82 protein-coding genes and 1 pseudogene are annotated in these 91702 nt (G+C 69.4%); 48 read left to right on the top strand and 35 right to left on the bottom strand.

What is annotated here, in order from left to right:
- Positions 1-717, bottom strand: a 717-nt coding sequence (locus tag QYS60_RS07275; RefSeq protein ID WP_371382793.1) for a cbb3-type cytochrome c oxidase subunit I, incomplete at its 3' end; no start/stop codon positions are given.
- A gap of 605 nt (positions 718-1322) precedes the next feature.
- Complete coding sequence (locus QYS60_RS07270; RefSeq protein ID WP_371382792.1) at positions 1323-2432, bottom strand: alcohol dehydrogenase catalytic domain-containing protein; 1110 nt, start codon at positions 2430-2432, stop codon at positions 1323-1325.
- Positions 2433-2622: 190 nt separating this feature from the next.
- Between QYS60_RS07270 and QYS60_RS07265 the strand changes: the two genes are divergently transcribed.
- Entirely contained in the window at positions 2623-3960 is a 1338-nt protein-coding gene (locus QYS60_RS07265; protein ID WP_289378517.1) for an amylo-alpha-1,6-glucosidase, read from the top strand.
- Positions 3961-4071: 111 nt separating this feature from the next.
- On the opposite strand, the gene QYS60_RS07260 is transcribed toward QYS60_RS07265, so the two are convergent.
- Positions 4072-5529 carry a catalase gene (locus tag QYS60_RS07260; RefSeq protein WP_371382791.1) on the bottom strand — a complete coding sequence of 486 codons (1458 nt, stop codon included), beginning with the start codon at positions 5527-5529 and terminating at the stop codon, positions 4072-4074.
- Between the two features lie 106 nt (positions 5530-5635).
- The gene (locus tag QYS60_RS07255) at positions 5636-7447 is read right to left on the bottom strand and encodes a sigma-54-dependent Fis family transcriptional regulator (RefSeq protein ID WP_371382790.1); all 1812 of its coding nucleotides are present in this window, start codon (positions 7445-7447) and stop codon (positions 5636-5638) included.
- A gap of 162 nt (positions 7448-7609) precedes the next feature.
- On the opposite strand from QYS60_RS07255, the gene QYS60_RS07250 reads away from it, so the two are divergent.
- From QYS60_RS07250 to QYS60_RS07210, 9 genes are all read left to right on the top strand, one after another.
- Positions 7610-9238 carry a methane monooxygenase gene (locus QYS60_RS07250; RefSeq protein ID WP_010596327.1) on the top strand — a complete coding sequence of 543 codons (1629 nt, stop codon included), beginning with the start codon at positions 7610-7612 and terminating at the stop codon, positions 9236-9238.
- 91 nt (positions 9239-9329) lie between these two features.
- On the top strand, positions 9330-10373 hold the full coding sequence (locus tag QYS60_RS07245) for an FAD-binding oxidoreductase (RefSeq protein WP_371382789.1): 1044 nt from the start codon (positions 9330-9332) through the stop codon (positions 10371-10373).
- A gap of 50 nt (positions 10374-10423) precedes the next feature.
- Positions 10424-11530, top strand: a complete 1107-nt coding sequence (locus tag QYS60_RS07240; RefSeq protein ID WP_003935002.1) for an aromatic/alkene monooxygenase hydroxylase subunit beta — start codon at positions 10424-10426, stop codon at positions 11528-11530.
- A 2-nt stretch (positions 11531-11532) separates the two neighbouring features.
- On the top strand, positions 11533-11868 hold the full coding sequence (gene mimD / locus QYS60_RS07235) for a propane 2-monooxygenase effector subunit MimD (RefSeq protein ID WP_085999772.1): 336 nt from the start codon (positions 11533-11535) through the stop codon (positions 11866-11868).
- A 78-nt stretch (positions 11869-11946) separates the two neighbouring features.
- Positions 11947-12990 carry an amidohydrolase family protein gene (locus QYS60_RS07230; RefSeq protein WP_003935000.1) on the top strand — a complete coding sequence of 348 codons (1044 nt, stop codon included), beginning with the start codon at positions 11947-11949 and terminating at the stop codon, positions 12988-12990.
- Positions 12987-13745 carry an iron-sulfur cluster assembly protein gene (locus QYS60_RS07225; protein WP_054370756.1) on the top strand — a complete coding sequence of 253 codons (759 nt, stop codon included), beginning with the start codon at positions 12987-12989 and terminating at the stop codon, positions 13743-13745. Before QYS60_RS07230 ends, QYS60_RS07225 begins: the two co-directional genes overlap by 4 nt.
- Positions 13742-14767, top strand: coding sequence for an NAD(P)-dependent alcohol dehydrogenase (locus QYS60_RS07220; RefSeq protein ID WP_289378509.1), 1026 nt, complete (start codon positions 13742-13744; stop codon positions 14765-14767). The genes QYS60_RS07225 and QYS60_RS07220 overlap by 4 nt, the downstream gene beginning before the upstream one ends.
- 36 nt (positions 14768-14803) lie before the next feature.
- The gene (gene groL / locus QYS60_RS07215) at positions 14804-16453 is read left to right on the top strand and encodes a chaperonin GroEL (protein ID WP_003934997.1); all 1650 of its coding nucleotides are present in this window, start codon (positions 14804-14806) and stop codon (positions 16451-16453) included.
- Positions 16454-16560: 107 nt separating this feature from the next.
- Positions 16561-16887 carry a putative quinol monooxygenase gene (locus tag QYS60_RS07210; protein ID WP_003934996.1) on the top strand — a complete coding sequence of 109 codons (327 nt, stop codon included), beginning with the start codon at positions 16561-16563 and terminating at the stop codon, positions 16885-16887.
- A 178-nt stretch (positions 16888-17065) separates the two neighbouring features.
- Here the strand turns inward: QYS60_RS07210 and QYS60_RS07205 are convergent, their stop codons facing one another.
- Complete coding sequence (locus QYS60_RS07205) at positions 17066-20200, bottom strand: NAD-glutamate dehydrogenase domain-containing protein (RefSeq protein ID WP_371382788.1); 3135 nt, start codon at positions 20198-20200, stop codon at positions 17066-17068.
- Between the two features lie 178 nt (positions 20201-20378).
- Between QYS60_RS07205 and gabT the strand changes: the two genes are divergently transcribed.
- From gabT to QYS60_RS07175, 6 genes and pseudogenes are all read left to right on the top strand, one after another.
- Entirely contained in the window at positions 20379-21737 is a 1359-nt protein-coding gene (gene gabT / locus QYS60_RS07200; protein ID WP_003934994.1) for a 4-aminobutyrate--2-oxoglutarate transaminase, read from the top strand.
- A 34-nt stretch (positions 21738-21771) separates the two neighbouring features.
- Complete coding sequence (locus QYS60_RS07195; protein ID WP_371382787.1) at positions 21772-22965, top strand: acyl-CoA dehydrogenase family protein; 1194 nt, start codon at positions 21772-21774, stop codon at positions 22963-22965.
- A gap of 32 nt (positions 22966-22997) precedes the next feature.
- Positions 22998-24464 (top strand): aldehyde dehydrogenase family protein, encoded by a 1467-nt coding sequence (locus tag QYS60_RS07190; RefSeq protein ID WP_371382786.1) that lies wholly within the window; start codon positions 22998-23000, stop codon positions 24462-24464.
- The gene (locus QYS60_RS07185; RefSeq protein ID WP_371382785.1) at positions 24461-25576 is read left to right on the top strand and encodes a CaiB/BaiF CoA transferase family protein; all 1116 of its coding nucleotides are present in this window, start codon (positions 24461-24463) and stop codon (positions 25574-25576) included. The genes QYS60_RS07190 and QYS60_RS07185 overlap by 4 nt, the downstream gene beginning before the upstream one ends.
- 676 nt (positions 25577-26252) lie before the next feature.
- Positions 26253-27047, top strand: coding sequence for an NAD(P)H-dependent oxidoreductase (locus QYS60_RS07180; protein WP_371382784.1), 795 nt, complete (start codon positions 26253-26255; stop codon positions 27045-27047).
- A 295-nt stretch (positions 27048-27342) separates the two neighbouring features.
- A pseudogene (locus QYS60_RS07175) lies at positions 27343-27510 on the top strand (D-glycerate dehydrogenase); the annotation flags it as partial.
- Between the two features lie 452 nt (positions 27511-27962).
- Here the strand turns inward: QYS60_RS07175 and QYS60_RS07170 are convergent.
- Positions 27963-29111 (bottom strand): hypothetical protein, encoded by a 1149-nt coding sequence (locus QYS60_RS07170; protein WP_371382783.1) that lies wholly within the window; start codon positions 29109-29111, stop codon positions 27963-27965.
- 403 nt (positions 29112-29514) lie between these two features.
- Between QYS60_RS07170 and QYS60_RS07165 the strand changes: the two genes are divergently transcribed.
- Entirely contained in the window at positions 29515-29805 is a 291-nt protein-coding gene (locus tag QYS60_RS07165) for a type II toxin-antitoxin system Phd/YefM family antitoxin (protein WP_371382800.1), read from the top strand.
- On the top strand, positions 29802-30083 hold the full coding sequence (locus tag QYS60_RS07160) for a type II toxin-antitoxin system RelE/ParE family toxin (RefSeq protein ID WP_371382782.1): 282 nt from the start codon (positions 29802-29804) through the stop codon (positions 30081-30083). Before QYS60_RS07165 ends, QYS60_RS07160 begins: the two co-directional genes overlap by 4 nt.
- Before the next feature lie 51 nt (positions 30084-30134).
- Here the strand turns inward: QYS60_RS07160 and QYS60_RS07155 are convergent, their stop codons facing one another.
- Positions 30135-31685, bottom strand: coding sequence for a PucR family transcriptional regulator (locus QYS60_RS07155; protein WP_371382781.1), 1551 nt, complete (start codon positions 31683-31685; stop codon positions 30135-30137).
- 28 nt (positions 31686-31713) lie between these two features.
- On the bottom strand, positions 31714-33273 hold the full coding sequence (locus QYS60_RS07150) for a PucR family transcriptional regulator (RefSeq protein WP_371382780.1): 1560 nt from the start codon (positions 33271-33273) through the stop codon (positions 31714-31716).
- Positions 33274-33383: 110 nt separating this feature from the next.
- On the opposite strand from QYS60_RS07150, the gene QYS60_RS07145 reads away from it, so the two are divergent.
- The 9 genes from QYS60_RS07145 to QYS60_RS07105 all read left to right on the top strand — a co-directional run bounded on the left by QYS60_RS07145 (position 33384) and on the right by QYS60_RS07105 (position 47716).
- A complete protein-coding gene (locus QYS60_RS07145; RefSeq protein ID WP_371382779.1) occupies positions 33384-35444 on the top strand; it encodes a hydantoinase/oxoprolinase family protein in 2061 nt (686 codons plus the stop codon).
- Positions 35444-37405, top strand: a complete 1962-nt coding sequence (locus tag QYS60_RS07140) for a hydantoinase B/oxoprolinase family protein (protein ID WP_289380032.1) — start codon at positions 35444-35446, stop codon at positions 37403-37405. The genes QYS60_RS07145 and QYS60_RS07140 overlap by 1 nt, the downstream gene beginning before the upstream one ends.
- A gap of 257 nt (positions 37406-37662) precedes the next feature.
- Positions 37663-39030: a cytosine permease gene (locus tag QYS60_RS07135; RefSeq protein WP_371382778.1), complete on the top strand. Its 1368-nt coding sequence runs from the start codon at positions 37663-37665 to the stop codon at positions 39028-39030.
- Positions 39031-39200: 170 nt separating this feature from the next.
- On the top strand, positions 39201-40670 hold the full coding sequence (locus QYS60_RS07130; RefSeq protein WP_371382777.1) for an amino acid permease: 1470 nt from the start codon (positions 39201-39203) through the stop codon (positions 40668-40670).
- A 159-nt stretch (positions 40671-40829) separates the two neighbouring features.
- Complete coding sequence (locus QYS60_RS07125) at positions 40830-42290, top strand: class I adenylate-forming enzyme family protein (RefSeq protein WP_371382776.1); 1461 nt, start codon at positions 40830-40832, stop codon at positions 42288-42290.
- Positions 42291-42372: 82 nt separating this feature from the next.
- Positions 42373-44160 carry a DUF3556 domain-containing protein gene (locus tag QYS60_RS07120; RefSeq protein WP_371382775.1) on the top strand — a complete coding sequence of 596 codons (1788 nt, stop codon included), beginning with the start codon at positions 42373-42375 and terminating at the stop codon, positions 44158-44160.
- Entirely contained in the window at positions 44157-45584 is a 1428-nt protein-coding gene (locus tag QYS60_RS07115) for a phytoene desaturase family protein (protein WP_371382774.1), read from the top strand. Before QYS60_RS07120 ends, QYS60_RS07115 begins: the two co-directional genes overlap by 4 nt.
- A complete protein-coding gene (locus QYS60_RS07110) occupies positions 45577-46872 on the top strand; it encodes a PucR family transcriptional regulator (RefSeq protein WP_371382773.1) in 1296 nt (431 codons plus the stop codon). Before QYS60_RS07115 ends, QYS60_RS07110 begins: the two co-directional genes overlap by 8 nt.
- A 124-nt stretch (positions 46873-46996) precedes the next feature.
- The gene (locus tag QYS60_RS07105) at positions 46997-47716 is read left to right on the top strand and encodes a haloacid dehalogenase type II (protein WP_371382772.1); all 720 of its coding nucleotides are present in this window, start codon (positions 46997-46999) and stop codon (positions 47714-47716) included.
- A gap of 52 nt (positions 47717-47768) precedes the next feature.
- On the opposite strand, the gene QYS60_RS07100 is transcribed toward QYS60_RS07105, so the two are convergent.
- The 7 genes from QYS60_RS07100 to QYS60_RS07070 all read right to left on the bottom strand — a co-directional run bounded on the left by QYS60_RS07100 (position 47769) and on the right by QYS60_RS07070 (position 57198).
- A complete protein-coding gene (locus QYS60_RS07100) occupies positions 47769-49847 on the bottom strand; it encodes a PhoX family phosphatase (RefSeq protein ID WP_371382771.1) in 2079 nt (692 codons plus the stop codon).
- A 138-nt stretch (positions 49848-49985) separates the two neighbouring features.
- Positions 49986-50729, bottom strand: a complete 744-nt coding sequence (locus QYS60_RS07095) for an amino acid ABC transporter ATP-binding protein (protein WP_003934972.1) — start codon at positions 50727-50729, stop codon at positions 49986-49988.
- Between the two features lie 3 nt (positions 50730-50732).
- A complete protein-coding gene (locus QYS60_RS07090) occupies positions 50733-52535 on the bottom strand; it encodes an ABC transporter substrate-binding protein/permease (RefSeq protein ID WP_003934971.1) in 1803 nt (600 codons plus the stop codon).
- A gap of 36 nt (positions 52536-52571) precedes the next feature.
- Positions 52572-53513: a winged helix-turn-helix transcriptional regulator gene (locus QYS60_RS07085; RefSeq protein WP_371382770.1), complete on the bottom strand. Its 942-nt coding sequence runs from the start codon at positions 53511-53513 to the stop codon at positions 52572-52574.
- Between the two features lie 10 nt (positions 53514-53523).
- A complete protein-coding gene (locus tag QYS60_RS07080; protein ID WP_371382769.1) occupies positions 53524-55041 on the bottom strand; it encodes a carotenoid oxygenase family protein in 1518 nt (505 codons plus the stop codon).
- A 10-nt stretch (positions 55042-55051) separates the two neighbouring features.
- Positions 55052-56278, bottom strand: a complete 1227-nt coding sequence (locus QYS60_RS07075; RefSeq protein ID WP_371382768.1) for an acetyl-CoA acetyltransferase — start codon at positions 56276-56278, stop codon at positions 55052-55054.
- Between the two features lie 125 nt (positions 56279-56403).
- Positions 56404-57198 carry an LLM class F420-dependent oxidoreductase gene (locus tag QYS60_RS07070; RefSeq protein WP_371382767.1) on the bottom strand — a complete coding sequence of 265 codons (795 nt, stop codon included), beginning with the start codon at positions 57196-57198 and terminating at the stop codon, positions 56404-56406.
- A gap of 92 nt (positions 57199-57290) precedes the next feature.
- On the opposite strand from QYS60_RS07070, the gene QYS60_RS07065 reads away from it, so the two are divergent.
- Positions 57291-57767, top strand: a complete 477-nt coding sequence (locus QYS60_RS07065; protein WP_371382766.1) for a nitroreductase family deazaflavin-dependent oxidoreductase — start codon at positions 57291-57293, stop codon at positions 57765-57767.
- Positions 57768-57773: 6 nt separating this feature from the next.
- Here QYS60_RS07065 and QYS60_RS07060 read toward each other — a convergent pair whose 3' ends face one another.
- On the bottom strand, positions 57774-58412 hold the full coding sequence (locus QYS60_RS07060; RefSeq protein WP_003934965.1) for a TetR/AcrR family transcriptional regulator: 639 nt from the start codon (positions 58410-58412) through the stop codon (positions 57774-57776).
- 181 nt (positions 58413-58593) lie between these two features.
- On the opposite strand from QYS60_RS07060, the gene QYS60_RS07055 reads away from it, so the two are divergent.
- Together QYS60_RS07055 and QYS60_RS07050 are read left to right on the top strand one after the other, a co-directional pair.
- On the top strand, positions 58594-59766 hold the full coding sequence (locus tag QYS60_RS07055; protein WP_371382765.1) for an acyl-CoA dehydrogenase family protein: 1173 nt from the start codon (positions 58594-58596) through the stop codon (positions 59764-59766).
- A 9-nt stretch (positions 59767-59775) separates the two neighbouring features.
- Positions 59776-60912, top strand: coding sequence for an acyl-CoA dehydrogenase family protein (locus QYS60_RS07050; RefSeq protein WP_124258481.1), 1137 nt, complete (start codon positions 59776-59778; stop codon positions 60910-60912).
- 10 nt (positions 60913-60922) lie between these two features.
- Here QYS60_RS07050 and QYS60_RS07045 read toward each other — a convergent pair whose 3' ends face one another.
- From QYS60_RS07045 to QYS60_RS07000, 10 genes are read right to left on the bottom strand one after another with little or no spacing between them, the layout of a single operon-like run.
- The gene (locus QYS60_RS07045; protein WP_054371770.1) at positions 60923-61216 is read right to left on the bottom strand and encodes a gas vesicle protein K; all 294 of its coding nucleotides are present in this window, start codon (positions 61214-61216) and stop codon (positions 60923-60925) included.
- The gene (locus tag QYS60_RS07040; RefSeq protein ID WP_003934961.1) at positions 61209-61445 is read right to left on the bottom strand and encodes a gas vesicle protein; all 237 of its coding nucleotides are present in this window, start codon (positions 61443-61445) and stop codon (positions 61209-61211) included. Before QYS60_RS07040 ends, QYS60_RS07045 begins: the two co-directional genes overlap by 8 nt.
- A complete protein-coding gene (locus QYS60_RS07035; protein ID WP_371382764.1) occupies positions 61442-62230 on the bottom strand; it encodes a GvpL/GvpF family gas vesicle protein in 789 nt (262 codons plus the stop codon). The genes QYS60_RS07040 and QYS60_RS07035 overlap by 4 nt, the downstream gene beginning before the upstream one ends.
- Positions 62223-62612: a gas vesicle protein gene (locus tag QYS60_RS07030; RefSeq protein ID WP_119700212.1), complete on the bottom strand. Its 390-nt coding sequence runs from the start codon at positions 62610-62612 to the stop codon at positions 62223-62225. Before QYS60_RS07030 ends, QYS60_RS07035 begins: the two co-directional genes overlap by 8 nt.
- Positions 62609-62950, bottom strand: coding sequence for a gas vesicle protein GvpO (gvpO, locus tag QYS60_RS07025; protein WP_003934958.1), 342 nt, complete (start codon positions 62948-62950; stop codon positions 62609-62611). The genes QYS60_RS07030 and gvpO overlap by 4 nt, the downstream gene beginning before the upstream one ends.
- A 6-nt stretch (positions 62951-62956) precedes the next feature.
- The gene (locus QYS60_RS07020) at positions 62957-63214 is read right to left on the bottom strand and encodes a gas vesicle protein GvpG (protein WP_003934957.1); all 258 of its coding nucleotides are present in this window, start codon (positions 63212-63214) and stop codon (positions 62957-62959) included.
- A gap of 3 nt (positions 63215-63217) precedes the next feature.
- Entirely contained in the window at positions 63218-64015 is a 798-nt protein-coding gene (locus QYS60_RS07015) for a GvpL/GvpF family gas vesicle protein (protein ID WP_371382763.1), read from the bottom strand.
- Entirely contained in the window at positions 64015-64428 is a 414-nt protein-coding gene (gvpJ, locus tag QYS60_RS07010; RefSeq protein WP_054371776.1) for a gas vesicle protein GvpJ, read from the bottom strand. The genes QYS60_RS07015 and gvpJ overlap by 1 nt, the downstream gene beginning before the upstream one ends.
- Positions 64425-65675, bottom strand: coding sequence for an SRPBCC family protein (locus QYS60_RS07005; RefSeq protein WP_371382762.1), 1251 nt, complete (start codon positions 65673-65675; stop codon positions 64425-64427). The genes gvpJ and QYS60_RS07005 overlap by 4 nt, the downstream gene beginning before the upstream one ends.
- A 5-nt stretch (positions 65676-65680) precedes the next feature.
- The gene (locus QYS60_RS07000; RefSeq protein WP_371382761.1) at positions 65681-66412 is read right to left on the bottom strand and encodes a hypothetical protein; all 732 of its coding nucleotides are present in this window, start codon (positions 66410-66412) and stop codon (positions 65681-65683) included.
- 294 nt (positions 66413-66706) lie between these two features.
- On the opposite strand from QYS60_RS07000, the gene QYS60_RS06995 reads away from it, so the two are divergent.
- Positions 66707-66928, top strand: coding sequence for a CsbD family protein (locus QYS60_RS06995; protein ID WP_371382760.1), 222 nt, complete (start codon positions 66707-66709; stop codon positions 66926-66928).
- A gap of 4 nt (positions 66929-66932) precedes the next feature.
- Here QYS60_RS06995 and QYS60_RS06990 read toward each other — a convergent pair whose 3' ends face one another.
- Together QYS60_RS06990 and QYS60_RS06985 are read right to left on the bottom strand one after the other, a co-directional pair.
- A complete protein-coding gene (locus tag QYS60_RS06990; protein WP_371382759.1) occupies positions 66933-67448 on the bottom strand; it encodes a TIGR04338 family metallohydrolase in 516 nt (171 codons plus the stop codon).
- Positions 67445-68254 carry a DUF2786 domain-containing protein gene (locus QYS60_RS06985; protein ID WP_371382758.1) on the bottom strand — a complete coding sequence of 270 codons (810 nt, stop codon included), beginning with the start codon at positions 68252-68254 and terminating at the stop codon, positions 67445-67447. The genes QYS60_RS06990 and QYS60_RS06985 overlap by 4 nt, the downstream gene beginning before the upstream one ends.
- Positions 68255-68343: 89 nt before the next feature.
- On the opposite strand from QYS60_RS06985, the gene QYS60_RS06980 reads away from it, so the two are divergent.
- From QYS60_RS06980 to QYS60_RS06955, 6 genes are all read left to right on the top strand, one after another.
- Positions 68344-69417, top strand: coding sequence for an ABC transporter ATP-binding protein (locus QYS60_RS06980; protein ID WP_371382757.1), 1074 nt, complete (start codon positions 68344-68346; stop codon positions 69415-69417).
- Positions 69418-69563: 146 nt separating this feature from the next.
- Positions 69564-70841, top strand: a complete 1278-nt coding sequence (locus QYS60_RS06975; RefSeq protein WP_371382756.1) for an ABC transporter substrate-binding protein — start codon at positions 69564-69566, stop codon at positions 70839-70841.
- Between the two features lie 14 nt (positions 70842-70855).
- The gene (locus QYS60_RS06970; RefSeq protein ID WP_003934947.1) at positions 70856-71938 is read left to right on the top strand and encodes a carbohydrate ABC transporter permease; all 1083 of its coding nucleotides are present in this window, start codon (positions 70856-70858) and stop codon (positions 71936-71938) included.
- On the top strand, positions 71935-72786 hold the full coding sequence (locus QYS60_RS06965) for a carbohydrate ABC transporter permease (protein WP_054371783.1): 852 nt from the start codon (positions 71935-71937) through the stop codon (positions 72784-72786). Before QYS60_RS06970 ends, QYS60_RS06965 begins: the two co-directional genes overlap by 4 nt.
- Complete coding sequence (locus QYS60_RS06960; protein WP_371382755.1) at positions 72783-72980, top strand: hypothetical protein; 198 nt, start codon at positions 72783-72785, stop codon at positions 72978-72980. The genes QYS60_RS06965 and QYS60_RS06960 overlap by 4 nt, the downstream gene beginning before the upstream one ends.
- A gap of 109 nt (positions 72981-73089) precedes the next feature.
- Positions 73090-75291: a transglycosylase domain-containing protein gene (locus QYS60_RS06955; RefSeq protein ID WP_371382754.1), complete on the top strand. Its 2202-nt coding sequence runs from the start codon at positions 73090-73092 to the stop codon at positions 75289-75291.
- Here the strand turns inward: QYS60_RS06955 and QYS60_RS06950 are convergent.
- Complete coding sequence (locus tag QYS60_RS06950) at positions 75194-75967, bottom strand: TetR/AcrR family transcriptional regulator (RefSeq protein WP_371382753.1); 774 nt, start codon at positions 75965-75967, stop codon at positions 75194-75196. The genes QYS60_RS06955 and QYS60_RS06950 overlap by 98 nt on opposite strands.
- Positions 75968-76083: 116 nt before the next feature.
- On the opposite strand from QYS60_RS06950, the gene QYS60_RS06945 reads away from it, so the two are divergent.
- On the top strand, positions 76084-76797 hold the full coding sequence (locus tag QYS60_RS06945) for a class I SAM-dependent methyltransferase (RefSeq protein WP_371382752.1): 714 nt from the start codon (positions 76084-76086) through the stop codon (positions 76795-76797).
- Here the strand turns inward: QYS60_RS06945 and QYS60_RS06940 are convergent.
- Entirely contained in the window at positions 76775-77338 is a 564-nt protein-coding gene (locus QYS60_RS06940) for a TetR/AcrR family transcriptional regulator (protein ID WP_371382751.1), read from the bottom strand. The two genes, QYS60_RS06945 and QYS60_RS06940, sit on opposite strands and share 23 nt — an antisense overlap.
- An 82-nt stretch (positions 77339-77420) precedes the next feature.
- Here QYS60_RS06940 and QYS60_RS06935 point away from each other — a divergent pair, with 82 nt between their 5' ends.
- From QYS60_RS06935 to QYS60_RS06925, 3 genes are read left to right on the top strand one after another with little or no spacing between them, the layout of a single operon-like run.
- A complete protein-coding gene (locus QYS60_RS06935) occupies positions 77421-78671 on the top strand; it encodes an acyl-CoA dehydrogenase family protein (protein ID WP_371382750.1) in 1251 nt (416 codons plus the stop codon).
- Positions 78668-79738, top strand: coding sequence for a phosphotransferase family protein (locus tag QYS60_RS06930; RefSeq protein WP_003934941.1), 1071 nt, complete (start codon positions 78668-78670; stop codon positions 79736-79738). The genes QYS60_RS06935 and QYS60_RS06930 overlap by 4 nt, the downstream gene beginning before the upstream one ends.
- On the top strand, positions 79735-80487 hold the full coding sequence (locus tag QYS60_RS06925; protein WP_289381461.1) for an SDR family oxidoreductase: 753 nt from the start codon (positions 79735-79737) through the stop codon (positions 80485-80487). Before QYS60_RS06930 ends, QYS60_RS06925 begins: the two co-directional genes overlap by 4 nt.
- A gap of 122 nt (positions 80488-80609) precedes the next feature.
- Here the strand turns inward: QYS60_RS06925 and QYS60_RS06920 are convergent, their stop codons facing one another.
- Both QYS60_RS06920 and QYS60_RS06915 read right to left on the bottom strand, forming a co-directional pair.
- Positions 80610-81698, bottom strand: coding sequence for an inositol-3-phosphate synthase (locus tag QYS60_RS06920; RefSeq protein ID WP_003934938.1), 1089 nt, complete (start codon positions 81696-81698; stop codon positions 80610-80612).
- The gene (locus QYS60_RS06915) at positions 81691-82248 is read right to left on the bottom strand and encodes a PadR family transcriptional regulator (protein WP_003934937.1); all 558 of its coding nucleotides are present in this window, start codon (positions 82246-82248) and stop codon (positions 81691-81693) included. Before QYS60_RS06915 ends, QYS60_RS06920 begins: the two co-directional genes overlap by 8 nt.
- Positions 82249-82573: 325 nt before the next feature.
- Between QYS60_RS06915 and QYS60_RS06910 the strand changes: the two genes are divergently transcribed.
- The 3 genes from QYS60_RS06910 to QYS60_RS06900 all read left to right on the top strand — a co-directional run bounded on the left by QYS60_RS06910 (position 82574) and on the right by QYS60_RS06900 (position 87492).
- On the top strand, positions 82574-82996 hold the full coding sequence (locus QYS60_RS06910) for a DUF5318 domain-containing protein (RefSeq protein WP_048771266.1): 423 nt from the start codon (positions 82574-82576) through the stop codon (positions 82994-82996).
- Positions 82997-83472: 476 nt separating this feature from the next.
- On the top strand, positions 83473-85905 hold the full coding sequence (locus QYS60_RS06905) for a transglycosylase domain-containing protein (protein WP_371382799.1): 2433 nt from the start codon (positions 83473-83475) through the stop codon (positions 85903-85905).
- A gap of 9 nt (positions 85906-85914) precedes the next feature.
- A complete protein-coding gene (locus QYS60_RS06900) occupies positions 85915-87492 on the top strand; it encodes a glycosyltransferase family 87 protein (protein WP_371382749.1) in 1578 nt (525 codons plus the stop codon).
- A gap of 84 nt (positions 87493-87576) precedes the next feature.
- On the opposite strand, the gene QYS60_RS06895 is transcribed toward QYS60_RS06900, so the two are convergent.
- The 3 genes from QYS60_RS06895 to QYS60_RS06885 form a co-directional block, all read right to left on the bottom strand.
- Complete coding sequence (locus QYS60_RS06895) at positions 87577-87990, bottom strand: DUF2752 domain-containing protein (protein WP_289378396.1); 414 nt, start codon at positions 87988-87990, stop codon at positions 87577-87579.
- An 11-nt stretch (positions 87991-88001) separates the two neighbouring features.
- On the bottom strand, positions 88002-88352 hold the full coding sequence (locus QYS60_RS06890; RefSeq protein ID WP_003938617.1) for a CD225/dispanin family protein: 351 nt from the start codon (positions 88350-88352) through the stop codon (positions 88002-88004).
- A gap of 124 nt (positions 88353-88476) precedes the next feature.
- A complete protein-coding gene (locus QYS60_RS06885) occupies positions 88477-89820 on the bottom strand; it encodes a glycosyltransferase 87 family protein (protein ID WP_289378394.1) in 1344 nt (447 codons plus the stop codon).
- A 130-nt stretch (positions 89821-89950) separates the two neighbouring features.
- Here QYS60_RS06885 and rpsF point away from each other — a divergent pair, with 130 nt between their 5' ends.
- The 4 genes from rpsF to rplI all read left to right on the top strand — a co-directional run bounded on the left by rpsF (position 89951) and on the right by rplI (position 91576).
- Positions 89951-90238 (top strand): 30S ribosomal protein S6, encoded by a 288-nt coding sequence (gene rpsF, locus QYS60_RS06880; RefSeq protein ID WP_003938619.1) that lies wholly within the window; start codon positions 89951-89953, stop codon positions 90236-90238.
- A gap of 64 nt (positions 90239-90302) precedes the next feature.
- Entirely contained in the window at positions 90303-90815 is a 513-nt protein-coding gene (locus QYS60_RS06875; protein ID WP_010596250.1) for a single-stranded DNA-binding protein, read from the top strand.
- Positions 90816-90858: 43 nt separating this feature from the next.
- The gene (gene rpsR, locus QYS60_RS06870) at positions 90859-91101 is read left to right on the top strand and encodes a 30S ribosomal protein S18 (RefSeq protein ID WP_003938621.1); all 243 of its coding nucleotides are present in this window, start codon (positions 90859-90861) and stop codon (positions 91099-91101) included.
- A 19-nt stretch (positions 91102-91120) separates the two neighbouring features.
- Positions 91121-91576, top strand: a complete 456-nt coding sequence (gene rplI / locus QYS60_RS06865; protein ID WP_003938622.1) for a 50S ribosomal protein L9 — start codon at positions 91121-91123, stop codon at positions 91574-91576.
- Positions 91577-91702 lie beyond the last annotated feature (126 nt).

Raw genomic sequence — 91702 nt, 5'->3', positions numbered from 1 at the left:
CTGCCGGTCGACGAACAGGGCGATCAGCGCCGCGGCCAGCAGCGGGAAGATCAGCAGGATCAGCAGCGAGGCGATGAAGGTGTTCCAGGTGAAGATGGGCATCCGGAACATGGTCATGCCGGGGGCGCGCAGGCACACGATGGTGGTGATGAGATTGACCGCGCCGAGGATCGTGCCCAGGCCGCCGACGGTGAGACCGAGGATCCACAGGTCCGCCCCGACACCGGGCGAGTGCAGTGAATTCGTCAGCGGCACATACGCTGTCCACCCGAAGTCCGCGGCCCCGCCGGGGGTGAGGAAACCGCCCGCGGCCATGAGCCCGCCGAAGACGTAGAGCCAGAAGCCCACCGCGTTCAGCCGGGGGAAGGCCACGTCCGGCGCCCCGATCTGCAGGGGCAGAAGATAATTGGCGAAGCCGAAGAACACCGGGGTCGCATAGAGCAGCAGCATGATCGTGCCGTGCATCGTGAACAGCTGGTTGTACTGCTCGTTCGACAGGAACTGCAGGCCGGGCACGGCGAGCTCACCCCGGATGAGCAGCGCCATGAGACCGCCGACGAGGAACCACGCGAAGGCCGCCACGATGTACATCACACCGATCACCTTGTGGTCGGTGGAGGTGACGACCTCGAGGATCCTCGAGCCTTTCGGGCGGTGGGTGGGTGGATACGGCCGCTGCGCGTCCGGCGTCCTCAGTATCGGCGCGACATCGACCATGACCACGACTCCTGCCTTCGGGCCCGCCGTCCGGCGGGGCATCGAGTTCCGAACTGCTGCCGCGAGAGGCTGGATTCGCGACCTCCCGTTCGACCGGCGGCGCAGGCGCCCGGAGCGGAGCCGCCGACCGTCGGCGCGCTGACTCTTGCACCGCCGCATCGACATCGGCAATGAGACGTGGAGCACGTACACGACCCGGCGTGGTCTCGGCGAGACGCGCCGGGCAACGGCGGCTGCACCGGACGGACGGGACCGTTTCGGGTGCCGAGGTCGTCGTCGGCCGGGCCGAAAATTACTGATCAACAGGTTTTTCCACAGCTGTGGATACGCGCGCTCGCGAGCGGTCCAGGCACCCGCCGCGCACCGGCGAAACGGGAATCACACGTCGGCTCCGGCACGGCCGGAGGGACCGTGGGCTCGGAGAAAAGGGTCCGAAGACTCCCGTCGCATGCGCCCATCGGCCGGAGCAGTCCGGTGCCGAGCGGGGGACCGAGTGGCGGGGACGCCCGGGCACGACGTCCCCGGCGGCTCGGCCGTCGGGAGAAATCGGTTCCCACAAGACATCCGGTCCGGGACCTTGGTCCCGGACCGGCCGGCGTCCGGGCTCAGTCGTCGAACAGGACGACCTGACGTACGGCCAGTCCGTCCGCGAGCTGGTCCATGGCCTCGTTGATGCGTGAGAGGGGGATCCGGGAGGAGATCAGTTCCTCCACCGGGAGCCGGCCATCGCGCCACATGCGCGCGTACTCGGGGATGTCGCGGCGCGGCACGGCCGAGCCCAGGTAGCTGCCGACGATCGTGCGAGCCTCCGCGGTCACCGTCAACGGGGAAATCACGGCCGTCGCGGTCGGAGCGGGCAGACCGACCGTCACGGTCGTGCCGCCGGGTGCCGTGAGAGCGAACGCGGTTTCGAACGCGCGTGCGCTGCCGGCACACTCGACGACGTACCGGGCGGCGACGCCCCGCTCGAGCGCCTCGGCCGGCGTGTAGGTCTCGTGTGCCCCCAGTTCGCGAGCACGGGCGAGCTTGTCGTCGAGAGTATCGATCGCGACGATGCGCGAGACACCCTGCGCGACAGCCGTGAGGAGAGCGGCCATGCCGACACCACCGAGCCCGACGATCGCGATGCTGTCCTGCGGCCGCGGCCGGGCCGCGTTGAGGACGGCACCCCCGCCGGTGAGCACGGCACAGCCGAGCACCGCGGCGACGTCGGGTGGCACGTCGTCGTCGACTGCGACGGCCGACGCGCGGTCGATCACCGCGTGCGTCGCGAAACCCGAGACGCCGAGGTGATGGTGCACCGGGTGACCGTCACGGTGCAGGCGCCGGCCCCCGTGCAGCAGTTCCCCGGCGTTGTTGGTGGCGGACCCGGCGGTGCAGGGCAACCGGCCGTCCTCGGCGCAGTTGTCGCACGCCTCGCACCGTGGCAGGAACGACATGACCACCCGCTGCCCCACCCGGAAGTCGTCGACGGCCGAACCCACCTCGACGACCCGTCCGGCCGCCTCGTGTCCGAGCAGCATCGGCACGGGACGCACCCGGTTGCCGTCCACGACGCTCAGATCGGAGTGACACACCCCGGCCGCCTCGATCCGTACCAGAAGCTCGGTCGGTCCCGGCGGGTCGAGCTCGAGTTCCGACAGGCTGATCGGCTTCGACTCGGCGAACGGCCGCGGCCGGCCGATCTCCTCCAGGACTGCGCCGGTGATCCTCATGCTCCGGTACTCCTCGGGTCTCGGGGGTGGTTCCGGAATCCACCGTAGTTCTCGTGCGGGGACCGGGGTCGGCACCGAGCGCAGGGTTCCGGACATCGACACCGGTCGGCACGTGTGTGGCTGTCCGATTTCCGGTGGTCCGGCTGCCCCTCGGCGCGCGCCCACGCCGGACCGGTCGCACAATGATGCGATGCCGGACCGCGGATTCACCCACACCCAGCTCGCCGCGCGGGCTGCCTATCTGCTGCGCGGCAACGACCTCGGCACGATGACCAGCGCCGCCCCGAAGCTGTATCCGCACATGTGGAGCTGGGACGCGGCGTTCGTCGCCGTGGGGCTGGCCCCGCTGAGCGTCGAGCGGGCCGTCGTCGAGCTCGACACCCTGCTGTCGGCGCAGTGGCGCAACGGCATGATCCCGCACATCGTGTTCGCGAGCGGGGTGGACGGCTACTTTCCGGGACCGGCGCGGTGGGCCTGCACCGACCTGGCCGCCGCTGCCCCGCGGGGCCCGCAGACCTCCGGCATCACCCAGCCACCCGTGCACGCCATCGCGGTGCAGCGGATCCTCGACCACAGCCGCCGGCACGGGCGCACCACCCGTGCCGTCGCCGAGGAGTTCCTGGACCGTCGCTGGCCCGACCTGGTGCGCTGGCACCGGTGGCTGGCCCGGGCCCGCGACCTCGACGGCAACGGCCGGATCGCGCTCTACCACGGCTGGGAATCCGGCATGGACAACTCGCCCCGGTGGGACGCGGCGTACGCCAACGTCGTCGCGGGGGCGGTACCGACGTTCCGGCGCGAGGATCTCGCCCATGTCGGCGACGCGAGTCAGCGGCCCACCGACGCCGAGTACGCCCGCTACCTGTGGCTGCTCGAGGAGATGAAGGAAGTGCGCTACGACGACGACGCCTTGGCCACGGCCATGAGCTTCGCCGTCGAGGACGTGTTCGTCAGTGCCGTGTTCGCGCTGGCGTGCGAGGTGCTCGCCGTCATCGGGGAGGAGCATTCGCGCCCGAATGCGGACGTGCGTGAGCTGCACGAGTACGCGGACCGGTTCCGTCGCGGCGTGCTCGACACCACCGATCCGCGTACCGGCGCCGCCAAGGACTTCGATCTGCGCAGCGGCCGCTGGATGGCCACCGACACGATCGCGATGTTCGCGCCGTTGCTGTGCGGCGGTCTGCCGCGCGGCACCGAACGGACCCTGGTGCGTACCTTCGAGGGCCCGAAGTTCTGCGGGCACCCCGACCTGCGCTACGCCGTGCCACCCTCCACTTCCCCCGTCTCCCGGGACTTCCGTCCGCGCGAGTACTGGCGCGGACCGGTGTGGCCGGTGATGACCTGGCTGTTCTCCTGGACGTTCGCCCGCCGCGGCTGGGCGGAGCGCGCCCATCTGCTGCGGGCGGAGGGCCTGCGGCAGGCGAGCGACGGCTCGTTCGCCGAGTACTACGAGCCGTTCACCGGCGAGCCGCTCGGCAGCATGCAGCAGTCGTGGACCGCGGCCGCGGTGCTGGACTGGCTGGGCTGAGCCGGCCGCGCCGACAGCCGCGCGCCCCCCGGTCGGCCGCGCAGGCAATCGACGCGGCGGACGACCCAGGGGCGCGCGGCTGCCTGCCACGCCGGACGGATCACCGGCCGTTCACAGCGCCCCGATCGCCTCGCAGGCCTTGCGAACCCCCTCACCGTAGGCCGGATCTGCCTGGGTGCAGTTGGCGATGTGCCGTTCGATCGTCGTCACCGATGCTCCGGTGATCGCGCGTGCGGTGTTCTCGAACAGTACGGTCTGCTGCTCGGCGGTCATGTTGCGGAACAGGATTCCGGGCTGCTCGAAGTAGTTGTCGTCGTCTGCCCGGTAGTCGAACCGGTCCGCGACGCCACCGACGGTCAGCGGCGGCTCGGCGTACCCGCGTTGTTCCTGGAACCGGCCGTACGAGTTCGGCTCGATGCTCGGGACGCTGCCCTGGTTGCCGTCCACCCGCATCGCGCCGTCGCGGTGGAAGGAGTTCACGTGGGCGGCGGCCCGGGGGCAGTTCACCGGGATCTGATGGTGGTTGACGCCGAGCCGGTATCGTGCGGCGTCCCCGTACGAGAAGAGCCGGCCCTGCAGCATCCGGTCGGGCGAGAACCCGATGCCCGGAACGACGTTCGCAGGGGAGAACGCGGCCTGCTCGACGTCGGCGTGGTAGTTGTCCGGGTTGCGGTTCAGCTCCAGCTCCCCCACCTCGATGAGCGGGTAGTCCTTCTTGGACCACACCTTGGTCAGGTCGAAGGGGTGGTACCGGTAGGTCGCCGCGTCGGCCTCGGGCATGATCTGCACGTACAGCGTCCATTTCGGGTAGTTCCCGGTCTCGATCGCCTCGTACAGGTCCCGCTGGGCGGATTCGCGGTCGCCGGCGATCACGGCCGCAGCCTCGTCGTCGGTGAGGTTCCGGATGCCCTGCTGGGTGCGGAAGTGGAACTTCACCCACGATCGGGTGCCCGCGGCGTCGACGAACGAGAAAGTGTGCGAACCGAACCCGTGCATGTGCCGGTAGCCGTCGGGGATGCCGCGGTCGGACATCACGATCGTGATCTGGTGCAGGGCTTCCGGCAGGTTGGTCCAGAAGTCCCAGTTGTTCTCGGGGTCGCGAAGGTTGGTCCGCGGATCGCGCTTCACGGCATGGTTGAGGTCGGGGAACTTGAGCGGATCGCGGAAGAAGAACACCGGGGTGTTGTTGCCGACGACGTCCCAGTTGCCCTCCTCGGTGTAGAAGCGCACGGCGAAGCCGCGGATGTCGCGTTCCGCGTCGGCGGCGCCGCGCTCACCGGCGACGGTGGAGAACCGGACGAACACCTCGGTCTGCTTGCCGATCTCGGAGAACAGCGCGGCCCGGGTGTGCCGGGTGATGTCGTGGGTGACGCGGAAGGTGCCGAACGCGCCGGAACCCTTTGCGTGCATGCGCCGTTCGGGGATCACCTCGCGGTCGAAGTGCGCAAGCTTCTCGAGGAACCACACGTCCTGGAGGAGCATGGGTCCGCGGGCCCCGGCCGTGAGACTGTTCTGGTTGTCCGGCACCGGTGCGCCGGCAGCGGTGGTGAGTCCGTTGTGGTCGGTCATCGATCACTCCTGTCTGGTCACCCCGGTGGGGTGAACGTCTCTGCGCTCAGGAGTGTTTCGTGCGGGGCCGGGTCCGGTCGTCTCAATTTGACACGCACGCTCGGAATCAGAGAGTGATGCCGAATTCGCGGATCTTGCGGTAGATCGTCGCCCGCGACATGCCGAGGGCCTTCGCGGCGGCCACCTTGTCGCCACCGTGCAGCGCCAGTGCCTCCACGATCGCGTCCCGCTCGAGCGACTCGAGCCGAGTCAGGCTCCGGCGGGTCGTCGCCCGGCACTCGGCGGGCAGGTCGGCCGGCTCGACGGTCCCGGAGCGCCGACGCCGGCAGAGCTCGTCGAGGACGCTGCGCAGATGGGTCACGTTGCCGCCCCACGACAGCCGCATGAGCTGGTTCGCCGCGGCCGGGGACAGCGTGAGTTCGGTGGCGCCGGCGGCATCGAGGAGGAACCGCACGAGGTCGGGAACGTCCTCGAGGTGGTGCCGCAACGGCGGTACCGAGATCGTCTTCGGGAACAGCCGCAGCACGGAGTGGGTGTCGCTCTCCTCCTGCGGTGACTGCATGGTCAGGGCGACCCACGGCGCGGGCGCACGCGTGTCCTGGGCGACGGTCTGCAGGAACGCCGCGAGCGCCGCGAGCTGGTCGTCGCCGAGGACGTGGGCGTGCAGCACGGCGAGGTCGCCGCCGTCGTCGAGGGTGGCGCCCGCGCGTTCGGACAGCTCGTCGCCGTCGAGCCGGGCCGCGTCGAGGACCGTCAGGGTGCGCTCGGGCCGGACGTGGTCGTGCGCCGCCCGGATCAGGACGGTCTTCCCGACGCCCGGCTCACCGTCGAGGACGAGCCATTCGCTGCGCCGGCACGCCTCGACGACACCTTCGACGGTCCGCTGCCACTGGGCGCTGCGGCCGGCCAGGGCGCGGGGCGCGGGCGGGGCGACGGTCCGGGTCGCCCGGCTCCGGGCGAGCTGCTCCTTGATCCGCACGACGCCCCCGGCGAGCCGGTCGTCGACGAAGGTGGGCTGGTAGGACAGGCGGGCCGTGATCCCGCTCGGCAGGTCGGCGAGCAGGGTGAACGGCTCGTGCCGTCCCCGCGCGTCGCGGGTCCGGTCGATGATCGCGGCCTGGTCGCGCGAGTCGAACCGCTGCTGGGTGAGGGCGTTCATCATCAGGACCTCGTCGCCGATCGCGATGACCGGACGACCCGAGTGCTGGCACGCGGCGTGGTAGTCGTGCAGCAGCGCCCGGTCCAGTTCGTTGGCCTCCTCGAGGATCCGCTCCCGGATGCGGGTGGCGGCGAGTTTGGCGAACGAGAGCAGCAGCGAGTTCGTGTTCTCCGCCTCGGTGGTCAGGTCCACCACGCCCAGCAGGGCCCCGGTGATCGGATGGGTCACGAGTGCGCCCGCGCAGGAGAACCTGCGCAGATGCCCGCTGTAGTGCTCGTCGCCCCGGATGAGCAGCGGCGCGCCGACCTCGAGCGCGGTGCCGATGCCGTTGGTGCCGACCTGGGACTCGGAGTACCGGAAACCCGGCGCGAGCTGGACCCGGTCCAGCGCGCCGAGCAGGCGACGGTCGCCGCCGTAGCGGCTGAGTACGGTGCCCTTGCCGTCGGTGAGGATCAGACTCACGGGTTCGTTCTCGATCTCCGCCGCCAACGCGCGCAGCACCGGCCGGGCCGCCCGGGTGAGGACGGTGTCGGTGGGGAGGGATTCGACGTAGTCCGCGGCCGGGCGATCGGCATCGACCTTGGCTTCCCGGGAACGCAACCAGGACACCCGCAACCAGTTGCGGACCCGCCGGTCGCCGAGATCGGGGAAGTCGCCCGCACGGACCGAATTGCCCGCTTCCTGAAGCGAATGCCCGTCCTGGGAACCGCTCCGGTTGTGTTCACCCACTTCGATCTCCCGGTCGTCCGGAGTTGTCACGCCACCTTCTCCTCGGGTCCCGCAAGAGCAAAGGTAATCACATCGATTGTGACCTGAGTCTCACATTGAGACAGATCGGGGTTGCACACGGGGGTTGTATCTGCACCCACACCCACCGTCCACGGCTGGCACAGAGCCGGCTCCCGATCCAGGAGGCGCACATTGAGTAGGCAGAGCCTGACCAAGGCCCATGCAAAGATCACCGAGCTGACGTGGGAACCGACGTTCGCGACGCCGGCCACCCGCTTCGGCACCGACTACACGTTCGAGAAGGCCCCCAAGAAGGACCCTCTCAAGCAGATCATGCGGTCCTACTTCCCCATGGAGGAGGAGAAGGACAACCGGGTCTACGGCGCGATGGACGGCGCGATCCGCGGCAACATGTTCCGCCAGGTCCAGCAGCGCTGGCTGGAGTGGCAGAAGCTGTTCCTCTCGATCATCCCGTTCCCGGAGATCTCCGCGGCCCGTGCGATGCCGATGGCCATCGACGCGGTGCCCAATCCCGAGATCCACAACGGGCTCGCGGTGCAGATGATCGACGAGGTCCGGCACTCGACGATCCAGATGAACCTCAAGAAGCTCTACATGAACAACTACATCGATCCCGCCGGGTTCGACATGACCGAGAAGGCGTTCGCGAACAACTACGCGGGCACCATCGGCCGGCAGTTCGGGGAGGGCTTCATCACCGGTGACGCGATCACCGCGGCCAACATCTACCTGACCGTGGTCGCGGAGACCGCCTTCACGAACACCCTGTTCGTGGCGATGCCCGACGAGGCCGCCGCCAACGGTGACTACCTGCTGCCCACCGTGTTCCACTCGGTGCAGTCCGACGAGTCGCGGCACATCTCCAACGGATACTCGATCCTGCTCATGGCCCTGGCCGACGAGCGGAACCGGCCACTGCTCGAGCGCGACCTGCGCTACGCCTGGTGGAACAACCACTGCGTGGTCGACGCCGCGATCGGCACGTTCATCGAGTACGGCACCAAGGACCGCCGCAAGGACCGTGAGAGTTACGCCGAGATGTGGCGGCGGTGGATCTACGACGACTACTACCGCAGCTATCTGCTCCCCCTCGAGAAGTACGGGCTGACCATTCCGCACGACCTCGTCGAGGAGGCGTGGAAGCGCATCACCGAGAAGGGCTACGTCCACGAGGTGGCCCGGTTCTTCGCGACGGGCTGGCCGGTGAACTACTGGCGGATCGACGCCATGACCGACGCGGACTTCGAATGGTTCGAGGAGAAGTACCCCGGCTGGTACTCCAAGTTCGGCAAGTGGTGGGAGAACTACAACCGTCTCGCCTACCCCGGCCGCAACAAGCCGATCGCGTTCGAGGAAGTCGGATACCAGTACCCGCACCGCTGCTGGACCTGCATGGTGCCGGCCCTCGTCCGCGAGGACATGGTCGTGGAGAAGGTCGACGACCAGTGGCGGACCTACTGCTCGGAGACGTGCTACTGGACCGACGCCGTCGCGTTCCGCGGTGAGTACGAAGGCCGGCCCACGCCGAACATGGGTCGCCTCACCGGTTTCCGGGAATGGGAGACCCTGCACCACGACAAGGATCTCGCCGACATCGTGCAGGACCTCGGGTATGTGCGCGACGACGGCAAGACCCTCGTCGGTCAGCCGCACCTCGATCTCGACCCGAAGAAGATGTGGACCCTCGACGACGTGCGGGGCAACACCTTCCAGAGCCCGAACGTCCTGTTGAACCAGATGACGGACGAGGAGCGCGCAGCGCACATCGCGGAGTACCGCGCCGGCGCCACGCCGCTCTGACACCGGGCCCGGCGGGCGGCGCCGAGCCGCATCCCGGCGCCGCCCGCCGATACCACCAGCACAGCAATTCACGAGCCCAGGAGACACCCCCGTGGCCGACACGCACCGTATCAACTTCGAGCCCGTCGACATCGAGATGGAGGTCGGCGAGGACGAGTACATCCTCGACGCCGCCTTCCGGCAGGGCATCCACCTGATGCACGGCTGCCGGGAGGGTCGCTGCTCGGCCTGCAAATCCTTTGTCCTCGACGGTGATATCCAGATGGAGGACTACTCGACGTTCGCCTGCAACGACGCCGAGACCGACGAAGGGCACGTTCTGCTCTGCCGCTCGACGGCCTACAGTGACTGCACCATCGAACTGCTCAATTTCGACGAGGACGAGCTCCTGGGTGGTATCCCCATCCAGGAAGTGCGCACCCGAATCACCGCGATCGAGCCGATGACCAAGGACATCGTGTCGCTGCAATTGCAGCCCGTCGAGCCTGCGGAGTACGACTTCAAACCCGGTCAGTACTCCGACCTGCAGATACCGGGAACCGAGGAACACCGGTCCTTCTCCATGGCGACGACCCGATCGACGCCGGGGCATGTCGAGTTCCTCGTCAAGAAGTACCCCGGCGGCAAGTTCGCCGGCCTGCTCGAGGACGGTATCTCGGTAGGCGACGAGATCGCGCTCACCGGGCCCTACGGATCCTTCACCATCAAGGACGGCCACGTCCTGCCGATCGTCTTCATCGGCGGCGGCGCCGGCATGGCCCCGATCCTCTCGCTCCTGCGGCACCTGAGCGAGACCGGCAGCACCCGGCCCGTCCGGTTCTACTACGGTGCCCGCACGCCGGCGGATCTGTTCTACCTCGACGAGATTCTCGAATTGGGAAAGACGCTGACGGACTTCGTGTTCACACCCTGCCTCTCGGAGTCGGCGGAGCCGGCACCGTCCGGCCTGCCGGACTTCGAGGAGGGCAACGTCACCGACGTCGTGGGCCGCCGCGAGCCGGAGATCCACCGGTGCGAGGTCTACCTCTGCGGGCCACCGCCCATGGTCGATGCGGCTCTGGAACTGCTCGAGGTGCACAACACCCCGAAGGACCAGATCTTCTACGACAAGTTCACCAGCCCGGCCTTCGAGTAGTCGCCGTAGGAAACCACACCGCTCCTTCACCGACAGAAGTGAGAAACGAGATGACCGCAACCACCGAATCCAAGCACCGAAGCTTCCCGAAGATCGAGTTCACCGACTCCGAAGCCGGCGCGCTGGAATTCCCCAGCTCCCGCAGCCGCACCTTCACCTACTACACGCCGGCCAAGAAGCGTTCGACGATGTACGAGGACGTCACCGTCGACGTGCAGCCCGATCCTGAGCGGCACCTGTCGCAGGGCTGGATCTACGGCTTCGGCGACGGGCCGGGCGGATACCCCAAGGAATGGACGACCGCGAAGTCGTCGAACTGGCATGCCTTCCTCGACCCCAACGAGGAGTGGGACCAGACGATCTACCGCAACAACGCCGCGGTCGTGCGTCAGGTCGACCTGTGCCTGCAGAACGCCAAGCGGGCCCGCGCCTACGACGGCTGGAACACGCCGTGGCTGAAGTTCATCGAGCGCAATCTCGGCGCCTGGATGCACGCGGAGAACGGTCTGGCGCTGCACGTGTTCACCTCCATCCAGCGCTCCGGCCCCACGAACATGATCAACACCGCGGTGGCGGTCAATGCGGCACACAAGATGCGGTTCGCGCAGGACCTGGCGCTGTTCAACCTCGACCTGTCCGAGGCCGGGATCCCGTTCGACGGAGCCGCCCACCGGGAGGTCTGGCAGTCCGCACCGGAATGGCAGCCCACCCGCGAGGTCGTCGAGCGGCTGACCGCGGTGCCGGACTGGTGCGAGCTGCTCTTCGCCACCAACATCGTCTTCGAGCAGCTCGTCGGCTCGCTGTTCCGCACCGAACTGATCATGCAGATCGCCGCCCGCAACGGTGACTACATCACCCCGACGATCGTCGGCACCGGGGAGCACGACTACGACCGGGATCTCGCCTACACGCGCAACCTCTTCCGGATGCTCGTCCGCGACGAGCAGCACGGGGAGTCGAACAAGGAATTGTTCGGGACGTGGCTGGCGACGTGGGTGCCGCGCTGCCTCGACGCCGCGCGCGCCCTGCAGCCGATCTGGTCCCAGCCGGCGGACAAGGCGGTCACGTTCGCCTCCAGCCTCGACGCCGCCGAAGCCAAGTTCCGTTCCCTGCTCGAGGATCTCGGGCTCGACATCCCGAAGGAGTTGGACCAGTGAGCATGCAATTCGGATCGGCCACCGAGTTCTCCAATATGTGTGGCGTCACCCTGATGAACACCCCGATCGGACGCGTCGTCGCCGACGTCATGGGCACCAAGGAGGGCGTGGAGCTGACGGAGTACCCGTCGATGATCCGCGTCGACGGCGTGAACCGTCTCGAGTTCGACTACGCCGAGCTCACCGACGCCCTCGGGGAGGACTTCGACGGATCGATCTTCGAGGAGATCAGCTCCACCCACTACGGGCGCATGGTGCACCTCGACGACAAGACCATGCTCTTCGCCAGCCCCGAGGACGCCGCCGAGTACATCGGATTCGATCTCACGGCGCACTGACCCCGGCCGTCCGGGCCCGCCCGCCGGGCCCGGACGGTTCCCGATCCACCACCGGCACACGACAGAACGAGGGAAGCGATGTACGAGAAGGACGGCCAGCAGTACTTCGTCGTGGACGGCCACGTGCACATCTGGGACGGCCGCGAGTCGAACCAGAAGAACGTGCACGGACGGCAGTTCATCGACTGCTTCTACGACTACCACAAGAACCTCAGCCCCGAGGAGGAGGTGTGGGACTACGACACCTACACCTACTACGGTGGCGAACGCCTCATGAAGGACCTCTTCGTGGACGGGCACGTGGATCACGCGATCTTCCAGGCCACCCTGCTGAGCGAGTTCTACCACAAGGGCTTCGGGCAGACCGAGGAGGCGTTCGAGCTCACCCGCAAGCACCCGGACAAGCTCACCTACAACCACGCCTACGACCCGCGCCACGGCGAGGCCGGACTCGAGCAGCTACGCCGGGACGCCGAACGGATGAACCTCCAGGGCGTCAAGCTGTACACCGCCGAATGGCACGGTGACTCCCGCGGCTACAAGCTCGACGACCCGTGGTCCCGGCGCTACCTCGAGGAGTGCATCGAGCTGGGCATCAAGAACATCCACGTGCACAAGGGCCCGACCATCCGCCCGCTCGACCGGGACGCCTTCGACGTCGCCGACGTCGACAAGGTCGCCACCGACTACCTCGAGCTGCGGTTCGTCGTCGAGCACGTGGGCTTGCCCCGGCTCGAGGACTTCTGCTGGATCGCGACCCAGGAATCCAACGTGTACGGCGGTCTGGCCGTGGCAATTCCGTTCATCCACACCCGCCCCCGCTACTTCGCGCAGATCATCGGCGAACTGCTCTACTGGCTCGGCGAGGACAAGATCCTGTTCTCCAGCGACTACGCGCTGTGGACACCGAAGTGGCTGATCGAGAAGTTCGTCGACTTCCAGATCCCCGAGGACATGACCGAATACGCGCCGATCACGATCGAGCAGAAGAAGAAGATCCTCGGCCTCAACGCCGCGGCGCTCTACGACATCGACGTTCCGGAACACCTGCGGCTGCCCGAGCCGGCCGGCCAGGAAGGCGTGGAGGTGGCGGCGGGAGCACAGCAGGCGGTGTCGTCGTGACCGCCGCGCCGGTGGCCGGCGACGACGTGCTCGCCGCGCTCGGCACGGTGGTCGACCCCGAACTGGACGAGCCGATCACCGATCTCGGTTTCGTGCGGTCGGTGGTTCTCGACGACGACGGGGTCACCGTGCATCTGCGGCTACCCACCGCGTTCTGTTCACCGAACTTCGCGTACCTCATGGCCTCCGACGCCCAGGACGCCCTTCGGACGATCGAGGGCATCGGCGAGGTGCGGATCCTGCTGGACGACCACCACGACAGCGGCAAGATCAACGCGGGGCTCGCCGCCGACGCCGGCTACCGGGGCACCTTCGGCTCCGAGGCGGAGGAGAACCTCGACGAGCTGCGCCGCACGTTCCGGCGCAAGGCACACCTCGCCGCGCTGGAGCGCTGCCTCGAATCCCTGTTGCAGCACTCGTCTCTCACCGTCGACGACATCCCGTCGCTGACGCTGAGCGACCTGCCGCCCGGCCGGCACAAGTCGGCGCTGATGCGGCGACGGTTCGACATCGGCCTGAGCCTGTGCCCGGCCGGCCGGGTGTTCGTCGACGACGACGGGCGCCCGATCCCCCGCGAGGCGGTGCCGATGCGGCTGCGTTTCGCAAAGTCCGTGCGGATCTCGATGGAGGGGAACTCGCACTTCTGCCGGGGCCTGCTCGCCACCCGGTACGCCGACGACGACGGCGCATCGGCAACACCGCGGGTGGTCGACACCCGGACCAGTTCTTTTGCACCCGTCAGGAGGGTTTCATGAAGGCCGTGCAGGTGGTGGGTTACCACACCAAGCTCCAGCTCGAGGACATTCCCGAGCCGAAGGTCGAGGGTCCGCTCGACGTCGTCGTCCGCATCGGTGGGGCTGGGGTGTGCCGCACCGACATCCACATCCTCGAGGGGCAGTGGGCCGAGAAGAGCGGCGTCGCCCTGCCGTACACGATCGGCCACGAGAACGCCGGCTGGGTGCATGCCGTGGGTGACGCGGTCACGAACGTGGCCGTCGGCGACAAGGTCATCCTCCATCCCCTCATCACGTGCGGGCTCTGCCGCGCGTGCCGGTTCGGCGACGACGTGCACTGCGAGAACAGCCAGTTCCCCGGCATCGACACCAACGGCGGCTACGCCGAGTACCTGCGCACCACCGCACGCAGCGTGGTCCGGATCGACGATTCGCTCGAGCCGTCCGACGTCGCGGCGCTCGCCGACGCCGGGCTCACGGCATACCACGCCGTCGCCAAGGCGGCGCGCGCGACGCGGCCGGGTGACGTGTGCGTCATGATCGGCGCGGGCGGCCTAGGCCACATCGGCATCCAGGTGCTGAAGGCGATGTCGGCGGTCACCCTCGTCGTGGTGGACCGCAATCCGGCCGCGGTCGCCCTGGCCGTCGAGATCGGCGCCGACCACGGCATCGTCGCCGACGGCACCCACGTGCAGCAGATCCTGGAACTGACCGGCGGGCGCGGCGCCGAAGCCGTCGTGGACTTCGTCGGCGAGGGCGGCGCCACGAAGGACGGTGTCGCGATGCTGCGCCGCGCCGGCAACTACTACGTCGTCGGTTACGGCGAGAACATCGACGTGCCCACGATCGACGTGGTCTCCACCGAGATCAACTTCATCGGCAATCTCGTCGGCTCCTACAACGACCTGCAGGAGCTCATGGCCCTCGCCGCCGGCGGAAAGGTCACCCTGCACACCACGAAGTACCCGCTCGAGCAGTTCCAGCAGGCGATCGACGACCTCGACGCGGGACGGGTCCGCGGCCGCGCGATCCTGATCCCCTGAACCGCATCCCACACTCGACACGAAAGGAACCCGATCATGGCAAAGGATCTGCGGTTCGCCCAGGAAGCACGCACCCTGCTCGAGTACGGGGTCAACGCCCTCGCGGACGCGGTCAAGGTGACGCTAGGGCCGAAGGGCCGTAACGCGGTGCTCGAGAAGCTCACCGGCCCGCCCACCATCACCAACGACGGCGTCACGATCGCCCGGGAGATCCAGCTGCGGGACCCGTTCGCCAACATGGGTGCGCAACTGGTCAAGGAAGTGGCGATGAAGACCAACGGCGTGGTCGGTGACGGCACCACGACCGCGACGGTGCTCGCGCAGGCCATGGTCCGCGAAGGCCTGCGCGCCGTCGACGCCGGTGCCAACCCGATGCGGGTGCGCCGCGGCATCGAACGCACCGTGCCCGTCGTCGTCGAGGCGCTGCGCGACCGGTCCGTGCCGGTCGAGGACCGCGCGGACCTCCAGCGCGTCGCGACGCTCGCCGCCAGCGACGACGAGACCATCGGCGAGGCCATCGCCGAGGCCGTCTCGTACGTCGGCAGATCCGGCATCGTCACCACCGAGGAGAGCGACACCCTCGGGATGTCGGTGACCGTCGTCGACGGCATCGAATTCGACCACGGCTACATCTCCGGCTACATGGTCACCGACCCGGAACGCATGGAAGCGGTCCACGACAATCCGTTGATCCTCCTCACCAACAAGAAGATCAACCAGGTGCAGGACATCATGCCGAGCATCGAGGCCGCCAAACGCGCCGACCGGCCCCTCGTCGTGCTCGCCGAGGACGTCGACGGCCCGGCACTGCAGCTGCTCGTCGGCGGCAACATGCACAAGACGATGCAGTCCGTCGTCGTGCGCGCGCCCGGCTTCGGGCACCGGCGGGTCGCCGAGCTGCAAGACCTTGCGGTGGCCCTGGGCGGGCACGTCATCGCCAAGGACACCGGCGTCGAGCTGTCCGAGGTGACGCGCGAGCACCTCGGGTCCTGCGACCGCATCACCGTCACCGAGAACGACACGACCATCGTCGGCGGTCACGGCGATGCGAAGCTGCTCGAGGCCCGGGTCGCGCAGCTCGAGGCGCAGCTGGGCCGGGCCCGGATCGACGCCGACCAGGACAGCCTCCAGCTGCGTATCGCCCGGCTGACCGGCCGGGTCGCCGTGATCCGGGTGGGCGGCGCCACGAGCGTCGAACTCAAGGAGCGCATGCTGCGCGTCGAGGACGCCCTCGCCGCCACCCGGGCCGCCCTCGAGGATGGCATCGTCGCCGGCGGTGGCACCGCGCTCGGCCAGGCACACCGCGCGCTGGCCGATCTCGAGCTGCCGGGCGACGAGGGCATCGGCCGGGACGTCGTGCGGCGGGCCCTGCCCGAGCCCCTGCGGTGGATCGCGATCAACGCCGGCTTCGACGGCGACGAGGTCGTCGAGGTCGTCGCGGGCCTGCCGTCGGGGCACGGGTTCGACGCCCTCACCGGCGAGTACGGCGACATGTTCGCCGAAGGCGTCGTCGACCCCCTCAAGGTCACCCGCGCCGCGCTCGAGAGCGCCGCGTCCATCGCGGCGCTGCTCATCACCACCGAGACCGCGATCGTGGAGGAAGTCGTCGGCAATCCCGGCGCCATCCACGCGCCCGGCTTCGGGGACCTGGCCGAGGGCATGGTCCGCCCGTCCAACATCTACTGATCGCCGGGGGGACGGTCTCGGCGGCGGCCGGGCCCCGTCGGTCGCTTCCCTCCGGGGCGACCGGCCGCCGCCGTGTCCATCACCGCTCGGCAGAATCGGAGTGCACAATGATCTTCATCGTGGTCAAGTTCCGGGTCCGTCCCGAACATCAGGACGACTGGCTCTCGCTCACAAGAGAATTCACCGAAGCGACGAGAGCCGAGCCGGGCAATCTGTGGTTCGAATGGTCCCGCAGCGTCGACGATCCGTCCGAGTACGTGCTCGTCGAGGCGTTCCGCGACGGCGAGGCCGGCGCCGCCCACGTCGGTGCCGACCACTTCCGCAAAGGGCTCGACGCCATGCGCCCCGCGCTCAGCGAGACGCCGAGGATCCTCAACACCGAGCTCCCCGGCGTCGAGTGGGCTCGCATGGGTGAACTCGAGACGGTCGGCTGACACGGCTCGCCGCCGGAACCAATGGGCGGCTCACCGCCGTCGCATTCGGGCGGCTCGCCGCCGTCGCATTCGGGCGGCTCGCCGCCGTCGCATTCGGGCGGCTCGCCGCCGTCGCATTCGGGCGGCTCACCGCCGTGGTGCCCCTTCGGATCTCCCCGTCCGGAGGGGCACCACGCGGTCACCGCTCGGTCGCGCGCACGAGCAGGCGCAGTTCCGCACCGAGCGTGCATGCCCGCGGCAGATCGACGAGTCCGTTCTCGCGCAGTTCGGTGGTCAGGCGCGTGACCCGGGCGATCGCGTCCGGGACTCGCTCCTGCCACTGCGCCAGGACCTCGTCGACGTCCGCCGGACCGGTCGGCGCGCCGTCCCGGCGCAGGATCGCGGCGACGAGACCGTGGTGGCGGTCGGCGAGTTCGTCCCGCACGGTGGCGATCGCCGTGCTGTCCCACCAGGTGTGGGATCCGGTGGACAGATCCGGTGACAGGCCGTCGATCCCGAGCAGCGAGCCCGTGGCGGCGTGCACCCGGGCGACGAGGCGGGCCGGGCAGTCCAGCGTGTGCGCGGTGTCGACCAGGGCCGGACACTCGCCGAGAAGCCGGAAGTCGGGTCCGTCGCCGGCCACCGCATCTGCGAGCAGATCCTCGACCCCGGCACGCAGCCGCGTGATCTCGGCGGTCACGTCGAGCGGCGACGGCCGCAGCCGCAGGATCCACGAGGCGGCATGCTCGACGAATCCCTGTACGGCGCCGAGGCGTTCCCAGCGCTCGGCGCCGGACCCGGCGCCGTCGCGTGCCTCGGCCCACAACCGGTCGGTGTCGAACACCGCCCGGATCACCGCGTAGGCACGGGCGACCGCCGGCGTGCGCACCCCGAGCCGTTCCTCGAGCTGATAGATCATCCCCGGACCGACGTGATCGACGAGATCGGAGGCGATCCGGGTCGCGACGATCTCGCGGCGCAGGGGATGGTCCCGGATCTCGTCCCGCAGCACGTCGCGCATGCCGGTGGGGAAGTACTCGAGGGCGACGCCCGCGAAGACGGGGTCGTCGGGCACATCCGACTCGAGCAGATCCCGGCAGACGACGTTCTTCGACCGGGCGAGCAGCACCGCGATCTCCGGCCTGGTCAACCCCCGGCCGGCGCCCGCTCGCGCGGCCAGTTCCTGCACGGTGGGCAGCACCTCGGTGCTGCGCCGGAGACCGCCACCGGTCTCGAGGTGAATGATGAGCCGCTCGTGCCTGCCGAGCAGCCGGGCCGCGCGCGAGACGGCGAGGCCGAGCGCCACCGACTGGTCCCGGTTCGTGCGCAGCACCGTCCGGGCCACCTCGTCGCGGGCGTCGTCGAGCAGCCGGTTGCGCTCCTCGAGGGTCAGACCTCCTCTGCGCCGGGCAGATTCGAGAGCAATCTTCAGATTCACCTCGGCGTCGGAGGTGGCCACACCGGCCGCGTTGTCGATGAAGTCCGCATTGACACGCCCGCCCGCAGCCGCGAACTCGATGCGGGCCCGCTGCGTGAAGCCGAGGTTGCCGCCCTCGCCGACCACGCGACACCGCAGCTGCGAGGCATCGACACGGACGGGGTCGTTTGCCGGATCGGCTGCATCCGTGTGGCTTTCGGAGGAGGCCTTGACGTAGGTGCCGACACCGCCGTTCCAGAGCAGATCCACCGGCGCCGTCAGCAGCGCCTTGATCAATTCGTCCGGAGTGGTGGTCGGGTGGGGCAGTCCGAGCAGGCGCCGTGCCGGTTCCGGGACGGTGACGGATTTCGCGGAGCGGGGCCACACGCCGCCCCCGGCGGAGAGGACGTCGCGGTCGTAGTCGTCCCAGCTCGATCCGGGGAGCTCGAACAGCCGGCGGCGCTCCGCGTGGGCGCGAGCCGGGTCGGGGTCGGGATCGAGGAAGATGTGCCGGTGGTCGAAGGCGCCGACGAGGCGCAGGTGCGGGGAGAGCAGCATCCCGTTGCCGAAGACGTCGCCGGACATGTCCCCGATCCCCACCGCCGTTACCTCGGTGGTGTCGACGTCGACGCCGAGGTCGGCGAAGTGCTCGCGGACCGCGACCCACGCGCCGCGCGCGGTGATGCCCATCGCCTTGTGGTCGTATCCGCTCGATCCGCCCGAGGCGAAGGCGTCGCCGAGCCAGTAGTCGTACTCCGCGGCGATGGAGTTCGCCAGGTCGGAGAACCGGGCGGTGCCCTTGTCGGCGGCCACCACCAGATAGGCGTCGTCCCCGCCGTGGACGACGGTGCGGCCCGGGTGCACGATCCGTCCGTCGACGATGTTGTCGGCGAGGTCGAGCATGCCCCGGACGAACGTCGAATAGGCCTGGGCGGGCGAAATATCTGGGCTCGTGCGGACGAACGCGCCCTTGGCGCCGACGGGGACGATGGGAGCGTTCTTCACGACCTGGGTCTTCATCAGGCCGAGGACCTCGGTGCGGTAGTCCTCCGGCCGGTCCGAGAACCGTAGCCCACCCCGGGCGACGGTGCCGCTCCGCACGTGGATGCCCTCCACGTCGTCGGAGTGGACGAAGATCTCGCGGTGCGGAACGACCGGTCCGGGGTCGGCGAGGCGAGCGGACTCGAGCATGAACGACCCGTACGGTTTCGCCGCGCCGTGTTCGTCGCGCTGGTACCAGTTGGTGCGTACGGTGGCGGTGACGCACGACTCCAGGCTGCGCAGGATGCGGTCCTCGTCGAGGCTTTCCGCCGCGCCGCGCCGCTCGGTGAGCGCCTGTTCGGCGGCGTCGTCCCGGTCGTGCCGGTCCGGGTCGAAGCGCGCGGCGAAGCAGGCGACGAGGGCCTCGACGAATCCGGCATGCCGGCAGAGCGTGTCGACGACGTACCGTTCCGACATGATCAGTCCCGCCTGGCGGGCGAAGCGGGCGGCGGCGCGGACCAGGGCGATGTCCCGCACGTCCACGTCGGCGACGACGGCGAGGCGGGAGTACCCGTCGACGACGGTGCGGCCCTGCGCATGGGCGTCGAAGACCGCCGCCACCCGGCGCGGCGAATCCGGTTCCCACTCCGGGGGCGTGACGAACGCGAACCGATGCACCCGGCGGTCCGGATCGCCGGCCGTCAGGAGCTCGTGATCGTCGATCCGCAGTCCGAAGTGCTCGAACGTGTGGACGGAGTCGGCGAGCAGCGGGTCCCGTCCCGGCCATCGCATGACGGCACAGGCGGTGCCGTCGGAGGACGAGTCCTCCACGAACAGCAGGGCCGGTCCGGCATCCTGCGCGTGCGCGAGATGCCGCGCTGCCCCGGCGACGTCGGTGGGCGCCGGTTCGTACGGGTGCGTGGGGGCGGTGGTCATCGGTCTGTCCTTTCGGTCACCCGGTGTGGGCCGTGGTGTGCCGTCAGTCTGCGGCGGGCCGCCCAGGACGGACATGTACGCGATGTCCATGCAGATCGCAGAACTTGTACTCGAGGTCCATCAGGGACCCGGCGTCCGCGCTCCTACAGTTCGAGGAAACCGACGGAGGGAGAAGGACATGACCGCAGTCGAACTCGTACGGGGTGGCCCCGGGCTCGAGCAGGCTCGTCGCATCGTGACGGACATCCCGGGACCCCGGTCGCGGGAGCTGGCGCAGCGCCGCGCCGACGCGCTGCCGGCGGGCCTGACGAGTGGCGCCGAGATCTACGCGGCAGCCGGGGGCGGGGGTGTGCTCGTCGACGTGGACGGGAACTCCTTCATCGACCTCGGCTCCGGGATCGCCGTCACCACCGTCGGCAACTCCGCGCCGCGGGTCGTCGAACGCGCCACCGCGCAGCTGCAGCAGTTCACCCACACCTGCTTCCTCGCCACCCCCTACGAGCCGTACATCGAGGTCGCCGAAGCCCTCAACCGCCTGACCCCGGGCACGCACGCCAAGCGCACGGCCCTGTTCAACACCGGCAGCGAGGCCGTCGAGAACGCCGTGAAGTACGCCCGCGCAGCGACCGGCCGGTCCGCCGTGGTCACGTTCGACCACGCCTTCCACGGCCGCACGCTGATGACGATGACCATGACGGCGAAGAACCAGCCCTACAAGCACTCCTTCGGTCCGTTCGCCCCGGAGGTCTACCGCGCGCCGATGGCCTACCCCTACCGGTGGCCGAGCGGGCCCGACCGCGCCGCGGACGAGGCGTTCGAGCAATTCCGGCTGCTCGTCGACGCCCAGATCGGCGCGGACCAGGTGGCGTGCGTCGTCGTCGAACCCATCCAGGGCGAGGGCGGGTTCATCGTTCCCGCCGACGGATTCCTGCGGCGCATCGCCGACTTCTGCCGGGACCGCGGCATCCTCGTCGTCGCCGACGAGGTCCAGACCGGAATCGCCCGCACCGGAGCCTGGTTCGCGTGCGAGCACGAGGGCCTCGTGCCGGATCTGATCGTCACGGCGAAGGGACTCGCCGGCGGATTCCCGCTCGCGGCCGTCACCGGCCGGGCCGAGATCATGGACCGCGCCCATCCGGGCGGCATCGGCGGCACCTACAGCGGCAACCCCGCCGCATGTGCCGCGGCGCTCGGCGTCTTCGAGACGATCGAGGCCGAGCACCTGCTCGACCGCGCTCAGGAGATCGGCGCGCTGATGCTGCGGGAACTGCGCGAGATCGGCACCCGCCACCCCGTCGTCGGCGAGGTCCGGGGCCGCGGCGCCATGGTCGCCGTCGAGCTCGTCGAGCCCGGTACGACCACCCCCAACCGCGAGGCCGTCGCGGAGATCGCCCGGTACTGCCAGGCCCACGGAGTCCTCACCCTGACCGCCGGCACCTTCGGGAACGTGCTCCGGTTCCTGCCGCCGCTGTCGATCTCCGATGCGCTGCTCACCGAGGCGTTCTCGGTGCTGCGCGACGCGTTCGCCGCCCTCTGACCACCCCCGCTCTTCTACCTCCGAGGACCAGCACATGACCACCACCGCACCCGCACGCACGACCGGCCCCCTGCGGCCGCTCGAACTCCTCGGCGCCGACACCCTGCTCGACGCCGACGAACGCGACATCGCCGCCACCGTCCGGCGCTTCGTCGAGACCCGGCTCACCCCCGAGGTCGGCAACTGGTTCGAATCCGCCACGCTGCCCAAGGAACTGGCGAAGGAGTTCGGTGCCCTCGGCGTCCTCGGCATGCATCTGGACGGATACGGGTGTGCCGGCACCAACGCCGTCAGCTACGGCCTGGCCTGCCTGGAACTCGAGGCCGGCGACAGCGGATTCCGCAGCTTCGTCTCGGTGCAGGGCTCGCTGTCGATGTTCTCGATCCACCGCTACGGATCCGACGAGCAGAAGGAGCACTGGCTGCCCCGGCTCGCCTCCGGCGACGCCATCGGGTGCTTCGGGCTGACGGAACCCGACTTCGGTTCCAACCCCGGGGGAATGCGCACCCGCGCCCGCCGGGACGGGTCGGACTGGATCCTCACCGGCACCAAGATGTGGATCACCAACGGCAATCTCGCGGACGTCGCCACGGTGTGGGCACAGACCGAACAGGGCGTGCGCGGGTTCGTCGTGCCCACCGACACCCCCGGCTTCACCGCCAACCCGATCCACCGGAAGCTGTCGCTGCGGGCCTCGGTGACCTCCGAGCTGGTCCTCGACAACGTGCGCCTGCCGGCGTCGGCCGAGCTGCCGCTCGCCCGCGGACTCGGCGCTCCCCTGTCCTGCCTCAACGAGGCCCGGTTCGGGATCGTGTTCGGCGCGCTCGGCGCCGCCCGCAACAGCCTCGAGACCGCGTTGGACTACGCCGCCTCCCGCGAGGTCTTCGATCGTCCGCTCGCCTCCTACCAGCTCACCCAGGAGAAGCTGGCCGACATGACGCTCGAGCTCGGCAAGGGATTCCTGCTCGCGCTGCACCTCGGCCGCCTCAAGGACGAATCCGGGGTCACTCCCGAGCAGATCAGCCTCGGCAAGCTCAACAACGTCCGCGAGGCCCTGGCCATCGCCCGCGAATGCCGGACCATCCTCGGCGCCAGCGGAATCACCCTCGAGTACTCGCCGCTGCGGCACGCCAACAACCTCGAATCGGTGCTGACCTACGAGGGCACCAGCGAGATGCACCTGCTCTCGATCGGTCGCGCGCTGACCGGTCACGCCGCATTCCGCTGATCCGCACCGTCGACGCGTCGAAGGGACACGCCATGACGACACCCGTTCTGCTGCAACACTACATCGACGGTGAGTGGTTCGACGGTGGGGCCGAGGCCCTGACCAGCATCAGCCCCGCCGAACCGGACGTCACCGTCGCCCACGGACGTGCGGCCACCGGCGACGACGTCGACCGGGCCGTCGCCGCCGCGCGCGCCGCCGCCCGGCACTGGGCGAAGACCCCGGCGCACGAACGCGGTGCCGTCCTGGCCCGGGCGGCCGCCGTCGTCGAATCGTCCGCCTCGCAGTGGGGCGCGGAACTCGCCCGCGAGGAGGGCAAGACGCGCGGCGAGGGCGTGGCCGAGGTGCTCCGCGCCGCCCAGATCCTGCGCTTCTACGGCGGCGAGGGCGACCGGGAGGCCGGTGAGGTGTTCACCTCTCCGCGGCGCGGGGAACAGATCCTGGTCGCGCGCAAGCCCGTCGGCGTGGTCGGTGTCATCACCCCCTTCAACTTCCCCATCGCCATACCCGCCTGGAAGATCGCCCCGGCACTGACCTACGGCAACACCGTGGTGTGGAAGCCGGCGGGCACCGTGCCGCTGCTGGCGATGCGGCTCGCGCAGGCCCTCGCCGAGGCGGGCCTGCCGCCGGGGGTGCTCAACCTCGTCGTCGGCGGCCGGGCGGTCGGTGCCGGCATCGCCGATCATCCGGGGATCGACGCGCTGACCTTCACCGGTTCGACGGCGGTCGGCCGAAGCCTCGCGGCGGCCGGGGCGGCGCGGGGCGTGCCGGTGCAGGCTGAGATGGGCGGCAAGAACGCGGCCGTCGTGCTCGGTGACGCGGACCTCGATCTCGCCGCCGAGCAGGTGCTGCTCGGCGCGTTCCGGTCGTCGGGACAGAAGTGCACGGCGACCTCGCGGCTGATCGTCACCGACGACGTCGCCGACGAGTTCGTCGGTGAACTCGTCGCCCGGATCGGGAAGTGGACCGTCGGCAATCCCCTGGACGAGCAGGTCCACATGGGTCCGGTGGTCGACGCCGCGGCGCGGACGTCGATCCAGGCAGGTGTCGACGAGGCGGTCCGGCAGGGTGCCCGGGTGCTGTTCGGCGGGCGACCGTACGAGGACGGTGAACTCGCGGCCGGGTTCTACGTGCCGCCCACCGTGCTCGAGCTGCCCGGCACCGGGCTCGACGTGTGGCGGGAGGAGTTGTTCGGACCCGTCCTGGCCGTGTGCCGCGCGACGGACGCCGAGGCGGCGTTCGCGCTCGCCGACGACAGCGACTACGGCTTGTCGGCGGCGGTGTTCACCCAGGACCTCACCCGCGCGCTCGGGGCGCTCGAGGACCTGGACGTGGGCATCCTGCACATCAACTCCGAATCCGCCGGCGCCGATCCGCACGTCCCGTTCGGCGGCGCGAAGAAGAGCGGATACGGCCCGAAGGAACAGGGCCGCGCCGCACGGGAGTTCTTCACCCACACCACGACCGTCTACCTCCGCGGCGGGAGGCCGATCGCATGAGCCAGGGCGCACTCGACGGCATCGTCGTCGCCGATTTCACCCGGGTCCTCGCCGGCCCCTATGCGACGATGATGCTCGCGGACATGGGCGCCGAGGTCGTCAAGATCGAACGCCCCGGCACCGGCGACGACACCCGGGCATGGGGACCCCCCTACGACGATGCCGGCACGGCCACGTACTTCAACTCGGTCAACCGCAACAAGACCTCCGTGGTCCTCGACCTCGCGTCGGAGCAGGGCCGGGCCGAGGCCCGGCGGCTCGTCGCGCGCGCGGACATCGTGGTCGAGAACTTCCGCGCGGGCACCATGGAGCGTCTCGGCCTCGGCTACGACGACCTGCTCGACGTCAACCCGGGATTGATCTACTGCTCCGTCACCGGATTCGGAAGCGGAGACGGAGCGGCCCTGCCGGGCTACGACCTGCTCGTGCAGGCCGTCGGTGGGCTCATGAGCATCACCGGACCCGAGGCCGGCACGCCCACGAAGGTGGGCGTCGCGGTCGTCGACGTGCTCACGGGCCTGCACGCCCTCGCCGGGATCCTCGCTGCGCTGCACCACCGCGAGCGCACCGGCGAGGGGCAGCGCGTCGAGACCAACCTCCTTGCCGCGCTGCTGTCCTCGCTCGTCAACCAGGGCTCGGCGTACCTCGGTGCCGGGGTGGTGCCGGGCATCATCGGAAACCGGCACCCCAGCATCGCCCCGTACGAGGTGTTCCCGACCAAGGACCGGCCGCTGGCGCTGGCGGTGGGCAACGACAAGCAGTTCGCCCGGCTCGCCGAGACGATCGGCGCGCCGGAACTGGCGACCGACCCGCGGTTCTGCAGCAACCCGCTGCGCGTCGCGCACCGCGACGAACTGTGTGAGGAGATCACCTCGATCCTCGAGACGGCCGGGGCCGACCACTGGTACGACGAGCTCTCCCGCGTGGGTGTTCCGGCCGGGCCCATCAACGACGTCGCCGAGGCCTTCGAGTTCGCCCGGCGTCTCGGTCTCGACGCCGTGGTGTCCGTGCCCGAAAGTGCCACGCCGCAGGTCGGAAACCCGTTGACCTTCTCCAGGACTCCGGTCCGGTACCGGTCGGCTCCACCACCCCTGGGTGGGGCCGCGGACTGACCGGAGCGGCCCGGAGGAGTGCCCGTCCCGTCGCGTCCGGCCGCGGCGGGACGGGCGTCGCACGGCGTCAGCGCGTGACCCCGGTGGCGGAGTATCCACTGTCTCCCGGCGTCGCTGTGGCATCCGGGCAGCCCTCGGAGCCCATGCCGGCCAACTCTGGACCGGACCACATGATCGGCATCGGGAGGGTGAATCGGCGACGGGACAGGGCGGCGGCGATCACCGCGCCCCGCCTTGCCGTCGCCGTGACCGGCAGGTAGGGGTCACGCGATCCCCGTCCACGCGATCGAGACGAATGTACTGATCGCAACCGTCCGGCCGAATTCGCTTGTCGTGCTCATTCGCACGCTCCCCACGCAGCGCCTCACGGTCGATGCTCGTCGTCATCGGGGAGCTTTCGCAGTCGTAATTCCTCGTCGCCTGGCTCATGACGCACAGCGCTGCGCTGTCACGTCTTCCCGGCGATCGAGATCAGGAAGTCGCGGTTTGTGCGGTGCCGCCTCGTCACCCCAGGGCACCCCGAAGGGCGCCCAGGCTTACCCGACAGACATCGACCCTCGTTCGGTCGGGACGAGAGGACCTTTGGCTCTGTCCGCACGACCGGACAAGGCACACAGTCGGCCTACGGACCGAAGGACATCCGGTCACAGCAGTACCGAACGGGAAGGACCCTGTCATGAAGGTGCTGACCATCTACGCACACCACGACCCACACTCGTTCTGCCACGGCGTGCTCGATCGGTTCACCGCGGGCCTCCAGGAAGCCGGGCACACCAGTGAGGTCATCGACCTGTACGCAATCAAGTTCGACCCCGTATTCAGAGACCGGGACGTAGCCAGCTACACCAGCCCCGACATCCCTGCCGACATCCTCGAGCAGATGGATCTACGCAGCCGCGTGCTGGACTCCTGCCGATGGCCTGGGCAGCGGTGGCTGGCCCAGCGGGCACTGCGGGGCAAGTCACCGGCCGAAATCGCCGCATTGATCCGCAGCCGCATGCCCAAAGACGTCCTCGCGCAGCAGGCCAAGGTCGCCGCCGCCGACGCCCTGGCCTTCATCGCACCGATTCACTACTGCAACTTCCCCTCGATACTCAAAGGCTGGATCGACCGGGTCTGGACCCTGGACTTTGCCTTCGGTCTCACCTCCGAGGGCTGGCACGGCGACGTCAACGGTCGGATCCCGCTGCTCGAGCACAGACGGGTACTCATCATGACCTCCACGATCTTCGACAAGGACTCCTACGACACCGGAGTCCGGGACGCCATCGGCAAGGTCCTCGACGAGTGGGGCTTCCGGTTCCCCGGCATCCAGGACGTCGAACACGTGTACTTCTACGCCGCCACAGCGGCGACGCCCGAAAAGGTGCAACAGTACCTTCGGCAGGCCTACGACCTCGGTCGCAGTTTCGACCGACCCCAGCCACCACCCGAGAGCCGCGCTGCCGTCGCTCCCTCGGTCACACCATGACCGAGCGCCCGTCGACCAGTCGAAGCTGACGTCGTCGGGCTTCCAATTTGTTGTCTCGACGGCTCACACCGCCCACCGCTCGACCGTGTCCTGAGCACCGCCCACGACATGTACCGCGAAGTAACCGTCATGTCCGCCCGGCCGAGACCGCCGTATCGGTGCCCACGGTGATCGCCGAAGACAGCGCCGCACCCGCGCCATCGCCGCCGGCAGGATCACCACCCTCGCCGAGCGGCATCGTATCGACTACACGGCGGTAGGACTCTACAACCGACTCGCCGCCCTATCGGCCTTTCCGGTCCTCGCCGACGCCTCCACCGGCCTCGGCTTCCTCCCCCATGTAGGAAGTGCGACCGTGTCGGTGCGCGCCGAGATGGCTCGACTGTGCGCAGAAAATGCGATCGCCATGGCCCGTGGTGACCTCCCACCGCACATGGTCGATCCCGAAGCATGGACGCGGTGAGCGCTTTTCCTGCTTACCGACAATCTCGAAGGCACCCACGAAGGACGAAGTCCCCGGTGGGTCTGATTGCCCCCGACAAGTTCAAAGGAAGTATGTCCGCTCGTACGCATCCGGGTCTGGCCACCGACAACCACCTCGCTCGATAGTTCCGCGCCACCATCGACGTCCGCACCGAGTTGCGCTGCCCACTCGGATCGGGCAGCCTTCGACGCCACGCAGAGCTGAGCCGGCGATTCTGCCGACCCGGTCTCGACGCCGTGGTGTCCGTGCCCGGAAGTGCCACGCCGCAGATCGGAAACCCCTTGACCTTCTCCAGGACTCCGGTCCGGTACCGGTCGGCTCCACCGCCCCTGGGTGGAGCCGCGGACTGACCGGAGCTGCCCGGAGGAGTGCCCGTCCCGTCGCGTCCGGCCGCGGCGGGACGGGCGTCGCACGTCGGCGGGACCGTCGGATCAAGGATGCGCGACGACGCGATCCTCGGGTGCGGGAACGGTGGGTCGTCGGATCCCGAAGGATTCGAAGCCGACGACGTACAGAAGCGTCACCAACGCGAACAGGTCCATGAACCCGAGGGCGTTGCCGTGCAGGCCGTCGGCGACAGCCGGTTCGTGCAGCACGATCTCGGCGACCACGTAGTAGTAGAGGACGAACGTGATCACGGCGAGAGCGAACGTGATCGCCACGCGGGACACCAGATTCGCCACGGCCCCGGCCTCCGTCGGCTTGTTTCCGAAAGCGTTGGCCCACAGAATCATCCATGCCACCCAGCACACGCCCAGCTGCGCCGGGTACTGATCGATCGGGAAGCCCGGATCGGCGGCCGTGCCGGCGCCGACGAGCACCGTGCACACGGCGCGCAGTGCCACGAACAACATGGTGCCGAGCGCGATGTTGCCAATCGTCGAGACCAGCGCGACCCGCATGCGGCTCCCGGCCAGCCGCCACGGCCAGTTCTCCAGGGTCTGCCCGGTGAGCACGATCGCGACGATGATCGAGTAGTACCAGCCGAGCAGTGTGTCGACGTCGAACAGCGCCGCCCCCTCCCGGACGGTGTCCGAGACCGCGGGTACACCCAGTACGAAATAGAGCAGGGCGGTCGGGACGAGGAGGGTGACGATCTCGCAGGCACCGACCCACGGCTGTTTCAGACCCAGATCGGTCCACGGCCAGTGTCCCCAGTTGAGCACCACGAGAACCCACGTGGAGAAACCGAACAGGACGAACAGCGCACCCGTGAAGTAGCCCAGGCCGTCGGGACGGCCGGCCGCGAAGTCGGGATACAGGTGGCCGATCCCGCTCGCGAGGACATAGGTGACAACGACGGCGAAAACCGAGGTGGCGCCGAGGAACACCAGTCCACGCCACGGCTGCCGTAGCCGATCGAATCCCCAGAACTCGAGGTTGAATCCGGCCCACACGACGAACAGGAGAGCCCAGAACAGGAGGGCATTGAACGGTAGCGGATACAGATCGAACGGACTGAACTGCGGGTCGGCGAGCAGGTACCACGCCGCAACGGAAACGGTGACGACCACGGCGGTGTCGGCGACACCGAGTCTGAGCCACCCCGGGGACGTGCCGGCGTGTGAGCGTTCGGACATGGGGATACCGGAACCTTCTGTGATGCCCTCGAATCGAGGGGTGGGGGACATCGGCCGAGGACATCGGTGGGGGGTGTGGTCGCCGGAGTCGGCTGCCGGATTGCGGACCGTGTCCTCGAGCTTTCTTCGTCAGTTGCGGCGGCGCAGTTCGGAACCGGCCGTGGGAGCGTGGAGTATCGGGGTGTCCTTCCCGTGAGGATGCGACTCGTGAGAATGTGACTCGGAGCACACTCGAAACGATCACGCGTCACAACCGTTGCGCCGCGTTGCATCCCCCGCCCAGGCCCGGAGCGTCCTGCCACGACCGTCCGGCATCTCCCGCGCTTCGACGGCCGACCACGACTCCGCTCGGGTGTGGATCGAGTCGAGGCTGCGGCGGGCACCGGAAAAGTTGGCTACAATTGTGTACATGACGACCCTTCCGGTGGCCGAGGCGCGGGCGCAGTTCTCCCGCCTGGTCGACGAGGCCGAGCGCACCCACGAGCGGTTCGAGATCACCCGAAACGGGCACCGGGCCGCAGTGCTGCTCGGTGCCGACGACTACGACGCGCTGCGCGAGACCATTGCCGTGCTGGCCGAGAAGTCCCTGCTTGCCGACCACCTCACGGGAATGGCCGAGCTCGAGACCGGGGACAGCCTCGACGCCGCATCCCTCGCCGAGATCATGTCGGCGGACAAGCCCGACGACGAGTGAGCGTCCCCGACGGGCCCTACACCCTGATCGTGGCCCGTACCGCTGCCCGTGCGCTCGAGCGGACCCTGCCCGAGAAGGTCGCCGCCGCGGTGTACGAGTTCATCACCGGACCCCTCCTCGAGAACCAGCGCCGGGTCGGCAAGGAACTCGCGCCACCGTTGGCGCAGGCCTACTCCGCCCGCCGCGGCTCCTACCGGGTGCTGTACCTGATCGACGACAGCACCCGCCAGGTCCGCGTCACCGCGATCTCCTATCGCGCCGACGCGTACCGCACCTGACTCTTCCCGGGCGCAACCTGGGGGCGAGGCGCTGTGACCGGATGCAGGCACCTATCCGCCACGACCGTTAAGCATTTCGCGTGCCTTGACGGCCAGCCACCACTCCACCCGGGTGTGGATCGAGTCGAGGTCGCGCCCGGTGAGTTCGGCGATGCGGGCGAGCCGGTTTCGCAGGGTGTGCCGGTGGATGCCGAGCGCGACGGCGGTGGTTTCGGCCTGGCCGTTGTGCTCGAGGTACGCGGCAAGGGTCTCGACCAATCGTCCGCTCGCACCGTTCTTCTCGTCGTAGGCATCGAGGGCTTCCAGCCCGGTGCGGGCGATGGCCTGCAGCGCATCCGGATCCTGCATGCCCAGCAACACGGAGAAGGTGCCCAGTTCGGCGAACACCACCGGTGCCCCGCCCCCGTCCCGCACCGCACGGGCAGCCGAGAGCGCTTGACGGACACTGGTGTTCGCGTCCGTCACGGCGCACGGACCGCCCAGCCCGCAGCGGACCGAGCGGCCGAGCTGCGCGCGGACGCGGTCCTGGACCCGGGCCGCGATCTCGCGTGCCCGGTCGGCCGGCAGGACCACCGCGACATCCGCACCGACCGAGGCCGTCAGGTGGGGGATCCCCTCGGCGGCGAGGGCTGCGCCGACCTGCCGTTCCGCCGGCAGCAGCGGACCGACCTCGGTCAGCACGGCGACCGCGACGGTGTCGGCCGGCTCGAATCCGAAGTACCGGAGCAGGCCGGCGTCCATGCGTTCGGGTGCGTCGAAGAGCGTCCGGGTGACGACGGCCCGCAGCCGCTGCTCCGCGCTCTGCACCTTCGCGGGCTTGCCGAGTTCGATGGAGATCAGCGACACGGCGTGCGCGAGGAGCAGGCGGTCGGCCGGCGGGAGGGGTTCCGCGGTGCCGACGGCGAGGTATCCGTAGAGGTCCTGGGCGGCCGCGATGCTCTGCACGGTGTAGTGGCCGCCGTCGTCGGCCAGCACCTTGCTCAGCTGCCGCCGCCGCGGCGACCGGGACGCCGACTCCGACACCGCGCGGGCGTGCCGGATCGCCCGGCTCGTGTCCGAGCCGTACTCCGCGAGCACGCGATCATCGGGGTCGACGACGGCGACGACGCCGGCGAGTGCCTGGCCGAGCGCGGTCACCACCGCGGGCACGCCCCCGCGCAGCGTGGCCCGGGCCAGCCGCTCCTGCTGATCGACGACCCGCTGCACCGCGCGAACCTGATCGGCGGTCAGTTCGTCGATGACCGCCCGGGTGATGGCGATGAACGGCGTCGAGGCGGGCACGGCGAGTACCGGGAACCCGAGTGCGTCACCCGCGGCGCGAAGACCGTCGGGCACGCGGTCGAACCGGGTGCCGGTGTCGAACGCCAATGCCACGCATCCGGCCCCGACCAGGCCCTGGAGGTACGCGAACTGCGCGTCGGCGTCGGCACCGATCTCCAGGCCGGTGGTCATGACGAGCTCTCCGCCCGAGAGCCACGGGGTGGGGTCGGGAAGCTCGATCGGATGGGCCCATTCGATGACACGGTCGGCGCCGTCGCGACCCGCCACGAGGGTGAGCCCGAGTTCCGGCAGCGTCGTGAGCCGACGCACGGTGATGGCCATGAGGACGATCCTTCCCCGCACCGGGCGGCTATGAGGTGGGGCGTTCGGCGAGTACTTCGAGGGCCAAATGGAGGTCGGTGACGTCCCGCGGGGAACGCAGGGACCGGCCCAGCAGGTCCTCGACGCGTTTCACCCGGTGCCGCACGGTGTTCGGATGCAGGTTCAGCTCCCGTGCGGTGCGCCCCACGTCCAGGTCCCGGGCCAGGTGCAGCACGAGGAAGTCGACCAGGTCGTCGTGACCGTCGAGCAGGGGGCCCAGCACCGTGGTGGCGCGCCGGAGGGCCTGCTGCGGGTCGCGGCCCGCCAGCAGCCAGTCGGCGAGGCTCACGTCCTCGAAGCGCTGAGCGGTTCTGCCGAGCCGTTCGGCGGACCGTCGCGCCCAGCGCGCCTCCCGCAGTTTGCCGGGCCCGCGCGCGGGATCGGTGAACGGCTCGCTCGAGCCGCACGTCAATCCCGGCGGGAGGTTGTGGGACCACGACTCGAAGGCCTCGGCCCGGGCCGGGACCACTCCGACCAGGCCGTCGTCGCCGCGGGCGAGCAGCAGGGTCAGCCCGATGTCGCGGGCCAGACCCGACACGTCCGACTCGACGGCGTCGAGCAGGGAGTTCGCCCGGAACACCCATCGGCGGTTGTCGTAGTCGGGGGCGGCGGACAGGACCAGCATCCGCATGTCGGGTTCGGGGCCGAATCGGAGCATCTCGAGCTGATCGAGGACGGTGTCGGTGTCGGACGGATCGCCCGACGCCAGTGCCCGCACCAGTGCGGCGTGCCGCGCGCGGTTCTCGACGGTGGCGCGCTGGCGGGTGCGTTCGATCGTGTTGAGCAGCCGCAGCGACACCTCGACCGCGGGTGCGGTGAGCGGGTCGGCGAGTTCGTTGCTCTTGGACGCGAGGGCCAGCCAGTAGTGCTGATCGCCCGGCGAGATCGAGTGCGCGCTCACCGACCACCGGCCCACCCGGAACAGCAGCCGCCCGTCCCGGCCGCGCAACTGATTGCGGATCAGGTGCACGGGCGCGCCGCCGGCCGAGGCCACGACGTCGCCGACCTCGTTGTAGAGAACCACGCTGCTGCGGAGCAGCCCGGTGAGACGGGCCACGAGGTCGGCCTCGGGGGACTCGGCGGTCATCGCCTCGAGCAGGTGGTTCTGCATCTGCAGCGTACGTCGCAGCAGCATCGAGTCCTGCGCCTGTACTGCCGCGTTGACGCGTCCGACCACTTCCATGAACGGCAGTTCCGGCGGGATCGCCACCACGGCGAACCGATGGCGTTCGGCCTCGTCGAGCAGGGACCGGGGGATGTCGCCGGTGATCACTCCCACGCCGTACCCGAGTGCGGTGATGCCGGCCCCGACGAGTTCGCGGATCAGCTCGCGGCAGGCCTGCTGCGGGTGCTCGAGGGCGGGAAAGCGCGAGCCGGTGGTGAGCATCATCGATCCCGGCCGCAACCATCGGGTCGGGTTCTCGATCTCGATCGGGTGCGCCCCGGTGATTCCCACATTGGGGTCGGCGTCGGTCACCAGCCGGAGCCCGAGGTCGGGTTCGAGCAGCAGGTCGACGAGCCGGAAACGGTCCGGAAGCATGCCCGACATCTTTCTCCCTCCGCTGTGAGAATCTCCAATGATTCGGGGAACTCGATTCACTTTCTCCAATTGATGGGTTGCCGACCAGGTCGAATACTGAGTCCACCCGATTCAGGAGTATGACGATGATCACATCTCGCAACCCCCACCTGCGCGTCGCCGTGGACGTCGGCGGCACCTTCACGGACGTGTGCATCTTCGACGAGAGCGCATCGACCACCCGCATCGCGAAGGTCCCCTCGACCCCCGACGATCCCATGCGCGCCGTGATCGACGGTGTGCGCACCGCGGGTATCGACCTGGCCGAGGTGACTCTGTTCTCCCACGGCACCACCGTCGCGACCAACGCGCTCATCACCCGCAACTTCCCGCCCGCGGCCCTGGTCACCACCCGGGGGTTCCGCGACGTGCTCGAGATCCGCGACGGCACCAAGGACGAGCTGTGGGACACGTATGTCGACGTCGGCACCCCCTACATCCGCCGCCGTGACCGGTACGAGGTCACCGAGCGCATCGACTACGCCGGCGAGGTCGTCACCCCCCTCGACGAGGCGGAGGTCCGCGAGATCGCCCGGATCCTGCGCCGCAAGAACATCAAGACCGTGGCGGTGTGCCTGATCAACAGCTACGTCAACAGCGCTCACGAGGAGCGCGTACGGGCCCTGCTCGAGGCCGAGCTGCCCGACGTCACCGTGTCGACCTCGAGCGAGATCCTTCCCGAGATCTTCGAGTACGACCGCGCCTCCACCACCGTGGCCAACGCCGTGCTCGCACCGCTGGTCAGCGGATACGTCAACCGGCTCGAAGCGCAGTTGCGCACCGACGGGTACGACGGCGACCTGCTCCTGCTCCATTCCGGCGGCGGTTCCATGACCCCCGCGATGGTGGAGAAGTACCCCGTCCGCCTCGCCGCCTCGGGCATCGCCGCCGGCGCGATCGCCGTGGCCGACATCGCGACCCGCTGCGGATACCCCAACGCGATCGGCCTGGACATGGGCGGCACCAGCACCGACATCTCGCTCGTCTACGACGGCGAGGTCCGCACCACCAAGCAGTGGCAGGTCGAGTACGGCTTCCCCATCTCCTTCCCCAGCATCGAGGTGCTCACGATCGGTGCGGGCGGCGGATCGCTGGCCTGGCTCGACGAGGCGGGCTCGCTGCGCAACGGGCCGCAGTCCGCGGGCGCCTCCCCCGGCCCGGCCTGCTACCTGCGCGGCGGCACCGAGCCGACCAACACCGACGCCAATGTGCTGCTCGGCCGCCTGGGCACCGCCCTCATCGGTGGCGGACTCACCCTGGACGTGGCGGCCGCGGAGAACGCGATCAAGCAGAGCGTGGCCGGACCCCTCGGCCTCGACGCCGACACCGCGGCGAGCAACATCATCCAGGTGGCCAACGCCAACATGGCGGATGCGGTGCGGCTGTTGTCAATTCGCCGGGGCTACGATCCGCGCGACTTCGTCCTCGTCGTCTGCGGCGGCGCGGGCGCCCTGCACGGCGCGGCCCTCGCGAAGGAGCTGTCCATTCCCACCGTCGTGGTGCCGCCCCACCCGGGCATCACCTCGGCGCAGGGGTGCCTGCTCGTCGACATCCGGCACGACCTGTCGGCGATGTTCCAGGGCCGGGTCGACGAGATCGACACGACCGCACTCGAACGCGAGTTCTTGCGCCTCGAGCAGGAGGGCACGCAGCGTCTTCGGCACGAGGGGGTCGCACCCGATCGGATGGTGCTCGACCGTCACATCAGCATGCGCTACGCGGGACAGTGGCGGTCGCTCACCGTCACCGCCGGCAGCGGTCCCGGCTTCCTCGCGGAGGCGGTCGAACGATTCCACGAGGAGCACGAGCGGGACTACTCGTTCCGGCGCGACGACACGCCCGTGGAGATCTACCAGATCGGCCTGCGCGCGGTGGGTACCACACCGAAGCCGAACTTCCCGCGCACCTCCGAACCCACCACGGCGGAGCCAGTGCCCGTGGAACGGCGCAGCGTCTACTTCGACGAGGTGCACGGACGGCTCGACACACCCGTCTTCGACCGCGACACCCTGGAGTTCGGTACGCGCATCCCCGGCCCCGCCGTGATCACCCAGCTCGACTCCACCACCGTCGTCCCCCCGGGGACCACCGCCACCATCGACGAGTGGGCGAACATCCGCATCGACATCCAGGAGTCCTGATGACCACCACCTCCCCCACCCTCGATCCGGTCACGTTCGAGGTCCTCAAGAACGCGTTCGCCACGTCGGTCGACCTGATGTCCGAGCAGATCCTGCGCACCTGCTACTCGTTCGTCATCTACTCGCGGGACTTCTCCTCCGCGCTCTGCGACGCCGAGGGCAACACCGTGATGCAGGGCAGCCAGGACATCGCCGTCCACGTCGGCACCCTCCACTTCCAGTGCAAGGCCGTGCTGGAGGAATTCGGCTCCGACATCAACCCCGGCGACATCTTCATGGTCAACGACCCCTACCGGGGCGGCACCCACCTCAACGACGTCAGCTTCGTCCGGCCCATCTTCGCGGACGGGGTCCTCATCGCCTTCGCGCAGAACAAGGGACACTGGGCCGACATCGGCGGCAGCGTCCCCGGCTCGTTCGACGTGACCGCCACCGAACATTTCGGTGAGGGCCTGCGGATCACCCCGGTGCGGGTGTGGCACGAGGGCCGCTTCCTCGCCGACGTCGCGAAACTGCTCGTCGCGAACACCCGGTCGCCGGAGATCAGCATGGGCGACCTGCACGCCCAGGCCGAGGCGACGGGCGTGTGTGAACGCGAAATCCACCGTTTGGTAGACAAATACGGTCGCGGCACCGTCACCGATGCGATGCGCGAGGTCCAGGACTACGTCGAGCGCATCGTGCGCAGCCGGGTCGCCGACCTGCCGGACGGCACCTGGACCACCGAGGACTACCTCGACTCCGATCCGGCGCGTCCCGAGGGCCTCGTTCCGATCCGCGTCACCATGACGATCGAGGGCGACCAGCTCAGCTACGACCTGACCGGCAGTGCGCCCGCCGTCGCCAGCTTCCTCAACAGCGGCTACGGCACCGCCTTCTCCGGAATCGTGGCGGGCACCAAGTCCTTCTTCCCCGACGTGCCGCTGAACTCGGGCCTGTACAACGCGATTCACACCGACCTCGGGCCGGAAGGCACCGTCGTCAACGCCGGCTGGCCGCACGCGGTGACCGGGTTCTGCTCCGGCCCCTACGAGAAGATCATGAACGCGATCTTCGAACTGTGGTCGAAGGTCGTGCCCTCCCGGGCCATCGCGTGTTCGTTCAACCTCGAGTACCTGCTCGTCGGTGGGCGCGACGCCCGCACCGAGGAGCGGCCGTTCTTCATGTGGTACGACTGGATGGCCGGCGGCTGGGGAGGCCGCAGCTCGAAGGACGGATCGAGCGCCACTGCACCGGTGTTCGGCATCGGCCTGGCCGTGCAGCCTTGCGAGGGACAGGAACGCCTCACCCCCGTGCTCACCACCGAGCACGCCATCATCACCGATTCCGGTGGGCCCGGCGAATACCGTGGTGGGTGCGGCCTGTCCAAGGGCGGCGTCCTCACCGACAGTGACAACAGCGTGATGTCGTACTGCTGTGACCGTTCCCGCTCGGTCACCTGGGGCATCGAGGGTGGTCTGCCGTCCATCCCGCACGGCGTCTGGCTCAACCGCGGCACCCCCGAGGAGCGTTTCCTCGGATCGGTGTTCTCCAATGTTCCTGTCCAATCAGGTGATTCGTTCGATCGGCCGTCCGCGGGCGGTGGGGGCTACGGGGATCCGCTGCAGCGGGACCCGGAGGCCGTTCTCGAGGACGTGATCGACGGCTACGTCTCCGTCGAGCGCGCCGCCCTGGACTACGGCGTGGTGATCGTCCCCGTCGACCCGGAGATCGACCGCTACGAGCTGGACGTGGACGCGACGGACCGGATGCGGACCGAGATCCGGTCGGCACGCCGGGACTGGCTCGACGAGGACCCCGAATCCGTCGCGGCCCGCTACCGCACCGGTGAGCTGTCCATGCTCGACCTCGTGCGCCGTTACGGCGTGATCGTCGACTGGGGCACCGGCGAGCTGCTGCCCACCACCACCGCCCAGTTCCGCGACCTGCTGCAGACCCGTTCCGTCGCGCACTGGTCCTGAGACCTGAGGCGGGGGGGGGCGGGCCCCGGCCCCCCCCCCCGGGAGCGGCCCCCCCCCCCCGCCCTGTTCCGCGACCTGCTGCAGACCCGTTCCGTCGCGCACTGGTCCTGAGACCTGAGGCGGGGCAGCGATCCCGCTGCCCCGCCTCGGTTTCCGCTCTCCCCTCCCCGAAGACTCCCCCTGCCGAACCTCCCGTGCCGCGGGCGGTCGTGCGCCCCTGCGCCGGTTCGGATTCCCTCCCCTCGAGAGGCGACCCCATGTCCGATCACCTCACCGACTCCGCCCCCGAATTCTCCGCGGAACACGAACGCGTGCCCGAATCCGGCCGGCTGTCCCGCTGGTCGCTGACGATGGCCTGGTGGGCCATGTTCAGCGCCATGTTCTGGCTCTACATCGCGGTCGCCTCGGCCGGCGCGGTCGGGGTGCCGGCGACCCTCGCCGGGATGGCCGCCTCCGTCGCCACCTTCGGCGTCGTCAATCTGCTGCTCTCCCGCTATGCGATCCACACCGGCCTGTCCGTCGAGCTGCTGTCGCGGCGCATGTTCGGTGCCGTCGGCTCACTGCTCGCCCCGGCCCTGTTCGCCGCCACCGCGCTCTACTACGGGGTCTTCGAAGGATCCATCGTCGCCGTGGCCCTGCAGGAGTACTTCGGCGGCGACATCAGGCTGTGGTACCTGCTGTGCACGGTGTACATGATCCCCGTGGTGATCGGCGGTGTGGCCGCATGGCTCGACAAGCTCAACGGGATCCTGCTGCCGTTCTACCTCGTCGGCATGGTCGCCGTGGTGGTGGCCGCGACCGTGCAACAGGGCTACCCCACCGGGTGGCTCACCGCCACGGTGGCGTCGGGTCCGCTTCCGGGCTGGCTCACCGCCTACCTCGTCTACATGGGTGTCTGGGTGCTGATGATGTACACCTTCGACTACGCGCGGCTCGGTCGCCGCGCCGACGCCGGCTTCCACGGCACCGTCACCTTCGGCTGGGTGTTCTACGCGCTGACCTTCGGCGTCAACGGACTCGTCGGGCTCTACCTCCTCGGCGCCTGGGACATCGCCGGCACCGAGACCGGCGTGGTCGAGGCGGTCGTCGGTTCCCTCGGCTTCGCCGGCGTGCTGCTGATCATCGTGTCCCAGACCCGCATCAACTCGGCCAACTTCTACCTCGCCTCCACCAACCTGCAGGTGTTCGTCCACCGGGCCCTGCGCCTCGACGTGCCCCGGGCGGTGTGGGTGGTGGTCACCGCCGTGCTCGCCTACCTGCTCATGCTCACCGACGTGCTGGGATACCTGCTGCAGGCCCTCGCCTGGCAGGGCGTGCTCATCACCGCGTGGGTGGCGATCGCGGTGGTCTACGTGCTGCGCGATCGGGGTCGCGTCATGCCCCGCACCGCGTCCGGCGGCGCACTGGCGTGGCTGATCTCCTCCGTCGGGGGCATCGTGCTCACCGTGCAGGAGGTCAGCGCGACGTGGGCGCAGCTCGCCCCGGTGGTGACGGTGCTGCTGGCCGCGGGCAGCTACATGCTGCTCACACCGACGGATCGTGCGCCCTCGGAACCCGAGTCGTCGCAGAAGCCCGAGGCGTCGCAGGAACCCGAGGCGGCGCCGGACGAGGCACAACCGGTCTGAATCCGGCCGACAATCGCCCCGGCGGCCAATGTGACCCACAGACGTGTACATCGCGGACATGTCGTGGGTCACATCGCGGTCGTAGTGTTCTCCCATCCGAGCGACAGCGCCGCCGGGACGCCGGAACCGGCACCCCACGGCGCCGCACACCAGGTCTCGAAGGGAGTGCCGTGCACACCGATTCACCGGCCGACAGGTCCGACACCCTGGGTCATGCGCTGAAGAGGCGCCATCTCACCATGCTGTCCATGGGCGGGGTGATCGGCGCGGGGTTCTTCGTGGGCATCAGCGCGATCATCGGCCAAGCCGGCCCCGGAGCCATCCTCACCTGCCTGATCTGCGGGCTCATCGTCTTCCTCGTCATGCGGATGCTCGGGGAGATGGCCGTCGCCAAGCCCTGCACCGGCTCGTTCACCGAGTACGCCCGCGACGCCATGGGCAACTGGGCGGGCTTCGCCACCGGCTGGCTGTTCTGGTACTTCTGGGTGGTCGTCGTCGGAATCGAGGCCGTGGTCGGGGCCACCCTGCTCGGCCGCTGGCTCCCCGGTGTTCCGCTGTGGCTGATGGCGGCCGGTCTACTGTTGATCATGACCGTGGTGAACCTGTTGTCGGTCGGCAACTTCGGCGAGGCCGAGTACTGGTTCGCCGGAATCAAGGTCGCGGTGATCATCGCGTTCCTCGTCCTGGCCGGTCTCTACGTGCTGGGCGTCTGGCCGGGGGCCGACCTGTCGTTCGGCAACCTGACCGCCCACGGCGGCTTCCTGCCGAACGGCTTCACCCCCGTCCTGGTCGGGGTGGTCGCCGTCATCTTCTCGATGACCGGCGCCGAGCTGGTCACGATCGCCGCGGCCGAGTCGAAGGAGCCGGCCGCGGCGATCCGCCGCGCCACCAGCACCGTCGTGTTCCGGATCCTCGCGTTCTTCGTCGGTGCGACGTTCCTGCTCGTCACCATGCAGCCGTGGGACAGCTACGTCGTCGGCGAATCCCCCTTCGTCTCCGCCCTCGACCTGCTGGGCATCCCCGGAGCGGCCGAGATCCTCAACTTCGTCGTCCTCGTCGCCGTGCTCTCGTGCCTGAACTCCGGGCTCTACACCGCGTCGCGGATGCTGTTCGTGCTCGGCGCGCATCGTGACGCCCCCGCCTGGATGACGGCGGTCAACTCCAAGGGCGTTCCGCTCAAGGGCGTGCTCTCGTGCACGTTCGTCGGATACGTGTGCATCGTCGCCGCGTACGTCTGGCCCGACACCATCTTCCTGTACCTGGTGACGTCGTCCGGTGCGATCTGCCTGTTCGTGTACATCATGATCTGCCTGTCGGAACTGGTGCTGCGCCGCCGATGGGAGCGCATGTCGCCGGAGATCCTGCAGTTCCGGGTGTGGCTCTACCCGGCCCTGCCCGTCGTCGTCACGGCCGGCATCGTCGCGATCCTCGTCGGCATGTGGTTCACCGGCGCCCGTGCCGAACTGGTGCAGTCGCTGATCGCGCTCGCCGTCATCCTCGCCGCGTACCACCTCAAGACCCGGTATCTGCGCCGGCGCGGCGGTGCACGCACCACTCCGCCCGAGGAGGTGGCACTGGCCCGGGCGATGCACGTCGAGGCGGCACCGCAACCGGCCTCCTCGGGCGATCCGGCCCACTGACGATCCGCTCCGCGCCGCCGGCTGCCTTCCGCAGCCGGCGGCGCGGTGTTGTGCTCGGAGGACAACACCCGGCCGGAACTCGAGCCCGCGAGGCCGTAGCCGGGACGTGATCCCCGTCACTACCGTCGTAGTCAGCCGAAGAGGAGAGGACCGACGGTAGTGACGATCGAATATCTGGTGTGGCACCACGAATCGGACCGGCCCTGCGTGCGGGACGACAACCGGCAGCTCACCTACGCCGAATTCGCCCGCAGAGTAGACGGTTTCGCGTCACAGCTCCAGCAGCACGGCATCGCGGCCGGTGACGTCGTCGCGGTGATGCTGCCCAACCGCGCCGAACTGCTCGTCGCCCTCATGGCGGCGTGGCGGCTGCGCGCGACGGCCACCCCCGTCAATCCGGCGTTCACCGCGAGCGAGGCGGAGTACCAGATCGCCGACGCCGGAGCCGCACTCGTCGTGAACGCCGGTCCCGGCGCCCCGTCGGGCGGCCGCCCGGTGATCCACGTGGACGACATGGCCGTCGCCGCTCCCGCCGGATGGGCGGCCGGCGCCGACCCGGAACCCGACGACACCGCCCTGCTGATCTACACCTCCGGCTCCACGGGCCGCCCGAAGGGCGTGCAGCTCACGCACGCGAACCTGCAGTTCATGGCGGACTCCTTCCGCACGCACCTGCGGTTGACCGAGACCGATCACTGCCTGCTGATCCTGCCGCTGTTCCACGTCAACGCGATCGCGGTCAGCTTCCTCGCGCCCCTGCTGGCCGGGGCGCAGCTCAGCATCACCGGCAGGTTCTCCCCGGACCGCTTCTTCGACGACGTGGCCCGGCTCCGACCGACCTACTTCTCGGCCGTGCCCACCATCTACGCCCTGCTGGTCTCCCAGCCGCAGGACACCCCGGTGGACACCTCGTCGCTGCGCTTCGCGATCTGCGGCGCGGCCCCGATCTCGAAGGAACTCCTCGACCGCGTCGAGCAGCGCTTCGGGCTCGTCGTCGTCGAGGGCTACGGGCTCACCGAGGGTACCTGTGCGTCGGCGTGCAACCCCATCGACGGCCCCCGCAAACTCGGCACGGTCGGTCCCGCGCTGCCCGGTCAGCAGATCGCCGTAGCCGGACCCGACGGCCGGCACCTGCCGCCCGGCGTCGCTGGCGAGGTGATCATCAAGGGCCCCAACGTGATGCGCGGCTATCTCGGCCGGCCCGAGGAGACGGCCCGCACCGTCGTCGACGGTTGGTTGCACACCGGCGACGTCGGCCGCCTCGACGAGGACGGCTACCTCATCCTCGTCGACCGCATCAAGGACATGATCATCCGCGGCGGGGAGAACTTGTACCCCAAGGAGATCGAGAACGCGCTCGCCACCCACCCCGCGGTCCTCGAGTCCGCCGTGATCGGCGCGCCGCACGAGGTATACGGCGAGGTCCCCGTCGCGTACGTCGTGGCCTGCCCCGGCCGGGCCGTCACCGGGACCGAACTGCTCACACACGTCGCCGAACGGCTGACGAGGGTCAAGGTGCCCACCGAGGTACACGTCGTCGACTCCCTGCCGCGCAACCCCGTCGGCAAGATCGACAAGCCCGGCCTGCGGCGCAGCCACGGTGCTCCCGTGCACGCCTGATCGCTTCCGAAGACACCACACGCTCCGACTCGCCGGCCCCGGGCCGGTGGGGCGGCCACCCCTACCCGAAAGGCGAATTCCCATGGGTTTCAAGACCGGCCACTTCCCGGAAGTGGATCCCGCCACCTTCCGTCAGCTCCCGTTCCGGGATCGGTTGCGGGCCATGGCGACCCACTGGGTCGACCACGGATTCGGCACCCCGAAGATGGTGCACACCGTCTACATCCTCAAGCTGCTGTTCCTCTACGTCGGCGCCGGCACCGCCCTCGCGACGCTGACCTCGGGCCTGTCCTGGCTCGACGTGGCGTCGTGGTGGAACCAGCCGATCGTCTACCAGAAGCTGATCCTGTGGACGGTGCTGGTGGAGGCGCTCGGCGTCGGCGGCTCGTGGGGCCCGCTCGCCGGGCACTTCAAGCCGATGACCGGCGGATTCCATTCCTGGCTGAAGCCGGACACGATCCGGCTCCCACCGTGGCCGGGCAAGGTGCCGGGCACGGCCGGTGACCGCCGCACCGTCGGCGACGTCGCGCTCTACGCCGTCCTGATCGTCACTCTTCTTGTCGCCATTGTTCTTCCGGGTGTCCACACCGCTTCGATCGACGCGGTGGTCGCCGACAACGCGGGACTGGTCCGGCCCGCCGTCGTGGCACCGGTCATCGTGCTGCTCGTCCTGATCGGCCTGCGCGACAAGGTGATCTTCATCGCCGCGCGCAGCGAGCAGTACCTGCCCGCGCTCGTGTTCTTCACCTTCCTGCCGTTCGTCGACATGATCGTCGCCCTCAAGCTGCTCATCGTCACCGTCTGGGTCGGTGCCGGCGTCTCGAAGTTCGGCCACCACTTCTCCATGGTGATCCCGCCGATGATCAGCAACACGCCGTGGATGCTGTCCAAGACGGTCAAGCGCGCGCACTACCGCAACTTCCCGAACGATCTGCGCCCGTCCGTGCTGGCCGGCGGCGTCGGGCACGTCCTGGGCACCCTCGTCGAGATCGCCACCCCGCTCGTGCTGCTGTTCTCCACGAACCGCACCCTCACGCTGCTCGCCGTGCTGCTGATGGTGGCGTTCCACTTCTTCATCGCGTCGACCTTCCCGCTCGCGGTGCCGCTGGAATGGAACCTGCTGTTCGCCTACGCCGCGGTCTTCCTGTTCTGGGGCTTCCCCGCGTGGGACGGTTACGCCGTGACCGACATGTCGTCGCTGTGGCTGGCCGGTGCGATCACCGCCGCGTTGTGCTTCTTCCCGGTGCTGGGCAACCTGCGGCCCGACCTGGTGTCGTTCCTGCCGTCGATGCGGCAGTACGCCGGCAACTGGGCGTCGGCCACCTGGGCGTTCGCGCCGGGCGCCGAGGAGAAGCTGAACCGGCACATCGTCCGTGGTGCGCAGAACACCCGCACCCAGCTGCTCGCCACCTACCCGGAGGACGTCGCGGACGTGGTGATGCACCAGCTGCTCGGCTGGCGGTCCCTGCACAGTCAGGGCCGGGCCCTGTTCTCCCTGATGATGCGGCACCTCGGGGACGACATCGACACCTACGACCTGCGCGAGGCCGAGTTCTCCTGCAACTCGATCGTCGCCTTCAACTTCGGTGACGGGCACCTGCACAACGAGCACCTCATCGCCGCCATCCAGCGCCGCTGCAACTTCGCCCCCGGCGAGTTCGTCGTCGCGTGGATCGAATCGCAGCCCATCCACAAGGGCACCCAGGAGTACAAGGTGATCGACGCGGCCCTCGGCGTGATCGAACGCGGCACCTATCGGGTGGCCGACGCCGTCGCCGAGCAGCCCTGGTTGCCCAACGGACCCATCCCGTTCGACGTGCAGTGGACAATGGACCGCACAGACGACGGGCAGTTGGAGGTGAAGGCGTGAGTACAGCGGTCGTGGTCGGCAGCGGGCCCAACGGGCTCGCCGCCGCCGTCCACCTCGCCCGTCGCGGCGTGGACGTCCAGGTCCTCGAGGCAGCCGAGGAGATCGGCGGCGGTACCCGCTCCGGCGAGCTCACCGTCCCCGGCCTGGTCCACGACCACTGCTCGGCCTTCCATCCGATGGGCGCCGGCTCCCCCTACCTGCAGACCCTCGGCCTCGAACGGTACGGCCTGCGGTGGCGGTGGCCGGAGATCGACTGTGCCCATCCCCTCGACGGGGGCGAGGCTGCTCTGCTGCACCGCTCCCTCGACGTCACCGCTGCGGGCCTCGGCGCGGACGGCCCGCGGTGGCGTCGGATGTTCACCGATCTCGCATCCGGCTTCGACGCACTGGCCGCGGACCTGATGCGACCGGTGCTGAACGTCCCCCGGCATCCGCTGCGGCTGGCGGCGTTCGGGCCGCGGGCTCTGCTGCCCGCGACGGCCGCGGCCCGCTGGTTCCGGACGCCGAAGGGGCGGGCCCTGTTCGGCGGCGTGGCCGCCCACGCCTACCACCGGCTGGACCGCCCGGCGACGTCCGCCGTGGGCCTGATGATCACCGCCGCGGGACACCGCTACGGGTGGCCGGTCGCCGAGGGTGGTTCCGTCGCGATCGCGCGCGCCCTGACAGCCCAGCTCGCCGAGCACGGCGGCAAGGTGCACACCGGCGTCCGGGTCCGTCGCGCCGCGGACCTGCCGCCGGCGGACGTCGTCCTACTCGACGTCGCGCCCGGCGCTGCCCTCGACATCCTCGGCGACATGATGCCGCCGCGGATCGCCAAGTCCTACCGCAGGTTCCGGCATGCGCCCGGCGCCTTCAAGGTCGATTTCGCGATCGACGGTCCGATCCCGTGGGCCGATCCGGACTGCGGGCGGGCCGGGACCGTCCACCTCGGCGGCGAGTTCGCCGAGATCGCCCGGGCCGAACGCGACGTCGCGACGGGACGCATGCCGGAGAAGCCGTTCGTGCTGCTCGGCCAGCAGTACGTCGCCGACCCGACCCGCTCGGTGGGCGGCCTGAACCCGGTGTACGCCTACGCCCACGTCCCGGCCGGCTACACCGGTGACGCGACGGACGCGATCGTCGCGCAGATCGAGCGGTTCGCGCCGGGGTTCCGGGACCGCGTCGTCGCGACCTCGACGACCACGCCGGCCGATCTCGCGCGGCAGAACCCCAACCAGATCGGCGGCGACATCGTCGGCGGCGCCAATGCGGACCTGCAGGTGGTCTTCCGGCCACGGATTGCCCTGGACCCCTACAGTACCGGGGTTCCGGGGGTGTACCTGTGCTCGGCTTCCACCCCGCCCGGGGCGGGCGCGCACGGGATGTGCGGCTACAACGCCGCCGAGTCGGCGCTGCGGCACCTGCGGAGCACGGGCCGTGACTGAGCCGGTGCTCTCGGGGCAGCCGGCGGGCGCAGCGTCGGCCGCCGACGAGGTCCGGCGCGTCGTCGCCGAGGTCGCGCGGCGGTTCGACGCCCGCCAGCGGGAGATCACCCGGTCCATGACCGCGATGATGGCGCGCGAGATCGCCCACCTCGACGAGGATCCGCAACTCGTCGAACTCCTCGAGGCGAGCGTGCACGGCAACATCGCGACGATCATCCACGTGCTCACCAACGAGATCCCCGCCGACCACCTCCAACCCACCACGGCGGCAGTGGAATACGCGCTCCGGCTCGCGCAGCGCGACGTGCCGTCGCATTCCCTCGTCCGTGCGTACCACATGGGGCAGAACGACCTCATGCGGCTGTGCTTCGACGAGGTGCGGTCGATGAACCTGCCGCCACAGGTGACGCTCGACGTCGTCGAGTACATCTCCGCGGTGGTCTACCGGTACATCGACTGGATCACCCTGTACGTGTTCGACGCGTACGAGAAGGAACGTCGCCGGTGGTCGGCCGTGCGCGGCAACGTGCACTCGGCCCTCATCCACGGTCTCGTCGACGGGTCCGAGACCGACGCCGCGGCGTTCGAGGCGGAGACCCGGTACCGGCTCGGCCACTGTCACGTCGCGGTGATTGCTTGGACCACAGCCGAATCCACAGACGGCGCCCTCAATCCGCTGGACCGGCTGGTGCGCGCGGTGGCAGTGCAACTCGGCTCGGACGCACCGCCGATCCTCACCGCCATCGACCGGCGCACGGTGTGGGCGTGGCTCCCGTTCGATCGGCGCCGGCCGGTGATCGACACGGCGGCACTCGGCACCGTCGTGCGCTCCCATCCGGCCGGTCGCCTCGCGGTGGGTCTGCCCGGCTCCGGCCTGGCCGGCTTCCGGCGTTCCCACGAGCAGGCCCAGGCCGCGTATTCGATTGCGGTGGCTCAGGCCACGTGCACCCGGCGGGTTGTCGGCTTCGGGGACCGCGGGGTCGCGGTGGTGTCGCTGCTCGCCCGCAACCTCGACGCCGCGCGCGCGTGGGTGGGCGAGATCCTCGGTCCGCTCGCTGATGACACCGAGCAGGCCGCGATGCTGAGGGTCACCCTCGGCACCTACTTCGCCACCGGTGAGAGCCACCTGCACACCGCGGAGCGACTGAACCTGCACCGCAACACCGTCAAGTACCGGATCAACAAGGCGCTCGGCGACCCGACCAGCGCACCCGCGGTGCACGACAAGCTGGACATCGCGTTGGCGCTGCAGGCGTGCGAGTTCCTCGGAAATGCGGTGCTGCGTTGACGCGCACCGGCCCGGCGGTGCTGTGTTGACGCGCACCGGCCCGGCGGTGCTGTGTTGACGCGCACCGGCCCGGCGGTGCTGTGCTGACGCGCACCGGGCCGGCGGTTCTGGGAGGATGCGGCGTATGAGCATCTCCGGGGTGAAGGCACTGGTCTTCGACGTGTTCGGCACTGTGGTGGACTGGCGCACCAGCATCGCGCGGGAGGCGGCGCCGTTCCTGGCCCGCCACGGAAGCGCCGCCGACCCGGCCGTGTTCGCCGACGCGTGGCGGGCCCGCTATCAACCGGCGATGGAGGCGGTGCGGGCGGGCGCGCGGCCGTTCGTCCGCCTGGACGTGCTGCATCGGGAGAACCTCGAGGACGCCCTGCGCGAGGTCGGCGTCGATCCGGCCGGCGTCCCGGGGGACGAGCTCGATCGGCTCAACCTCGCGTGGCACCGGCTCGACCCGTGGCCCGACGCCGTCGAGGGCCTGACCCGGCTGAAGCGGCGTTTCGTCGTCGCGCCGCTGTCGAACGGCAACATCGGCATGATGGTCGACATCGCCAAACGGGCCGGTCTGCCCTGGGACGCCGTCCTCGGCGCCGAGGTCGCGCAGGCGTACAAGCCGCTGCCCGAGGCGTACCTGCGCACGGCCGAGGTTCTCGGCCTGGAGCCGGGCGAGGTGTGCATGTGCGCCGCCCACAACGAGGACCTCGCGGCCGCGCAGGCCTGCGGCCTGCGGACTGCGTTCTTCGCGCGACCCACCGAGCACGGCCCGGACCAGACCACGGATCTGCACGCGGAACAGGACTGGGACGTGATCGCCGACGACCTGGTCGACCTCGCCCGCCGACTCGACGCCTGACGGTGCCCGTGCGCGCTTCTGGTAGCGGCTGCTACCAAAAGCGCGCACGGGGTCAGGCGCCGATCAGGCCGTCGGACTTCCAGGCCGCGACGACCGCGGGGCGCGGCTGGGCGGTGCCGCCGTCGGGCCAGTGCGACGACGGGGCGTCCCACGTGGCGTCGTCGGTCTCGCCGGGGTGCTGCACACATACGACGACGCGGTTCTCCTGCACGATCGGACCGCATGTCTCCGCACCGACGGGCACGGTGAGGAACTGCTTGGTCTCCCCGCGGCGCGGACCGTCGAGCGCGACGCTGAACAGCCCGTCGTTGGACTTCAGGGCGTTGCCGTCGGTGGAGATCCACAGGTTGCCGTGTGGATCGAAGGCGAGGTTGTCCGGGCACGAGATCGGGCTGACCTGCGCCTTGTCGAAGCCGCCGAAGTAGGTGTCGGCGGCCTCCGGATCGCCGCAGACCAGCAGCAGGCTCCAGGTGAACGACGTGCCCGCGTGATCGTCGTCGATCTCGAGCACCTGCCCGTTCTTGTTGTTGTTGCGGGGGTTCGCCACGTCGGCCGCGGCCTTGCCGTCCTCGCCGCGCTTGGTGTTGTTGGTCAACGCGACGTAGACCTTGCCGGTGACGGGGTTCGGCTCGAAGTCCTCGGGCCGGTCCATCTTCGTGGCCCCGACCTTGTCCCCGGCCAGGCGGGTGAACACCGCGACCTCCTCGGCGGTCATGCCGTCGACCAGGGACTCGCCGCGGCCGTCCTCGGTCGTGCGCAGCAGCGGGATCCACTCTCCCGTGCCGGTGAACGTGCCGGAGGCGGGAAGCGCACCGCTGCCGTCGATCTCGTCCGGTGCATCACCGGTCAGCTTGGCCACGTACAGGGTTCCGGCGTCGAGCAGCGTCATGTTGTGCCGCATCGCCGCCTGCGACGTGCCGGGCTGCATCGTGCGGGAGGAGACGAACTTGTACATGTAGTCGAAGCGTTCGTCGTCGCCGCTGTAGGAGACGACGGTGCCGTCGGCCGTGACGTGGATCGTCGCGGCCTCGTGCTTGAACCGACCGAGCGCGGTGTGCTTGACCGGCACGGACGTCGCGTCCCAGGGGTTGACCTCGACGACCCACCCGAACCGGTTGACCTCGTTGGGGGTGGCGACGATGTCGAAACGCGGGTCGAAGCGCTCCCACAGGCGTTCCGACGCGCCGCCCTCGAGGCCATAGCGTGCGAGTCGCTCGGCGGCGACGGGATCGGTGACGTTCTCGGCGTTGGCGAAGTACTGGTTGAAGTTCTCCTCGCCGGAGAGCACGGTGCCCCACGGGGTGAGGCCGCCGGCGCAGTTGTTCAGGGTGCCGAGCACGCGGGTGCCGGTCGGATCGGCGGCGGTCCGGACCAGGTCGCTGCCCGCGGCGGGACCGGTGAGGAGGAACTCGGTCAGACCGGTGATGCGCCGGTTGTACGGACCGAATTCCGTTGTGAGACGACCGGATCCGGATTCGCCCTTGACCTGCACGACGGACAGCCCGTGATTGGCCCATCCGATGCGCACCTGCTCCTCGGTGGGGTTGTCGGGATCGTAGCCGGCGAACATGAACGGCTCGGACGTGTACTCGTGGTTGACCACCAGCAGGTAGGTGTTCGGCACGCCGTCGACGGGTAGCAACCCGGCGAAGTCGTTGTTGTAGCCGAACTGCTTCTCCTGCGCCGCCGCGCTCTGGTTGCCGATGTCGAAGGCGGGCGCGTCGGGCAGCACCGGGTCGCCCCACCGGATGACGACGGCCTGGTCGTAGCCTTCGGGAACGGTCACGACGTCGTCGGTGTTCGGCGCGACCGCGACGAAATCCGTGCCGGTGGGGGCAGGACCGAGATCGGCCGGACCCGACGTGGCGCCGGCGCCGCCGGTGCTACCCGCATCGTCGGAACACGCGGCGAGCACGCTGCCCGCTCCGACCGCGAGCACTGCCATCGCGCCGCCGCGCAGCACGCCGCGCCGGCTCATGGCGGTGCGCACGACGTCACCGAAGTACTCGCCCCCGGAGGTGTTGGGCACGGCGTGGGAACACGCGTTGCCACACTTGTAGCGGCAGGTGACGGCGGCGCGTGACGACTTGCCGTCGTGCGTGACGATCAGCGGCAGGAAATTCGGACTCACAGGTACTCCCTCGTCGAATCGGTTCAACGCGGGCACCGTAGGAGACCGAAACCAGGCGAAGGGAAAGACGAGGTGAACGTGCGGTGTGCCCTTTGGGCTGCCCCAGCCGCCCAAAGGACACACCGGCCGCGGAGCGGTCTACAGCACCTGGGACAGGAACTGCTGCAGGCGCTCGGTTTTCGGGGCGTCGAACAGTTCCTCGGGCGCGCCGGTCTCGACTACCGCGCCGTGGTCCATGAACACCACGGTGTCCGACACCGAGCGGGCGAAGCCCATCTCGTGGGTGACGACCACCATCGTCATGCCGCCCGATGCGAGGTCGGCCATGAGGGCGAGCACGCCCTTGACGAGTTCCGGATCGAGCGCCGAGGTGGCCTCGTCGAAGAACATCACCTGCGGGGCCATCGCGAGGGCGCGGGCGATCGCGACGCGCTGCTGCTGCCCGCCGGACAGGTTGCCGGGACGGGAGTCGGCCTTGTGTTTCAGGCCGACCAGATCGAGTTGTTCGAGGGCGAGTGCCCGGGCCCGTTCCTTCGACAGCCCCTTGAGCTTGTGCGGGCCGAGCGCGATGTTCTCGGCCACCGTCTTGTGCGGGAAGAGGTTGAAGTGCTGGAACACCATCCCGATCCGCTGCCGCAGCTCGTCGGGGTTGTCTTTCAGCACCGAGCGGCCGTCGAGGAGGATGTCGCCGGCGTCGGGTTCGTGCAGCCGGTTGAGCACGCGCAGCAGCGTCGACTTGCCCGAGCCGGACGGGCCGACCACGGTGACGGTCTTCCCGGCGTCGACGTGGATGTCGACGCCGCGCAGCACGCGGTTGGTTCCGAAGGCCAGGTGCAGCCCGGTCCCGGTGAGGGACACGCTCTCGGGGACGGTGGTCGGCATCGGTCAGCCCCTCTCCACGACGAGTTCCTGTTCGAGCGGGTCGAGGGTGGCCTCGGGCCGGCCGGTGCGCAGGCGGTGGTCGATGTAGTTCACGAGGTGCGTCAGCGGCACCGTGAGGATCAGATAGAACAGGCCCGCCGCGACGAGCGGGGAGAGATTGCCGGTCTGGGCGTTCAGGTCGCGGCCGACGGCGAACAGTTCCCGCTGGGTGGCCAGCAGGCCGAGGAAGTAGATGAGCGACGAGTCCTTGATGAGCGAGATGAACTGGTTCATCAGCGCGGGCAGCACGCGCCGCACGCCCTGGGGGATCACCACCAGCGTCAGCGCCCGGCGGTAGCTGAAGCCCAGAGCGCGGGCAGCCTCCATCTGCCCCGGTTCGACCGACTGGATGCCCGACCGGAAGATTTCCCCGATGTAGGCGGCCGCGAGCAGCGCCAGGGCGGCGGCGCCGAGCCAGTACGGGTTGTTGCCCGTCAGGCCCTGCACCACCGGTCCGGCGCCGAGGCCGACGAGGAGGATGATCACCACGGCGGGCAGGCCGCGGAAGATGTCGGTGTAGACGCGGGCGGGCCAGCGCAGCCAGCGGGTGCGGGAGATCCCGGCCATGGCGAGCAGCATGCCGAGGATCGTTCCGGCGACGCCCGAGGTGACGGCGAGGATCAGCGTGTTGGGCAACCCGGTCTTCAACAGATCCGGGAAGGCATCCCGGTACAGCTCCCACGAGAAGAACGTCTCGCGCAGCTGCTCGAGCGTGGACTTCGGTTCGGTCGACGCCGGTTCCTCGCCGGTGGCGGCATTCTCGGCGGCCAGCGCCGCGAAGTCCGGTAGGTCCGGTTCCGGCGCGGCCCTGCTGCCGGGTTTCCAGCCCTCGGGCAGTTCCCTGGGCACCCATTGGGTGTACAGCTCGGCCCAGGTGCCGTCGGCGATCAGCGCGTCGAGCCCGGAGTTCAGGGCGTCGATCAGCGGTTGGTTCTCCCTCGCGACGGCCCAGCCGACGAAGTTGTTGAGGCTGAAGGTGTTCTGCACGATCGATGTGGGATCGCCGGGGGCGATGGCACCCTCGGCCTGCTGCGACGGCGCCACCCACGCGTCGATCTGGCCGGTCTTCAGGTTCGCGTAGGCGGTGTTGTAGTCCGGGAACTTCACCGGATCGAGGCCGAGGGTGTTGACGACGTAGTCGTCCTGCACGGTGCCCTGCACGACCCCGACGCGCGTCGCGGCGTTCAGGTCGCCGAACCCGCGGATCGGGCTGCCGTTCTGCACGACCAGCGAGAAGTACCCGAAGTCGTAGCCGTTGGTGAAGCCGACCAGCTGGCGGCGTTCGTCGGTGGTGGTGATCGACGACGAGCCGACGTCGAAGCGCCGGCCGGCCACCTGGGCGAGCAGGCCCGCGAATTCGGTGCCCACGAACTGCACACGCAGGCCGAGCTTTTCCGCGATCGCCTTCAGCAGTTCGTTGTCGTAGCCCGTGAATTCCCCGCTCGAGTTCACGCAGATGCTCGGCGGCGCGTCGGAGAGCGTACCGACGGTGAGCACCCCGGGGGTGATGAGGTTCAGCCGCGCGACGTCGATCGAGTCCAGGGGCACCACGTCCGGCGTCGTGTACCGGTCCTCCGCGGCGGCGGCCGACGTGTCCAGGTTCGCCGGTGCCGCGGACGCCGAGCCGACTCCGGGCGGGGAACACAGGTCCTGCGGAGCAGACGATCGATCACCGCCCGACGAGCAGGCCGTCATGGTCAGCGCCAGGAGCACCGCCAGGAGCAGCGCTGCCACGGTGCTCCGTTTCGCGATCACGGATTCGGGCATGGTGGGAGCCTAATCCGAATCGAGGCGCCGGGCGGGTCAGCCGCCGGACGGCTCGATCGAGACCGTGGAGGCCCGCAGCCGCTCCCCGCAGTGACTGCACACCAGGACGGGGGTGAAGGTGTGGTCGCATTCGCGGTGACACAGGACGATCGCCGGTCCCTCCGGTGCGCGGAACCAGCGCAGCCCCCAGTCGATCATGCAGGCGACGACGGGGAAGAACGCGCGCCCCTTGTCGGTCAGGTGGTAGGTCACCCATGCCGGGCGGGCGGGATTGGGCAGTTCCTGGAGCACGCCGAGTTCGGTGAAGCGCCGGAGCCGGCCGGCGACCACCGTCGGCGGCGCACCCATGCGCTCGGCGAACTGCCCGTAGCGGGTGGCGCCGAGGAAGGCCGCCCCGAGCAGTGCCGCCGACCACCGGTCGCCGAGCAGTTCCATCGTGTGCGGCAGGATCTCCGGCGAGCGGGCGCGGCCGGACCGGCGGCGCCCGGTCGCCGCGGGCACGCTCCGCGACCACTGCCCGCTGGGGCCGAGCTGCGCCTCGACGTCGGGCGTGCCGACGGGACGGTCGCAGTGGCCGCAGACGAGGACCGGGGTGAACCGGGCGGCGCAGACCGTGTGCCGCCGGGCCGGGAGCTGCCCCCTGTGGTCCGGCGCCCACTGCTGTTCCCACGCCCACATGGTGAGCAGGACCGGCCACACGCCGTGGCCGCGCGCCGTCAACCGGTACTCGTGCCGAGCCGGCCGCGTCTGGTACTGCACCCGCTCGAGGAGTTCCGAGTCGGTGAGGCGGGTCAGCCGCGCGGTCAGCACGGCGTTGGAGATCTCCCCCCGCTCGATCCAGTCCCGGTAGCGGCGGTCGCCCTGCAACGCGTACCGCAGGATCCACAGGTTCCATTCGTCGCCGAGGATGCCGAGGGTGACCGCGATCGCGTTGTCACCGCCCGGCTCGAGTTCGGTGACCGTGCCGGAACCTGCCATCGACACATGATCATAGGTTCAGGACGTCGCCGGCCCGGTCCGCGTCCCGCCATCCCGGGAGGTCCGACCCCGCCGCCCACGTCGAGTGGGTGCCGCTCGAGACCCGTTCGGGCAGTCGGATCCGCGCGAGCGGTCCGTCCGCGGGTCGCTGTGCGTCGAAGACCAGGCATTCGGACCGGTCCCGGTTCATGTCGGTGGTGATCGTGATCAGGTAGCCGTCGTCCTCGCCCGCGGACCCGGTGCGGGGCGCCATCACCGTCTCGCTGCCGAAGACGCCCTCGCCGAACGAGTAGTGCTCCTCTGCGCCGGTCTGCACGTCGTGTTTGACGAGCCCGTCGAAGAGGAACCAGCCCGGTACCCCCGTCGCGGCGTAGGTGTAGCGGTGACGGACGCCGCCGTGGTGCGGATTGATCATTCCGAATTCGGTGACGGACTCGGACACCCGCTCCTCGGTGAGCGAACCGGTGCGCAGGTTCAACCGCCAGCGGTGCAGGTGGGTGCCCATGCGGTCGAGCGCCAGTGAGCGGAACAGCCGCCGGTAGATCGTTCCGGTGCCGTCGTCCGGCGGTTCCGGCGTCTCCTGATGGAATCCCTCGAGCACGATCTCGTCGCCGTCCTCGTAGGCGTTGGTCCAGTGCAGCACGTAGGTCGGGTCGGCGTCGAACCAGGTGATCTGGTCCGCCCGGCCGCGCCGGGGTATGACGCCGAGCCGCATCGGCAGGTCGGGGTGGTAGCGCGGCACGTACTTACCGCATGCGAGAGCCTCCGGGATCCAGAACAGGGGGCAGTCGTTGAGGATCGCGTAGTTCTCGGTGAACGCCATGTCGTGGGGCAGGCGGGGGCCGGGCAGGGGAACGTCGACGTAGTGCACCAGCCGGTCCTCGGCATCGACCACGCCGTAGTGCATGTACGGGGCATCGGTGCCGTAGTTGAAGAACAGCAGTTCGCCGGTGCGGGCGTCGGCCTTCGGATGCGCGGAAACGCCCCAGTCGGAGGGAAATCGGCCGTCCCACGTGGCCTTGCCGACGGTCTCGAGTGTGGTCGGGTCGAGGCGGTAGAGGTCGCCGCACTGCCAGAAACTGGTCAGGGCGACGCCGCGGTGCACGGTGACGTCCGTGCTGGAGGCATCCTTCATGCGGCCGCGAGCGCCCCAGCCGTCCTGGCGGATCGAGTTCTGTGGCCGTTCGGCGATGCCCGCCCACAACGGGCCGCCGGCCTCCTGCTCGGCCAGGAAACCGTCGGTCCTTACGAATCTGTTTCGGTAGAATGCCTTTCCGTCTCGGAAGCCGACGACGTGCACCATGCCGTCCCCGTCGAACGGATGGTAGAGACCTTCGAGTGCCGGGTGCGCCGGGTTCTCGGTGTTGCGCAGGTAGACGCCGTCCAGGTCGGCCGGCAGGTCGCCGACCACCTCGAGGTCGTCGGCGCGACGCTCGGTGTGCTGCGGACGCCACGGACCGGTGCGGTACGGGTGGTCGTCGTCCGCGGGCAGGGTGGACAGTGCCCGTCCCAGGATCTCGAGTTCCATGGATGTCCTTTCAGCCGACGACGAAACTGACCGTGGTGGTCGTGCTTCCGCCGATGTTCAGGGTCGCGGCTCGTGCGGCGCCGGGGACCTGGTAGTCGCCGGCGCGCCCGGTGATCTGGCGGTGGCAGTCGAGCAGCATCCGGACTCCGGTGGCGCCGACCGGGTGCCCGCCGCCGAGGAGTCCGCCGCTGGGGTTCACGGGGATGCGGCCGCCGATCTCGAGGTCGCCGTTCTCGATCGCCTGCCAGCTCTGTCCGGGGGCGGTGATCCCGAAGTGGTCGACGGCGAGGTATTCGCCGACGGTGAAGCAGTCGTGTGTTTCGATCAGGTCGAGGTCCCGGACGCCGCCGATGCCGCTCCGCTCGAACGCGTCGACGATCGTGGCGCGCACGTGCGGCATGACGAGGGGATCGTCGCCGCCGCGGGTGAGCTTGCCGGACAAGGACAGTCCGACCGTGCGATGTCCCCACCCGAGGATGCGGGTCATGTCGTCGACGGTGCGGGGGTGCCGGCTCAGGTAGCGGTTGCTCAGCAGCACCACGCCCGCGGCCCCGTCCGTCAGCGGACTGCAGTCGGCCCTGCGGAGTCGTCCTTCGACCACCGGATTGGCGGTCTCGTCCGGGCCGAAGCTGCCGGGCCCGTAGGTCCGGTTGCGGGTCTGGGCATTCGGATTGGCGCGCGCATTGCGGATGTTCAGTTCCGCGATCGCCCACAGGTGCTGGTCGTCCAGGCCGTAGCGGCGGTCGTACTCGTCGGCGATCCTGTCGAACATGTACGGCCACATGTACTTCGCCTCGGCGCCCTCCTGTCCCACCCAGGCCGCGGCATCCATGACCCGGGTGCCGGCGTCGCCGGGGACGCACCGCTCGAGTTCGACGCCGAGGACGAGGGCGCAGTCGTAGCGCCCGGCCTCGAGATCGGCCGTCGCGGCGAGCACGGCCAAGGAGCCGGACGCGCAGGCCCCTTCGTGCCGGGTGGCCGGGATCCCCCACAGTTCGGGCAGTACGGAGGCCGGCATGCCGCCGAGGTGTCCCTGACCGGTGTAGAGCTGTCCGAAGGCGTTGCCGACGTGGATCACCCCGACGTCGGCGGCGTCGATGCGGGCGTCGCGCAGCGTTTCCGTCACCGTCTCGGCGACGAGGTCCGCGACGGTCAGATTTTCCCGGGTGAGATTCCGCGCGAAGTCGGATTGATATCCACCGGCGATCCATACGCCTTCAGGGTTCACGCCGCTCACCGCCTGGGTTCGACCGTCCGTGGTTTCAACTACAGTAAACAGAGTGACTGGTCCGGCGCAACGGTGCGCGCCGTCGGGAACCGGGCACCCGGCCGTCGCGTCCCCGGCGGCTCGAGTCCCCGGTGTCAGGCCAGGCCGGAGAGCGGCGGCGCGGAGTTCTCGTCCCGCCACCCGATCGCCTCGACGAGATCCGTCAGGTCGTAGTCGGGTCCGCTCACGCCCACCGTGAACAGCGTGACGCCGGCGTCGACCAGCGCGGCCGCGTTCTCGACGCCGCGCCACGGCACGGACCGTTCGATCTGGTTCGGCGAGCGGCCGACGTCGGCGCAGCGCGCGGCGAGGATCTCGGCCTTCTCCCGGTGGGTGTCGAGGTCGCCGAAGCTGTGCCAGATGTCCGCGTACTGCGCGACCAGCGGGATCGTCTTGCGCGGTCCGCCGCCGCCGATGAGCAGCGGGATGTGCCGGGTGGGTTGCGGCTCGAGCTTGCCGAGGCGGGCGGTGATCCGGGGTAGGTACTCGCCGAGCAGTTTCAGCCGGGAGCCCTTGGTGCCGAAGTCGTAGCCGTACTCGACGTAGTCCTTCTCGAACCAGCCGGCGCCGATGCCGAGGATGAGCCGGCCACCGCTGATGTGGTCGACGGTGCGGGCCATGTCGGCGAGCAGATCGGGGTTGCGGTAGCCACCGCCGGTGACGAGTGCTCCGATCTCGACGCGCTCGGTCTGTTCAGCCCAGGCTCCGAGCATCGTCCAGCATTCGAAGTGGGCGCCGTCCGGGTCCCCGGAGAGGGGATAGAAGTGGTCCCAGTTGAAGACGATGTCGGCGCCCGCGTCCTCGGCGCGGCGCACGGTGTCGCGGATCCTGCCGTAGTCGGGCTGGTGCTGGGGCTGGAGTTGGAGGCCGATGCGTATGGGACGGTGCATGGGTCAACGGTAGGGCCGTCGCGCAGGTCTCGCAGCCGATCCGTGGCCGCGTTCCGGTGGTGCGGCCGACGGCCCGGGCGCACAGTGGAGGAATGCGCCTCACCGAGCCTGCCGCACCCCCGACCGGGCTGCGCCGCCGATTCCTGCGCGCTCCGATCCACCTCTACCGGATCGGGCTGGGACGAGTGCTGGGCCACAGATTCCTGCTGCTGCACCACGTCGGCCGGCGTAGCGGTGCGCCCCGGCAGGCGGTGCTCGAGGTGGTGAACCACGAGGACACGTCCGGCGGGTTCGTCGTCGCCGTGGGTCACGGGCAGCAGACCGACTGGTACCGGAACCTGCGGGCGCACCCCGCGGCACGGGTCGAGTCGGGTCGTGAACGGGTCGCGGTGACCGCCGAGTTCCTCGGTCCGGAGGAGGCCGCGGAGTTCATGGCGCGGTACGGGCGCCGGCACCCGAAGGTCGCGCCGCGGTTGTGCGCGGCGATGGGGTTCGAGGTCGACGGCAGTGAGGCCGACTACCGGGAAGCAGGCCGGCATCTGCAGTTCGTGCGGTTGCGGCGTACCTGAGGCGGGTCAGCGGTCTGCCCCGGCGCGGCTCGCGAACCGCTGCGCCAGGCCCTGCAGGAACGATTCGAGTGCCAGTTCGAAGCCGTCGCGGTCGATCTCGTCCGCGTGTTCGCGCAGCCGGTGTGCTTGCGAAAGATGCGGATAGCGTTCCCGGTAGATGGCGAGATCGTCCAGGAAGCCCCCGGAGAACGAGGCGATGGCCGAGCCGACGACGAGGTACTTGATCGACGCGCCGATCAGGGTTGCGGTGCGTGGGGGCCAGCCGCACCGGGTGAGACCGCCGTGCACGGCGTTGGCGTGGTCGAGGGCGAGCTCCCGCCGGCCTGGGCTACGCGCGAGGAACGGGACGAGATTCGGATGCTCGGCGAGGGCGGCGCGGTAGGACCTCGCCCAGCGGCGCAGCGCGTCCTGCCAGTCGTCGGTGTCGAACCCGCCCACGTCGACGGACTCGCCGATCCGGTCGGCGATGTCGTCGAGCAGCTCGTCCTTGTTCGCGTAGTGGCTGTAGAGCGACGGGGCGCGGACGCCGAGCTCCGCGGCGATCTTGCGCATGGACAGTTCGTCGAGGCCGTGCTCGTCGACGAGGCGCAGGGCGGTCTCGCGGATGAGCGGGCGGCTGAGCAGCGGGGTGCGGGGCCGGGCCATCGGCGCTCCCTCCTCTTCGGATCCGGAACCTGGACAACCTAACACTGTCAGGTTACAGTCGGAGAGTAGGCAGCACCAGAGCGAACCACCCCCTCGTCCCCGCGAATCGGGTAGCGCGGCGCGGGGATCGGTCGTCGCCGGTGTTGCGCTCGCACAGGCACAACCGTGACGGAAGGCCCCCATGAACCTGAAGCTCACCGACGAAGAGCTCGCGTTCCGCGACGAACTGCGCACGTTCTTCACCACCGAGTTCCCCGCCGAGATCCGAGAGAAAGTCGCTGCCGGCCGGCACCTGGAACGCGACGAGGTCGTCCGGAGCCAGCAGATCCTCAACGCCAAGGGATTGGCGGTGCCGAACTGGCCGGTCGAGTGGGGTGGCAAGGACTGGACCCCCGTCCAGCGCCACATCTGGCTCGACGAGATGCAGCTCGCCTCCGTGCCCGATCCGCTGCCGTTCAACGCATCCATGATCGGTCCCGTCATCGCCCACTTCGGGTCGCAGGAGATGAAGGAGCGCTTCCTGCCCGCCACCGCGAACCTCGACATCTGGTGGTGTCAGGGATTCTCGGAGCCCGAGGCCGGCTCCGACCTGGCCTCCCTCAAGACGCGCGCAGTGCGCGACGGCGACGACTACATCGTCGACGGGCAGAAGACGTGGACCACCCTCGCCCAGCACGCCGACTGGATCTTCTGCCTGGTGCGCACCGACCCGGATGCGCCGAAGAAGCAGGCCGGCATCTCGATGCTGCTCATCGACATGAACACCCCCGGCCTGACCGTCCGTCCGATCAAGCTCGTCGACGGCAGCTACGAGGTCAACGAGGTCTTCTTCGAGAACGTGCGCGTCCCCGCCGAGAACCTGGTCGGCGAGGAGAACGCGGGCTGGAGCTACGCGAAGTTCCTGCTCGGCAACGAACGCACCGGTATCGCCCGCGTCGGGGCCACCAAGGTCCGGCTCGCCCGCGCCAAGCAGCTCGCCGCACAGACCCGGGCCGGATCCGGCACCCTGCTCGACGATCCGCTGTTCGCCGCGCGCCTCGCCGAGATCGAGAACGAGCTCCTCACGCTCGAACTCACCCAGCTGCGGGTGGTCGCCGGTTCCGCCGACGGCAAGCCCAATCCGGCGTCGTCGCTGCTCAAGCTGCGCGGCTCGGAGCTGCAGCAGGCGGTCACCGAACTGCTCACCGACATCGCCGGTCCCGACTCGCTGCCGGTCGGCGCGGAGGGTATCGACTCGCCGGAGTGGGCGCAGCGCACCGCCCCGACCTACCTGAACTACCGCAAGGTGTCCATCTACGGCGGATCGAGTGAGGTGCAGCGCTCGATCATTGCCTCCTCGATCCTCGGATTGTGAGCCACTGTCATGAACTTCGAACTCGATACCGAACAGGACCTGCTTCGCAAGACGGTCCGGGACGTGCTCTCGGGCACCTACGACACCGAGACCCGTAACAAGGTCGCCGACACCGACCGCGGCTGGAGCGCCGACGTGTGGCGCCAGCTCGCCGAACTCGGCGTGCTCGGCCTGCCGTTCGCCGAGGAGCACGGCGGAATGGGTGCCGGCCCGGTGGAGATCATGGCCGTGATGGGCGAGATCGGCCGGGCGCTGGCCCCCGAACCGCTCCTGAACGCGGTGTTTCTGCCGGGCGGCCTCGTCGCCGAGATCGGCACCGACGAGCAGCGCGCGGACATCCTGCCGCGCCTCTCGGAGGGCGCGCTGCTGCTCGCGTTCGCCCACGACGAGCCGGGCAGCCGCTGGCCGGCAGCCGAGGTCGCCACGAGCGCCGCCCGCAGCGATGACGGCTGGGCCCTCACCGGTCGCAAGAACCCTGTGCTGCACGGGGACTGCGCCGAGACGTTCCTGGTCTCGGCGCAGCTGCCGGACGGTGGGGTCGGGCTGTTCCTCGTCGACGCCGACGCGACCGGCGTCACCCGCACCGCGTACCGCACCCACGACGAGCGCCGCGCCGCGCAACTCGTCCTCGACTCGGCGGCTGCCGTGCCGCTCGGTGAGGCCGCGGACGCCACCGCGGCGATCACCGCCGCCCAGGTGCGGGCTCAGGCCGCGCTGTGCGCGGAGGCCGTCGGCGCGCTGTCCGAGACGCTCCGCCTGACCACCGACTACCTCAAGCAGCGCAAGCAGTTCGGTGCTCCGCTCGCCCGTTTCCAGGCGCTGACCCACCGCGCGGCCGACATGTACGTGCTGCTCGAACTGGCGTCGAGCATGAGTCTGTACGCCACCATGGCTCTCGCCGACGGCATCGTCGACCCGACCATCGCGTCGCGGGCGAAGCTCCAGGTGGGCCGGTCGGCGCGCAAGCTCGGGCACGAGGCGATCCAGATGCACGGCGGTATCGGCATCACCGCCGAATACCCGGTGGGCCACTACGTGAGCCGGCTGACCGCGATCGAGCACACGCTCGGCACCATGGAGGACCACGTGCGGGTGCTCGCCGGGTCCGTCGCGGACTACGACCGCATCGAGGTCGCCGGCATGTGACGACGCGGGCTCACTCCCGGGGCAGCAGCGTCCCCAGCGGTCCGAGGTCGATGTTGAGATCCTCGGGGGTGAGCCCGAAATGGTCGCGCAGCTCCCCCATGCGCTCCTCGAGCAGCATGAGGGTGGTGCCGATCCGCTCGATCTGCTCGTCGCTCAGGTCGCCCTCGTCCACGCGCCGCAGCGCCTGCCGTTCCATCAGTTGCCGCAGCAGCTCCACGAGGGTGAGCACGAGCGTGACCAGCCCGCGCTCGACCGACTCGGGATCGGAGTCGATACGCGGCGGAATGCCCTCGAATTCAGTCATCGGCCGGAAGCTCCAACGCGTCCCGCGGGACGGGCGGCTCGATCGCCGTGACCGACAGCGTGCTGACGGAGGAGATGAGCGCTCGCAGCGAGATCTGCACCATGTCGACGTCCGCGATCGAGAGCTTGATGTCGCCCGTGATGACGACACCGCCGGCGAGCACCCGGTCCAGCAGATCGATCAGGGCGATGCGGCGCTCGCCGTCCACGGACGGGTCGACGTGCTTCATGTGGTCTCCCGTTCGACGCCGGCGAACGAGTAGGGCGGCCACGGCCCGGTCAGCTCGAGCCGGATTCCCGGGTACTCCTTGCCGAGTTCCTCGACTGCGGTGGCGAACTCGTCCGCGCGGTCGTCGTCCACCAGGTAGGTGCCGTTGAGCACCATCCAGTCCCGGCGGCCGCTCAGCGCCGGATCCGTCGCGGCCTGCCGCCGGCCGGCGGCGGCCTGCCGCAGCAACCGGGAGTGGATCTCGTCGGCGCGGGCCGCGGCCTCGCGTTCGACGGACTCCTGCGCGGCCAGCTGCGCGCGGCGGCGGAGCAGATACGCCGTGCCCGATCCCTCGGCGCTCCCTGCGATCTGCGCTTCCGCCACCGCGTCGGCGAGCGCCTGCCGGTCGCCGTACGCCTTGACCCCCCATTCGGTGCGGCCGGTCACGAGTGTCAGCGCCGACTCGAAATCCGCCTGCCGCTCGTCCAGCAGGTCGCGCACGCGGGCGTCGTCGAGGTAGACGGTTGCCAGGCGCAGCGGGATCGCCGGGCCGCGCTGGGCGACGGCCGAGACAACCGCGTCGTGCGCCCGGGCCGTCGCCTCCAGCCATGGCATGTCCTCGAGGTGGCGCTTCAGCGCTTCCGCCCCGAACACCTCGAGCGGCACCGAACCCACGACGGCCGTGAGCCCCCCGGACCGCACGGCGCGTACCACCTCACCGGCGACGCCCGTCAGCTCGCCGAGGTCCTTCTCGGCGAGCCGGTCGTCCGTCACGGCGTACAGCCACACTCCCGTTCCGTCAGCCACGGTCCTCCTCTTCGTCACGGGCGCTCTCGACGGCCGCGCGCCGGCCCTGCCCGGCCTCGAGTTCGGCGATCCGCTCGCGCAGCCGCCGGTTCTCGAGTTCCAGCTTGTCGTCCTCCCGATCGAGCTCGCGGTTGCGGGCCTTGCTGCTGAGCCACGGATCCGATTCCCACCAGTCGATGCCCACCGCCTTCGCCGTCTCGAGCGACGCGACCACCAGCCGCAGTTTGATGGTGAGCAACTCGATGTCGAGCAGGTTCACCTGGATGTCCCCGGCGATCACGAGGCCCTTGTCGAGGACCCGTTCGAGGATGTCGCCGAGGTTCGTCGACTGATGGCCGCCCCCGTACGGCTGCGGCGACGAACTGCCCCCCACCACCGTCATCGCCGGTCCCTTTCGCCGATGTCGCTGCTGCCGCGGCCGTACCGTTTGGTCCGGCGGTATGCCAGCAGGTTTCCGTCCAGGTCGATCTCCACCTCGTAGAGGGCCAGCATGTCCGCCGACGACGGAATGCGCCGGTCCTCGAGCACCTCGACCTCCACGGTCCAGCCGTGATCCGTCGGTTCCACCGACGTGGCCCCCTGCGCCTCCTTGGACGTCAGCTCCACGAGGTGCTCGAGGGCGGCCGCGGCGGCCTGCGCTGCCGTCAGGGGTGGCAGCTCGCCCGCTTCCTCGTCGTCGTGGACGTCGCCGGAATCCTCGGGCGTGGCCTTGGCGCTCACGGGTTCTCACTCCCCCCTCGCGGCGGGTGTCGTGCCGCCGCCCGGCCGGATCATGCGGTCCAGTACCGCCTGCTGTGCCTTCTCCTTCTCTTCCTCCGACAGATGTCCGGCCGCCGCTGCCTCGTCGATCTCCTCGAGTTCCTTGCGGATGGTCGCGGGGTCGTGCATCTTCTGCTCGACCTGGTCCTGGATGACTTCGCCGAGCCAGAGCACGCCTTTGACCGGTGCCAGCGGCAGCGTGAGGATGGCCGAGATCAGTCCCATGCGTCAGCCCTCCGGTTCCCGCTTCATCACGAAGTCGTACGCCGCCATCGGGCCCAGCAGCGTCATCTCGACGCGGCCGTCCCATTCCTGTGCGAGCGAGCCGACCGCCTCCTCGAGTTCGTCCTGCCGGTCGAGTTCGACGAGGACGGCGATGTGCGCCGCGTCCTCCTCGTGGGTGGGCTGCCGCTCGTTGACCATCGGTTCGAGGGCCTCGAGGGCGTCGATCACCCGACGGGTGTCCTCGGCGCGTTTGGCCTCGATCGCCTGGTTGATGATCTCCCCGAGCGCCATTCGGGCGTCGCGGGTGGCATCCTCCGACTTGTCGCGGATCTCCTCGCGCAACCGGGCGGCCTCGGAGTTCTCGTCGAGTACCTCGCGCAGCACGGCGTTCTCGACATAGCGGCCCTTGATCACGAACTGTGCCCGGCCCTCGAGCTCGTCGAGGGCCGCCTTCAGCTCGTCGTGGTTCTCCTCGAGCAGCTCCTTCTCCACCGCCTCGGCGTCCGTCATCACCGCCCCGAACCGCAACGGCAGCACGGGCGCGACGGACGCGGAACCGTCCAGCAGTTCGGCGTGCGCCTTCAGGTCGTCGGGCGTGCCGAGGGGCCGGTCGACCGAGATCTCGCTGACGAGGGCGGCGATGTCGCCGTGGCGCACCACCGCGACGTCGCTCTGAGGCTTTCCCACGCCCTTCGCGTGCTCCTCGGGCTCCACGTCGGCCGGCACGATGCCGTAGACGTACATCGCGGTGCTCTGCCCGCCTTCGCTCTCGGGTGCCTCTGCGGCCTGATCGGTGGACATCAATCCCCCCTTCGCTTCGGTCGGCTCGCCGTCTCCCGCTTGTCCTCGACGTCGCCGAGGAAGTCCATCACCTTCTCGCCCGCGGCCTCGAGCGCGCCCTTGGTCTTGTGTTTCGCTCCGCCCTGGGTGATGTCACCGACGAGATCGGGCAGGCCCTTCGGTTCGTTGTCGGCGATCTCCAGGCGGTTCACCGCCTCGGCGAACCGCAGATAGGTGTCGACGCTGGCCACGACGATGCGTGCGTCGATGGTCAGCAGCTCGATGCCCACCAGCGACACTCGCACGAACGCATCGATGACGAGTCCCTTGTCCAGGATGGTGTCGATGACGTCGGCGAGGCCGGAGGAGTTCGGCCGGGCCATCGTGCCGCCGCCGCCCCCTCCGCCCCCGCCGCCGGCGGGTTGGATGGTCATGTGCGTGCTCCTCGCCTGGCACCCCTACGTGTGCCCGTGCGCCGTCGACGTGCCGGTGCCTCCTCCTCGTCCTCCTCTTCGGGCTCCTGCTCGGTCTCGTCCTGCAGGCCTTCGTCCTCGTCGTCCTGCAGACCCTCGTCCTCCTCGTCCTGCTCCTCGGGGAGTTCGTCCTCAGCCTCGTCCCCAGCGCCTTCGTCCTCAGCGCCTTCGTCCTCGGCGCCTTCGTCTCCGACGTCCTCCTCCTGCTCTTCCTGTTCCCGTTCCTCCTCCTCGCGCCGGGCGGTCTCGTCGTCCTTGACGACCTCGCTGTCACGGATCTCCCCGTGCCAACCCACGACATCGTCCGGGTGCAGAACTGCCTCTGTCATCACGTGCCGCTCGAAGTGCTTGAGTTCCAAGCGCGCTCGGCGACCGACAGCGCGCCACAGGTTGGCGGTCTTCTCGAACAACCCCCGCGGGTGGTACTCGAGCACCATGATGATCCGGGTCAGATTGTCGGCGAGCTCGTGGAAGGTCACCGCCCCGTCGATGTAGCCCTTGGCGCCCTTCGAGCGCCACACGATCCGATCGAACGGAACCTGCTCGAGGATCGTCGACTCCCAGTTGCGCCGGGACCAGAAGACCTTCCCGGTCCATTGCAGCTTCTCGTCGGAGGCCTGCTCGACCTGCTCGACCTTCTTCATGAATTTCGGCCAGTCGGCGAACTGCGTCCACAGGTCGTAGGCGAGGTCGATCGAAACACCGACGTCGATCTGCTCGACGATGTTGGTGAGCTTGAGCTTCTTGTTGCCGCCGCCCTTACCCTTGCCTTCGCCGCCGCCGAGGGATTCCTTGACGTCGTCGAACTTGTCCTTGGCGGTCTGCTTGACGTTCTCGAACCCGCCGCTCAGCGCCGCGGTGATCGGCGACTTGCCTTCGGCGGACTTCTGCACACCGGTTATCGCGCCGAGCAGATTCCCGCCGCCGCCCTCGGCATAGTCGTTGAGGCGTCCCGCCGTTCCGGTCACCTTGTCGGAGACCGTCGACAGGGCACGCTCGGCAAAGGTGCCGGCCAGGCCCTTCAGCGACTTCTGCAGGTGCTTGGTGGGCGAGAGATCCTGTGCCGCTTTGCCGGCGCTGCCGGCCGCCCCGGTGGCCGTCTTTCCCGCCCGTCCCGCGGTGTCGCCGGCGGTCTTACCGGCCTTGCCGGCCGTCTCCCTGGCGGTCTTGCCCAGCCGGCGGGTGGCGTCTTCGAGTGATCGCGTCATCGGACTCACTTCCTCGTGCGCCGGACCGGGGCGCGCCCGGTGGCGGATGCCTCGGCACGGGCGCTGCGGCGCCGGGGCTTCGCCGGCTCCTCGTCCTCGTCGCCGGACTCCTCCGGTTCCTTTGCCTTCCTGGCTCGGGATGTCTTGGGACGGCTCGCGGATTCGGCAGTGCGTCGCCTGGCGGCCGGCCGTCGGCGCGCGGGCTTGGGAGCCTCCTCTTCCTCCGCCCCCTCTTCCTCCGCCTCTTCCGGAGCGCCCTCTTCTTCTTCCGGCGTTTCCTCCTCCTCGGACTCCTCGTCCGGGTACTCCTCCTCGGCGGACTCCTCCTCGGCGGACTCCTCGGCCGGTTCTTCCTCGTATTCGCCTTCTGCGTACTCGTCTTCGGGCTCCTCGCCGGCGTACTCCTCTTCCTCCGACTCCTCCTCGGAAACCTTGGGACGCCCGGCGGCCCGCTGCTGCAGCCGCTCGTTGAGCGAGTCGATCCGATTGCTCGCGGCGGTGACCGCGGCCGCGCGGGCGGCGCTCATCAGCTCACCCCGCACCGAATCGGTGATCTTGACCAGTTCCGGTGAGGACCCGACCATCGAGGCCCCACGCTTGAGGATGTCCTGCGGGTTGCTGGGCAGGCGTCCCGTCAGGCCTGCCCCCGCGAGCATCAACGCCAGCCGCATCTTGTGCGTGCGACCGAGGAAGTATCCGATACTCACCCCGGCGGCGACTCGTGCCCCACCTTTCATGACCATTCTCCTTCGCCTGCACGTGGCCGCGGTTGCGGGCAGGTTTCCGGTCGCGCACGGTGTCTCGTCCGATGCGGTGGGCCCGCGGTGCGGTTCGAATGTGATGTAGCCCACACTACGCATTTCAAACATCGATTCGCTGACGATCGACCGGAATGCCCATCCGTCATGACAGGGGTGTGATAACGAACCGATCGGTATGCCCAAGGGGCGTTTCCGGGCGGTGCGCCGCGGGTATCGCAACACTCGACGGGGCGCGGATCCGTCCTCGCCGGAATCCACAAGGAGGGCACCATGGCTCACCTCGCCAACAAGGTGATGCACAAGGCCGAGGAAATGGTCGGCAAGACCCGCTACAACCTGGGCAAGCGGACCGGAAACAAGAACCTGCAGAGCGTGGGTCGGCGCGGTCAGGTCTCCGGGCGAATCAAGGGGTTCGGTGACAATCTCACGCACGCGGTAAGAAATGCCCAAGGGCGGTTCAAGAACAGGTCACATCGCTCCGATCTCCGCTGAGCCGTCATTCGCAGGCGGCGATGCCGCAGGCGCGCAGGGCGAACGCCGCCTCGGGCCCGACGATCTCACCGACCAAGGTCAGGAACCGGTCGACGAACGCGGGCCCGTGCGGCGGTTCGGTCGGATCGTCCGGATCGGACGGGTCCAGATGGTGCGCCAGCTCGTGCAGCACCACCAGCTCGCGGAAGGCCCACGCGGTGTTGGCGTGGTGATCCGGGAGTGCGATTGTGGCGCAATCGCTTTCGTAGTGGGCGGCGGCGTTTCCGGCGCGTGCCCGGACGCGTGCTCGCACCGACGCCCGCGGCCAGCGGTCCCGCACCCAGTTCAGCGCCAGCACCGAATCCACGTACGCCTGGACGGACTCGAGGGAGGCGAAGCGTCGCTCCACCGGCAGGGTGACCTGCGATCCGGCCAGCTCCACCACCCGCAGGCCGCGCTCGTCGGCCCGGTCGAACATCGTGCGTACCAACGATTCCGCCTCGTAGACGGCGGTCCTCTGGGTGTCGCGCAGCCGGGTCACTGCGGCAACCTCGGGGCCGCGGCCGGCAGTTCCGGGCCGGTACCCAGGCGCGCCTGCCGCCCCGCTCGGTCCCCGGCACGACGGGCGTCGGACGAGTGTCCCACCCCCACCGCGGGTCCGCGCCAGCTGCCGCGCGCCTCGGACGTGCTGCGGTAGAAGTCCCGCAGCTCGATCTGTTTGTCGCGCAGCGCCAGGGCCGCCCCGGGAGTGTCGACGCTCGCCTCCCGCTCGATGTCCTGTCTGGCGTCCGAGAGCCGCTGCCCGATGCGCGTCGCGAAAGCCGACTGGAAGTTCAGCCGCGCGGTGACGGCCGCGACGGGCCGGCGCACCCGCGTCCGCACCCGCCGCCCCCCGCGCGTCTCGACCACCGTGCGTACCGTCGTCTCGTCCTTGTAGGTGCCCGAACGCAGGTACGCGTCGGAGGCGCGGACCATCTGCACCAGCAGTGACGAGTACAGGGCCTCGCACACGTCGATGTCGGAGGCGAAGCCGTAGGCGTAGATCACCGTCGACGTCGTGGTGATATCGCACTGCACGTCGTTGGCGGCGGCGATCGCCAGGAACAGCTGCGCGTACGTGCGCAGCCCCTTCTTCCCGCTCTCCCCGATCGTGATCAGGCGCTGCACCGGCGTCGCCCGGCGCTCCCGGCTCGCCGTGTGGGCACGCGCGACCGCCAGATCCACCGACGCGGCCGTGGCCAGCCGCTGTGCGGCGGCGAGGAACGCGTCGGCTTCGTGGGGGTTGTCGGTGGATTCCGCCTGACGGAGCAGGCCACCGATGCGGGTCAGCATCTTCTCCGAACTCACTCAGGCAGGTTACGCCTGCCGTGGTGCCTTTCCGGGCCTGTGGCGATCCGAGAGGACACCACGGCGACGGGGTCGCCTATTCTCCTGCCATGGCCCCAGTGACCTTCGACCACGCGACCTGTCTGTTCCCCGGGTCGACCACGCCTGCCGTCGACGCGCTGAACCTCGAGATCGAGGACGGCGAGTTCCTCGTCCTGGTCGGTCCGTCCGGCTGCGGCAAGTCCACCTCCCTGCGCATGCTCGCGGGGCTCGAACAGGTGCACAGTGGGCGCATCCTCATCGGGGGCCGCGACGTCACGGCGCAGGAGCCCAAGGACCGGGACATCGCGATGGTGTTCCAGAACTACGCCCTCTATCCGCACATGTCCGTCGCCGAGAACATGGGCTTCGCGCTCAAGCTCGCCAAGACGCCGAAGGCGGAGATCCGGGCGCGGGTCGAGGAGGTGGCGAAGATGCTCGACCTCGAGCAGTACCTCGACCGCAAACCCAAGGCGCTGTCCGGCGGTCAGCGGCAGCGCGTCGCCATGGGCCGTGCCATCGTCCGTCAGCCGCAGGTGTTCCTGATGGACGAGCCGTTGTCCAACCTCGACGCGAAGCTGCGCGTGCAGACCCGCACCCAGATCGCGCAGCTGCAGCGCCGCCTCGGCACCACCACCGTCTACGTCACTCACGACCAGGTGGAGGCGATGACGATGGGCGACCGCGTCGCCGTGCTCGACAAGGGGATCCTGCAGCAGTGCGCCTCCCCGCGCGTGCTCTACAACAAGCCCGCCAACGTGTTCGTCGCCGGGTTCATGGGTTCACCGGCGATGAACCTGTTCACGCTGCCGGTCTTCGACCGCGGGGTGATGCTCGGCGACACCGCCGTGCAGGTGCCGCGCGACGTCGTCGGCCGGGTCACCGAGTCCGAGGTGGTGGTCGGCATCCGCCCCGAGCATCTCGAGATCGCACCCGACGGTCTCGCAATGGACGTCGACGTCGTCGAGGAACTCGGCTCCGACGCCTACGTCTACGGCCGCGCCCAGGTCGCCGGCCGTCCGCAGCAGATCGTCGCGCGCGGGGACTGGCGGAATCCGCCGCAGAAGGGCGAGCGGGTGCACCTGCGGTTCGATCCCGACCAGGTGCACGTCTTCACCACATCCGACGGTCGTCGCCTGGGCTGACCGGGTGCCGCGGCGCCGACACGGAACCGATCAAGGTCAGGGGGAATGCCTGCAGTTCGGTGCCCTCCATGCCAGAGTAAGGGCCGATGTCGGTGGCCCGGTGCCGCCGACGAGGGTTTTCTCACGATCTCAACGGGGAGTCATTCATGATTCTGAACTCGAAGGCGATGCGCCGCGCGGCGGTCGCGGCGTCCGCCGCGTCGATGCTGGTGCTCACGGCCTGTTCCTCCGACGGCGGCTCGGACTCGGGCAGCGAAGGGGGCACCGCCGCCGGCGGTGAGGGCCGCGGACCGATCACGATCGTCGAGGGTCAGGATCCGCTGAACACGGCACTCGAGAGCATCATCGCCGACTGGAACGCGGAGAACCCGGACGAGCAGGTCACCTTCAAGCCGTTGGGTAAGGAAGCGGACCAGCAGCGCGACGACATCACCCAGCGCATGCAGGCCCAGAGCGACGAGTACGACCTCATCGCCGTGGACGTCACCAACACCGCCGAGTTCGCGGCCAACGGCTGGCTGCGGCCGCTCGAGGGTGACTACGCGATCGAGACCGACGGCCTGCTGCCCGCCACGGTCGACTCGGCCACCTACAACGGCACCCTGTACGCGGCGCCGAAGAACACCAACGGCGCGTTCCTGTACTACCGCACGGACCTGGTCGACAAGGCCCCGGCCACGTGGACGGAGCTGAAGGAGCAGTGCCCGAAGGCGCAGGAGGCGGGCATCGACTGCTACGTCGGGCAGTTCAAGAACTACGAGGGCCTGACGGTCAACGTCTCCGAGATCGTCAACGCCTACGGCGGAGCCTTCGTCGCCGAGGACGGCACCACCCCGGCCATCGACGACAAGACCGCCGAGGGCCTGCAGTTCATCGTCGACTCGTTCGAGGACGGCACCATCCCCGAAGCCGCACAGACCTACACCGAGGGCGAGTCGCAGAACGCCTTCGGTGAGGGCCGCGCCCTGTTCATGCGGACCTGGCCGGGCTTCTTCACCGACGGCGAGTCCTCGTCGGTCGCCGGCCGCTACGGCATCGCCGTGCTGCCGGGCGTGGACGGCCCCGGCGCCTCCACCCTGGGCGGCTACAACGTCGGTATCAGCGCGTTCTCCGACGCGCCGGCGACGGCCCGCGACTTCCTCGAGTTCATGCAGACGCGTAAGTCGCAGACCTACTACGCCGAGGCCGGCGGCGCGCCGGTCCTCGAGGAGGTCTACGACGACCCGCAGATCCTCGAGCAGTACCCGTACTTCGCGACCCTGAAGGAATCCCTGGCCAACGCGCAGCCGCGTCCGGTCACCCCGTACTACTCGCAGGTCTCCAAGGCCATCCGCGACAACGCCTACGCGGCGATCCGCGGTGAGAAGACGGTCGACCAGGCGCTCGCGGACACCCGCGCCGGCATCGAGACCGCCGGCAACTGATGCAGGAGTAGTACATGGCGAAGCCGCAGGTCGAGCCCGCGGATCAGTCGCCCCTCACCACGGTCGGGACCGCAGTGCTCGGTCCCGACCGTGGCCGTGGAGGCGGCCGGCACCGAGCCCCCGAACCCCCCGAGCCGCCGGCCGCGGCCGCGAAGCCGCGCCGGCGGATCCCGGTGTGGGCGTTCGTCGCGCCGACCCTGGTCGTGCTGGCCGTCGTCATCCTGTATCCGCTCGGCCGGGCGGTATGGATGTCGTTCCACGGCGACGCGAAGAAACTCGACCCCGAGACGGGCCGGTTCGTCACCGGCGGCTTCGTCGGACTCGAGAACTACGTCCGCTGGATCACGCAGACCTGCGGCACCGCGACGGGCTCGATCCCGTGCCCACCGGGCACCCTCGGCTCGCAGTTCTGGGGTTCGGTCGGCAACACCTTCTTCTTCACCGTGGTGACGGTCGCGCTCGAGACGGTCATCGGGTTCGCGATGGCGCTGGTAATGGCGAAGTCGTTCCGCGGTCGCGGCCTGCTGCGCGCGTCCGTGCTCGTGCCGTGGGCGATCCCGACGGCGGTCACCGCGAAGCTGTGGTTCTTCATCTTCGCCAACGACGGCATCGCCAATCAGATCCTCGGCACCGAGATCCTGTGGACCGCCGACCCGTGGCCCGCGCGCTTCGCGATCATCGTCGCCGACGTGTGGAAGACCGCACCGTTCATGGCGCTGCTCATCCTGGCCGGGCTGCAGATGATCCCGTCGGACGTGTACGAGGCGGCGAAGGTCGACGGTGCCACCGCCTGGCAGCGGTTCACCCAGATCACGCTGCCGCTGGTCAAGCCCGCGCTCATGGTCGCGATCCTGTTCCGCACGATGGATGCGCTGCGCATGTACGACCTGCCCGCCATCATGATGGGCTCCAACCCGGCCACCTCGACCATCTCGGTGCTGGTGGTCGACCAGATGCGTCAGGGCGCGAACTCCGCGTCGGCCCTGTCGACGATCACGTTCCTCATCATCTTCGCGGTGGCGTTCGTCCTGGTCCGGTTCCTCGGTGCCAACGCGGTGCGCACGCAGGAAGAACAGCGGAAGGGGACCCCGGCATGAGCCGACCGGGCACCGGCAAGGCACTGCGCGGCAGTATCGGCACCTACGTCGGCGTCGCGCTCATCGTCGTGTGGGGCCTGGCCCCGTGCTACTGGATGATCGTCACGGCGCTGCGCGACCCGGCCGACACCTTCAGCACCACGCTGTGGCCGTCGAATCCGACGCTGCAGAACTTCGCGGACGCCCTGGATCCGTCGGCGAAGGTCAACTTCTCCCGGGCCCTGCTCAACAGTGTGATCATCGCCGGGGCCACCACCGCGATCGCGCTGCTGGTCGGTGTGTTCACCGCCTACGCCCTGTCGCGGTACGACTTCCGCGGCAAGTACTTCGTCACCGGCATCATCCTCGGTGCGTCGATGTTCCCCGTCGTCGCGCTGGTGACGCCGCTGTTCCAGCTGTTCACCGACCTGGACTGGATCGGGACGTACCAGGCCCTGATCATCCCGAACATCTCGTTCGTGCTGCCGCTGACGATCTACACGCTGACGTCGTTCTTCTCCGAGTTGCCGTGGGAGCTCGAGGAGGCCGCCCGCATGGACGGCGCCAGCCGGGGGCAGGCGTTCCGGATGATCATGCTGCCGCTCGCGGCGCCCGCGCTGTTCACCACCGCGATCCTCGCGTTCATCGCGACCGTCAACGAGTTCCTGCTCATGTCGCAGCTGTCGACGGAGAGGACCGCCCCGGTGACGGTGGCGATGGCCCGCTTCACGGGAACCGACCCGTACGTCACCCCGTATGCGTCGATCATGGCGGGCGGCACCCTGGTGATGGTGCCGCTGGTGGTGATGGTGCTGATCTTCCAGCGTCGCATCATCGCGGGACTGACCGCCGGCGGCGTCAAGTCGTGAGCCGACGGCCGTCGCGCCGGCAGCGACTCGAGCTGCTGCTCGGGTTCATGACGATGGTCACGCTGCTGGCGCTGGTCGGCGCGGTCGCCGGGTTGCTGTCCGCCACGCCCGGCGTCGTCCCGTCGCTGCTGCTGCTCGCGTGCGTGGTGGCGTGGGGGCTGACGTTCCGGGCCTGGCGGCGCACCGGCTCCTGAGGGGCTCGCATCGCCGCAGGTCGGGGCCGGATTCTCGACCCCGGACCGCGGGCCGGACCGGGTCTGCGCGGCCTGCGGTACCCGTCACATCGGGGCGGAACTCCGTACCATGCGGTCGAGAGGGTGCGATCATTCGTCGGACCCGGATCTATCCGAGAAAGTGGTACGTGTGAGTTCTACGACCCCGTCGAACCCCCAGCACAGGAAACCCGCCGCCGGCGCGAAAGCGCGGCGGTGGCGCATCGTCGGCAACCTCGCGCTCGCCCTGGTAGCCGTTCTGGTGCTCGTGCCGGCGCTGATGTTCGCGGTGGCGTACATGTCGACGGACGTGCCCCGCCCGTCGGACATGAAGACCAACCAGGTCGCGACCGTCCTCGCCGCGGACGGTACCACCGAGCTGAGCCGGATCGTGCCACCCGAGGGCAACCGTGTCGAGGTCGATCTGGCAGAGATCCCGGAGCACGTACGCAACGCCGTGCTCTCGGCCGAGGACCGCAACTTCTACAGCAACCCGGGCTTCTCGGTGAGCGGATTCGCCCGCGCGGCCCGCGACAACGTGCTCGGCAAGGAGACCGCCGGCGGCGGGTCCACCATCACCCAGCAGTACGTGAAGAACGTGCTCGTCGGCGCCGACCGGACCGTCACCCGCAAGATGCGGGAACTGGTGATCTCGACGAAGATGGCCAGGCAGTGGTCCAAGGACGAGATCCTGCAGGCATACCTGAACACCATCTACTTCGGCCGCGGCGCCTACGGCATCGCCGCCGCCGCGCAGGCGTACTTCGGCAAGCCGGTCGGTGAGCTGTCGGTCGCGGAGGGCGCCGTGCTCGCCGGGGTGATCCAGACCCCGTCGGCGCTCGACCCCGAGTTCAACCGGCCGGCGATCGAGGCGCGCTGGAACTACGTACTCGACGGCATGGTCGAGATGGGCGAGCTCGACACCGCCGAACGCGACGTGCAGGAGTTCCCCCCGACGGTGCCGGCCGCACAGGCGACGCAGGCCGACGCTGCCACCGGCCCCGAGGGGTTGCTGCGTACCCAGGTGATCCGCGAGCTCGAGGCGGCGGGCATCAGCGGCCAGGTGCTCAGCACCGAGGGCCTGCAGATCACGACGACCATCGATCCGCGGGCGCAGCAGGCGGCGATCGATTCGGCGCGCGAGACTCTCGAGGGGGAACCGGCGAACCTGCGCACGGCCGTCGTGTCGATCGATCCGCGCTCCGGCGCGGTGCGGGCGTACTACGGCGGTGAGGAAGGGGCCGGGTTCGACTTCGCGCAGGCCCCGGTGCAGACCGGTTCGGCGTTCAAGGTGTTCGGCCTCGTCGCGGCGCTGAAGGACGGCATCGGCCTCAACGCCCGGTTCAGCAGCGCCCCGTTGACCGTCGGCAATCTCGAGATCGGCAACGTCGAGGGCGAATCATGCGGGGTGTGCACCATCGCCGAGGCGCTGAAGCGGTCGCTGAACACCAGCTTCTACCGGTTGATGATGGCGATGGAGGACGGGCCGCAGAAGATCGCCGACGCCGCCCACGAGGCCGGCATCCCGCTCGAGATTCCCGGCGTCGACGGCCCCACGCTCAGCCACAACGGCGGCGCGCCGGAGGGGGGCATCGTGCTGGGTCAGTACCAGTCGCGGGTGATCGACATGGCGTCGGCATACGCCACGCTCGCCGCCTCGGGGACCTACCACCAGCCCTACTTCGTGCAGCGCGTCGTCAACGCCGAGGGTGAGGTGCTGCTGGACCGGCCCGCGTCTCCGGGCGAGCAGCGCCTCGATCCGGCCGTCGCGGACAACGTCACGCAAGCCATGCAGCCGATCGCCGCGTACTCGCGCGGACATGCGCTCGCCGGCGGGCGGCCGTCGGCGGCCAAGACCGGCACCACCCAGCTCGGCGACACCGGCCTGAACAAGGATGCCTGGATGGTCGGGTACACCCCGTCGCTGTCCACGGCAGTGTGGGTCGGCACGCCGGACGGCACCGCCATCACCAACAGCTGGGGCGGGTCGATCTACGGTTCGATGCTGCCGTCGGACATCTGGAAGGGCACGATGGACGGCGCCCTCGAGGGCACCGAGGTCGAGAGCTTCCCGTGGCCCGATCCGATCGGCGGGCAGGCAGGCGTGCCGGTCGACACCGGGGTCACGGCGCCGTCGAACAACGTCCCCGCCCCGGTGCAGCTGCCCCAGCTGCAGCTGCCGGAGCTGCCGCCGATCACGATCCCGGCGCCTCCGGTGGAACTGCCACCGCAGATCCAGGTGCCGCAGCAGATCGAGGTGCTGCCGGGCGTGACGATCCAGATCCCGGGGTAGGCGCTGCCGTCGTGCGTGTGGGCGGCACCGCCGCCGTGGGTGTGGGCGGCACCGCCGCCGTAGGTGGGGGCGGCACCGCCGCCGTGGGTGTGGGCGGCAGCGCCGCCGTGGCATCGTCGCGGACCCACTCTGATCCCGCACGCCCCCACGGCTGCGCGGCGGCCTCGAAGGTGGCGAACGCCTGCGCTGCCGTGAGTTTCCCCGCGGTGATCGGACCGAACAGGCCGACGATCCCCCACGCGAGGAACTGCACCGCGGGATCGAGCGCCGCGTCGTCCGCCCCGCGGGGTGCACCCAGGTGACGGGTGAGGACCTCGTGGACCATGTGGGCGGTGGCGCGCACGAGCACGGCGTCGCTGCGTCGGCCGGCCAGGGCCGCATACACCCGCGGGTACTCCTCACACAGGTCGAACACGGTGCGCACCGGCTCCCAGGGCGACGACCGTCCCCGGGCGCGTTCCTCGACGGCTCGCTGCATGTATTCGGTGCAGCTCACCACCAGCAGGTCGTCCTTGTCGCGGAAGTGATGGTAGAACGTCGAGCGGCCCACGTCGGCGCGGTCGAGGATGTCCTGGACCGAGACGCGGTCGTATCCCTTCTCGGTGAGCAGCTCGATCAGCGCGCGGTGCAATTCGGTGCGGGTCCGCCGGACACGGCGGTCCTGGTGGGGAGGCACGGGTTCTCCTGCGATCGTCGGCGTTACCGGACATTGTGCGCCCGAGTGTGCCGAACCGGACGCTTTCCGGGGTTTCGCTCCTGGTGCCGTGCCACCGTCGCCTCCACCATGGAGCCATGACACACAACGAATTCCGGCAACGGCCCGAAGTACACGACGATGCGCCGGGGGTGCTGATCACCCGGGTCCGCGGGTACGCCGCGTTCAACGCGGTCTTCTTCGCCGGTCGACGTTCGCGGGTCGACGCCGCGGCGGCGGACCTGCTCGACCTGCAGCTCGGCCAGCGAGTCCTCGACATCGGTTGCGGACCAGGTGATTTCGCCCGGGTGCTGGCGGCGCGGGTCGGTCCCACGGGCCGTGTGGTGGGCGTGGACCCGTCACGGCCGATGATCGATCATGCGACCGCCCGGGCGGGGACCGTGCCGCAGTGCGAGTTCCGCGTCGGGACGGCGCAGGACCTCGACGATCCGGACGAGTCGTTCGACGCGGTGACCGCGACGTTCTCGATGCACCACATTCCCGAGGATCGGCGCGACCACGCGCTGGCCCAGTTCTTCCGTGTACTCCGCCCCGGCGGCCGGTTGCTGCTCGCGGACATGTTCCCCACCGACCGGGTCCGCCCGTTCGCGGTGCGGGTGCTGGCCCGTGCGATGGGGCACCGGCACGGCGGGGCCGACGCCTCGGACGTGGCCCGCGACCCGATCGCCGCCGTCGACGTCCGTCGCTACGCCGGCGCTCTGCGCAGTACCGGATTCGGCGAGCCGGTCTTCCATCGGATCAGGCCGTCGACCGGCTGTCTGATCGCCGTCAAGCCCGCTCCTCGCGGATGAGCCGCACGGCGTGGTCGACGACGTCGCCGACCGTCACGGACGGCTCGTCGAGCCGGTCGATCGCCATGGACTCGACCAGCGACCACCACCCCCGGATCCGTATCCGCGTCATCGGGGTCGGCTCGATACCGATCGCCGCGACGGTGCGTTCGACCATCGTGTTCCGCATGTTCTCGTGGATGGCCCGGATCTGCGGATCGGTGCCGAATCCACCGTGGAAGAACGCCTGATAGTGCCGGCCGTGCCGATCGATGAACGCCACGAACGGCTGCACGACGGCGCGCAGCGGGTCGGCGTCGTCGGGATCGGGGACGGCGGCCCGCAGCAGGCGCCGCGCCGCGGCGGCGACCACCGCGACGTAGTAGTCCTGCTTGGTGGGGAAGTAGCGGAACAGCAGGCCGCGGGAGATGCCGGCGATCTCGGCGACCCGGTCGACGGACAGGGCGTGAATCGGGCGGGTGGCGAGCTCCTGCAGGCCGATGGCGACGAGCTGGCGTTTGCGTTCCTCCGGAGGAAGGCGCCGCCGCTTCTCGGTGCTCACGGGTGGTCCCTCCCTCTTGATGGTGTGCTGCGCGCCCGGCTAGTCTAACTAAGCATTGCTCAGTTAGAGCTACGGAGGCCTCATGGATTTCGGTCAGTCGGAACGCTCGCGCGACTACCTCGAGCGCTTGCGCCACTTCGTCGCCACCGAGGTGGTGCCCGTGGAGGAAAAGCTGCGGCGCGAACGGGTCGCCACCTTCGCGGCACGCGGCGACTCCTCGGGTGACGCGACGTGGTCGGTACCCGAGGAGTTCCGCGAACTGCAGCGCAAGGCCCGCGCCCAGGGCCTGTGGAACCTCTTCCTCCCCGACGCCGACCTCGGAGCGGGACTGACGAACGTCGAGTACGCCTCTCTCGCGGAGGAGATGGGCCGCTCCCCGTTCCGGTCGTCGATCTTCAACTGCGACGCCCCGGACACCGGCAACATGGAGGTGCTGTACCACTACGGCAGCCCCGAACAGAAGGAACGCTGGCTGCGCCCCCTGCTCGACGGCGAGATCCGCTCGGCGTTCTGCATGACCGAACCCGGTGTCGCCTCCTCCGATGCGACGAACATGGCCGCCACCGCCGTCGTCGAGGGCGACGAGGTGGTGCTCAACGGACGTAAGTGGTGGAGCACGGGCATCGGCAGCCCCGACTGCAAGATCCTGATCTTCATGGGTCTCACCGATCCCCAGGCGCCCAAGCATCAGCAGCACTCGATGGTGCTGGTGCCGATCGACACCCCGGGGGTGAAGGTCGAACGGATGCTGTCCACGATGGGCTTCTACGACGAGCCCGGCGGCCACGGCGAGGTGTCGTTCACCGACGTGCGCCTGCCGCTCGACGCGATCATCGCCGGACCCGGCCGCGGATTCGAAATCGCCCAGGGCCGGCTCGGTCCCGGCCGCGTCCACCACTGCATGCGCCTGATCGGGCTCGCCGAACACGCCCTCGAACTCGCCTGCCGGCGCGGTCTCGACCGCGTCGCGTTCGGCAAGCCCCTGGTCAACCTCGGCGGCAACCGCGAACGCATCGCCGACGCCCGCATCGCGATCAACCAGCTGCGGCTGCTCGTGCTGCACACCGCCTGGCTGCTCGACACCCAGGGCCTGGCCGGCGCGCGCTCCGCCGTCTCCGAGATCAAGGTCGCCACCCCGCGCGTCGTGCAGCAGGTGGTCGACTTCGCCATCCAGATCCACGGCGGCGCCGGACTTTCGGACGATTTCCCGCTCGCCGGTGCCTGGACGGCCGCGCGGGCACTGCGCCTGGCCGACGGTCCCGACGAGGTGCACCAGGGGCTGGTGGCGCGCTTCGAACTCGGCAAGTACACCAACCCGGAGGGTCGCAAGTGACAATTCCCGACAACGCCCGCGCCGTCCGCGACGAGGACGCGTTCGACGTCGCGGCCGTCGCGGCCTGGCTCGGCGAGCACGCCGGCATCACCGGACTCCCGGAGGTGCACCAGTTCTCCGGTGGCGCATCGAATCTCACATACCTGCTGCGTTACCCTGACCGGGACCTCGTGCTGCGCCGGCCGCCGGTGGGGGCCAAGCCGTCCTCCGGTCACGACATGGTCCGCGAGTACCGCATCCAGTCGCTCCTCGCGCCCGCCTACCGGTACGTGCCGCGCATGGTGGGCCTGTGCACCGACCACAGCGTGCTCGGCAGCGACTTCTACGTGATGGAACGGGTACCGGGGACGATCCTGCGGGCGAACCCCCCGGCCGAACTCGACCTGACCCCCGAGCGCACCCGCACCCTGTGCCTGCGGATCGTCGACCTGCTCGTCGAGCTGCACGGCGTCGATCCCGCGGCCACGGGGCTGAGCGAATTCAGCCGCGGCTCCGGATACGTCGCGCGCCAGGTGTCGGGCTGGACTGCGCGCTTCGAGAAGGCGCGCACCGAGAACGTTCCGGACTTCGCCCGGGTCACGAAGTGGCTGAACGACACCCAGCCCGCCGACGTGGCCTCGGCCGTCATCCACGGCGACTTCCGGCTCGACAACGTAGTGCTCGACGAGAACGACCCGCTGCAGCCCGTCGCGGTGCTGGACTGGGAACTGGCCACCGTCGGCGATCCGCTGATGGACCTCGGTTCCTCCCTCGCCTACTGGGTGCAGGCCGACGACGATCCGATGCTGCTCGCCACCAAGCGGCAGCCGTCGGACCTGCCGGGCATGCTCACCCGACGCGAGATCGTCGACTACTACTCGAGCAAGACCGGTCTGGCCGTGGACAACTGGGGCTTCTACGAGGTCTTCGGCCTGTTCCGGCTGGCGGTGATCGCGCAGCAGATCTACTACCGCTACCACCACGGGCAGACCACCAACCCGGCATTCAAGGACTTCTGGGTGATCGTGGGCTATCTGGACTCGCGGTGCAACAAGCTGATCGACGACATCGAGGCGGGACGAGCATGAGCACGCGGCAGAACATCCTCATCACCGGGGCGAGCTCGGGCCTCGGCGCCGGCATGGCCCGCGAGTTCGCCGCGCGGGGGCGCAACCTCGCCCTCGCGGCGCGACGGACCGAGCGGCTCGAGGAGTTGCGCGACGAACTGCTCGCGCAGCATCCGGGCATCACCGTCGCGGTGCGGCGGCTCGACGTCGACCGGCACGAGGACGTGTTCACCGTCTTCCGGGAGTTCGACGACGAGCTCGGCGGCCTCGACCGCGTCGTCGTCAATGCGGGCCTGGGCAAGGGGCAGCCCTTGGGCACGGGCTACTTCCGTGCCAATGCGCAGACGGCAAACACCAATTTCCTCGGTGCGCTGGCGCAGAGCGAGGCGGCCCTCGAACTCATGCGCCCCCGCAATGCCGGTCACGTGGTGCTGATCTCGTCGGTGAGTGCGGTGCGCGGGATGCCGCGCAATCTCACGACGTACGCGGCGTCGAAGGCTGCCGTCGCAGCGCTCGGGGAGGGAATGCGTGCGGACCTGGCGCGCACGGGCATCCGGGTGAGCACGATCTTCCCGGGGTTCATCCGCTCGGAGATCAACGAGAAAGTGAAGAACGTGCCCTTCATCGTCGACACCGAGACCGGTTGCCGCGCACTGGCGGCCGCGATCGAGAAGGAACCGCACAAGGCGTACGTCCCGGCCTGGCCGTGGACACCGATCGCCTACGCGATGAAGGTACTGCCGCTGTCCGTCGTCAGCCGGATGGTCTGACGACGCCGCGTGTGTGGCCGAATGTCACATTCGGTCGATCGAATCGACGCGATGTGACATTCGCCCACCACCACCACCGTTACTACCACTACCACCCGCGAGGGGTGTTGTGACGCTACGGATCAGGCGTCGGCGCCGATGATGAAGGCCTCGAGCTCGGCGCGGGCCTTGTCGTCGGCCATCTGGACCGGCGGGGACTTCATCAGGTAGGCGGACGCCGGCAGGACGGGGCCGCCGATGCCGCGGTCCTTGGCGATCTTCGCGGCGCGGATCGCGTCGATGATGATGCCGGCGGAGTTGGGCGAGTCCCACACCTCGAGCTTGTACTCGAGGTTCAGCGGCACGTCGCCGAAGGCGCGGCCCTCGAGGCGGACGTACGCCCACTTGCGGTCGTCGAGCCAGCCGACGTGATCGGACGGGCCGATGTGGACGTCGTTGGCGCCCATCTCCTTCTTGAGGTTGGAGGTGACGGCCTGGGTCTTGGAGATCTTCTTCGACTCGAGGCGCTCACGCTCGAGCATGTTCTTGAAGTCCATGTTGCCGCCGACGTTGAGCTGCATGGTGCGGTCGAGCTGCACGCCGCGGTCCTCGAACAGCTTCGCCATCACGCGGTGGGTGATGGTGGCGCCGACCTGCGACTTGATGTCGTCGCCGACGATCGGGACGCCGGCCTCGGTGAACTTGGCGGCCCACTCCGGGTCGGAGGCGATGAACACGGGCAGCGCGTTGACGAACGCGACACCGGCGTCGATGCAGCACTGGGCGTAGAACTTGTCGGCCTCTTCGGACCCGACGGGGAGGTAGGACACGAGCACGTCGACCTCCGCGTCCTTCAGCGCCTGGACGACGTCCACGGGCTCGGCCTCGGAGAGCTCGATGGTCTCGGCGTAGTACTTGCCGATGCCGTCGAGGGTGTGGCCACGCTGGACGGTGACGCCGCTCGGCGGAACGTCGGCGATCTTGATGGTGTTGTTCTCGCTGGCGAAGATCGCCTCGGAGAGGTCGAAGCCGACCTTCTTCGCGTCCACGTCGAACGCGGCGACGAACTGGACGTCGCGCACGTGGTACGAGCCGAACTCGACGTGCATCAGGCCGGGAACGGTGGTGTTCGCTTCCGCGTCCTTGTAGTACTCGACGCCCTGGACCAGGGACGAGGCACAGTTCCCCACGCCTACAATGGCCACGCGCACCGAGGTGCTGTTCTCACCCATGGTCGGGTTCTCCTTCTTTGTTGCGTTGTGCTGTCGACTGCTCGGCGGCGATCAGTTCGTTGAGCCAGCGGACCTCGCGCTCACTGGACTCGAGGCCGAGCTGATGAAGCTGACGGGTGTAGCGATCCAACGTCCCGCTGGCCCGTCCGATTGCGTCGCGGAGCCCTTCCCTGCGCTCCTCGACCTGGCGGCGCCTGCCCTCGAGGATCCGCATCCGCGCCTCGGCGGGGGTGCGGCTGAAGAAGGCGAGGTGCACGCCGAAACCGTCGTCGGTGTAGTTCTGCGGACCGGTGTCGGCCACCAGCTCGGAGAAGCGCTTGCGGCCCTCCGGGGTGAGCTGGTACACGCGACGGGCTCGTCGCTTGACGGTGCCGGGTGGTCCCGAGTCCTCCTCGATGAGTCCGTCGGCCTGCATCCGTCGCAGCGTCGGATAGAGGGAACCGTAGGAGAAGGCGCGGAACGCGCCGAGCAGCCCGGTCAGTCGTTTGCGGAGCTCGTAGCCGTGCATGGGCGACTCGAGGAGCAGCCCGAGAATTGCCAGCTCGAGCAAGAGGCCTCCTCCACCGTGTCGTCGAACTATCCGAGTGATGCGATCACCGATTATATCGCACCGATATATAGGACGATAACTGACAGAAGTTTATGTGACAACGGGTATCGGTAAGAATGTCAGGGTTCGAAGTCGAGCTGGCCGTCCCGCGTAGGCGGTGTCGAGACGACCGCAGGCTTGCGCCCGGTCGGTGTCGTGTGCCCGCGTTCGAGGCGTGTGTCGGCTCACCACCCGGGCAGCCTGGAACGTCCGATATGTGCGTGTCGCACAGTCACGCGGCCCACACCCCGCCCACCCGCGTGCCGTCCGCACGTACTCTGGACCCGTGCGGATACAGCGGCAGGTGGTGGACTACGCGCTGCAGCGCAGGTCGCTGCTCGCTCAGGTCTACTCGGGGCGGACCGGCGTCTCGGAGGTGTGCGACGCCAGCCCCTACCTGCTCCGCGCCGCCAAGTTCCACGGTCGGGGCAGTGACGTGGTCTGCCCGATCTGCCGCAAGGAGCAGCTGACACTCGTGTCGTGGGTGTTCGGCGACAAGCTCGGCCCGGTGTCCGGGTCGGCCCGTACCGCGGAGGAACTGGTCCGCCTGGCCGCCAGCCAGGAGGAGTTCTCCGTCCACGTGGTCGAGGTGTGCCGCACGTGCAGCTGGAACCACCTCGTCCAGTCCTATGTCCTGGGGGCGGAGCCCGCGCCGAAGCGGCCCCGCCGCAGGTCGACCGGCCAGAGCCGCCGCACCGCGAGCGAGTGAGCCGTGCGCGACCCCTGCTGAACCGCCCCGTCCCCGGTGAAGTCCCCGGGTGACCCCGCACTGCCCGAACACTGCACTGCCCGAACACTGCACTGCCCGAACACTGCACTGCCCGAACGCGCGCTGCCCGACGAGACCGAAGTCTGCAGACGTGAAACGAGGACGCGTGCCGCGCGTCCGCGCTACCGGTTGGAGATGAGTACGTGAGTTCCCCCCACAACGACCCGCAGGGCGAACGGCCGATGCCGCCGCACGGGAACGGACCGGCAGGTCCCCCGCCGCCGCGGCGACCGGGACCTGTGGGGGGTCCCCCACCGCAGCGTGGTCCCGGCGGGCCGCCGCCCGCCGACCGGCGGATGCCCCCGCCGCAGGGACGCCCGTACCCGCCGCAGCCGCCGCGCCCCCAGCAGGGCGGCCCGCGGCCCCAGCCGTATCCGCCGCAGCAACGTCCCCCGCAGCAGTACGGGGGCGCAGGGATGCCGTCGCCGGACGCTCGCGGGCCGCGACCGCAGCAACCGCCGGCCGACCGGACCCGGCAGCTTCCACCGCAGAACCGGCCGCCGGTGCAGAACCGCAACCCTCAGCAGCCGCCCGACCGGCCCGCCGGCGCGCCCCCCGGCGGGCGCCCGCCGACCCCGCCCCCGACCGCACGTGGCGGGGGTGACGAGCCGCCGCGTGGTCCGGGCGAACCCAAGTCGACACGCTGGCGCACCGTGCGGCGCGTCGGCTACGTAGCCGTGGCCCTGGCCCTGGTACTGCCGATCCTCGCGTTCATGCTGGCCTACGTCGTCCAGGAGGTGCCGCGTCCCGGTGACCTGAAGACCAATCAGGTCGCCACCGTCTTCGCTTCCGACGGCTCGACCGTCATCACCAAGGTGGTGCCCCCCGAGGGCAACCGCACCGAGGTGCGCCTCGACGAGATCCCCGAGCACGTGCGCAACGCCGTGCTCGCCGCCGAGGACCGCGACTTCTACAGCAACCCCGGATTCTCGGTCAGCGGCTTCGCCCGCGCGGCCCGCGACAACATCCTCGGCCGGGAGAGCGCCGGCGGTGGCTCGACCATCACCCAGCAGTACGTGAAGACGGCGCTGGTGGGCTCCGAGCGCACCTTGACCCGCAAGATGAAGGAACTCGTCCTCGCGTCCAAGATGGCCAACCAGTGGTCCAAGGACGACATCCTCGCCGCCTACCTGAACACCATCTACTTCGGGCGCGGCGCGTACGGTATCGCTGCTGCCTCCACGGCGTACTTCGGCAAGCCCGTCGGCGAGCTCACCGTCGAGGAGGGTGCCGTGCTCGCCTCCTCCATCCAGCTGCCGTCGCTGCTGGATCCGGAGACCAACCCCGAGGGCGCCCAGGCGCGCTGGAACTACGTCCTCGACGGGATGGTGACCGCCGGCACCCTCGACGAGGCCGACCGGGCGTCGATGCAGTATCCGCGGTACGTGCCGCTGGCCGAGGTCGACAACGGTGGACAGTCCAACGGACCGGAGGGCCTGCTACGCAACCAGGTGCTCCGGGAGCTCTCCGAAGAAGGCATCGACGAGAACCTGCTGAACACCGAGGGACTCCAGATCACCACCACGATCGACCCGCAGGCGCAGGAGGCCGCGCTCGACGCGGTCCGCACGAACATGGAGGGCGAGCCGGAGGAGCTGCGCACCGCCGTCGTGTCCGTCGACCCGCGCAGCGGCGCCGTCCGCGCCTACTACGGCGGCGACAACGGCGGTGGCTTCGACTTCGCCCAGTCCGGTCTGCAGACCGGTTCGTCGTTCAAGGTGTTCGGCCTGGCCGCCAACCTCGACCAGGGCAACCCGCTGTCCGCGATGTACGACAGCGGCCCGCTCACCGTCAACGGCATCTCGATCGGCAACGTCGAGGGCGAGAACTGCGGCACCTGCACCATCGCCGAGGCGCTGAAGCGGTCGCTCAACACCAGCTTCTACCGGATGATGCTCGAGATGGACAACGGCCCGCAGGCCATCGCCGACATGGCGCACCAGCTCGGCATCCCCGAGGAGATCCCCGGCGTCGGCGAGACCCTCACCGAGCCGGGTGGCGTCGGCCCCAACTACGGCATCGTGCTCGGCCAGTACCAGTCCCGCGTGATCGACATGGCGTCGGCGTACGCGACGCTCGCCGCGTCCGGCACCTACCACGAGCCCTACTTCGTGCAGAAGGTCGTCACCGCCGACGGCACCGTGCTGCTCGACCGCGGCACCCCGGCCGGGGAACAGCGGGTCGACGAGGCCGTCGCCGACAACACCACCGCCGCGATGATGCCGATCGCCGCGTACTCCAACGGACACGCCCTCGCCGGCGGCCGCCCGTCCGCCGCCAAGACCGGCACCGCGCAGCTCGGCGACACCGGCTCGAACAAGGACGCCTGGATGGTGGGTTACACGCCGTCGCTGTCGACGGCCGTGTGGGTCGGCACCGAACAGGGCCTGCCCCTGGAGAACAGCTGGGGCGGCATGATCTATGGGTCCGGCCTGCCGTCGGACATCTGGAAGGACACGATGGACGGTGCCCTCCAAGGCACCGACGTCGAGAAGTTCCCCACTCCCGAACCGATCGCCGGACAGGCCGGTGTGCCGGCGTACTCGGCGCCCGCGCCGCCGAGGACCACGACGCAGACCCCGACGACGACCGAGCGGACGACGCCGGAGCTGCCCACGCCGCCGGAGATCACGACCCGCAACGTCGAGATCCTCCCGGGCGTGACCATCCCCATGCCGGGCGTGGCGCCGCAGACCACCACCCGGCAGGTGCCCACCCCGGCCCCCACCACGGAGGAGGACACGCCGGGCTTCGGGACGCAGGACGAGTCGACCGGCGCCGGCGGAGACGAGCAGTCCGGCAACAGCCGCTTCCAGGAGGACCCCGTCGGCGCCACACCCGGCGGGTAGCCTCGCGGGGTGACCGAGAAGAGAGAGCTCGCGTCGCCGGGTCCGCTCGTCGCCGACCGCCGCTCCGCGGACTGGCGCGACGCACCCGGATGGACCGACCCGACGGTGTCGCGTCTGTCCACCGCCATCGGCGGCCCCGTCGGGCGGTACGCGCTGCTCGGTCGCACCCGGTTCTTCACGCCGCTGCGCGCGCTGCTGCTCCTGGCGGTGGTGTTCCTCGCTCTCGGCTGGTTCACCAAGGCGGCCTGCATCCAGCAGGGGCCGGTGGGTGAGAACGGCGTGCTCGGGCTGGACTGGAGCGGCAACCGGCAGTACGTCGCCATGTGCTACTCCGACGTCGTGCCGCTCTACGGCGCCGAACGTCTCAGTGCCGGCGCCTTCCCGTACAAGACGTCGTGGGAGGAACCCGGGCCGGACGGGCAGACCCAGGTCCGGTACATGGAGTATCCGGTCCTCGCCGGCCTCTACCAGTACGTCTCGATGCGGGCCGCGAAGGCCTGGGACGCCGCGTCGTGGCTTCCGGGCGGCCTGCAGGTGGCGATCTACTTCGACATCGTCGCCGTCGGTCTCGCCGCGGCCTGGCTCGTCACCGTGTGGGCCACCGCGCTCTCCGCCGGCCGGCGAATCTGGGACGCGGCGCTCGTCGCCGCCTCCCCGCTGGTCGTCGTGCACGCCTTCACCAACTTCGACGCCCTCGCCACCGCCTTCGCGGCCGGTGGGCTGCTGGCCTGGGCACGGCGGCGGCCGGTGCTCGCCGGGGTGCTGCTCGGACTCGGTGCCGCCACCAAGCTGTACCCGTTGCTGCTGTTCGGTCCGCTGCTGCTGCTGTGCCTGCGCACCGGGAAGCTGCGGGCGCTGGGACAGGCGGCCGGTGCCGCGGCGGCTGCCTGGCTCGCCGTGAACCTGCCGATCATGATCCTCTACCCACGCGGCTGGGCCGAGTTCTTCCGGCTCAACACCGAACGCGGTGCGGACCCCGATTCGATCTACAACGTCGCGCGGTCACTGACCGGGTGGTCCGGCTGGGACACCTCCACACTGAACTCGGTGTCGCTGTTGTTGTTCGCCGTGGCCTGCGCCGGCATCGCGTGGCTCGCGTGGACGGCTCCACGCCGCCCCCGCCTCACCCAGTTGTGCTTCCTGGTGGTCGCCGCGTTCCTGCTCACCAACAAGGTGTGGAGTCCCCAGTACTCGCTGTGGCTGGTGCCGCTGGCCGTACTGGCTCTGCCGCACCGGCGGATCCTGCTGGCGTGGATGACGATCGACGCCCTCGTCTGGGTGCCGCGCATGTACTTCTATCTCGGTGCCGAGAACAAGGGTCTGCCCGAGCAGTGGTTCACGACGACCGTGCTGCTGCGCGACCTCGCGGTCGTGGCGCTGTGCGCGCTCGTCGTCCGGCAAATTCTCCGTCCGGCCGAAGATCTCGTGCGCTACGGATTCGTCGACGATCCCGTCGGTGGTGTGCTCGACCACGCCCCCGACGCTCCCCCGCGGTGGATACCGGAGCGGCTCCGGCCCGGCGCCCGGCGGAAATCGCCCCCCGAATCGTCCGATCCACGAACACCCGCGTCGAGCGCCGCGCCGTAGTTGAGAGCCGCGCGCAAAGGTGTTTCCCGCGCGCGTAAGAACATGCGCAGGAGGAACTTCCGCGCGCGGGCGCGCGTCCGTACGCTACACGCGCAGCGCGTCGAAGGGCGCGACGGGGAGATTGCGGACGACGAACCAGCCCAGCACCGCCCACAGCACGATCTGCGGCGCCCACCGCCACTGGTACCACTGGGCGATCCCTCGGCCACGGACCCGGCCGGCCGTCCACACGACGAACGACCACCCCAGCAGGAGCACCGCGACCACACCGAGGGCGTTGTAGCGCAGCGCTGCCGGAACATCGAGGTGCAACATCGAATACAGCATTCGCGACGAGCCGCACCCGGGGCACCAGATGCCGAACAGCGCGCGGGTCGGGCACGGCGGAATCGGGCCGCCCGGCGTCGTCGGATCCGCCCATGCGACGGCCGCGCACACGCACACCGACACGGCCGCCACCCCGACGGGAGCGGCGAGCCGGGCGGTGAGCGTCTGCACGGCCGGCTGCCTCAGTAACTCGACGACGAGACCGCCGCGGCGATGACGACGATGTAGAAGACGACGATCACCGCCCATACCGCGACGCTTGCCACCACCGACCAGATCGCCCACTTCTTCGCGTCGTCGGCCGATCGGCGCGCGGCATCGAACTGACCCTGCGCCCAGAGAGAATTGACCTGGCTCGCCTTGATGATCGAGACGACACCGAGCGGCAGGCAGCACAGGATCGTCGTGAGAATGCCCCACACCAGGTTGTTGTCGGGCGGTGGCCCGAACTGCGGCCCCGGGTAGTACCCGTAACCGCCCGGCGGGGGATACCCGCCCGGATTGTTCGGCGGGTACTGCGGATAGTCACTCATCTTCGTCCTCGATCACCCCGTCGGGATCCCGGCCTGTTCCGAGTCCCCCCGCGCGGAAGGGTAGACCAGCCTCGGTGCTGCCGCACCCACGACGACCGCGCCGGCTGCCCGGCCGGGGACGTGTTCAGCGGCGCTCCCCGCTCATCGCCGGCATCCGGGGTTGCTCCTCGTCGGGTGGGGTCGGGCCGGGCCGGCGCAGCGGCGCGCCCGCGAACACGAAGAACAGCACGACGAGCAACGCGGCCCGGCCCCACACCCCGACGAGGGTGAGCAGCAGCGGGATCGTGGTGTCGCTGTGGGTCATGGTCGCGTCGAACCACAGGAACACCCCGATCCCGATGGCGAGGTCCACGGTGAGGTACGAGACGATCAGCGGCCAGCGCACCCGCAACAGCACCAGGAACGGCAGCAGCCACAGGGTGTACTGCGGCGAATGCACCTTGTGCAGCAGCAGGAATCCGCACAGCATCGCGGCGCCGACCGCGACCCACGGGTAGCTGCCGTCGCGGCGGTACCGCCGCCACCCCAGCCACAGCGCCAGCGCGAAGGCGGCGCAGATCGACAACGGCGAGACGACGGAGACGATGTCGTTGTACTCGGCCGTGACCTCGGTGTCCTGGTAGCCGCCGACCAGCGGCCGCAGCCCCCAGTACCAGATCGAGTTGCTCGTGGCATCGGCCGCACGGTTGCCCTGGAACTCGAACGATGCCCGCCACCCCGGATACCCGAGCAGCGCGAACGGCAGGTTCACGGCGATCACCGTGGCCGCCGCTGCGGCGCCCACCGTCACCGCGCCGCGCACGTCGCGCCGGGGTCGCGGTTCGTCCCCGCCGGTGAGGACGTACGCGATCAGCGGCAGGACGAAGATGCCGGGATACACCTTGAGGCAGAACCCGATCGCGAGCAGGACGGCCGCGGCCACCGCACGGGTGCGCAGGGACCAGCGTCGCACCCCGAGCACGGCGACGGCCCCGACGGTGGTCGCAACGACGGGCAGGTCCCAGTTGAGGAAGCCGTACAGCACCAGCGGTGGCGTGACCGACCAGAGCAGCGCGGCCCATCCGGCCAGCCGGCCGAGGAGCCACGCGACGAGCAGGCCGAACGGGGCCAGCAGCAGCGCGGAGTGCAGGAGGAACTCGGCGTCGGTGTGGGCGCGCAGGGCCCCGGCCCACATGAGGATGCCGCTGAGCACCGGGTACTCGACGGTGCCGCCGGTGAGCACGCCGTCGCGGGTGATCCCGCCGTCGAGGAACGGGAACAGATGCAGGTTGATGCCGCGCCCGATCCACAACTGCTGGATGTCGGAATAGCAGACCGTGGCGTCCTTGACCGCGTCGAACCGCACGCTGCGGCCCTGCGGGTCGAACGGCGGCCCGGCACAGCGGGCCTTGTTCAGGTAGCCGAGCCACATGGCGAGCGCGCACGTCGCGACGGCGACGAGCGCGGGCGTCCGGGAACTCGTGCGCATGTTCTTCACCCTAGGTCAATTTCGCTGGTCAAGGGCGCGTCGTGTAGCCTGCATGGGTTGCTGACGCAACGACCCTCCTGTCACGGACCGTCCGTGACCGCCCATAGTCCATAGGAGGTGATGAGGTCTTATGCGTCATTACGAACTGATGGTCATTCTCGACCCCAGCCTGGACGAGCGCACTGTCGCCCCGTCGCTGGATACGTTCCTCAACGTCGTTCGCCAGGACGGCGGCAAGATCGACAAGGTCGACGTGTGGGGTAAGCGTCGTCTCGCGTACGAGATCGCCAAGCACAGCGAAGGCATCTACGCGGTGATCGACATCAGCGCTACGCCCGCCACTGTCGCAGAGCTGGATCGCCAGCTCGGCCTGAACGAGTCGGTGCTCCGCACCAAGGTTCTGCGCCACGGCAAGTGAGTCTGTCGGCGTCCGGCCGTAGGCTCGGGCGCATCAGGACTCCACACACAGCAGGAGGAACCACATGGCAGGCGACACCGTCATCACCGTCATCGGCAATCTGACGGCTGATCCCGAGCTGCGTTTCACCCCGGCGGGGGCCGCGGTCGCGAACTTCACCGTCGCGTCCACGCCCCGCATCTTCGACCGTCAGTCCAACGAGTGGAAAGACGGCGAGGCGCTGTTCCTGCGCTGCAACATCTGGCGTGAGGCAGCGGAGAACGTGGCCGAGAGCTTGACCCGTGGCTCGCGCGTCATCGTGCAGGGCCGGCTCAAGCAGCGCAGCTACGAGACGCGTGAAGGCGAGAAGCGCACTGTCGTGGAGCTCGAGGTCGACGAGATCGGCCCCTCGCTCCGCTACGCGACGGCCAAGGTCAACAAGGCCAGCCGTGGCGGAGGCGGTGGCGGGGGCGGCTTCGGTGGTTCCTCCGGAGGATCGGGCGGGGCCCGTGCGGGCGCGAGCACCGGCGGGGACGACCCGTGGGGCAGCGCTCCGGCGGCGGGCTCCTTCGGCGGGGACGACGAGCCCCCGTTCTGATCCGACCTTCGATCGGAACATTCGGAAAGTACGGAGAAAGACCATGCCTAAGGCGCCCGCGCGCGAAAAGGTTTTGAAGAAGAAGGTCTGCACCTTCTGCAAGGAAAAGAACGTGCAGATCGACTACAAGGACACGACGTTGCTGCGCAAGTACGTCAGCGACCGCGGCAAGATCCGCGCCCGTCGTGTCACGGGCAACTGCGTGCAGCACCAGCGTGACGTTGCCATCGCTGTGAAGAACTCGCGTGAGGTGGCCCTGCTTCCTTACGTCTCGACGGCTCGCTAAGGAAAGGGAGGGACACACGATGAAGCTCATTCTCACTGCCGACGTGGACAACCTCGGTGCGCCTGGCGACACCGTCGAGGTCAAGGACGGCTACGGCCGCAACTACCTGCTGCCCCGCGGCCTGGCGATCGTCGCCACCCGTGGTGCCCAGAAGCAGGTCGAGGGCATCCGCCGGGCCCAGGAGGCTCGTGCGGTGCGCGGTCTCGATCACGCCAAGGAGCTCAAGGCCGCGATCGAGGGTCTCGAGAACGTCACCCTGGCTGTGAAGACCGCCGGCGACTCGGGCAAGCTGTTCGGCTCGGTTACCGCAGCGGACGTTGCCGGTGCCGTCAAGGCCGCCGGCGGCCCCGTCGTCGACAAGCGCATCATCGAGCTGCCCAAGGCGCACATCAAGTCGACCGGCAAGCACACGGTGATCGTGAAGCTGCACCCGGACGTGACCGCGAAGTTCGATCTGAACGTCGTGGCCGCCTGATTCCGGTCCCCGAAGAGCCCTGCGCCCCTGGTGCAGGGCTCTTCGTCGTCTGTCCACAGGGCCTGTGGATAACTCGGCAAGGGTACCGGTAGGTTTGTGACCTGCAGCATAGCAACACGGGTGTCG

Origin of the sequence: Rhodococcus sp. GXMU-t2271 (genome assembly GCF_041414735.1) — a bacterium.
GTDB lineage: Bacteria > Actinomycetota > Actinomycetes > Mycobacteriales > Mycobacteriaceae > Rhodococcus > Rhodococcus indonesiensis.
Note: the sequence above shows the minus strand (reverse complement) of the source record. Positions and strands in the feature narration are given on the sequence as shown.

Bases quoted from the DNA above. Each gene is read 5' to 3' on its own strand.
- QYS60_RS07270 (WP_371382792.1), bottom strand. From the start codon at position 2,432: ATGAGGATCACCGGCGCAGTCCTGGAGGAGATCGGCCGGCCGCGGCCG.
- QYS60_RS07265 (WP_289378517.1), top strand. From the start codon at position 2,623: ATGCCGGACCGCGGATTCACCCACACCCAGCTCGCCGCGCGGGCTGCC.
- QYS60_RS07260 (WP_371382791.1), bottom strand. From the start codon at position 5,529: ATGACCGACCACAACGGACTCACCACCGCTGCCGGCGCACCGGTGCCG.
- QYS60_RS07240 (WP_003935002.1), top strand. From the start codon at position 10,424: ATGACCGCAACCACCGAATCCAAGCACCGAAGCTTCCCGAAGATCGAG.
- mimD (WP_085999772.1), top strand. From the start codon at position 11,533: ATGCAATTCGGATCGGCCACCGAGTTCTCCAATATGTGTGGCGTCACC.
- QYS60_RS07230 (WP_003935000.1), top strand. From the start codon at position 11,947: ATGTACGAGAAGGACGGCCAGCAGTACTTCGTCGTGGACGGCCACGTG.
- QYS60_RS07220 (WP_289378509.1), top strand. From the start codon at position 13,742: ATGAAGGCCGTGCAGGTGGTGGGTTACCACACCAAGCTCCAGCTCGAG.
- groL (WP_003934997.1), top strand. From the start codon at position 14,804: ATGGCAAAGGATCTGCGGTTCGCCCAGGAAGCACGCACCCTGCTCGAG.
- QYS60_RS07210 (WP_003934996.1), top strand. From the start codon at position 16,561: ATGATCTTCATCGTGGTCAAGTTCCGGGTCCGTCCCGAACATCAGGAC.
- QYS60_RS07205 (WP_371382788.1), bottom strand. From the start codon at position 20,200: ATGACCACCGCCCCCACGCACCCGTACGAACCGGCGCCCACCGACGTC.
- gabT (WP_003934994.1), top strand. From the start codon at position 20,379: ATGACCGCAGTCGAACTCGTACGGGGTGGCCCCGGGCTCGAGCAGGCT.
- QYS60_RS07195 (WP_371382787.1), top strand. From the start codon at position 21,772: ATGACCACCACCGCACCCGCACGCACGACCGGCCCCCTGCGGCCGCTC.
- QYS60_RS07190 (WP_371382786.1), top strand. From the start codon at position 22,998: ATGACGACACCCGTTCTGCTGCAACACTACATCGACGGTGAGTGGTTC.
- QYS60_RS07185 (WP_371382785.1), top strand. From the start codon at position 24,461: ATGAGCCAGGGCGCACTCGACGGCATCGTCGTCGCCGATTTCACCCGG.
- QYS60_RS07180 (WP_371382784.1), top strand. From the start codon at position 26,253: ATGAAGGTGCTGACCATCTACGCACACCACGACCCACACTCGTTCTGC.
- QYS60_RS07170 (WP_371382783.1), bottom strand. From the start codon at position 29,111: ATGTCCGAACGCTCACACGCCGGCACGTCCCCGGGGTGGCTCAGACTC.
- QYS60_RS07155 (WP_371382781.1), bottom strand. From the start codon at position 31,685: ATGGCCATCACCGTGCGTCGGCTCACGACGCTGCCGGAACTCGGGCTC.
- QYS60_RS07150 (WP_371382780.1), bottom strand. From the start codon at position 33,273: ATGTCGGGCATGCTTCCGGACCGTTTCCGGCTCGTCGACCTGCTGCTC.
- QYS60_RS07145 (WP_371382779.1), top strand. From the start codon at position 33,384: ATGACGATGATCACATCTCGCAACCCCCACCTGCGCGTCGCCGTGGAC.
- QYS60_RS07140 (WP_289380032.1), top strand. From the start codon at position 35,444: ATGACCACCACCTCCCCCACCCTCGATCCGGTCACGTTCGAGGTCCTC.
- QYS60_RS07135 (WP_371382778.1), top strand. From the start codon at position 37,663: ATGTCCGATCACCTCACCGACTCCGCCCCCGAATTCTCCGCGGAACAC.
- QYS60_RS07120 (WP_371382775.1), top strand. From the start codon at position 42,373: ATGGGTTTCAAGACCGGCCACTTCCCGGAAGTGGATCCCGCCACCTTC.
- QYS60_RS07105 (WP_371382772.1), top strand. From the start codon at position 46,997: ATGAGCATCTCCGGGGTGAAGGCACTGGTCTTCGACGTGTTCGGCACT.
- QYS60_RS07095 (WP_003934972.1), bottom strand. From the start codon at position 50,729: ATGCCGACCACCGTCCCCGAGAGCGTGTCCCTCACCGGGACCGGGCTG.
- QYS60_RS07090 (WP_003934971.1), bottom strand. From the start codon at position 52,535: ATGCCCGAATCCGTGATCGCGAAACGGAGCACCGTGGCAGCGCTGCTC.
- QYS60_RS07085 (WP_371382770.1), bottom strand. From the start codon at position 53,513: ATGGCAGGTTCCGGCACGGTCACCGAACTCGAGCCGGGCGGTGACAAC.
- QYS60_RS07080 (WP_371382769.1), bottom strand. From the start codon at position 55,041: ATGGAACTCGAGATCCTGGGACGGGCACTGTCCACCCTGCCCGCGGAC.
- QYS60_RS07070 (WP_371382767.1), bottom strand. From the start codon at position 57,198: ATGCACCGTCCCATACGCATCGGCCTCCAACTCCAGCCCCAGCACCAG.
- QYS60_RS07065 (WP_371382766.1), top strand. From the start codon at position 57,291: ATGCGCCTCACCGAGCCTGCCGCACCCCCGACCGGGCTGCGCCGCCGA.
- QYS60_RS07060 (WP_003934965.1), bottom strand. From the start codon at position 58,412: ATGGCCCGGCCCCGCACCCCGCTGCTCAGCCGCCCGCTCATCCGCGAG.
- QYS60_RS07055 (WP_371382765.1), top strand. From the start codon at position 58,594: ATGAACCTGAAGCTCACCGACGAAGAGCTCGCGTTCCGCGACGAACTG.
- QYS60_RS07050 (WP_124258481.1), top strand. From the start codon at position 59,776: ATGAACTTCGAACTCGATACCGAACAGGACCTGCTTCGCAAGACGGTC.
- QYS60_RS07045 (WP_054371770.1), bottom strand. From the start codon at position 61,216: ATGACTGAATTCGAGGGCATTCCGCCGCGTATCGACTCCGATCCCGAG.
- QYS60_RS07040 (WP_003934961.1), bottom strand. From the start codon at position 61,445: ATGAAGCACGTCGACCCGTCCGTGGACGGCGAGCGCCGCATCGCCCTG.
- QYS60_RS07030 (WP_119700212.1), bottom strand. From the start codon at position 62,612: ATGACGGTGGTGGGGGGCAGTTCGTCGCCGCAGCCGTACGGGGGCGGC.
- QYS60_RS07020 (WP_003934957.1), bottom strand. From the start codon at position 63,214: ATGGGACTGATCTCGGCCATCCTCACGCTGCCGCTGGCACCGGTCAAA.
- QYS60_RS07015 (WP_371382763.1), bottom strand. From the start codon at position 64,015: ATGTCCACCGATCAGGCCGCAGAGGCACCCGAGAGCGAAGGCGGGCAG.
- gvpJ (WP_054371776.1), bottom strand. From the start codon at position 64,428: ATGACCATCCAACCCGCCGGCGGCGGGGGCGGAGGGGGCGGCGGCGGC.
- QYS60_RS07005 (WP_371382762.1), bottom strand. From the start codon at position 65,675: ATGACGCGATCACTCGAAGACGCCACCCGCCGGCTGGGCAAGACCGCC.
- QYS60_RS07000 (WP_371382761.1), bottom strand. From the start codon at position 66,412: ATGAAAGGTGGGGCACGAGTCGCCGCCGGGGTGAGTATCGGATACTTC.
- QYS60_RS06995 (WP_371382760.1), top strand. From the start codon at position 66,707: ATGGCTCACCTCGCCAACAAGGTGATGCACAAGGCCGAGGAAATGGTC.
- QYS60_RS06980 (WP_371382757.1), top strand. From the start codon at position 68,344: ATGGCCCCAGTGACCTTCGACCACGCGACCTGTCTGTTCCCCGGGTCG.
- QYS60_RS06975 (WP_371382756.1), top strand. From the start codon at position 69,564: ATGATTCTGAACTCGAAGGCGATGCGCCGCGCGGCGGTCGCGGCGTCC.
- QYS60_RS06970 (WP_003934947.1), top strand. From the start codon at position 70,856: ATGGCGAAGCCGCAGGTCGAGCCCGCGGATCAGTCGCCCCTCACCACG.
- QYS60_RS06965 (WP_054371783.1), top strand. From the start codon at position 71,935: ATGAGCCGACCGGGCACCGGCAAGGCACTGCGCGGCAGTATCGGCACC.
- QYS60_RS06955 (WP_371382754.1), top strand. From the start codon at position 73,090: ATGCGGTCGAGAGGGTGCGATCATTCGTCGGACCCGGATCTATCCGAG.
- QYS60_RS06945 (WP_371382752.1), top strand. From the start codon at position 76,084: ATGACACACAACGAATTCCGGCAACGGCCCGAAGTACACGACGATGCG.
- QYS60_RS06935 (WP_371382750.1), top strand. From the start codon at position 77,421: ATGGATTTCGGTCAGTCGGAACGCTCGCGCGACTACCTCGAGCGCTTG.
- QYS60_RS06925 (WP_289381461.1), top strand. From the start codon at position 79,735: ATGAGCACGCGGCAGAACATCCTCATCACCGGGGCGAGCTCGGGCCTC.
- QYS60_RS06920 (WP_003934938.1), bottom strand. From the start codon at position 81,698: ATGGGTGAGAACAGCACCTCGGTGCGCGTGGCCATTGTAGGCGTGGGG.
- QYS60_RS06905 (WP_371382799.1), top strand. From the start codon at position 83,473: ATGCCGTCGCCGGACGCTCGCGGGCCGCGACCGCAGCAACCGCCGGCC.
- QYS60_RS06890 (WP_003938617.1), bottom strand. From the start codon at position 88,352: ATGAGTGACTATCCGCAGTACCCGCCGAACAATCCGGGCGGGTATCCC.
- QYS60_RS06885 (WP_289378394.1), bottom strand. From the start codon at position 89,820: ATGCGCACGAGTTCCCGGACGCCCGCGCTCGTCGCCGTCGCGACGTGC.
- rpsF (WP_003938619.1), top strand. From the start codon at position 89,951: ATGCGTCATTACGAACTGATGGTCATTCTCGACCCCAGCCTGGACGAG.
- QYS60_RS06875 (WP_010596250.1), top strand. From the start codon at position 90,303: ATGGCAGGCGACACCGTCATCACCGTCATCGGCAATCTGACGGCTGAT.
- rpsR (WP_003938621.1), top strand. From the start codon at position 90,859: ATGCCTAAGGCGCCCGCGCGCGAAAAGGTTTTGAAGAAGAAGGTCTGC.
- rplI (WP_003938622.1), top strand. From the start codon at position 91,121: ATGAAGCTCATTCTCACTGCCGACGTGGACAACCTCGGTGCGCCTGGC.